The organism is Rhodobacter sp. P1_C2 (assembly GCF_056406375.1).
In genome coordinates this window covers 1-115,343 of record NZ_JBFUAG010000014.1, presented here as the reverse complement: position 1 = coordinate 115,343, position 115,343 = coordinate 1, and the positions used below count along the sequence as shown (strand labels likewise).

Sequence of the window (115,343 nt, the reverse complement as noted above, 5' to 3'; positions counted from 1 at the left end):
TCATCTCTGTCTCAGGTATCTTTGCCATTCTGACCAGCCTGTCGGCTTCCCGGCTGACGAGGGCGGTGGATCGCAAGACGGTCATGCTGGGCTTTGCTGTCAGCTTGCTCTTGTCCAACCTGATCGTGGCCACGGCCACGAACTTTCCGGTGCTCATGCTGGGGCGGGTCCTTCTTGGCATATCAGTGGGCGGTTTCTGGTCGTTCTCGACTGCCGTCACGATGCGCTTGCTGCCGCAGCGTGAGGTGTCGCGCGGGTTGGCCTTGATTGGCAGCGCGGTGGCGGTGTCCACCACCGTCTCTGCACCACTGGCCAGTAGTCTGGGCGATATCCTCGGTTGGCGCGGCACGTTCTTGCTGACAGTGCCTGTCGCGGGTCTCTCCCTCGGATGGCTTTGGATCAGCCTGCCGAAACTGCCACCGAACAGAAAGGGCATCAAAGTCAGTTCGCTGCGCCTGCTGCGGAACCGTCAGGTGGCCCTTGCCACGACTGCGGCTCTGCTGCTGTTCATGGGGCAATTCGTGATCTTTACCTATATCCGTCCCCTATTGGAAACGACCGCAGGGTTCTCGGTGCCTGCGATGTCCAGCGTCTTGTTGGCCATGGGGCTGTTCGGCGTTGTCGGGTCGTGGTGGGGCGGGCTTGAGCTGCGCAAAAGCCTGTTCCGACCGCTGATCCTGCTGCCAGCCCTGCTGTCCGTGGTGGGATTGGGCCTTGTCTTTCTGGGGACCTCCCAGCCGGCCGTCATTGGCCTGTTTATCACCTGGGGTTTTCTGAGCTCTGCCGCCAACATCGGCTGGGGCATGTGGTTGTCGCATGCCTTGCCGGGCGCGGCAGAGGCCGGCGGAGGGCTGCAAGTCGCGGCCATTCAATTGGCCATCGCCTGTGGGGCGCTCGTCGGCGGTCTGGTTCTGGACATCGCGGGATGGCAGGCTTCCATCGCGGTTGGCGTGGTGGTCTTGATCGGCGCTGCCCTCGCGGCGGCCGCAACAGCGGCTGATTTTACCGGAGCCGAGCAATGACCGTGACCCAGAGATCCGCTTTGCCTTCGCGCCCCTGATGACGCGCGGCAGCCTCCCGCTCCGCGTCTCGTCATTCGCCGCATCAAGCGGACAAGCCAAGGACATTCGGCGCGATGCCCGTCTGGAAGGAAAGGGTGACAGCCGCTGACAAGGGCGCCTGAACTCGAGATTTGGAAATCGAAAAGGAGTACAACCATGTATGCAACCGTTCTGCACGGCCCGGGCGATGTTCGTTATGAACAGATCGCCGAGCCTAAAATCCTGAAACCGACCGACGCCATAATCAAGCTGTCTGCAACCTGCATTTGCGGTTCCGATCTTTGGCCCTATCGCGGCCTGCAAGCTATGGAAGGCCCCATGAACATGGGGCACGAATACTGCGGTGTCGTCGTGGAGGTAGGCAGCGCTGTCCGCACTGTGAAGCCGGGTCAATTCGTCGTTGGCTCTTTCTGCATTTCGGACAACACCTGCCCGCATTGCAAGCACGGCTTCCAATCCTCTTGCGAGCAGCGTGAGTTCATGTCGGGCGCGCAGGCCTCTTATGCCCGCGTGCCTTTGGCCGATGGTACGCTGGTCGCCACCGCCGAACTGCCGTCCGAGGATCTGATCCCCAGCCTTCTGGCCGTGTCCGACGTGCTGGGCACCGGTTGGTACGCCGCCGACGCGGCCCGGGTTCAGCCGGGGTCAACCGTGGTCGTCGTCGGAGACGGAGCGGTTGGCTTGATGGGCGTGCTGGCGGCCAAACAGATGGGGGCGGCGCGTATCATCGCGATGAGCCGGCACAAGACCCGTCAAGATCTGGCGTTGGAATATGGCGCCACGGACATTGTTTCCGAGCGGGGCGACGCGGGCGTGGCCCGCATCAAGGAACTGACCAAGCGCATCGGAGCGGACGCGGTACTGGAATGCGTGGGCACCCAGGAATCCATGACTCAGGCCATTCAGGTGGCGCGCCCCGGTTCGATGATCGGCTATGTCGGCGTGCCGCATGGGGTGGAATTTGACGGGCAAACGCTGTTCTTCTCGCAAACCGGGATGATGGGCGGTCCCGCCCCGGTACGCCGTTTCATGCCCCATCTGCTGGATCTGGTTCTCAGCCGGAAGATCAACCCGGGCAAAGTCTTTGATCAGCAAATTGCTCTGGCCGACGTGGCCGAAGGCTACCGCGCCATGGACGAGCGCCGCGCGATCAAGACCCTTCTGATGGTCTGATTGCGATTGAACTTCATGCGGCCGGGAAGCGCTGTACGCCTCCTGGCCCCCCACATGTCTCCTCTTCCAAGGTAGGATCGCACGTAAAAGATCGCGCAAACTGGTGCCAGTTTCCCAAGAGAGTCAGATCGTCTTCACTGCCGCAGGCACCATGTCGGTGCAAGTGATGAACCCGAATGCAAATGCAGCGCAGACACTCTATACTGTCAATGGTTGCGAGGCGACCTATGGCACCATCGTGATTGACGAGACCAAGAGGACTTTCCGCTTGACCGTTGAATCCTCACTGGTGCTTGACCTGATCGGCCAGAAGCTGGAGCGCGCCTGCGAGCTGTCAGACAAGCAACTGGGTCTGAACCCCGCCAACCCCCAAGGAAATCTGGCGGGTGGTTTACCAACGCATCTGAGGTCGGCTGTTGGCGGAATGAGTGTTCCTGCCTTTGCCGAGCGTTTACGCGGCGCAGAGGGGCGTTTCAGAGATCCGCTCACATAGCGCCAGAAACTGCCTTTGTAACATGGGGTTCTGCGTTGCGGGATCGGGTCGAGCCATGCGGCGATGGTGAAAGTATTCCCCAGTCGCCGTGGAACCGCCTTCGGCAAGCCAGCTTTGCGTCTCGCAGCCCAGCTGCAGATCATCGGGCGCCGAGACGCCACCCATCCTTGTTGGCACCCAACCGGGATCCACGGCGTTTGCATGGACGTTTGGCCACCAGCGCGCCACAGCAAAAGCCAGGAGAGTGACTAGGAACTTTGACTGGGAATAGTCGCAGCTCAGGAGCGAAGGGCCATCTTTCCAGAGTTTGTCCATCTCCATCGCGTCTGGGGCGAAATGCATGCTTGAGCTGAGATAGACCAGCCGCGCGGGCCGCGTGATCCGCGCTGTCAGCACGTAAGGTGCCAGCGCGTTCACTGCAAAGACCAAAGGCAGCCCATCGCAGGTCAGACGTGCCGCCCCCTGCTCGCCCACGCCGGCGTTGTGGATGACAGCATCGAATGGTCCGCAGGCATTGGCGCCTTCGGCAACCTGATGCATGCCTGCAAGGGTTTCAAGATCGCCGATGACAATGTCGGCTACCTTCGGCTCTGCTTGGCGGATGTCAGCGGCGCGGGCGGCGCTGCGGGCGTGGAGCACGACCTGATGGCCGCGCGCCAGCAGGTATTTGCTCGACAATAGACCCAGACCCGCAGATGACCCGGTGACGAAGATCCGCGCCATGGGTCAGACCGGCAGGGCACGGCGCGGCAGGGCGTCCCGCCGGATCATGTCGCCGCCCTTGACGCCAATCATGATGGTCGGTGCGTTGGTGTTCCCCGAGGTCAGGCGCGGCATCACCGAAGCGTCCACCACCCGCAACCTTTCTACCCCGCGCACGCGCAGCCGTTCATCCACTACAGCCATCGCATCCTTGCCCATCTTGGCCGTGCCGCCCTGATGGTGGGCCGAGTTTCCGGTTTCGATCATGAAGCGCAGGATGTCGTCGTCCGTTTTCACCCTGGGCCCCGGCACCTCTTCGGCCACCACGCGGGCGGCAATCGGCTTGGTCGACATGATCTGGCGGATTTGCTTGATGCCGCTTATCATGGCGCCGATGTCGTAGGAGTCGGTCAGGAAATGCGGTGCGCTGACCGCCTTGTCGGCTATATTCGCCGACCGCAGCGTCACCGAGCCCATGGTCCGCGGCCGCAGCTGGTAGACCGAAACCCCCATGCCCGGCTGTTTTTCCACGGCAACGGTGCCATTCGGAAAGTATTCGAAGGTCATCGGACGAAAGCTGATTTGCAGGTCGGCGCGCTCCTCGTCGGGGCTGCTTTTCACAAAGGCCGCAACCTGAGACGAACCCAGCGCCAGATAGCCGCGATGGGTCATCAGATATTTGAAGCCTTCCCAATACTTCCGCAGCCCGGCGATATTTGCGTTATAAGAGCTGTCGGCAGTCGCGCGCCAACCGGTGTGGATGTAAAAATGGTCTTGCAGATTTTGACCCACCCCGGGGCTTTCGTGAACCATGGCGATGCCATGCCGTTGCAACTCGGCCCCCGGTCCGACGCCCGAGACCATCAAAAGCTGCGGCGTGTTGATCGCCCCACCAGACAGGATCACTTCGCGCGCGGCCAGGATCTTCTCCAGCCCGCCCTGACGCAGGACCTCGACGCCGGTGGCGACGCGGCCCTCGAAAAGCACGCGCTGCACATGGGCACCGGTCATGACGGTCAGGTTTGGCCGGTTCAAGACCGGCTTGATGAAGGCGACATAGGCCGACTGCCGCCGGCCGTTCTTGATGGTGTGCTGCATGAAGCCCACCCCATCATGCCGGGCGCCATTCATATCCGCGAGCCGCAGACTGCCGAGGCTGGCGGCCGCTTCGATGAAATCGTAGCTGCTTTGGGATTTCACCACCGGATCGCTGACCCCCAGAGGCCCCGCATCCCCGCGCCAGGCGTCGCCGCCACGCTCAAAGTTTTCCATCGACTTGAAGTAGGGCAGCACGTCGTCATAGCCCCAGCCCGGATTGCCCAGATCACGCCAATCGTCAAAATCGCCCTGATGACCTCGGATGAAGACCATACCGTTGATGGCGCTGGACCCACCCAGAGTCTTGCCGCGCGGCCAGTACATCTGGCGCCCCTTCAGCGCAGGCATTGGCTCGGTGTGATAGTTCCAGTTGAGGGTCTTGTGGAAATAGAGTTTGGCCATGCCGGCAGGCGTGTTGATCCAGAATCGGTTGGCATGGGGCCCGGCCTCCAGCAGCAAGACTTTGATCTTGGGGTCCTCTGACAAGGCCCGCGCGACCGGGCACCCAGCAGAACCAGCACCAACGATGATATAGTCGTAGATTTCCATTTCAGGCCTTTCATTGCCAGACGCGCGGGCTCGGTCTTGCGGATGGATCTTGCACCGTCAGCCCATCAATCACCTGCGTCGCAGCATGCCATTCTAGCCGCACGCCATCCGGAGGCACGGCAAAACCAATCCGCTTTGCCAGCCGCTATTAGAGAATGTAATACCCTGACCTCACCGCCCGGGTGCCAAAATCGGACGAGCGCCGTGCAAAGCTGCCTTGCGCCTGATGCAAAAATCTTGGGCGCCGGAGGTCATCTTGCATCGGCAAATCCATGACGGGTCGGCCTCTGCGCGCGCAAAGCCGACGATTCCGGCCAGCATGGCGGACTCAGACCAGGCGATCCCTTCGACAAAACTCCAGACCGGCTGCCTCTACCGCGTCCACCAGATGTCGGCTGATTTCGTCGACCTTGTAGCCCTCGCGGAAGAAGACGGCGATGTTGCGATCCAGCTGGGCATCCTCGATGGGCAGGCTGATCAGCTTGCCCTCGGCCTGTTCCATGCGCACGGCGTGGGCGGGCAACATGGCCAGATGATCGCTGCCCGCCACCAACGATTTCATGATGGCAACCGAGCCGCAGACGGTGACTTGCGTTGGCGCCGCAACTTGGGCGGCCCTCAAGGCGGCCTCCAGAACGGTATGGGGGCGACGGGCGGTCGGATATATCCACGGGTAGGCTGCGATGGCGTTCCAGTCGATCCCCGCCTGATGTGACAACGGGTGATCAGGCCGGGCAATCACACAAAGCCGGTCGCGGAACAACACGCGTTGCCGAAGACCCTCTTCCAAATCATAGCATTCAGTGAAGCCAAAGACGAAATCGAACTCACGGCGCAAAAGACCCAGAAGCAAGTCGATCTGGGCATTCTCGGCCACTTCGATCCCACGGTCCTGATGCGCTTCGCGCCAACGGCCAAGGGCGGCGGGCAGGACAGAGCTTGCAAGACTGGGCAAGCTGCCAATCCGCAAGGGACCGGCTTCGGGGGCCCGGTGCAGGGCCATGGCACGCAGCGTTTGATTGATCTCGTCCCGGATCAGCCGAGCATGAGAGTAAAGCACCGTGCCCATCTCTGTCGGAATGGCGCCTTTCGGGCCGCGCTCCAGCAGTTGCTGGCCCAGTTCCGTCTCCAGCCGCACCATCGAGGTCGACAGGGCAGGCTGCGAAAGCTTCAGCACCTTTGCCGCGCTTTTGAAGCTGCCATGCTCGATGATCGTGGCGAAATAGACCAGCTTGCGGGCATCAAGTGTCGGAGTCTTCGACGCCATTCCTCTCTCCGAAACAGGGTACCCCCGGGGTCAAAAGCCGATCGAGCTCACAGTCGCTCAGGGCTTGACCTGTCGCAAGGGGCTTGTACGGGCAAAGCCGACGCGGCACGCGCGGCTGGGTTCCAGAGATTTGTCCCTGATCGGCCTCGGACCACATCGGCAAGCGATTTTCGACAGGGATATAAATCGAAGCTCTATCCCTCAGGACGGACCGTGACTGTGCGTTTGCGGACTCTTTTATTAATCAATAGTCTATTTATTAGCGAACAGGCTGCCGTAACGAAAACGACACAAGCGGGTGCACAGGCGTGCGTCTGGTCGGTGCCGGATGCGGCCTACGTTGGGAGGACCAGATGCTAAATATCTTGACCAGATCCTTCGGGGATCTGCAGCAGGCCGTCATTCCGCAACATGCGGAACCGGTTTCGGTATGTCTGATATTGGGTGTCCTGGCCTCACGAACTGGCGAGGAGGGCTGATGACGACGAAGGATTATGGACATTGGATCAACGGTTCGGAAGTGGCTGCCGCGAGCGGTGACTGGATCGAGACGTTTGACCCCTATCGCGGCACGGTTTGGGCGCGGGTGGCGCGCGGTACTGCGGCGGATGCGGACAAGGCGGTGGTTGCGGCCAAGGCAGCAATGACTTCGGGCCCCTGGGCCAGCATGTCGGCCACGGCGCGCGGTAAGATCCTGCGGCGGATCGGTGATGCAGCCATAAGCCAGATGGACCGCCTGGCGGAGATCGAGGTGCGCGACAATGGCAAGCTTCTGGGAGACATCAGGGCCGGATTGAACTTCAAGGCCGACATCTGGACCTATTATGCCGGGCTGGCCGACAAGATCGAAGGCACGGTCATGCCGGTTGAAAAGCCCGACATGCTGGCCATGACCTTCCGCGAGCCGGTGGGCGTGGTCACGGCGATCACGGCCTGGAACTCGCCTTTGCATTTCTTCGCCCTGAAATGCGCTCCGGCTTTGGCGGCGGGATGTGCGGTGGTGCTGAAACCTTCGGAGTTCTCATCTGTCAGCTCGCTGGAATTCGTCCGCATCGCCGAAGAGGCTGGGCTGCCCCCGGGCGTGCTGAACGTCGTCACCGGCTTTGGCGCCGAGGTGGGTGCGGCTTTGGTCGGGCATCCTGATGTGGCGATGATCACCTTTACCGGCTCTGACGCTACTGGCGCGCGGATCTATGAACAGGCGGCGCGCGGCATGAAGCGGGTCGCGATGGAACTGGGCGGCAAGTCTCCCAATATCATCTTTGAAGACGCAAATCTGGATACGGCCGCGCATGGCGCGATCGCCGGCATCTTTGGGGCGACGGGCCAGATGTGCACGGCGGGCTCGCGGCTTCTGGTGCAGAATTCGGTGAAAGAGCAGGTTACGCAAAAGCTTCTGGACATTGCCCGCACGATCAAGATGGGCGATCCGATGGACCCGCAGACCCAGATGGGTCCAATCTCGAACAAGCCGCAATATGACAAGGTCATCCAATACATCGATGTGGCCCACCAGGACGGCGCGCTGCTGCTTCTGGGCGGCAAGCCGGCCCAAGGCCCCGATCTGCTGGGCGGTCAATTCGTCGAGCCGACGATCTTTACTGATGTGCGCAACAACATGCGCATTGCCCAGGAGGAAGTCTTCGGCCCGATCCTGTCGATCATCGGGTTCGAAGATGAAGCTGAAGCAATCCGAATTGCCAATGACATCAGTTTCGGCCTCGCGGCTGGGGTCTGGACCAAGGACATCGGCCGGATGATCCGCATGTGCAAGGCGATCGAAACGGGCATGGTCTGGGGCAACACCTACCGCACCTACAGCTTCATGGTGCCCTTGGGCGGTCGCAAACGCTCCGGTCTGGGACGCGAGTCGGGCATCGAGTCCCTGCATGAGTTCCTCGAAACCAAGTCGATCATGATCTCAACCGCGGACATCACACCGGGTTTCACACCCAGGTAAAACAAGATGGCGGGCTGGTCTGGGAGGGCCGCCCGAATATTACAGATTTCTTGGGGGGAGCTGGGATTGGGAGAAACGGATAGGACAGGTGCGGTGCTTGTATCGGCGCGCGGGCTGTCAAAGAGCTTCGCCGCCAACAAGGTGCTGAAAGAGGTCAGCCTGGAGATCCGGGCTGGAGAGATCCTCGTGCTCCTGGGGCCGAACGGCGCGGGAAAGTCGACCTTTCTGAACATCATCGGCGGCACCTTGCCGCCGACCGAGGGGGCCTTGACCGTGGCCGGGCAAGAGGTGGATTTCGCCTCATACAGCGGTGGCGTGGCGCGTGGCCTTGGCATCCAGCGCGTGTTTCAGGAATTGTCGACCTTTTCCAATCTGACGGTGGCCGAAAATCTGGCCCTGACCTCGACCGAGGGGCAGGCGCTGGGGCGCAAGGACCTGATCTTGCAGGCCCGCACCCGGATGCAGGCCTTTCCGCGCAACCGGATTTCGGTGACCGAAGAGGTTTCCGAGCTTTCCGTCGCGGAGCGCCAGATGGTCGAGATCGCGCGCGCCATGACCGAACCTGGGACGCGGCTGGTCATCCTGGACGAGCCGACCTCGGCGCTTTCGGTGGAAGAGGCGGACCAGCTGGCTGAACTGGTGAACGCCAAGGCGGCCGAGGGTGTGGCGATCATCTATGTCACCCACAAGCTGGAAGAAGCCCTGCGCCTGGCCCACCGCGTCGTAGTTCTGCGCGATGGGCGGCTGCATTGGGACGGCGACGGACGCGGCCTGACGCATGACCATCTGCTGACCCTGCTGGGCGCCGCCCCAGAGGTGCCGCGTCCTCAGAGCCCGGCTGCATCTGATCCTGCCACCCGGCCTTTGTTGGCGGTCAACGGGCTGGAGACCGACCGACTGCACCACATCCGCATCCGGGTGGGTGCTGGCGAAATCGTCGGCATTGCTGGGTTGGAGGGCGCCGGTCAGCGCGATTTGTTGCAAGCGATTTTTGACGCACGCGGCCACAAGTCAGGTGCCATCCAATCGCTGACCGACATCGCCTATGTCAGCGGCGACCGCAAACGCGAGGGGCTTTTGCCTCTGTGGAGTGTTGAGGACAATGTGGCTATCACCGCAGCCTCGCGCTTTTCGCGCTTTGGCTTTGTGCGATTTCCCGCGCTGAAGACCGCCGTTCATGGCTGGCTGGATGAACTGGGTCTGCGCCACCGGGCGCAGTCCGATATCACAGCCTTGTCGGGCGGCAACCAGCAACGCGCTTTGCTCGGTCGGGCTCTGGCCAGTGAGGCCCCTCTGTTGTTGCTCGATGACCCGACCCGGGGCGTCGATGTCAGTGCCAAGGGTGCGATCTATGAGATTCTGGGCCAGCTGAAAGACAAGGGGCGCGGGGCAATTCTGTATTCCACCGAAGTCGGTGAATTCCGCGAATGCGACCGGGTCTATGTCATGGCGCGCGGCCATGTCGTGGCCGAGTTCAGCGGTGCCGAGGCCACCGAAGAGCGTATCGTGAAGGCTTCATTTCTGCATCCTGGCGGAGAGGGCCCCCGTTCGACGGCCGGCGACAGCAACAACCGCGACAGTGAAGCAGGCCTGCGCCGCCTGATGGGATGGCGGGCGCTGCCGGCGGCAGCCTTGCTAATGGGCATGTTCCTGCTCGCCTATGGCCTGCAACCCCGGGTTCTATCGCCCTTCGGGCTGGAGCTTTTGCTGCAGGCCTCGGTGCCTTTGGCCTTGGCGGTGATGGCGCAGATGCTGTTTGTCCTGGGCGGTGACATTGACCTTGGACTTGGCTTTAGCGTGGGTCTGGCAAACATCATCGCCGCGACATGGCTGGTCAGCGACCCGGTATTGGGCGTCCTGGGTCTGGCGGCGCTGGTTCTGGGCTATGTGCTGATGGCGGTAATCGTCGAGATGCTTGGTGTGTCTTCAGTGGTGGCCACGCTGGGCGCGTCCTTCGTCTGGCTGGGCCTCGGGCTGATGATCCGCGAGACACCCGGCGGCTCCTCACCGGAAGGACTGGCACATTTCACCAAAATGAAGCTTTGGCCGCTGCCCTTTGCCTTCTACCTGCTGATCGCTGTCGCGCTCGTCGGGCTGTGGCTGACCCGCAGCTGGAGCTACAGCATCCGGCTTCGTGCGTTCGGCCATAACCGCAAGATCTATCAGGCGCTTGGCTATTCGGCGCTCATGGGACGGATCACACTCTATGCGCTGGCCGGAGGCTTTGCCGTTCTGTCAGGTCTGTGGATCACCGGATCAACCGGATCGGGCAATATCAACGTGGCGGCCAGCTTTACGTTGTCGTCGGTCACGGCGGTGATTGTCGGCGGGGCGAGTTTTGCCGGGGGCCTGGTCTCGCCTCTGGGCGCGGTCATGGCCGTCGTCGGCATCTCGCTCATTACCACCAACCTGGGCCTGCTGGGCGTCAGTTCGGAATATTCGACCGCTCTGGGTGGCGTTGTTCTGATCCTGGCCCTCAGCTTCCGCTCTCTCACAGGGACGCGCGCGCTATGAGCAATACGTCTTTCACGCCCGAGCCGCCAAAATCCTTCCTGCAAAGCGCAAGCCGCCTGTCCTGGATGGGGGCCCTTGCGGCGTCAGCAGCGCTTTGGCTGTTGGCGGGTGCTGTGACGGGTACGCTGTCCTTCTCCTTCATTCTGGCAAATGCGACCATCGCCGCGTTTCTGGCGCTGGCCGGTGCAGCGCAGATGACGGTGATCGCCAGTGGCCCCGGCAATTTTGACCTGTCCTTGCCCTATATCGTGACCTTCTCGGCCTATGTTGTTTCGGGCGGGTTGTTGGGGCAGGGCCATGTTGCGGCCTCACTGGCCCTTGCCTTGGCGATTGGCGCTTTGGTTGGCGCCATCAATGCGCTGCTGATCGTGCGGCTGCGAATCCCGTCGATCGTGGCTACTCTGGCCTCGGGTTACATCCTTTACAGCTTTATCGTGGCCATTCAGAACCGTGGCTTTGGCAGGGTCGGCGGGGTCTTCGAGGACCTGCTGCGCGGGCGCATTGCCGAGGTATCGGGCGCCCTGATTGCCGCAATGCTGACCTTGGCCCTGCTGGCCCTGGTGCTGAGGCGGACGGTCTTTGGTCTGCAACTGCATGCGATGGGTCAGAATGGAGAGGCTGCACGATTGGCCGGCGTGCCGCGTGGCTGGCTAACCCTTGGCACTTTTGCCCTTTCGGGACTGTTGTCCGCCTGGCTTGGCGCCCTTTTGGCGACCTATCAGGGCGGCGTCTCGGCTGACCTCGGTCGCATATACCTGCTGGGCTCGGTTGCGGCGGTGGTGGTCGGCGGCACACGGATATCGGGCGGCATCACTTCTGTCATTGGCACCGCCCTTGGCGCTCTGGTGCTGGTCCTGACGCAATCCGACCTTGTGCTGCTGAAGTTCAGCGTCGGCGCGCAATACGTGATTCAAGGGCTGATCGTGCTGATCACGGTCAGCCTCGTGGCCATCCGGTCACAAACCGGCAGGTAAGCCGCAAAGAAGGCACCTGTCTTAACAATGGAGGAGGAGAGAATGAAAACACTTCATGTCACCCGTCGCGGTCTGTTGGCCAGCACTTTGGCAATCGGCACTTTGCTTGCCGGCGGCCAGGCCTTTGCCGAGGGCAAGATCACGCTCGGATTGGCTCTGCCGTTCCAGGGGAATGGCTGGCAAGCCGGCGTCGTAAGCTCGGTCAACTGGGCCGTCGCAGAAGCCAAAAAATCCGGCAAGGACGTCGAACTCGTGGTCGTTGATGCGGCAGGCGATCCGCAGGCTCAGATCCAGCAGGTCAACAACCTTGTGCTGCAGGGCGTCAACGCCATCCTTCTGGAGCCGCTGTCAGACACCGCGCTGAACGGCGCCATCGACAATGCGGACTTGGCGGGGATTCCGGTCATCACCTTTGGCACGGGCTCGGTGACCAATACCAAGGCCATCGACCTCAATTTTGACTTCAACGAATTGGGCAAGCTCTATGTGGGCTACATCGCCAAGCGAACAGGCGGCAAGGGCAACGCCCTGGTCGTTCGTGGCTTGGCCGGCAACCAGGCGGAGCAGGGCATCCAGAATGGGCTTCTGGCGGCCTTGAAGGACTATCCCGACATCAAGATCGTGTCGGAGGTCTATGGCGACTGGAACCAGTCGGTGGCGCAGCAGAAGATCGCAGGCGTGCTGCCGACCTTGCCGAAGATCGACATCATCTTCAGCCAGGGTGTGGCGGCCTTTGGGGCGGCACAGGCCTTCATGGCGGCGGGAAAGGACGTTCCGCTGCAGGTCTATGGCTTTGACGGCCTGGATCTGAAGATGCTTTTGGGGCTCAACGCCAAGTCCGGCTATGACTCTGTCGCCATCAACACCGATCCGGGCGCCGGCGGTGCTGCGGTCAACGTCGCTCTTGCGAAGTTGAGTGGGGTCGATGTGCCGATGAAGATGATCGCGCCGATCCCGACCATCACGCTGGACCAGATCAGGGCCGACTACTCGAACGTCGCCGACGGTGAGACGATCTGGGTCAAATATGACTACGATTACACCCTGAAGAATATCATCGGCGCCGAGTAAGCCCGCCACGAACCTGGCGCCGGATCGGGCCATCCCCTTCCGGCGCCCATTGAAATCCTCGCTTCCTATTCCCTGCAAGAAAGACCTGACATGCCGCAGATCAAGGATAATAAATTCGTCGTCGTGGGAGGCGCGAGCCTTCTGGGGTCAAATGTTGGCCGCCAATTGTTGGACGGTGGCGCCCGTGAGGTCATGCTGATCGACAACCTCGCACTTGGCACCGCCAATGCCGTCGAGGATCTGGTGACCGATAGCCGCTGCACTTTGGTGCGGGGCGACATGACCCGGATGAACGAGCTTTTTGATCCGTTCAAAGGTGCTGCCGGAGTGTTTTCCGTTGCGGGCTTTCTGGGCGGGCCGATGCTGTCCAACCCCTGGATGGGACTGGATGTGAACATCCGCGGCCTGCAAAACGTCTTGGAAGCCGCGCGGATACAGGGCGTTCAGAAGGTGGTTTTCTCCTCTTCGACCGGGGTTTACGGCAAGATCGTCGCCCCCCCGACCGAGGAGACACCTTTCAACTGGGACGGCCTACCGCCAGCCCTGGTCCTGTATTCCGGTTCAAAAATCATTGGTGAGGGCCTTTGCCGCCTTTATTTGCAACAGCATGGTATTGGCTATGCTGCGCTGCGCTATGGCAATCTTTACGGTGAAAACCAGCACAAACGCGCCATCGACGCGACCCGGGTGGTGAACGCCTGGGAACGCATCCGCGCCGGCCTGCCGCCCGTGATCGAGGGCGACGGCACCCAAGTGTCTGAATTCGTCTATATCGGTGACGTCGCGCGCGCCAACCTGATGTCGATGGAGGCGGAAGCCAACGGCTCTTACAACATCGCCAGCGGTCGCGACACCAGCTTCAATGAAATCATGGATGCGCTCCTCAAGGCCTGCGGATCGGACCTCAGACCAGAATACAACGTGGATAATTCCAAAGTCGCTAACCCGACCGTCAAAAAAATCGGCCTTTCGATCGAAAAGGCCAAACGAGACCTTGGTTGGGAACCCCTCGTCAATATTCAGGAGGGTATGAAGCGCCTCGTCAAATGGCTTGACGAGGAAAAAGCCAAAGATCGGACGTAAAATCCAACCTGAGCAATTCTGAATGCAAGGGCTTTCGCCCTTGCGTTGTTGAAACCAAAAAAGGAGAAATCCATGCCCTTCGCCGTAACTTTCGTCGACGATCCCGACGTTCTGGAAAAGAAAAAAGAGGCCAGGCCAATTCATATCGAATACGTGATGAGCAATGCACATCGCATCATTACCAGTGGTGGATTTTTCCCTGATGATGACGATTTCCCGAATGGCGGTTTGATTCTTCTGGATGTTGCGACCCGCGCCGAAGCCGAGGCCTATATCCGGAATGATCCGTTCTTCAAGATCGGTGTCTTCAGCACATACACAATACGCCGCTGGAAGAAATTCATATTCGACCACAAGCGTGTTCCGACCTGACAGAATTTATACAATCCGAAGGCGGATTTGGGCCTAGAGCTCAATTCCGCCTTCGTAACGCCATCCAAGTCAGTCTAACGGGCCGCCGTTGCAATAAACCGATAGGCTGATCCATCACGGACGATCTTTCCGATGCCCGGAAAGTTAAAGTGATAGCCGATCAAGGTCAGATCCTCAATGGCGGCGCGCTCCATCAACATCTTCCGGGTCCGTACCGCCAGAGCGCTATCGTAATCATAGGCAAAGGGCCATCCCGGATTGGACATCTGCAGGTGTGAAGTATGCGTCACATCCCCCAAAAATATATATCGGTCGCCTCCATAGCCGATGATATAGGAAAAATGGCCGGGTGAGTGGCCGGGCGAGCCGACGGCGATGATGTCAGGCAGGATTTCCTGACCTTCGCTAACAAACGTAATTTTATCCCGATATGGCAGTAAATTACGCCGTGCCCCGCGGATGCAGGTTTCAGTGAATCCTCCCAAGGCCAGTTTCTGCGTGTCCGTCCAATAGTCGAAGTCCACTTTGGACACAAACACCCGCGCCTTTGGGAAGTGCAGCCTACCATCGTCACTGACCATGCCCCAGGCATGATCGCTATGGGCATGGGTCAGCACGACCTCGGTCACTTCCAAAGGATTGATGCCCGCTTGCACCATGCTTTGCAGGAGAATTCCAGACACTTCCCAACCCGAGACTTGATCCGAACCGACCCCGGTGTCGAACAGCACGACATGCCCGTCATAGCGCAAGACCAGACAGTTCTGCTCCATGCTGAAGTGGTCGGCGACAACCCCTGCGCGGTATTTACTTGCGTTCAACTCAGCCATCGAGACCTCTGGAAAGAAGCTGGCAATGGCATGCGGACGCATCCGCCCGTCAGAGACGATAGTCGCTTCCATCTGCCCTATATGAAAGCGGAACCAGCCATTGTCAGGGGTTCTTACCCCAGGATCATCCACTCGGATAGTAGGGATCTTATCATCCATCGCAGTCTCCTTGCTGGCATCGCTCAGGCTAAAGATAGGGGTGTCGCTCCTCGGCTATTTAACATAGCTGATTCTTGGTGGACAGTCATCTGGCACCTTTGATTCCCGCACTGATAGGTCAGCCCCGGCAATGCGCTACCCGATTCGTGCAATTCGACCTTCGAAAGCATGGCCTCTGCTGATACATGACACTCTTGTGTGCAGATGAATTCCCTACAAATGGCGTTTGCACATATCTTGCTATGCTTCCCACCTCTTTTCTCTGCAGTATCTGGAAAGCTGCAGCGAATTCATCATTGGGAAGGAAGGAGAGGACGTATGCAACTTTTTTGGAACTCATGCTTGCCGGAACGGTGGCAGATGTGAAAGTCGGCATGGCTGCACTGGGCTTTGCGTTGATATTTTTCGTGACACGCCAAATGCATTTTGCATTTGGCGCAATCGCTGTTCTGGGAGGGTATCTAACCTATTGGCTCGCATCAGCTTTGGGCTGAAGTGGCCTTGGTTTGATCCTCGGTGCTTTGGGTGCGTTCATAGCAACCGCGCTGATCAGTGTCGCCCTGCACAAGTATCTCTATCTGAAGCTGGGCTTTTGCCTGAACGCCCGATTGGGCGGGCCGAAGGCGCTAAAATATCGTCGCGGCCTTACCTGGATTTGACTTTCTGACGGATCCGAAAGCGCGGAGGGACGCAGCATGACCGGGGTGATTGGGCCCAATGAGGCCGGCATGAGCACGCTTCTGAGCATTCTTTCCGGGTTTGAGCGGCCAATCAGCGGGCAGGTTCTGCTTGGGGGCACCGATCTGACCTTGGTGCCCGGCCACAAGCGGGTTAGCTTTGGAATTACCCGCACCTTTCAGGATGTTGAGATTTTTCCATCGCTGACAGTCCTTGAAAACGTGCTTCTGGCTTTTCCCAATCTAAAGGGCGAAAAGCTTTGGCGACTGTTCCTCATGCTCGGGACCCTGATCGGAAAGGTAACGATCATGGGCGGGTGAGGGCATCACCCGGACCACCATCGCCCAGGCGGTTCGGCGCGGCATCGTTCTAGTTCCCGAAAAGGGCCGTCTGTTTCGCAACTTCACCGTCGAAAAGAACCTGACTCTCGGGACCTTTACGGTGAGCGATGCGGCAGAAGTGCGTAGGCGCATCGCGGAGGCAGTGGAGATCTTCCCCCGAATCGGCCAGCGGATGAAGCAGTTGGCCGGCACCCCAAGCGGTGGCGAACGTCAACCAGCAGCAGCCGCAGCTCGCGGTTCAGGGTCTTCAGAAGCTGGCGAACGTGCATGATGTCAAAGTTGTCCTGGCGAATTCCAGCGCGATCAACCTTGCCCTCAACCCCTTTGCGGTGGAGCGCGAAATCCTGATCTACAACTACAATGCCGTGTCACCCCCTACGCGCGCTTGCGCCTTGGATCATCAACGGGAACCCCTTGGCGGATGTCGATGGCAAGAAACCGGCGGAATATATTGTCAACCAGGGTCATATGACCGTCAGTGTCATCAGCCAGAACAGCGATTTCGGCGACGCGGTATCCGCGGCCTTCATCCGCTTTTACGAAGCGGCTGGCGACAAAACCGTTGCCCATGAGGTGAGCGACGAGCGTGTTTTCGATATGCGGACACAGCTTCTCAAGATCAAGGATGCAGCTCCGCAAGCACTGGTGATCTTCCTGAACATCCCCGAGGGTGGCTATACCGTCGCCCAAGCGCGCGAAATCGGGCTTCAGTCACAGATCTACGCGAACCAGTTCCTGCTGGCGCCAGACAATTTCAAAGTCGAGGGTGACGCGATGAACGGCGCCAAGGGCATTTCCTCCAAATTTGATGTGGAGGCCCCAAACGCTAAACCCTTCGTGACCAAGTTCACCGCCGTCGCTGGACGAGCGCCTCAACCGACCGAAGCCTTTGTCTACGACGGCGCCCGCATGATCGGCGAAGCGATGGCCGCCGTGGGTGAAGACCCGCATGCCATCCGCAAGTATATCCTCGCGGTCAAGGATTGGCCCGGCGCGACCGGAAACGACAACTTCGACAGCGATGGCGTTGCCGATTTGCCGTTCGAGTACTACGAAGTCGTGGATCAAAAGGCCGTCTTTTCCGAATGATGAGCTGACGAAGCATTTCCCCGGGCGACCTGTCCTTGCGCCCGGGGAAGTTGAGTTAGACCGTTTCCAATACGCTGAAAGCTCAGGCTTTTTTGTACGCAAACCTCTGGTGCCAAGTTCGCAGAACGGGCTAAGCCACATTGGATTGACAGCGGCAGCCCAGTCCTGCGAATGGACTACAACTGGGTTGACTGACAGGCGATGGAGTCAATAACGGCGTAACCACGTCTTCCAAACATAATTTGCCGCGTGCCACAGGAGAGATGCTTGGCCAGATCCGTATCGACAAGTGACGAAGATAAATACCGGGCTCCGGCGCTTTCCAAAGGGATCGACATCCTCGAGCTTCTGGCAGGAACGGTCGAGGGTCTGACGCTGGGGGAAATTTCCCGCATGCTGGGGAGGACCAACTCCGAAATATTCCGTATGATCGTTGTCCTTCGGGCGCGGGGCTATGTAGTTCTTGGCGACGACGATCGCTATTTTCTGACAACCAAGATGTTCGAGGTGGCCCACAGACACCCGCCGATCCAAAGGCTGACCGCGATCGCCGGAGGGGCGATGCAGAAGCTTGCCAACCGGGTCAACCAGTCGATTCACCTGTCGATATTACACTCGGGAAAGCTTTTGGTTGTGGCCCAGGTGGACTGTCAGGACAACTTCCTGGCTTCTGTCCGGCTTGGCGCGCAGATTCCGATTTACGACTCCGCGTCGGGCCGCGCTATCGCCGCCTTCTTGGAGCAAGGCGCCCTCTCGCATTTGCTTGCCCTTGCCGGGGAGGAACCGGCCGAAGCCCGTACTAGGTTTCTCGCCGATCTCACCTCGGTACGGACGGCTGGCTATTTCCAGCAGAATTCCCGGACGATCGAGGGTATCGTCGATCTTTCAGCCCCGGTCTTTGACTATACCGGCCGCGTGATTGCGGCCGTAACGACCCCTTATATAAGGCGTATCAGTTCCCCATCGGCCATGCCTGTCACTGAGGCCCGCGATGCACTTGTCGCGACCTGTCGTGACCTTTCAAGTCGGATGGGGGCAGGCGGCTCGGGACAAATCTGAGCCCGTGCTTCACTGAAACGAAATCCTTGGTTCAATGGCAATTGATTGGTGGTCGGTGCTCGACCTGCTAGGATATCTCGACTTACCGCCCCTAGACCCACGGCCAGATGAATGAAACGAGAAGAAATTGCTGACCTGAGCGTCTTTGTCGCCGTGACCGAGGAAGGCAACTTTACCCGCGCCGCGGTGCGTCTTGGTGTGTCGCAATCGGCAGTCAGCCATACAATGCGCCGATTGGAAGAAGCGCTTGGTTTCAAGTTGCTGCACCGGACGTCGCGCAGTGTTTCAGTGACGGATGCCGGTATGAAGCTCCTGTCGACTTTACGCCCAAGTTTTGAAGATATCAGCGCCCGCATCGAAGAGCTGCGCTCTTTCGGGGATACACCCAAAGGACTGTTGCGGATCACCGCTTCGATGACGGCGGCCCGCACCGTGCTTTGGCCTGTGGTCTCGCGGATGGTGCGCGACTATCCTGACGTGCAGGTGGAAATCAACACAGACAGCCGCGTGGCTGATCTGGCGGAACTGCGCTTTGATGCGGCGGTACGGCTGGGAGAGTTGGTTGGACCGGACATGATCGCAGTTCCTGTCGGACCGCCCTTGCAGATGGCCGCTGTCGGATCCCCGGCGTACTTTGCCGAACGGGGTGTGCCGCTTCATCCCCACGATCTTGATGCCCATGATTGCCTGACCATGCGGTTCAGCGCCAGCAGCGAGATATACGATTGGGAGTTCGAAAGTAACGGCCAGGAAATTGTGAAACGGGTCACCGGGCCGTTTATTTTCAATGAAGGGGAACTGCTGGTGGATGCAGCGAAAGCGGGTCATGGCATCGCCTTTGTTACGGAACCGGAGGTCACGCGGGCGATTCAAGAAGGCAGCCTCCGCCAGGTTCTGGTGAATTGGTGTGCTCCCTTCAATGGCTTCAAACTCTGCTATTCCAGCAGGCGTCAGGTCAGTTCAGTGTTGCGCCTTCTGATCGACCGGCTCCGTTATCGCGGCTAGTATGTGCGGCCACTGACAGGGCAGGGCGGAGCTTGACGAAAGCGGCCTATGTCAGCTTCTTCACAGAGTGCAGCGCGATGTTCTGGGCCAGGGCAACGGCCGCCACCGGCACCTGATGGCCACGCAGTTGCACGTCATGCACCCGTGCCATTTCTGATGGTACAAACCCCGCCGCCGTCAACGCGGCAACGCTGTACAGACCTTCGCAGCCAAGGTCCCGCGTGGCGGCTTGCAAACGGCTCGCGACATTGACGGTGTTGCCAATCACCGTGAATTTCAGCCGCGTCTCTGTTCCGGTCGTGCCGACGACCACGTCGCCGGTATGCACGCCAATGCCGATCTTGACCGCGACCAGACTGCGGGCTTCGCGCTCGGCGTTCCAGTCGGCAACGGACCGGCGGATCGCTTCAGCGCAGGCAATGGCGCGGGCCGCATCGTCGGATTGTTCGACCGGGGTCCCGAACAGAGCTACGACCTCGTCGCCGATAAAATCCTCCAGCGTGCCGCGGTGCGCGAATACGACATCAGCGACACGGGCATGGAACGCCCGCAGATGTTTGATCACATCTTCGGGAGGACGTTGCTCGGCATAGGAGGTGAAGCCCACAAGATCGACGAAAAGCACCGAGGCAACCTGCCGTCGCACGGGCCCGAAAGGCTCGGACTGTGCGGCGAGACGATCCACCAGATCGGGCGACACGTAACGGGCCAGATTTGCCCGTGCGAATTGTGCGCCAGCTTCGTTGCGCACCAGCATTCTGGCCCGGTGCGCGGTCAGCGCCAGAATGACGGCTGCGGCAAGGATGAACAGGCTTTCCTCGACCCGGTTGCCGGTGCCGATGAAGTTTTGGTCGGTGAGCAGGGCAACGTAGTCGGCCACCGTATAATTCGGCGGAAGGTCGCCCCAACTGACCGTCTGCTCCATACCGGCGACAATGACGGCAAAGGTCGTCCATAGCGCTGCAACTAGGGTAGCCCCGGTCCAAAGCACAAGGCCCGGAGACAGCGACAGGGTCGAGGCGGCAAGGAAGAAGAAGACGTAAGACACGCCATAGGCTCGGAAAATCAGGATCTGCGGTACTTCCCCACCATGATAGAGCGGCGCGGTTGTGGCAAGCCAACCCAAGGCAACCGCATCGACCGCCGCAAGGACATAGCGGTTCCACAGCCGTTCGTGGCCGATGTTCATCAACCAGAGATGCAGGATGGAAAGGCTCGCAAATCCACCTATGGCGAGCAAGCCCACCCCATGGCCCGCCAGCCCGCTGGTGCCAGCGTACCAAGCCGCCAGTACGGCGCTCGCAAGCAGCCTGCCATAGATTCCGATCCGCAACCCGGCCCGTTCTGCGGCCAGCAGGGCAAAGTCTGTCGGGCTGTCGGTTCCTCTGGGCATCGTTGCTTCCAATTCATGGGGGGCGCCGTGGCTGCGCCGCAGTCACCGCTGTTACCTACAACGAGAGCGGCACAGTTCAAGTGAAGCGCCAAAAGGTCTTCATTCTTTCGACTGAGATCCATGAGCCAAATTCATCATGACCATGAATCCTCAGGCGGTGGTCGCTGCTCTGCAGCATCCCTAACTAGGTTACACTGGTTGGATGCTGCTCGGAACCGTCCCTTGTTCTTGGGCGCATCATACAAGACGGATCACGAAACCGACAGGAAGGACCTGCTATGAGCCCACCCATTGCCTTAGAGCTTCGGCGCCGCACGCTTCTGATCGGGACAGCGGCGATTGCACTTTCCACAGGATTTGGCACCAGCGCCAAAGCGCAGACCACTCCGGTTGCCCCGGTAACCCCGGGCAAGGACCGTTCAAAATTTGCGCTGAAGGTGAATGGCCAAGCGCACCAGATTGACGTGGACAACCGCACCACGCTTCTGGATGCCTTGCGCGAACACTTGCAGCTGACCGGCACGAAAAAGGGTTGCGACCACGGTCAATGTGGCGGCTGCACCGTCACCATTAACGGCCAAAGGGTGAATTCCTGCCTCAGCCTCGCCGTGATGCATGAAGGCGACGAGGTGCAGACCATCGAAGGCATCGGCACCGTCGAGGCGATGGACCCGATGCAAAAGGCCTTTGTGGCCCATGATGGCTTCCAGTGCGGCTATTGCACGCCAGGCCAGATCACCTCGGCCCGCGCCGTGATCGAGGAGATCCGTGCCGGCATCCCCAGCCATGTCACCGATGATCTGACGGCCAAGATCGCCGTGACCGATGCCGAGATCCGCGAACGGATGTCGGGTAACATCTGCCGCTGCGGCGCTTACGCCAACATCCTTGCTGCCATCACTCAAGTCGCGGAGGAGCACGCATGAGGACGTTTTCTTACGAAAAGGCCACCGATGCGCAACAGGCCGCTGCGCGTGCTGCAGAAGTGGCGGGTGCCAAGTTCATCGCCGGTGGCACCAACCTTCTGGACCTGATGAAGCTGGAAATCGAGCGCCCGGGGCATCTGATTGATGTGCGCGGGCTTGGGTTTGACCAGATCACGGCGACCGACGACGGTGGCCTGCGGATCGGGGCCATGGTGACCAATACGGCGCTCGCGGCCAACACCCGTGTCCGCAAGGACTACGGCGTGCTGACGCGCGCCATCGTGGCCGGAGCGACCGGCCAACTGCGCAACAAGGCCTCGGTGGGGGGAAACCTGCTGCAACGCACGCGCTGCCCTTATTTTTACGACACCGCCCAGCCCTGCAACAAGCGGGTGCCGGGCTCGGGCTGCGCCGCGCTGACCGAAGGCGCGTTTTCGCGCCAACTCGGGGTCATTGGCACCTCCGACAGTTGCATCGCTACCTATCCCGGCGACATGGCAGTCGCCCTGCGCGCCCTTGATGCCAAGATCGAGACGGTGACACCCACTGGCATGACACGCCAGATCGCGATCGAAGATTTCCACCTCTTGCCGGGCGATACGCCGCATCTTGAAACCGCATTGATGCCGGGCGAGCTGATCACCGCCGTGACCTTGCCCAAGCCTTTGGGCGGGCAGCAAAAATATCACAAGGCGCGCGACCGGGCGTCCTATGCCTTTGCGCTGGTGTCGGTGGCGCTGATCCGCCTGCCTGACGGCAGCGGGCGCGTGGCGCTTGGCGGTGTCGCACCCAAGCCGTGGCGCAGCTCTGAGGCGGACGCCGAACTGCCCAAGGGCGCCGCTGCCGTCATGGCGCGTCTTCTGCAGGGAGCCAGGCCCACGGAAGAGAACGCCTTCAAGATCACGCTGGCCGAGCGCACGCTCGCCGCAATGCTGGCCGAGGAGTAAATCATGGACTTCAATGAACCCGCCGGAGAAAACCTCTTTGACCAAGCGACGATCATCGGCAAACCGCACACCCGCCGCGACGGTCCGCTGAAGGTCACCGGCACCGCGCCCTATGCCTATGAACGCCATGATGTCGTGGCAGGCCAGCTTTACGGCTACCCCGTGGTTTCGGCCATCGCAAAGGGTAAGATCCTCAGCATGGACGCCGCCACCGCCAAGGCCGCGCCAGGGGTCCGCGCCGTTGTGACGACGCTGGAGATCGAACCGCTTGGCATCTGGAATTTCAACGTGGCGCGGCTGTTTGGCGGTGACGTGGTGGAGCACTACCATCAAGCCATCGCGGTGGTCGTCGCCGACAGTTTCGAGCAGGCGCGCTCTGCCGCGGCCCTGATCGAGACGAAGTATCAGGAAGAAGAGATCGACGTGGACTTGGATGCCGCGTTTCAGCGGCTGGAAGGGACCGGCAAACCTTCGACCCTTGTCGGCGACATCGACAAGGCGATTTCCGAAGCCGCCTTTACGCTGGATGAGGTCTACCGTACCCCATCGCAAAGCCACGCGATGATGGAGCCGCACGCCTCGGTCGTGGACTGGTCGGATGGCGACAAGATGACGGTCTGGACCTCGAACCAGATGATCAACTGGAACCGCGAGGCGCTGGCGACGAATTTCGGCATCCCGGTAGAGCGGATCCGCGTCGAAAGCCCCTATGTCGGCGGCGGTTTCGGCGGCAAGCTGTGGCTGCGGGCGGATGAGGTTCTTGCCGCCATCGGGTCGCGAGCGGCGAAAGCGCCGGTCAAGCTGGCCCTGCCGCGGCCGATGATGATGAACAACACGACCCACCGCTCCGCCACAGTACAACGCATCCGTCTGGCCGCTAGCGCCGATGGCCGCCTGACCGCCATTAGCCACGAGGCGGCATCGCATTCACTGGCTGGCGGGCGCGGCGAGGATGCAACCGCGATGACCCCGGCGTTTTATGCCGCGCCGAACCGTCGGGTCATGCATCACATCGTGGAGATGAACCTGCCGGAAGCCTCTGACATGCGGGCACCGGGAGAAGCGTCGGGCCTGATGGCCTTCGAGGTCGCGATGGACGAGATGGCCGAAAAGCTTGGGCTGGACCCGGTGCAATTCCGCATCCTCAACGACACCCAGGTCAACCCCAGTGCGCCCGAGGTTCCTTTCTCGGAACGCCACTATGTCGAATGCTTGCAAAAAGGTGCCGAGGTTTTTGGCTGGTCCGACCGCAACGCCAAACCGGCGGCTCGGCGCGAAGGCTCCTGGCTGATCGGCCACGGCATGGCGGGGGCATTCCGTGGCGCGCCGACGCTGAACTCCGGCGCGCGGGTGCGGCTGGACAAGGGGCATTTGGTGGTTGAAACCGACATGACCGACATCGGGACCGGCTCCTACACGATCCTGGCCCAAACTGCGGCCGAGACGATGGGCCTGCCGATGGAGGCAGTCGAAGTGCGGTTGGGCAACAGCGCCTTCCCAGTTTCCTCAGGCTCGGGCGGGCAGTTCGGCGCGGCCAGTTCAACCGCCGGTGTCTATGCCGCCTGTCTCGCCTTGCAGGGAAAGATCGCGGCGCAGATTGGTGCCACTTCACCCGCGTTCAAGGACGGACAGATGATCGCCAACGGCACCAGCACCGCCTTGGCCGATCTGAAGGGTCCGATCGAGGCCGAGGACACGATGGCCTTCGGAGAGTTCAAGTCCAAATACCTCATCGCGACTTTCGGTGCGCATTTCGTTGAGGTCGGCGTTCATATCGGCACCGGCGAGATCCGGGTCCGGCGCATGCTGGCGGTTTGCGACAGCGGGCGGATTCTGAACCCACTGACGGCGCGCAGTCAAGTGATCGGTGCCATGACGATGGGTGTTGGCGGCGCCCTGAGCGAGGAACTGGCGACAGACCTGAAGCGCGGGTATTTCGTGAACCACGATCTGGGCAGCTACGAGGTCGCCGTCCACGCCGACATCCCCGCACAGGAAGTGATTTTCCTTGAAACGCTGGACGCGGTGTCGACCCCGTTGAAGGCCAAGGGAGTTGGCGAACTCGGCCTGTGCGGTGTGGCGGCCGCGATTGCCAATGCAGCCTATAATGCGACCGGCATCCGCGTGCGGGACTACCCGATCACGCTGGACAAGATGATTGACCGGCTTCCCGCCATCTGACGGGATGTGATTGCTGCAAGTTGTAGCGCGCTGACACGGTCGGCGCGCTACAGTGCCGCGCTGACTTGAATAAAACGGTGGAACAATGCGTTTCTATTCGATCACTGCGATATCTGCCGTCCTGGCTGCTATACTCTTCGGTCCGCTGGCGCGCGCCGAGAGCATCAACGCAGGTGGTCGCGCTGTCAGCGCGGCGCGACCCTTCACCAGCCAAGCCATCGCAGAGTTTAGCGCGCCCTGGGCGCTGGCCTTTCTGCCGGACGGGCGGATTTTGGTCACTGAAAAGTTTGGCAAGATGTTCTTGACCACCCAAGATGGGGAGAAAACCGAGATCCCGGATATCCCTGCGGTCGATGCGGCTGGCCAGAACGGCCTGCTCGATGTCGCGGTGGCCCCTGACTTCGCGACGTCGTCAGCCGTCTATTTCTCTTACACAGAGCCGGGCGAATCTGGCAGCCGGCTCGTCCTGACGCGTGCCATCCTCAGTCTTTCCGGCGGCGTTGCGCGACTGGTCGATCCCGTTGCCATCTGGCGCCAATCTCCAACGGGCGGAGGCGGGCAGCCCGGCGGCATCATCGCCTTTGATCCCGAGGGCACACATATGTTCCTGACGGTCGGCGAACGCATGCGGCCGGAAAGTGCTCAGGATCCCGCCCAAGCTCGGGGAAAGGTGCTGCGCCTCAACCTGGACGGCAGCACACCTGCTGACGATCCGAACGCGGAAGCGGGTGGCACTCCGGGGCAAACCTGGACGACCGGCCATCGCAATCCCTATGGTCTGGCCTTCGCACCGGATGGGCGCCTTTGGCTGCACGAGATGGGGCCGAAGGGGGGCGATGAACTCAACCTCATCGAACCCGGCCAGAACTATGGCTGGCCGATCGTCTCGAACGGCGACAACTACAACGGCACGCCGATACCCCGCCACGGCACCCGGCCCGACTTTGCCGCACCGCCGCTGTACTGGAGCCCGGTCATAGCACCTGCGGGTCTTGCCTTTTACAACGGCACGCTCTTTCCCGACTGGCGCGGTTCGGCCTTGATCGGCGGGCTCGCGGTACACGCTCTTGTACGGGTAAGCTTTGATGCCGGCGGCCAGCCGGACGAGGCCGATCGCTGGTACATGGGCGCGCGGATCCGGGATGTTTCGGTGGCCGCGGATGGCGCGGTGTGGCTGATCGAGGATGGCCGCGGCGGCAGATTGCTGCGGCTCGTGCCAATACAATGAAGATGAAGATCCCCTGCGGCGAAACGATGGCCTTCCCACCGCCCGTCAAGATGGCCAAGAAAGGGCCCGCTGCTTCCTGCCGATCGGCGGACCCTTGCGCGGCAAATGCATAGAAACGCTGGCCAACGGGCCGGTGATATCGCAGAATTTGTTCACGTCAGGGGCGTCGATCAAACCGATCTCCATCATCCTGACCAGCTGGTCCCGCTTTTTGGACCGAAATCTTCGGATCCGGCAAAAGCCAGTCGATCCTCTGACATCTGACCTTCAAGGATAGCACCAATGTTGCGAACAACACTGAGCGCTTTGCTCATCACCATCGGACTAGGAGGGGCCGCAATGGCACAACAGCGCATTTTGATCACCTCCGACTGGGGGCAAGTCACAGCCGAACTGGCCAGCAATGACGCGGCCAAGGCGCTTGGGCAGATGTTGCCGCTGACCATCGAGATGAGCGATCACATGCGGCAGGAAAAGACCGGCAACCTGCCCAAGTCACTGCCAGCCACCCAACGCCAGCGCGGTTTCTCGACAGGCACACTGGGCCTGTGGAGCGCGGACGACTTTGTCATCTATTACCGCGATGGACAGGTCCCGCAGCCCGGCATCGTGATCTTGGGAAAAGTCACCGGAGATGCGTCCATCTTCGATCGGCCAGGCGACATAACCGTCAAGATCGAGGCGCTGAAATAACCCGCGCCGTCGCGATCACACAAACCAATCGAAGGAAGTTGAGATGACCCAAATTGATGCCAGTCTTTCAGGGCAGTTCAAAATTGGCGGCGAACTTACCGTCAATCGCCTTGGATTTGGGGCGATGCGCATTACCGGCCCCGGCGTCTGGGGTGAACCTGCCGACCGCGCGGAAGCCATCCGTGTGCTGCAGCGTCTACCCGAGCTTGGGGTGAACCTAATCGACACGGCGGACAGCTATGGTCCATTCATCAGCGAGCAGCTGATTGCTGAAGCGCTGGCACCTTATCCGGGCCTGCTGATCGCCACCAAGGGCGGATTGGTTCGTCCAGGGCGGACCGAGGGACAATGGCCGCAAGTCGGCGACGCGAACTATCTGGGCCAGGCCGTCCGCATGAGCCTGCGCCACCTCAAGGTCGAACAAATCGACCTCTGGCAACTGCATCGGATCGACCCCAAACTGCCCGCAGCTGGCCAATTCGAGACGATCCGCTCCTTCATAGATCAGGGCTTCATCCGCCACGCCGGTCTCAGCCAGGTCACCGTCGCCGAAATCAAGGCGGCACAGGAAATCTTCCCGGTCGCCACCGTGCAAAATCGCTACAATCTCTCGGATCGGGCCGATGAGGACGTTCTCGACTACTGCGAAGCCAACGGCATCGGCTTCATCCCGTGGTTTCCGCTGGCTGCAGGCCAGTTGGCGCAACCCGGTGGGATCGTGTCGGATCTAGCAAAGGCGAAAGGCGCCACGCCGGGGCAAATCGCGCTGGCTTGGATGCTGAAGCGCAGCCCTGTCATGCTGCCGATCCCGGGCACCAGCCGCGTCAAGCATCTGGAGGAAAATGTGGCCGCCGCAGCGATCACGCTGACGGACGCGGAGTATGCAGAGCTGGATTGCGCGTCCAGAAAGGCCTGATTGCCTACCGGAGGCCAAACTGCGTCTTCGCACCGATCGAATGGAGCCGTTTGTGCTGTCTTCAACTTGGTGTGTCGCGCCCGGCAAGAACTGTCCTATGAACGCATAGAAAAGGGCAGCAGTGATTTGTTTCCGGCGCAGGCTGCAAAACGCAGGGTCTTCTGCGCCGGGATGAAGAACCCCCGGATTTCCAGACGTCCCCTTGTCTTATCGTCTGCCGCTGCTCTCACGCGGCAGACGACAACATGTGCTGCCTGCCGGTTTCACTAATCTCGCTTGGTCAGACTGGGATATAACGCAATATTATCTGTTGCGCTTTCCCCTACATTGATCCTTCCAGATCCGCGGCGGATGATGCCGTCGAAATTGAAGTTTGCTTGGGAGGCAAAAAATGCGCGTTCTTTTTACCGGAGGTTCCGGCAAAGCTGGAAGACTTGTGGTCAACCACCTGGTCGAGTCCGGGCATAAGGTTGTTAACCTGGACCGCGTCGGAATGCATCATCCACAGGTGCGTGACATCTTGCTGGATCTGACCGATCTGGGACAGGTCTTCTCCGCTTTTCAAGCTTATTCCGACGGGGCCGAAATTGATGACGGCAAGGGCCATCGCGGTTTTGATGCCGTGGTCCATTTTGCCGCCTCGGTTCCTCATGGACCCTATCCGGTCGATTCAGAGATCTACAGGGTGAATGTGATGAGCACTTTCAACATTCTGGAGGCCGCAGCAAAGATGGGCGTTCCGAAGGTAATTTTCGGCTCATCGGAAGTGACCTATGGCATCTGTCTCGTGGATGGGGTGGTGGATCCGAAATGGCTTCCGTTCGAGGAGGACTATCCGATCGACCCGACGGATGCCTATGGCATTTCAAAGCGTGTTAATGAGGTCACGGCTGAAGGGTTCCAACGCCGGACAGGCGCTGACATCATCGCGCTGCGCATCGGGAATGTCATGACACCCGAGGATTATGTCCGCTTCCCAAGCTTTGCCCAAGACCCGGGGGCTCGGCGGCGCTTGGCCTTCTCTTATATCGATGCGCGGGATCTTGGGCAGATCGTTGATCTTTGCCTTGAACGCAAGGGCAATGGCTACGAGGTCTTCAACGCTTCCGCTGACAACAACTCCGTGCCCCAACCGAATTCGGAACTGTTGCAACGGTTCTTTCCGAACGTGTCTTTGCGCCGTGCGATCGGCGAGGAAGAGGGGCTTTTGTCCAACCGAAAAGCGCGCGAGGTTTTGGGCTTCCGCATGCAGCACGACTGGAGGAAATACGCGAGCTGACGCTCTCTCTCAGCCAGCCAAGCGCGCGCCACTTCTTGGGCGGGATCAGCAAGGCGGCTGACTTCAAACAGCGTCGTGCACGGTGCTAGGCAGCGCCGTCACGATGCCGCGCGGGCAGGCTGCGTAATTTCCACAGCGGAAGGTTCCTGAGCACACAACGGATGCTTCGTTGCCTTGCCAAGAAACACCCCGAGGACGATTCAAGCGCCGATCCTGTTTGGCTTTCTCGTTGATCGACGGCATATGATACGCAGAAGAATTTGGCATTTCGGACGAAATGCCGCCGATATTGCTGTTCTGCCCGGCACAATTCCCCCGCCTTCAAGCGGGGACTGTGTCGGGTGGAATCACACTTTGCAATACTTCCGCCAATCGTGCTCTTCTTTGAAGCCGAGAACCTCGCGGATCTTGCGGTTGGAATAGAGAGCTTCATTTTCGTTCAACTCACGGGTCACCGGCACGCCGGGAAAGAACCGCCGCAACAGTTCGGCCGTCGGGATGTTCATTCCGTTCGTGTCATTCCCGGCATTGAAAACCTGAAATCCAAGTCCGTCCTTCTGGATGCACAGATCCACGATCTGGCCAAGATCCCGCGCGTCGATGTAGCAGAACGCGTTGCGGCGCCGCACTTCGGGGTTTTCAAACCAGGTCGGGAACAGCGTCTCGTATTCGTTCGCCTCGATCACATTGCCGATGCGCAGCGCGTAAATGTCGGCGCCCGCGCGCATCTGAAAGCTTTGCGCGGTCTTTTCGTTCAACACCTTGGACAGGCCATAGCTGTCCATCGCATTGATTTCATAGTCTTCTTCCAGCGGCAGCGAGATCGGGTCCATCCGGCCATCGGCAAAACACACGCCATAGGTGGTTTCCGAAGACGCGATGATGATCTTGGGAATACCCATTTTGACCGCAGCCTCGATCACATTATACGTGCCCATCGTGTTCACTCGGAACACCGCATTGTCGGGGTTGGCAAAGGGCAGCAAAGCCGCGAAATGCACAACCGCGTCAAAGGGCGCAGGGCCGGTGCCGGGCTCGATATATTCAAAGGTGGTGTGCGTCGTCATCGCGCTGAGGATCTGACCGGAATCCGTCACATCGGCGTGCAGATTGGTCACGCCGGGATAGATCAGCGGCTTGAAGTCGATATTGACGACCTGGTGACCTTGGTCCGCCAGATAGGCCACGACGTTGCGTCCAGCCTTGCCAGTGCCGCCGGTGAAGAGGATGCGCTTGCGTTTGGTCATGGTGAGAGGCTTTCTTTACTTGTTTGTGGTCGCCGATTGGCAGGTCTTGGTCCGAAAAAGCGCGATCGCCCGAGGCATCAAACCTCTCTCGCAAGGCGCGGTCAAACAGCGAGAAGGGTCCGTAACAGGTCGGCCTGCGCCGGGTTTGCAATGCTGATTTGGTGGACTGGCGCAGGATCAGGGCCAGCCATTAACCCGGGGACAGATCGCCGGCACCTGTTGAATGCCGGCGACCAGTCGCCTCACGCAGGGCGCCTTACTTGTCGGGAGTTCCGTTCAGCGCGGCCTGCAAACCGATTCCCGGCAGTTCCGGCGAATAGATAGGCGCATACCACGACGGGCTGGAGATGATGGAAGGCTTGAACACGTTGCACTTGGTTTCGTCCATTTCTTTCCAAGTGCCTTCCTCGCACAGCTTCATCTTGTCGCTGGTCGCGGCGTCGGTCTTCATGATGATGTCATGCTCCATCCTGGCGCCTTCCATGATTTCGACCGCGTATTTCAGCGACAAAGCACCCATGTAGGGGCCGGCGGCCATCGAGATGCCCGGGTAGCCCATCGGGCGGTAAGAACCGGATGCACCTTCGATCTTGCTGTCGGTTGGCAGCATTTGCACCCGCTCGCCATTGGAAGCCGAGCACGACATCGGCTTCTTCTTGCCGTCTGGAATTCCCGCTTCGTCCTGCATTGCACCGAGTGCCGCGCAGCCTTCCTGGACCCACAGACCGTCGATCGTATCCCACGACCGGGTCGCCAGAAGTTTCGACATTTCCGAGCGCACGATCGTCTCGTTCCACATGCCGATCACAGTGGCCACGATCTTGATGTCGGGATATTTGTCAAAGACTTCCTTAGCCGCTTTGTTGCGCTGGGTGTCCACGCCAAGACCCGTAGCGCCGGTCACCATGACGATGTTTCCTTTGCCGTGCAGGGTGTCGACCAGCCATTGTGCGCCCACGCGCGCCCAGTCGGACTGATCGGCGTTCACGTTGTGCGCGCAAGGCTCCGATATAGTGGCGGCGAAGGCCATGACGACGACGCCCTTGTCGCAGGCATTCTTCACGGCGCGGTTCAGCAGCGTTTCAGAGGCCGGATAGACGATGATGGCCTTTGCCCCGGCTTGAACCATGGCGTTGATCTGTTGGCTTTGCTTTTGCGCATCGCCGCCCGAAACTTGGACTTCCAGATCGATCTTGTCGCTCAGGGCGCTTGTTGCGGCCTCTGCGCGAATCATGTTTTCAGCCTGTTTCATCCAGTCGTTGCCCGTGATGCTAAGGCTGAGGTAGACTTTACTCTTTCCAGCTTCAGCGCGGGCCTGTGTGGCTTGGCCTGCAACCATTGCCACCCCGAGCAGCGTTGCCGCTACGTAATTCCAACGAATTTTCATGTTTTTCCTCCCGGTCGTTTGAATGCGGCCCAAGCGAGGGCCGGAACCTTCTCTGTAGACCCTCCCCCACAGGTGCGGAGCCTAATCCGACCATTACAGAGGGTCGGAGCCCAACGCCCGCGCAATCCGAAATAGTAGGACTTCTTGTAATTCGGATCGTCTATTGATATCCATGGGATAATTATATGTCAATATATAAGACTTTGTAAATTTTTTCACGTGCCCAAGCCCGCTGGCATCCGAATGACATCGTGCCGGCTTGGGCGCACATGGCTCTTGGCAAATGCTGCAGCAACGTTGAAGCGTTGCTGCCCCGTCCAGCCGATTAGTGTCACACGTCATGGGAGGCTGCAGAGTCCAGCCTCAGAGCGGTGACCGATCACCGAGTAATTTCTTTTGGCCAACAGAGGCGCAGATGGAGTAGCTGGAACCGTTTTCCCCAAGAAACAAGACAGACCGCGTCGATGATCGCAGGGCGCTGTTCGCTATTACATTCATCAATCTGCATGGGTTGCAGTGACGCGATGCGCCTCAGGAATATGGCCGGCCGAGGACCCACCACAACCGACGGAAGCCTCAGGGCCACAAAGATATTTTCGCACAGATGATGGGGGGTCTTGCGGCAGAGTCGGCCGCTCCGGAGATGGTGATGAGCGACGCGACCAATCTCAAGGCGAGCCGCATGGTCGCCTGGCTTAGGTCGAAAATGGGGAGCCAGATGGCCATCGAACTCATCCGTCAGGCCTAACCGCTGGCGGTAGGAATACCAAATTTCATGCCTATTCCGAAGCTGAGGGAAGGCCGATCCGCCTCTCGATGACCTTGGGCCAAGTCAGCGGTTATGCCAGTTCTGATGCCCTGCTTGGCAGTTTGCCAAAAGCAGACTGGCTGCTGTTCGACCTGGCTATGGTGCCGACCAGTTAAGGGAAACGTGGAAAGACAACGCGACAAAGCCCCGCATTTCGGCGCGGACGTTCCGTGCAAAGCTCAACATCCACGACAAGCGTCGCAATAAGAGCGAAATCGGGTTGGGGGGCTGAAGGGCTGGCGCAGGGTCGAAACCCGTCAGGGCAGGCGTCCGAAAGTCTTCCTCTCCGCCGTCACTCTGGGCACGACCGTAGTGTTTTGGCTATGAACTGAGAATCCGCCCCGCGCCCAGGAACAAAGCGTCGAACTAGCTAACGAAAACGATGGAAACCATCAGCTTTCTATCATGGGGGAAGCAGCAAAACATAGCTCGCGAGCTCCCCCGTTGGGATTCGGATCAGGATTGGCGGCTTTCTTGTGTTGCTATTCCTACAGTCTGAATTTCGTTCACCAAATCACGAACAGCAATATCCATATCGTATCCCTCTCGAAAGAATACAGCAATGCTGCGGTTGAATTCTGGAATTGCAGTTGGAAGGAGCGCTAATCTGCCATCTATCAACTCGTTGCACGCAGCATGTGCCGGCAACAACCCAAGGTGATCGCTACACGAAATCAGTGATTTAAGCAGCGCAATCGAGTCGCAGACGGTATTGCGACCCATAAACCGAATGCCATAGAAATCCAATACATTTTCGTATGATATATTGTAAGGGCCGGGCGGGATAAAAACCCAGGGAAACTCAGCAAGTGCTTCCAATCCGGGCACGCCCTTCGAAAAAAGTGGATGCGCCGGACGCGCCGCCACAAAGAGCCTGTCCCTGAACAAAACCCGTTGCCGGAGTCCCTCAAGCAGCTCATAGTTTTCGGTATAGCCCACGAAAAGATCTATTTGACCGCGTAACAACCGATTGAGCAATTCAAACTGAACGCCGTCGGCGACGCGCAAGTCACTGTCGGGGTATTTTTCTCGCCAACTCGCGATGGCTGTCGGCACCAAATTGCACGCCAAGCTCGGGACGCAGCCAAATTGGATCGTTATACGATCCGCATTTTGCACGTGAAAGCAATTGCGAACCATCTGGACCTCTTCTCTAATTTTTCGTGCCTGAGAATAAAGTATCACACCGGACGGAGTTGGAACTACGCCGAGTTTGCTGCGCTCCAACAGCTTGAGCCCAAGGTCTTCCTCGAGTCTGTTCAAGGAAGTCGACAGTGCAGGTTGAGAAATCATTAAGACGCGCGCCGCTTTCTTGATACTACCCTGTTCAATGACCGTAGCGTAATAAATCAGCTTCTTAGGGTCAATCTCTTTGGATCTGGTTCGCATGACCGTTTCTTCCCCGTTTTGCGGTAAGACGTAATAGAAGTTGACTGGGCGAGCGCATGGAATCTGGCGCAAGCTGAGTGCTGTAGCGGCTTTGATGTACGAGGCTGATCTTCGTGGATGGCATATTCAAGCGAAATTCCGCTGCCTTAGAAGACGCGTCGGCACAAATACGCCGAACGGTTGTCGCCCGGGCCCGGTGACAGGAAGCACGGATAGAAAACTCTTCCGACCGCGATTGGCACCTTTGACAATCTTATACTCAGCAGCGTGATACGAAAGTGCGATGGTGCGTTCCTTTCATGGGAATGGAGAGAAGCAAGGTGGGATGAGGTCGGCAAGCGAGCATCGTCCTGAGATTGGACGTCGCAGCGGTGTTTCAGATACCCCAAGTTTCGCGGTGTGACTGGGTCGGTGCATTTGAGGTCCATCCCAATGCGGCGGCAAGCGGGCGGAGGCTCCTGACGGGCAGTTGCCACAGGGAAGAACTGTCTGATCGGTCGCTCGGCCTACGATCGAGCCTCAAGAGATGAACGTCGTGACGCTCCAGCTGCGCACCTACGTCAGCCTGCCGAAGTATCCCGGCGAACCGTGATTCGACGTATCTCCCTGTATTTGTGCCGAATCCTATCGATCAGTCTGCCCTGGAATTCCACTTCTACCGACGCTCATACCTTGGGACTTTCGCCGCATGAATGGACCCCATAGCAAGTTTATCTATACACTTTCCGTCACCCGTACATGCATTGCTTGTTTTTGCGGCAGTTCCGATCCTAAACTTAAGGGCAAGAGGAATCCACGACACAACTTAAAATCAGGCCAATGTACCGAATACCCTTTTTGGGCGTTTTCGGGATCAGGGAAGATCTGCCCTTAGGTTGTTAAATTCTCAATAAGAAGACTGAAAGAACCCCATCAGGGGGCCGCATCAACTCAGGGAGGTTTTGATGAAGAAAGACAAGGAACTTGGAATCGTAGCCGGCATTCATGCCTTGCCAGAAGGCATGTCGCGCCGCACCATGATGCAACTTGCAACCGCTGCGGGCATTTCGCTGGCCATGACACCGGCGATGACCAAAGTCGCAGAAGCCGCCGACGTTGTTCGCGGTAAGCTCGGTATGCTAGGCCTCACGCCCTCGATTGACTACTGGGCATTGTTCCAAAAGGCATTCCGTCAGGTCGCCGCCGATCTGAAACTGGACACGGCCGAGTATTTCAACGACATGGACATGGGCAAAGAGGTTGCCCAGATCCGCGGACTTTCGGCTGCCAACGTCAAGATGCTGACCGGCTATGTCTACCCGGATGGCGCGCTGCCGGTGGTCGCCAAGCTGTGCGAGGAACAATCGATCCCCTTTGCCTGCGTGTGGGATGCCCCGAACTGGTACACACCGCCCGACGCAGGGGACCATTTCGTCAACTTCTTCACACCCAACTCGGTCAACGATGCCTACGAAATTGCCAAGATCCTGATCAAATCAATCGGCGGCGAGGGCAAGATCGCCTCGGTCCGTGGTCTGGTCGCAATGACGGAAGGGTTGCGCTACAAGGGCTTGCAGAAGGCGGTTGCAGAATTCCCGGGCGTCGAACTCATCGAAGGGCCCCGCGCCGACTGGGACCGCAAGAAGGCGCGCGATGCAACGCTGTCGCTGCTGACCGCGCATCCCGACATCAAGGGCTTTTTCCCGCTTGCTGATGACATGGCCTTCGGCGTGATTTCCGTGCTGCGCGAAAAAGGGCTGAAGGATGTCAAGGTGGCCTCTATCGTCGGCCTGCCGGAAGGGCTGACCGAGATTGCAAAGGGTGAGCACTTCGTCGCCTCGGCCTCGGCGCTGCCCCCCTATCAGTGCGGTTATACTTCTGTGGCGGTCTTTGACGCATTGAACGGCTGGAAGCCGATGCTGGGCGAACGGATGCAGCACTACGAATCCGTCATCAGCACGGTCGAGAATGCGGCCGAGGTCAATCAGAAGTTCTACGGCGAAGGCGCAAAGCCCTTTGACTGGCTAAAGATGAGCCGAACCTTGAACCCCGAAACGTGGGATCCGCAAAACGGCATCACCGCGTTGGAGCCGGAAGTGTTCTGGGCTGATGTGACCGAAGGCAAGGAAAAGCTGAACCCCATCTACAAAGGCGCCAAGGAAGCGGGCGAGTTCGACAGGGCCAACCAGCTTTACGCTGATCACTACAAGATCGGCCCGAACAAAAAAGCCTAGCTGGGAGACAAGTCGATGATGCCTGCGCTGGAACTGCGCGATGTCAGCAAATCCTGGGGGCCGGTCAAGGCACTCAAATCCGTTTCGCTGATCTTGAAACGACATGCCGTGCTTGGTCTGGTAGGTGAAAACGGCGCAGGCAAGTCGACGTTGATCTCTATCATCAATGGTACGGTCCGGCCCTCAACAGGGTCGGTCCGCATCAACGGGAAAGATGCAAACCTGGGTCACCCGTCCGAGGCAGGGCGGCTGGGAATTGCCACCGTGTTTCAGGAACAGGGGCTGATCCCCAACCTACCGGTCTATGAAAATATACTCTTGGGCCGCGAAGCGGAATTCGCCCGGGTCGGTATCCTGTCCGCCCATAAAATGATCCGCCTGGCCCGAGAGGTGCTGGACGATCTGGAACTTGACATCGACCCGATGGCAGTCACCGGGGAATTGACATTCGGAAGCCGCCAGTTGGTGGAGATAGCCAAGGCCTTTGCCGTAGGCAAGGTATGGCCCGTCGAACCGATCATTCTATTGGATGAACCGACCTCGGCGCTATCAGAGTCCGAAACCCAGTTGCTGTTCAATTCGATCCGGCGCTGGCGCGGCAAGGCCTCGATCATTTTCGTATCACATCACTTGAAGGACGTTTTCGCGGTTTGTGACGAAGTGGCCGCGCTGAAGGACGGCGAGGTGTCCGGCAACTGGCCGATTGCTGAAGCCACGCCGGATATTCTGCACGAGGCCATCGTGGGCCGCGTCCGCAGTGCTGGCTACTACAAGGAAGGTGATCAGCGCGAGGCTTTGGGCGACGTGGTTCTCAGCGTCAGAAACCTTACGGTTGCGGGTCAATTGAAAAATTTCTCGATGGATATCCGGGCCGGGGAAATCGTTGGCATCGCGGGGGTTCTGGGCTCCGGCAAGGCGACAGTAGGACAGGTCATCACCGGGTCGGTTCGCGCCGATGAGGGCGATGTCCGCGTCAACGGTCAAATCCTGGAACCAGGCTCACGTATTGCGGCACTGCGGGCGGACGTCGGCCTCGTGCCATCAGAGCGGAACAAGGCCGGACTTATTGGAATGCACTCTCTGGAGTGGAATATCACGCTTCCCAGCCTGTCTCGGTTGCAGGTGCCGGGCACTCCGATGTTGTCCTCAGCACGACAAGCCGAGGTTTCCGAAACCTGGATCAAGCGATTGCGTATCCGCGCCCGCGACCGTCACGCCCAAATTCGCAGCATGTCGGGGGGCAACGCCCAGAAGGTCGTTTTCGCCAAATGGCTGGCGCGTGGGGTAAAGGTCTTTGTGCTGGATGACCCGGGCCGGGGTCTTGATGTGGGTGCGAAGGAAGAGGTCTACACCCTTCTGCGCCAACTGGCCAATGACGGTGTGGCGATCCTGCTGATCTCGGACAACCTGCCTGAGGTGATCGGACTTTCAAACCGGGTCATCACCCTGCGTGGTGGGCAAATCACCGCGGAAATACCGGCGGCAGCAGCGGCCAAGCCAACGGAAACGGCCGTCGTTTCCGGCATGGTTTGAACGAATTTAACAGGGAGCGCAGCTTTGACAGGTAAGAATGCGAACGAAACGATGGCAAAACCTGCCGGCCCGCGGTGGTCCAGCTCTAACCTCGTATCAATGTATCCTTTGTTCGTGGTGGTCGGTCTGATCCTGTTCTTCAGCGTTCAGAACCAAAATTTTTTCAGCTTTGACAATGCGTTGAACATAGGTCAGCAGTCCGCAATCCTGCTGATGGTGTCGATGGCGGGCACTATTGTTATCCTGATCGGCTCGATTGACCTTTCCGTTGGCGCGTCACTCACACTGGCGGGTATCGTCGCCTCGATCGTCATGGAAGACTACGGGTCCACCGCCGCTGTTCTGACGGCAGTCGCTCTTGGCCTCCTGGTGGGTGCCGTGAACGGTGTGACCATGTTGATCTTCAAAGTGCCGTCATTTCTGGTCACATTGGGCACGATGTCGATCCTGACGGGGATCACCAACATGATTTGCAACGGGTCCTCGATAATTTTCACCGATTTCACCCTGGTGGATCTGGTCAATGCCAAGCCTGTCCTTGGAATCCCCGTCATCATCCTGGCGTCGCTGGCAATTTCCGGAATACTTATCTTCATAGCCTCCAAGACTCTTCTTGGCCGCTATCTGTTTGCCATCGGCGGCGGAGAGCAAGTGGCGGCGCATTCTGGTGTGCCGGTCACGCGCTACAAAATCTACGCCTTCATGTTCTGCGGCGCGCTGGCGGGCCTGTCGGGCATCATGCTGGCGGCGCAAATCGGGGCCGCTACTCCCTCTGCGAGCGGCAACATCGTACTGGATTCCATCGCAGCCATCGTCATGGGCGGCACCGCGCTGTCGGGCGGCATTGGCGGCCCGCATCGGACCCTGTTGGGGGTGCTGGTCGTTGGCATCTTGTCGAATGGCATGGATGTGACTGGTGTCAGCCCCTTCACTCAACAGGTCGTAAAGGGCTTCGTAATCATCCTGGCTGTCGCCTCGACAATTGACCGCCGCAAGTACGAATTCATCAAATAGGAAACGCAGATGCAATCGATCGACGATTTTTCGGGAAAGGTGGCGTTTGTCACAGGTGCCGGCAAAGGAATTGGGCGCGAAACGGCCTTGGCTTTTGCCCGTGCCGGCGCAGCCGTGGCCGTAGCAGACCTTGACCACGCCAATGCCCAAGCCACTGTCGCGATGATTATCGCAGAGGGCGCCCGTGCAATTGCCATAAGTTGCGATGTGACGGACGAAGCCGCTGTCAAAAAAGCCGTCGAGACAACTGTGGAGCAGCTGGGCCGTCTTGATCTTGCCTTCAACAATGCCGGGCGCTTCCAGAAGGTGGCTCCGATGGCGCAGACCCCCTCCGAAGAATGGCGGCGGATCATGGATATCAACGCCACCAGCGCTTTTCTGTGCATGTTATACCAGATCCCGGTCATGTTGGCGCAGGGTGGTGGCTGCATCGTCAACGCCTCATCCGGGGCGGGGATCGTCGGGACCAAGGGCGCCGCGGCCTATGGAGCCGCCAAACATGCCGTAATCGGGCTGACCCGCTCTGCCGCACTGGACTATGCCACGCAGAATATCCGCATCAACTGCGTCTGCCCTGGCATTATCGAAACCGACATGATGCGCGAGGTATCGGGCGGGACTGCCGAGGGGCGCGCCGCGATGATCGATGCGGAACCGATCGGTCGCCTCGGCCAGCCCGAAGAGATTGCCGACGCCGTCCTGTGGCTGTGCTCGCGTCATGCCACCTTTGCCTTGGGTCACGCGCTGGTGGTGGATGGCGGCCACACGATCCGCTGACAGCGGTTCGACCCCATCCTCTCGTGCCGAACGGTCGCACCCCGCTGAGCGCAATTGTAACTTGTGTCCGTGAAAAACGGCCTCCAGCGCGCGGAAATTTCGTGAGGCTATCTCCTGTAGCCTTTCAGTACTCGGAAGGAATGAAACGTGAAAGCTGTGGTTTTTTTGGGAGCCGGCAAGCTAGAAGTTCGGGACTACCCCGATCCTACGCCGGGTCCGGACGACGTGATCGTGCGGATGAAAGCCTCCGGCATGTGCGGCAGTGACCTGCATCATTTGCATGAGCCTTTGCGGACGGAAAGCCAGATCATCATCGAAGGGCACGAACCCTGCGGCGTGGTGGAGGCCGTTGGTTTCGCGGTCCGACCTTCTGAAGCGAAGGTGGGCGACCGCGTCATGGTGCACCATTACGACGGTTGCCGCAGATGTGAGCACTGCCGGTCTGGTTGGACGCAGTTCTGCGAGGGCGGAAAGATCGTCTACGGCGGCACCAATGGCGATGGCGCCCATGCTGAATTCATGAAGGTCCCGGCACATACTCTCATCAAGCTTCACGACGGCATGTCCTTCAAAGCTGGCGCGGCTGTTGCCTGCGGCAGCGGTACAGCATTTGCTGCTTTGAAGCGGATCTCGCTGGCGGGCGATGAGACGGTTGCAATCTTCGGTCAGGGCCCGGTGGGCCTGAGTGCCACCCTGTTTGCCAAGGCGATGGGGGCCCGTGTGATCGCGTTGGACGTGGGCGCAGAAAGACTGGCAATGGCCAAGGAAATGGGTGCCGATGTTTTGATCAACCCGATGGAAACCGATGCGGTGCGCGCGATCAAGGATGCCACGCGCGGTGGGCTCGGTGCTGACAAGGCCGTAGAGTGCAGCTCCAATCCCGGCGCGCGCCAACAGGCGGTGCAATCGACCCGGGTCTGGGGACAAACCTGCCTAGTGGGGGTTCTGGGCGACCTCAACTTGCCAGCCAATGACGTTATCCTGAAAAATCGTTCGGTTGTCGGGTCTCTGACCTTCTCGAAGAATTTGCAGGCCGCATGCGCCGACTTCGTCGTGGAGCGCGGCATCGATGTTGACCGGTTGTTCACCCACAGCTTCCGACTGGATCAGGCGGCCGAGGCCTATGCACTGTTCGATCAAAAGAAGATCGGCAAGGGCGTTTTCGAGTTCGACTAAGACCGGCCAGCGTGCCTTGAAAGGATCCGAAGATGACTGCCTCTATCCCCTCGCCCAGTCAAAATGTTGCCGCGTTTCTGGCGCGTGGAACTCATAAGTTGATGATCAATGGCGAGTTGGTGCCTGCGGCCTCCGGCCAACTGATTGGCTCGATCAACCCTTCCACCGGAGAGATGATCGGCCAGATTGCGGCCGGCGCTTCCGAGGATGTGAATCGTGCGGTTCGTGCTGCGCGCGCTGCGTTCAATAGCGAGTGGAGCCGGTGGAGCGCCTACGATCGTCAGGCCCTGCTGTTTCGCGCCTATTACCTGTTGGAAAACCGCTTCGACGAGCTCGCCGAGATTGAATCGATCGACATGGGCGGCCCGATCACTCGTACGCGCGGCGCCAAACCTGCCGCGCTACGCATGGTGCAGTTCTTTGCAGCCATGGCGCTGAACGTGAAAGGTGAAACCATCCAGAATGGCCTGCCCGGCCAGGTCAGCACCATGACGCTGCGCGCGCCGGTCGGAGTGATTGGCGGCATCATTCCGTGGAATGGCTCCATCGTATCAATCTGGTGGATTCTGGGCGCGGTTCTCGCCACCGGATGCACTTGCGTGATCAAGCCTGCAACCGAGGCCTCGCTGACAGCGCTCCGCCTTGCCGAAATGCTCTTGGACATCGGTGTTCCGCCGGGTGTCATCAATGTGGTTTCCGGCGACGGCGCAGAAGCCGGCGACGCTTTGGCACGGCATCCCGACGTCGATCGAATCGCCTTTACCGGGTCGACCGAGACAGGTCGGCGGATCATTGATGCCTCCAAGACCAATATCAAACGGCTGCAGCTGGAACTTGGCGGCAAGTCGCCGGACATCGTGTTTGCAGACGCCGATCTGGACAAGGCGGTGCCGGGGGCGGCGATGGGCGCCTTCGCCAACTCGGGTCAGATTTGCTATGCCGGCACCCGTATTCTGGTGCAACGCAGCATCGCGCAAGAGTTCACCAAGCGGCTGGCGACGTTTGTGGCCCAGTTGCAGGTGGGCCAAAGCCTTGATCCCAACGCCCAGATCGGGCCGGTGATCTCGGCGCGCCAAAGCGAAAGCGTACTGTCCTATGTCGAAGCAGGCCGGCGCGAAGGGGCGACGCTGGTAACCGGTGGCAATCGTCTGGAAGGCGCCCTCCAGCGCGGTTATTTCATCGAACCCACCGTCTTCGCCGATGTCGACATGGGCATGACCATTGCCCGCGAAGAAATCTTTGGCCCAGTCGTTTCTGTGATCCCTTTCGACACACTGGAAGAGGCGGTCAAGATCGGCAACCAGACCGAATATGGCCTCGCCGGGGCGGTGTGGAGCCGAGACATCTCGACGGCGCTGAGTGTCGTCAACGGTATCCATGCCGGCGCCATGTGGGTCAACTGCTATGGTCTGATCGATCCGCTGACTGGCTTCAATGGTGCCAAAATGAGCGGCTATGGGGCCAAGGGCAGCACGGCCCATCTGGACACCTACCTCTATACGAAGAGCGTCTACATTCAGCACTGATCACGGCGGCACAAGGCGCGATCAGGCGGACAACCCTGCCTGATCGACCCTCGCCCGATCCGATGACGGGCGTGGCACCCACCTTGGGTGCCAAGGTTCGGTCATGGTTCGTTTCCAGGATAGCAGTCTCAAGGGGGGGGGTAAGACGAAGCAAGATGGCAAACACGGGCAATCAGAAGACATTCGACTACATCGTGATTGGCGGCGGAACCGCTGGCTGTGTGATGGCGGCCCGGCTGTCAGAAGATCCGTCATGCCGCGTCCTGCTGATCGAGGCCGGCGCCAGCGATTGGAGCCCGGCCGTTCGCATTCCGATGGGCGTGGGCCTGCTAAGGCAAAAGAATCTATTTGATTGGGGCTATCTTACGCAACCGCAACCAGAGCTGCTGGGCCGCCGCATCGAGATGAAGCGCGGAAAAGTGCTGGGCGGCTCATCGTCAACCAATTTCATGGCGCACAACCGAGGCGCAAGATGCGATTTTGACATGTGGGTTGAACTCGGCGCCACCGAATGGTCCTATGACACCCTTCTGCCCTACTTTCAAAAGTCGGAAACTTGGCATGGTGCCCCGGCCGAAAACCGCGGTACCAACGGTCCGACTAATGTCAAATATACCTGCACCTCTGATCCGCTCGGGATGGCCATTCTGGCGGCGGCGGCAGCCAGCGGCTTGCCTTTCTGCAACGATATCAACGGCCCTGCCCCTTTCGGCTTTGGGCTTGCACAATCGGCCATTCACAAAGGCAGGCGGGCCAGCGCCTCGCATGCCTATCTGGACCCTGTCCGCAGGCATCGCAAGAATCTCCATGTGATCACCAAGGCACATGTGACTAAGCTGCTTTGTCGGCAGACCCACGTCGTCGGCGTGCAATACCTGCACAAAGCGACGAGCATCGAAGCCTTTGCGGAAAGTGAGATCATTCTTTCCTCGGGCGCCTTCAATTCGCCGCAGATCCTGTTGCTGTCCGGAATCGGGCCCGCGGCACAACTGCGTGAACATGGTATTCCGGTTGTTCAAGACCTATCCGGCGTCGGCAAGAACCTCAAAGATCACCTCTCCGTGCCGCTTGAATACCGACGGATTGGCGACGATAGCCCCCTGCACACGATGCTGCGGTTTGATCGTCTCATGGCCGCCATCTTTCAGGCGGTTGTCTTGAGGCGCGGTCCCGCAACGTCGCTGCCGAGCGGAGTCAACGCGATCCTGAAATCGTCACCTGACCTTGTCCGCCCCGACCTGCAAATGCTGTTCGGGGCGGGGGCTCTGGAGGCAACCGCGTGGTTTCCGGGGCTGAATGATTGGAGTGACCTTTTCTACCTATTACCGGTCTTAGCCCGCCCTGAAAGCGTCGGTGAGGTTCGCCTCAAATCTTCCGATCCCTTGGCGCCGCCCCTCATCGACCCGAACTATTTGACTTCAAGAAAAGATGTCGAAACTTTGGTCCGCGGCTTTGAAATTGCCCGCGATATCGCGCAACAACACGTCGTGGACCCCTTCCGGGGAGCCGAACTGAGACCTGGATCCAATTGCCAAACGGCCAGCGAAATTGAGTACCACGTCAGGGCAAGCGCCACGACAGTCCAGCACGCCGCCTGCACCTGCCGGATGGGCAGTGATGCAATGGCTGTTGTCGATCAGAAACTGCGCGTCCATGGCATGGAGAAGCTCAGAATTGTGGATGCCTCCGTCATGCCGGAAATTCCGGGCTGCAATATAAACGCGACGGTTCTGGCTATGGCAGAGCGCGCTGTTGACATTCTCAAGGTGTGATCCCGACATCAGCCGGCTTGATGCAGGGCCGCAGACCCCGCGCTGGGTCGCCTGAGGCGAATTCACCTCGGTTCGAATCCACCCTTTTCAAATGAAATGTCACAATGTGGCATTTCATTTGACTTAGTGCCCGGATCGGGACATCAACGCCCAAGGGCCCAGTATCCAGGACCGGCACCCGTCAGTCTGTCGCCACGCCGTGTGAACTGAAGAGTTTCAACAACATGATCATCACCATGACACTGAACGAAAAGCTGTGCAGCCTCACCGTGGATGATCCACGCGTCACGCTGCTCGACCTGTTGCGGGAGAGGTTGGGCCTCATCGGCGCCAAAAAAGGCTGCGACCGAGGGCAGTGCGGGGCCTGCACCGTTCTGGTTGATGGCAGGCGCATCAACGCCTGCCTGGCGTTGGCGGTTACGATGAACGGGCGCACCATATCAACGATCGAAGGTTTGGCCAAAGAGGGCACTTTGCATCCGGTCCAGGCTGCCTTCATCGCGTGTGACGCTTTGCAATGCGGATTCTGTACTCCGGGGCAGATCATGAGCGTGATGGGCCTGGCGACCGAAATTGCGCCCACGTCAGACCGAGAGCGGATCCGCGAAGCGATGAGCGGTAACCTGTGCCGGTGCGGTGCCTACCAAGGGATCGTCGATGCTGTCGTGGAATATCATGGGGCCAATGCAGCGATCGAGGCCAGCCATGAAAGCTTTTGAATATCTCCGCCCCGCCACGCTGGAAGAGGCGCAGTCCGCCGCCTTGGGCCAGAATGCGGTCTTTCTGGCAGGCGGCACCAATCTTGTCGATCTGATGAAGGTCGGCGTGGCACGGCCGGACCGCGTGATCGACATCACGGGCCTGCCGGATCTGGACCGGGTTGACTATCTGGAAGATGGCAGCATCCGCATCGGCGCGCTGGTCCGCAACACCGACCTTGCCCGGCATCCGCAGTTCAGTCGGGATTGTCCTGCTGTGGTCGAAGCGATCCTGTCGGGGGCGTCCGGCCAATTGCGCAATGCCGCCACGACCGGCGGCAATATCCTGCAGCGGACGCGGTGTGGCTATTTTTTTGACCTCGCCAGCTCCTGCAACAAGCGCAACCCGGGAGCAGGCTGTGCAGCGCATCACGGCGAAAGCCATGCCACGGCGGTTCTGGGGTGGAGCGATGCCTGTATTGCGACCCATCCTTCGGATTTCAGCGTGCCAATGGCGGCGCTCGATGCAGTGGTGGAGATTGTGGGCCCCGCTGGCCGGCGCAAAGTGGCGCTGGACGCCTTTTACAGCCTGCCTGGCAACACGCCTGAGCGCGAGACGGTTCTTGACCCGGGCGAGCTGGTGATCGCCCTGTGGCTTCCGCCTTTGGCCCGAACCTTCGCGCCGCACGCGCGTTATCTTAAACTGCGCGACCGGACTTCGTTTGCCTTTGGTGTCGTATCGGCTGCGGCAGGCCTTGTCCTGCAGGACGGGGTGATCACCAATGCTTGCCTCGCCTTAGGCGGGGTGGCGTTGAAGCCTTGGCGGGCGCGGGCGGCAGAAGCCGCATTGGTCGGGCGGCCCGCAGGCGAGGATGTATTTCGTGCGGCAGCCGACATCGCGCTGACCGACGCACGGTCCATTGCCCACAACGGCTACAAGATTGAACTGTCCCGAAGACTGATCCTGCGCGCGCTTGAAGCAGCGCTGGCCGGCAGCGACAGCCAGCCGGCCCTTCCCGCGTCGGTCTTTTCCACACAACCGAGAGTACTCGCCGATGGTTGAAAATCCGCGTTTGACCGAAGCCGCGCCCCGTCGTCACGGCTCCAGCGCAGGCCAACCCCTGCATCGCCTTGATGGCGTCCTGAAAGTGACCGGCGCCGCCGTTTACGCCGCCGACAACAATCCTCCGGGGCTGTTGCACGCGGTGATGGCCACCAGCAGCATCGCGAATGGCAGGGTCGTCGCGCTGGATGTAGTGGCGGCAAAACGCCACCCCGGTGTGGTCGAAGTGATGACGCCGGAAAACCGGCCTCCGGTTCTAGACCCGGCCCGGCCCGGTGCTCCTTTCGGCTGGCGGATGGATGTGCTGCAAAGCGATATCGTCCATTATGCCAAGCAACCTATCGCCGTCGTAATCGCCACTACGCTGGAGGCCGCCACCGAAGGCGCCGCCTTGCTGGCACCGCGCTACGCCGAAGAGCCGCCGACTGCGGATTTTGACACCGCGGAAACATACACCCCCTCGGCCGCCGGCGTCTTCAGCACTCGGCGCGAAGCGGTTGGGGATGTCGAAGCGGCCCTTGCGGGCGCTACGTTCCGGCTGGACCAGACCTATGAGACGCCGGCCCAGTATCACAATCCGATGGAGCCCCATGCCATCGTGGCCACCTGGGACGGTGACAAACTGACCGTCGACACACCGAGTCAGGGGCTTGGTCCGGCCGTGAGCAGGATCAGCGAACTCTTCGACATTCCCCCCGAAAACATTCACATCCACAGCCCGTTTCTGGGCGGTGGTTTTGGCAACAAAGGGTTTTTGGCCGGCCCGCAAGTTCTGGGCATCCTGGCGGCGCGGCTGGTCGGCAAACCCGTCAAACTGGTGATGCGGCGCGATCAGATGTTTGGCCCCCTGGGGCACCGCGGCAGGACCAGCCAACGGTTGCGACTGGGGCTGGACGGCGACAACAAGATGGTAGCGCTGCACCACAGTGTCAAAGCGGCGACCAGCGTCTTTGACGAGTTTGTCGAACCCGCCGCAAAAATCTCGCATACGCTGTATGGCAGACCCGCGATCCTAACCGATCACGAGGCTGTCGCCCTGCACATCGGCACGCCCGGTTTCATGCGCGGGCCGGGCGAAGGCTCCGGCTCTGCCGCGCTGGAGGTGGCGATTGACGAGGCCGCCTTTGCGCAAGGGATGGACCCGCTGGCGTTCCGGCTGCACAACTATGCCGAGGTCGAACCTATTTCTGGCAAGCCCTTCTCATCGAAAGAACTTCGGACCTGTTACGCGCAGGGAGCCGCGCATTTTGGCTGGGCCGAGCGGCCAATTCAACCGGGGCAGATGCGCGACGCCGCAGGCTTCAGGAAAGGCTGGGGCGTTGGAACCGCGACCTTCCCGACCCTTATGTTCGACGCCGAGGCGCTGACCATTCTGCTGGCCAACGGCACAGCGAGAGTGGAGCTTGCCGCCGCCGACATGGGGCAGGGCGCCTGGACCGCCCTTGCGCAGATCGGGGCGGACAGCCTTGGCCTGCCCATCGACCGGGTAGAGATGCGGGCGGGCGATTCCAAACTGCCGAATGCGGGCGTTGCGGGTGGTTCGGCCCATACCGCCACCGCGGGCAGTGCGATCCATGTCGCGGGCACCGATCTTGTGGCCAAGCTTGTGCAGATTGCCATAAACGACAGGCAGTCACCGCTTTTTGGCGCGGGCAACACGCAGATCGTGGCCCAAGGCGGCGCGCTTTTCTTGCGCGACGACGAAGGCCGCAGGGACACCTATGCCGCGATCCTTGGCCGTGCCGGTCTGCCCGAACTCCGGGCGTCGAGCGCCGTCGGGCCAAATGCCGCTGCCCAAGCCAAATATGCGATGCATGCCCATGGCGCCGTCTTTGCCGAGGTGCTGGTTGATCCCGATCTGGGTCAGGTTCGGGTGACACGGCTGGTGGGCGCCTTCGCCGCCGGTGCTATCATCAACCCGCATCTGGTCCGCAGCCAGTATCTCGGCGGCATGATCTGGGGCCAGTCCTTTGCTCTGCACGAAGAGGCGCTGCTGGATCGCTGCTCCGGGCGCATCATGAACACCGACTTGGCAAGCTATCATGTGCCAGTCAACGCTGATGTCGTCTCGCTCGAAACGATACTTGTCGAGGAAACCGACCCGCATGTGAATCCTTTGGGGGTAAAGGGCGTGGGCGAATTGGCCATCACCGGAACTGTGGGGGCCATCGCCAACGCGATCTGGCATGCGACGGGCATCCGTGTCCGCCGCTATCCAATCCGGATTTCCGATCTGATATCCTAGGTTCACTCCGACGGTCAGGAAACCAAAGTTGCGGCCCAATTCATTCATTGGGCCGCTACACTTCGATGCCCCGTCAGTCCATAAGGCGCACCGATTCTGGCGCATTTCGCAGCGCCGACCGGCGTCCATGCACCATATTTCCTTGAGAAATGACCGCAAAGGGTGTGACGACGCACCAATTCCGGTGTGAGCAACTTCCCGATTGATATTTTCTCACTGAAATGGAGACCGCACAGAAATTATGGCTTCCCGACGCTCAGACTTAATGTAATCTCAATATACGGGAATATATTTGATTCTTGGGGTGTGAGATCCAATGATCGTTTTCGTGACCTGATCTGACCTATGTCTACAGGCCGTAGCATTCCGTGACGCCGGGATGTCCTGAACTTTCCTGTCAGACGCCTTGCAGACCGCGTTACTGCAGCGCCAGATCAATAATCGGAGCGACGCACCCCCGGAACAAGGCTGTAGAAAGGATCGAAGAACCTGTCTGACACAGCACGTCCAAGTGAAGGAGGTCGCTTGGACATGTCACCCAGACGGGCACCCGCCAAGAATGGCGTTACGCACCGGGTAAAGGCGGGTCGAAAGCCCCGGGGGCGTGGCATCGACGACGAGGGAGGTTACATGAGCATTGTTGAAAGCTCGATCGGCAGACCCACACATGCCCCGATTTTGGGCCGGTCCGGCGCGTTGAACGGGGTTATCGGTCCGCAGCATTCGGCCCTTGAGGTCAAGAACCTGGCAAAAAGTTACGGCGCCACGAAAGCGTTGGTTGACGTCAGTTTCGTAGTGAAAGCCGGGACGGCACACGCGCTGCTGGGCGAGAATGGTGCCGGCAAGTCCACAACGATCAAACTGCTCAGCGGATTGATCCGTCCAGACAGCGGCACCATCTGCGTGAACGGCGCCCCGGTCGTGTTCAACGGCCCCGTAGACGCCGAAAAAGCGGGATTGCAGACGGCTTTCCAAGAACTGGCGCTGGCCCCGGATCTGAGCATTTTGCAGAACATGATCTTGGGTCACGAACCGCGCCATTCGGTCGGGCTGATCGACTGGGGCACCGCGCGTCGGTCGGTCGCGGAGCATTTCGAAAAGCTGGGACTTACGGATGTCAACCTGCGGGCTGAGGCGAGATGCCTGTCGCTCAGCCAGCGTCAGAAGGTGGAAATCGCCCGCGCCCTGTTCCGCCGGCCGAATGTGCTGTTTCTGGATGAGGCGACCTCGGCACTGACCTCGCGGGATGTGGACTGGTTGCAGGGGCTGGTGAGCGATCTGAAATCGTCCGGGCTGACCGTAGTGATGATCACCCACAAGATGCAGGAAATCCGCAAGTTCTGCGAACATGTCACGGTCTTGCGCAATGGGCGGGACGTGGGCTCCTTTGCATCGGGCGATGTAGCGGACGAAGACATCGTGGAGATGATCATCGGCCGCTCGCTGGACGCGACCTTCCCGAAGAAAGTTCCGGTATCAAGCAACTGCCCGCCAACGCTGGCGGCCGAGGGTCTTTGCTCCAAGGGGCGGCTGGACGGCTGCACCTTCAGCTTGCGTCCCGGTGAGATTCTGGGTGTCGCGGCCCTGCAAGGCATGGGCCAGAAAGAGCTGTTCGACCTGCTGTTCGGCGTCGAGCCGCCCGCGGCCGGAACCATAAGCCTGAATGACAAGCAGACACGCCTGGGCTCGCCGCGCCAGGCCATCAACTGCGGAATGGCGCTGGTGCCCGAAGAGCGCAAGACCGAAGGACTGTTCCTGCAGATGAGCGGCCTTGAAAACATGGTCGCGCCGATCCTGGACCGCATTGGACGTTTTGGCTTGCTGGGGCGCCGCCGCAAGACCATGGCCGTGGCCAGCATCATGAAGCGCGTGCAACTTGCGGACCGCGCAATTTACACGCGGGCGGGCGCATTCAGCGGCGGCAATCAACAAAAGATCGTCATCGGCAAATGGCTTTTGACCGAGCCGAAGGTGCTATTGCTGTTCGACCCCTGCCGTGGCGTCGATGTTGGCACCAAACACGAGATCTACCAGATGGTAAACGAATTCGCCGCAGCCGGTGGTTCTGTCCTGCTTTATTCGAGTGAAACTCCCGAGCTCTGCCAGATGTGCCACCGAGTGATGGTGCTGTATGGCGGAAAGATCGTTGAAGAGCTCTGCGCGCAGGGTCCGCATGATGACATCTCGGAAAAGGAGATCATGCGCGCCATGTTGGGCGACAAGAAACCCTCCGGGTCTGCTGCAGATATGGGAGTGGTGCATTGAACCACTCTCTTGCAACGGCCTGGTATCAACTGCACCGCAACCGCACCCCAGTGTTGGTACTGTCCCTGCTGATCGCGGTCACGTTGATCACCCACCAGTTCACGCCAAGCCCGCTGAGCTACTTTGACATCAGTTCGAACCTTGGCACGGGCGGCGGGCTTGCCTTGGCGGCGATGGGGCTGGCGCTGGTCGTCATTACCCGCGGCATTGACCTGAGCGTCGGGGCCGTCGTCTCTCTGGTCAGCGTTTCCGTCGGCTCGATGATGACCGACAGCCCGGAAAACCAGATCATGGTGTCAATCGCCGGCGTGCTGATCGGGGCGGCGGCCGGGGCGATCAATGGCATTCTGATCGCCTATCTGCGCATCCAGCCGATCGTGGTCACGCTGGCAACCTTGTTCATCCTGCAAGGAATCGCGCTGCTGATCATGCCGATTCCGGGCGGCTATGTCACCTCGTCCTTCATCAACTTCTTTGCCGGTGATGTCATTCCGAACCTGGTGCCAGCGGCCTTGGTCGTGATCCTGGCGGCGATCGCCTTCTGGATGGTGCTGCGCAACTCGCGGCTCGGGACGGCGATCTATGCCATCGGCAGCGATGAGAGCGCTGCCGCCGCGAACGGGGTGAATACACCCCGGGTCAAGTTTCTGGCCTATACGATCGCCGGCGCGTTTTATGGTCTGGCCGGCCTGTTTATCACCGCCCAGGCTGGCGGGAGTGACCCCTTGGTGGGCGCTACTATGCTTATCCAGGTGTTCACCGCCGTCGTGCTGGGCGGAACCTCTTTGACCGGGGGACGAGGCGGACTTGTCGGGCCGGTGTTCGGGGCCTTCCTGCTGATGAGCACGGTCAACACCCTGATGGTGTTTTCTATGCCCACCTTTCTGTCGCCGATATTTGATGGCGCCATCCTGATCCTGGCCGTCGTCCTCAGCTCGCTGATGTCGGAGAATTCGATCCTGCACAACCTAACGGATATCTACCGTCAGATCACCGGTGACCGCACCGCGCAAAGACAACTCCGGCCTCATGTGACAGAAGAGAATGAGTCGGCAGTGTCCCTGCCCAAAGCGCCGTGGCGCGTTTTACATGCCGAAAACATCCGCCAGGTTCTGCCTGCGCTGGCCGCTTTTCTGGTGATCGTGGGCGTGACCTTTGCCGTTTTCGGGCAACTTGGAGGGGATTACATCCGCTCCTTGCTGCTGCTCTCGGCGCTGTTGGGGGTCTTGGGCTTTGGTCAGGCCACGGTCATCATCACCGGCGGGCTGGACCTGTCGATCCCCTGGGCCATCACGCTCTGCGCCGTTGTATTTTCCAGCCTGGTGAACGGATCGGATGCGGCGCTGTCCTGGTCGGTTCCCGCGGTTATCGGTCTGGGCGTTCTGATCGGTCTGATTAACGGATTGGGTGTCGTGGTGCTTGGCCTGCCGCCCTTGGTGATCACTTTGGCAATGAATGGCATTCTGCAAGGCATGACGCTCTTCTATACCAACGGCTCACCCGAGGGCTCGGCGCCCCCGATGCTGCGCTGGTTCGTCAACGGCAGCGTCTTCGGGCTGCAACCTGTCGTCTGGGCCTTTGTGCCCTTCGTGATCCTTGCAAGTGTCTTTTTGACCACGACAGCGGCAGGCCGGCGTCTTTATGCGGTCGGAAACAGCGCCGTGGTGGCAAACCTGTCTGGCATCAACGTGCGGATGACGACGCTCCTGGCCTATGTGATCTGCGGTGCTTCAACGGGGCTTGCGGCGCTGTTGCTGGTTGGCTTCAACGGAGCCGCGACGCTGAGCATGGGCGACCAGTACCTTCTGCCTTCGGTGGCCGTCGTCGTGGCGGGCGGCGTGCTGATCACCGGCGGGCGGGGCCACTATCCCGGCGTCGTCTGCGGCGTGCTGATGCTGATCGCGCTCTATATCCTGATCGGGGGCACGATGCTGCCCGACGCGGTGCGCAGCATCATCCTGGGATGCGTTCTGATGGCTGCCCTTCTGGCGCTTCGCGAGGGGCGCACGACGTAAGCACCCTTGCGCAAGAGGATCAGACCGCGCCGGTCCGTAGGCCAGTCTGATCCTCTTGCGAGTGATTGTTGTATTGACAAAATCCCACATTGCAGGAACTAATAACGAAAAAGAGGCGCTGCCTCGATGTTTGGAGGGAATCGACCGGTGAGCAACAAGACAATTTTGACATGTGCCGTAACGGGGGGTGACGATGTCGCCCACAAGTTCAAACAGCTGCCCGTGACCCCGAAACAGATTGCGCAGGCCGTGATTGAAGCGGGTCAAGCCGGTGCAGCCATCGCCCATATCCATGTCCGCGACCCGGAAACCGGCAAGCCAAGCATGGAACTGTCCTATTACCGGGAGGTTGTCGAAATCATCCGGGCTTCGGGCAGCGACATCATCCTGAACCTGACCACCGGACCTGGTGCCCGATTTGTGCCCGGGCTGGAGGAAACCAATACTTTCGCCGCAGGCTCCAACGTCCGCCCGCCTTCGCACCGGGTCCGCCACATCCTTGAACTGAAACCTGAGATATGCACGCTCGACATGGGGTCGCTCAACTTTGGCAACGGCGCGCTGATCAACGTGCCCGCCCAAATCGAGGCGATTGCCCAGGGCATCCGTGAAGCTGGCTCGCTGCCCGAACTTGAGATTTTCGACGCCGGGCATCTGGCGCTTGCGCTGAAGATGCTGAAGGAGGGCACTGTGCCTGCCGCGTCGATCTTCCAGTTCGCGCTTGGCATTCCGTGGGGAGCTCCCGCAACAGCAGAGATGGTGGCCTATTTCAAATCCGCTTTGCCGCGCGATACAGTTTGGGCCGCCTTTGGCGTTGGCCGGGCAGAGTTCCCGATGGTCGCCCAAGCCTTCCTGATGGGCGGGCATATCCGGGTCGGCATGGAAGACAACTTCTATCTGAGCAAGGGCGAACTCGCCCAAACCAATGCCCAGCTGGTGGAAAAGGCCATCGGCATTATTCGCTCCATTGGCGGCGAAATGGCAACAGCCGCAGAGGCCCGCAGCATTCTTGGCCTGCCTGCAAAATGAGTGCAACCTGCTGCCGCGCGGCCTGCCTTCAACTGACGCCAGGCAATGACATTGCGATCAATCTGGCCGAGATTGCATGCTTGGTCGGTCTTGCCGTGATACAGGGCGCAACGCTCGTCGCGTTGCCAGAGTTCGCGACCTATCTCGACAGATCCAGTCAATCGATGCGATCGTCGGCCTCGGCCATGGAAGACAGCACTGTGTTAACGACGTTGCGCGCGCTGGCACGGCAGCATGGCATCTGGCTGCTGGTTGGCAGCCTCGTGGTCCTTGCCGACGGCACGCCGGACTCCAAGCTGGCGAACCGTTCGGTTTTGATCGCGCCCGCGGGCGAGGTAGTCGCGCATTACGACAAGATCCACCTCTTCGACGCCCGGCTGCAAGATGGTCGCACGGTCGGAGAGTCGCGCCACTACGTAGGTGGGGCCCGGGCTCCCGTGGTACGTACGCCGGTCGGCGCCATCGGGATGACGGTTTGCTATGACCTGCGGTTTCCGCAACTCTATCGTGGGCTTGCCCGCGCGGGTGCCGAGATTCTATCGGTTCCGTCAGCCTTTACCGCTGAAACCGGTCAAGCTCATTGGGAACCCTTGCTGCGCGCCCGCGCCATCGAGACGGGATGCTACGTTCTGGCCCCCGCCACATGCGGAACGCATCCGGGCGACTGGCAAACTTATGGCAACGCCATGATCATCGATCCCTGGGGCAAGATTCTGGATCAATGTGACGACCAGCCCGGGACATTCTGCATCGCAGATATCAACACGGCTTATTGTGAAAAGGTGAGGGGCCGCATTCCCAGCCTGACCACGAACCCCGAATTTGAAATTGAACAACTCGACATATCCTAACTGCGTGAGGGAGGAAACCATGGCCATGAAAATCGTCAACCCGCCGGAGCTGGCATCGCATTTTATCGGTGCGTCCGGCATGGCTTGGGAAGAGAGCGGCATCGAAAAGATCACGATGAAGATCCTGTACAAGGATGATGATGGGCGCTCGACCATCCTGTTCAAGATGGCGCCCGGTGCTGTCGTGCCGCTACACGAGCACACCAAACTGGAGCAGACCTATGTGCTTGAAGGGTCGCTGGAAGATGATGAGGGCGCGTGCAATGCCGGTGACTTTGTCTGGCGCCCGGGTGGAAACAAGCACATCGCCCATTCGCCCAATGGCGCGGTGATCCTGTCGGTCTTCATGGCGCCGAACAAGTTCATGGACGGCATCAAGTTCTTTACCGAAGAAGAATAGGCCCCCCACATATCCCGCGACAGACCCGGTACCATGGCCTGTCCCTGCGGGAGCGGAACAGACCGCTCCCGACCCAACGATGCGAAACTCTCAGGCTTTGTTCTGGTAAATTCGGGCCGCGACAGCTGTGTTCACCCCCAGCGACAGGGCCATGGCCAGAAAGACCCCGGCAATGCCCAATGGTCCTGCCAAAAGGCCCGCCGCGACCGGAAGCGTCGATTGACCGACCCGGTTCACCGCCAGCCGCAAGGAATAGGCGCTGCCCCTGATTTCCGGCGGCACGATGTCCGCCAGCCAGGCCAGAGTCAGCGGTGCTCCCAGCCCAAGACCAAGCCCGGCACAAAATAGTGAGATCGACATCACCCAGGGCTGTGCGGTCATCATCAAGACGCCGATCGCTGCGGACGACATGGCGAGACTCCAAAGCAACAGCTTGTCACGCCCGAGCCACGTCAACAGCTGGCTGAAAAAGAAGCGCGAGAGGATGGACGCACTCGCGCGCACCGCAAGCAGTACGCCAATCGTGCTCGCCGAAATGTTCTGCTCCATCCCATACAGCGGCAAATACATCACTAGAAGATCCATCGCGCCAAAGATGACCAGCGAGGAACAGGTGGCCAGTCGATATCCCGGGATGTGGAGCAACGTGATTGCCGTCCTTAAGACCCCTTGTTTCGCAGTGGACGGCGGATGGTACGGCAAGGCGATCAGCAGGGCGAAAGCCAGGGAGACGGAGCAAAGCATGCTCCCCGCCTCAAAAATCTTCTGCGTATCCGGCAGCACGCTTCCATTCGACAGAAGTGAGATGCCCAGTGGCCCCGCCGCCTGCGCCATCGCAATGGCAAGTGTCAAAGTCCCCAGGCTTTTCGCCCGCTCTGGTCCGACCGCCTTGCTGGCGGCGCTTTGTTGCGACACGATGCCAAGAAATTGTCCGGCCCCAAGCGCGATGCTGCCCAATAGCAATGTGAGAATGAATGATGGCGCCATCATGAGGGCAATCGCTGCGGCCATCATGGCCGCCGAGCCCCAGATCAGCGCCTGGGTCTCGCCGCGCTGGTCGATGTAGCGCCCGACATGCAGGCCCAGCAACGCCGGAAGCAAGCCAAAGGCGCCGCCGATCACGCCGATCCAGAGATCGCCCAGATGAATGGCCGCCGACTGATAGACGATGGCCATCCGCAACAGGATCGCAATCGCCTGCACCAGAAAGGCATGGCCGAGAAGAGTGATAACCCAGTACTTTCGTCGCACGCTCTATGGCCTCGTCAGTTTCATGCTTGCCGCTGCGCCCGAGCTACATGCTGACGCGGCCGGCATAAGCGCTTGCAGCGTCAGGCCGGCTTTTTTTGCGGAATGCGTCACAGCGGGCGACCGCTGCGGGCGAGTTCTGCGGCATCGGTCAGGGCCGCCACCCGCCAGCACAGCGCGGCAAGCGCCCGGGCGCGCGGCGCGCCGATGACGGGGGCGCATTGCTCGGTGAACTTGGTTTCCAGATCGGCGTCGCTCATCGGGTTGGCAGCACTTCCGACACAGTGTTCGACCACGTTTTCAAGCTGCCTGCCGTCGCTCAGATCCACCGTCAGGTTTGCGCCGTGGGGCGGCAGGGCAGGGTCGGCCTGCACCTCGACCAAAGAGCGCAGGCGCAGGATCGCCGGGTCCGTCACGACCGCATTGGCACCCTGCGCGATGCCGGCCTTGCCATAGGTCGCGGCGGCGGCAACCCAATGCTGGATGCTGAACTTGGCCTCAAGATGGTTCTTTGGGCGCGGGCGGTCGCCAAAGGTCACCGCACTGGGTGTCACGCGAAGGCCGATCCGCCGGATGTCAGCCGGGGTGAAGGCCTGTTCCCGTTTCAGCCGCAGCATCGCGTCGATTGCGGGGTGGACCACAACGCCGGTCGGAAAGGGCTTGTAGGTGTCCTGCAACAATTCAAACTGCGTCCCCAACCCATCCACCACGGCGGCAAAGTTGGGTTTGGTCGAAAACACGCTGGCAAAGCCGTGCCTGTCCTCGATCGGGCGCGGCGAGCTGGTGAAATCATGCGCGGCAAGCAGCGCCGCCCGCAGGCCGCTTTGCGCCGCCCGGCCAAAGATCAGCGAGGCCGCCATGCTGCCGTGTTCAACCCTTGTGCCCGCCGCCTCGGACGCGGCGATGCCCACGGCAAAGCGCAACTGGTCGGGCCGCAGCCCCAAAAGCTTGCCCCCCGCCAAGGCCGCCGCAATGCCGCCGACGACACCGGACTGCGACCAGGAAATATTGCCCTCGGCCGGGGCGAGGATCGTCATCCGGGTCAGACGGCAGGCAACCTCCACCCCGGCGGCAAAGGCGGTCAGAAACGTCTCGCCGCTGACTGGCGCACGTTCGGCAATGGCCAGAAGAACGCAGGCGACCGTGCCGCCGGGATGCAGAAGGGCCTCGGAATAGGTGTCAAAGAACGAATGCGCGGCACCCGCCAGACCGTTGATCAGCACCGCATGCAGCGGGTCGCTTTGCTCGGCCCGGCCCAGGATTGTGGTGGTGGGCGGGCCGCTGAACGGGCGCAAGGCGTCGTGGGCGCGGTCAACAATCTCGTGCCGGGCGCCACCTATGGCACAGCCGACCGCATCCAGCAGGGCGCGGGTGGCCTCCTGCACGACCGGCAGCGGCAGGTCCGCAAAGCGGAGGCCATGCACAAAGCCGACCAGCGGGCCGGTGGCGATATCGGAAGGGGCCTCAGCCATGGTGCGATGCTCCTGTGAAAGGCGGGGTCATCCAAGCCGCTCCCGCACCAGATCGGCGCCCTTTTCCCCGATCATAATGCTGGGCGCATTGGTGTTGCCCGAGGTGACGACCGGCATGATCGAAGCGTCGATCACCCGCAGACCTTCGATGCCGCGCACCCGCAGTTTGTGGTCAACGACGGCCATGTCATCCTGACCCATCTTGCACGACCCCGCCGGGTGAAACACCGACGAGGCGTCGCGGCGGACATAATCGGCAAGCTTTTCGTCGTTGTCGGCATCAGCGCCCGGCACAAGTTCCTTGTGCAGACGCGCCGCCAGCGGCGAGGCCGCAAGGATGCGGCGAAAGGCGCGGATGCCTGCAATGGTGGCGGCCAGATCTTCGGGATCGCCCAGATAATTCGGCTGGATCAGCGGCGCCTCTGCCGGGTCGGGCGAACGCAGCGTGATCGCCCCGCGCGAGGCCGGGCGCACCCGATAGACTGAACCGCTGATGGCGTCATAATTGTCGATCTCGACCTTGCCCGAGGGTTGGGCGGTAAAGGTCATGGCCCGAAAGCTGATCTCGATATCGGCGTAATCGACGGCGCTGCTGCTTTTCAGGAAAGCCGCCGCCGAAGAGGTGCCAAGCGCCAGATACCCGCTTTTCGTCAGGATATAGCGGGCGCCATGCAGGTATTTGCGCCAGCCACGCAGCGCGGCGTTGTAAGAGCTTTCCGGCCCGGTCTGCGCCTGGACGCGCACGGTCAGATGGTCTTGTAGATTCTGCCCAACCCCCGGCAGATGAGCAACGAGCGCCACGCCGTGGGCTTGCAGGTGCTGCGCATCGCCGATGCCCGACAGCATCAGAAGATGCGGCGACCGGATCGCACCAGCCGACAGGATTACCTCGCGCCGCGACTGCACAACACGCTTTTGGCCCTGCATGATGACCTCGACCCCGGTGGCCACCCGGTTTTCCAGCAGGATGCGGCAAACCTGGACGCCCGCCTCGACCGTCAGGTTACAACGGTCTTTGACGGGTTCGATATAGGCGCGGTAGCTGGAATATCTCTCGCCGTTCTTGATGGTGTACTGGACGGTTCCGGCGCCCTCCTGCTCGCCTAGGGCGAAATCGGCGCGATGGGGCAGGCCACAGGCCTTGGCGGAACTGATGAAGTCGTGGATGGTCGGGTGCACGATCGAAGGATCGCTGACGTAAAGCGGGCCGCTGGCGCCATGCGCCGCGCTGGCGCCGCGCATATTGGTTTCGTTGCGCTTGAAGTAGGGCAGCACGTCATCCCAGGCCCAGCCCGCATTGCCCTGCGCGGCCCAGTGGTCAAAGTCGCGCCGGTCGCCCCGGATATAGACCATGCCGTTGATCGCACTGCCGCCGCCCAAAGCCTTGCCTGCCGGCCAATAGATCTTTCTGTTGTTCAGACCGGGAACGGGTTCGGTCGTGTAGTTCCAGTTCACCTTTTCGGACTTGTGCAGCTTGGCCACCCCGGCAGGCGTCCGGTTCCAGAACCCGTCCGAAGGCCCGCCCGCCTCCAGCAACAGAACGTTGAGGTTGGGATCGTCGCTCAGCCTGCGCGCGACGGCACATCCTGCCGACCCGGCCCCGATCACGATATAGTCGTACTGATCCACTCTCTGCCCCCCACCGCGTCGAACATCACGATTTGATCGGCGCTGCGGCGTGACGCCCTGCATCCGATCACAGCAAAAGGCGTTTCCGCGCTTGGTCAAACGCGGCCGAACGCCTGTTGCGATTTTCCCCCAGCACTACCCCGCAGTCCGGTTTTGGTCAATAAAATCCCGCCATTCGCGACAACCTATTTTCTTGAGGCGCAGTTCCGCGCGGGTTTGACGATTCCAGACCAAAGGAAGAGGCGCAACGCTGCCGTTGCGCGCCACGTCACGGCCATTTGGCAGCGTCAGCGCGGGATGAAATTGTTGGAGGGGCGGATGGCTCCCATCGAGATCATCACGCTCTTGGTTTCAAGGAATTCATGGATCGCTTCGATCCCGTTTTCACGCCCCACGCCGGACCGCTTCATGCCGCCGAAGGGCATCAGGAAGCTGTAGGTCCGGTAGGTGTTGCCCCAGAAGGTGCCGACATGCAACGCCTTGGACATCCGCATCATCCGGCCGATATCGCTGGTCCAGACGGCTGCGTTCAGGCCATAGGCGGTGTCGTTGCCGACCTTGATCGCCTCGGCCTCGTCTTCAAAGCCGATGATGGCCAGTACCGGGCCAAAGACCTCCTCCTGCGCGATCCGCATGGCGTTGTTGACGCCGGTAAAGATAGTCGGCTCCACGAACTGCCCGCCAATGATGCCAGGGCCTTCTGCAGGCTTGCCGCCCAGCACACATTCCGCGCCCTCGGACCGGGCGATTTCGATGTAGTCCAGAACCTTCTGGAACTGGGGCGGTGTCGCAATCGGGCCCATCTGGGTGCTGGGGTCCATGGGATCGCCGATCTTGATCTGACGCGCCCGGGCGATCAGAAGTTCAGTGAACTTTTCCTTGATGGTGTTCTGGACCAGCAGGCGCGACCCGGCAGAGCACATCTGCCCCGCAGCGCCGAAAATGCCCGAAACGGCGCCCGCAGCGGCGAGTTCAAGATCGGCATCCTCGAAGATGATATTGGGCGACTTGCCGCCAAGCTCCATCGCGACGCGCTTCATCCCGGCGGCGGCGGCGGCATAGACCCGGGCGCCGGTCACATCAGACCCGGTAAAGGTCACATGGGCGATGCCGGGGTGTTCGACCAGCGGCGCGCCGATGTCCGTGCCAAAGCCGGTCACGACGTTCATCACGCCGTCGGGCAGGCCGGCCTCCTTGGCCAGGGCGGCGAATGCCAGCGAGCCGACCGAAGAGAATTCCGACGGCTTGACCACCACCGAACAGCCCGCCGCCAGCGCCGGGGCGCATTTGATCGTCAGGAAGTGGAGCGGCGAGTTCCAGGCCGTCAGGGCCAGAACGACGCCGACCGGCTCACGGTAGGTCATGCCCAACAGGTCGGGCTTGTCCATCGGCATGACCGCGCCTTCGATCTTGTCGGCCAGCCCGGCATAATAGTACCAGAACTCCGCCATATAGCGCAGGCCGCCAAGGGTTTCGGCCAGAAGTTTGCCATTGTCGCGCGCCTCGAGCTGCGCGAGACGGTCCATGTTTGCCAGAACGTGGTCGCCGATCTTGCGCAGAACCTTGCCGCGCTGGGTGGCGGTCATGGTCGCCCAGGGGCCGGTGGTCATCGCGTCATGCGCCGCCTGCACCGCCAGATCGGCATCGGCCTTGTTGCCCTTGGCAACCTGGGCCCAGGCCTCTCCACGATAGGGATCTACCGTGTCGAACCATTCATCAGAGGCCGGAGCGACCTCTGCACCGTTGATCCAGTGGTTATATTTCTGCATGTTCCGTCTCCGCAAATTTGGGGTGTGGGCGCCGCCGGCACCTAGTGGAAAGATCGGCCGCCATCGACGGAAAGCGCTGCGCCTGTCACATAGGAGGAATCCTCGCTGGACAGGAACAAGACCGCCTTGGCGATTTCAAGCGGATCGGCCAGACGCTTCAGCGCGTAGTTGCCGACGTTCTGGCGGTAGCCATCGGCCATCTGGGTATCGACCATGCCCGGGCAGACACAGTTCACCCGGATTCCGGGCGCCTGATCGGCGGCGAGCGAGCGGGTAAAGGTGACGACAGCGCCTTTGGAGGTCGCATAGGCCGTCAGTGCCGGGGCATTCGACAGCAGACCCTGGGCCGAGGCGATGTTGACGATGGTGGCGCCGGGCGACTTCTGAAGCCAGGGCACGCAGGTCCGGGCGACGGTGTAGGTGCCAAAGAGGTTGACCTCGATGATCCGGCGCCACTCGGCGACCGACATGTCGGTGATGCTGCCCTGCGCCATGATCCCGGCGGCGTTGACCACGCCATCAATCCCGCCCATGAAGGCCGCCGCCTCGGCGACCGCGCGTTCAACGGCGGGGGCGTCGGTCACGTCGGCGTGAAAGGCCTTGCAGCGGCCCGCATCGGCCGCCGGCAGCACGATTTCGCTGCTGCGGTCGAACAGGGAAACCGTGGCCCCCTCGGACAGGAACAGCTTGGCGATCGCGTTGCCGATGCCGGCAGCCCCGCCGGTGACCACGAATTTCCGGCCAGCCAGCCGCTGCATTTTCACGATGTCATTCATTGTTCAGGACTCCGGTATTTCGCATTGAGTTAGTGTCGCATGGCAGAGGGTGCCAAACTTCAATTCAGCAGGTTCGGCAAAAACAGAACCAGTGAGGGGAAAGCGATTAGCACGATCACAAGCACCAGATCGGCTAGGATGAACGGCGCCACACCTTTGAAGATCCGGCCAACAGAAACTGCATCGCCAACAACCCCTTTCATGACAAAGACGTTTAAGCCAACAGGCGGGGTAATCATGCCAATCTCAAGATACTTCACCAGTAACACGCCGAACCAGACGAGATTGAAGTTCATGGCATGAAGGACTGGCAGGAATATCGGCAGCGTCAGCAGCATGGAGCCCATTGGATCCAGAAACATTCCTAGAAAAAGATAAACCAACGTAATACCCAAAAGGAGCGTGTACTGATTGCCCGAAATTGATACGATTGCCTCTGACAGCATAGCCCCTGCACCGCTAAATGCGAGGAATCGCACCAACATGCTCGCACCGATGACAATGATGAATAGGGTGGCGCATACATCTAACGTCTCGCAGAAGGAATCCCATATGCCCTTCAACGAGATAGTCCGCGTTACCAAGCAAAGCACCAAGACAATGACGGACCCGACGGCCCCGGCTGCGGTCGGCGTGAAAACACCCGCAAAAAGGCCGCCGAATACTGTAAGAATGATCATGATTGTCGGAAGAATGGATCGCAGACTCGAAAAGCGATCCGCCCAAGTGTAGGCCTCCGGGCGGCGTGGCGCCATATTGGGCTTCAAAATCGCAGTTAATACGACGACGGCAATGTAGCCGACCCCGGTTAACAGACCGGGCACCACACCGGCCACGAACAGATCAGTGATCGACACATTCGCGATAATGCCAAAGATGATCAAAAGGATTGAGGGCGGAATCAGAGCTCCTATCGTGCCAGCGGCAGCAATAGATCCAGTAGCCAGCCCGACATCATAACCTGATTTAAGCATCTCCGGAACAGCAATTCGGCCCATCGATGCAGAACAGGCCACAGACGAACCCGTGACAGCAGCGAAACCAGTAGCACCAAAGATTCCCGCGATGGCAAGTCCTCCGGGAATTCCGTTAAGCCAGACCCTCGCGGCACTGAACAATCCGGCCGTGACTTTCCCATGGTAGGCGATGTATCCCATCAGGATGAAAGACGGAATGGAACTCAATTCCCACTGGCTCGCGATCCCATAAGGAATAACGCCGATCATTCCCATGGCGACCCTGTTGCCGGCGATGATCCAGGTTCCGACGAACGATACTGCTATAAGAGATACGGCTACCGGAATACGGATCAGCACCAGTACCAACAATGCTCCCAATCCTAGGAGACCAATTATTTCAGGACTCATTTGCATTTACCCCTGGCCCAAGTTGAGTTTTTCGACGATCATTGTTCATTTTGCCATTGCTTGAGGAGCTTAGCGAATACAACCAGAACCACAAGAAATGATCCGATGGGCACAAGATAGTACGACGGCCAGCTAATCAATTTTATTCCATATTCCAAATCGTAAGAACCGGACTTCGTCTTGGCGATGGCATTCTCCAGACCTCGCCATCCCATGATGGTAAAAACTGCCGTCGTCAGGAGAGAGGCAAACACGGAGCTCGCCGCCTTCATCCAGCGGGGCATCGCCTCATGTAGAAAATCCACAGAAATGTGCGATCCTTTCATTTCCGCAAGACCTATACAAAGGAAGGTGATGGTGACCATGTAGTAATTGGAGACAACCAGATAGGTCACTGGCAATGGGAACGACAGAAGATATAGGCACAGCACATGAATCGTTACGTGCACCATCATCAGGCCGATGCATATGGCGCCGCAGACATAGGTGAACCGCATTAAACCATCTACAAACATATTCAATGGCTTGGACATCACTTCTCCTCCGGTTTATTCAACCCTGTGCATGGCGTACCGAACCAATGCACATATCAAATTGATCTCAATCTTGGCAAACGAGAGCCAAATTCCTGCTTGCAGCGTTGTGCAGGTGGCTCTCGTCAAACTGATGACGTCAGTTCATCCCATAGGTCGCAAGATCAATCTTCGAGAAGATTTGCTCGTCATAGATCCGCTGCATGTCTTCCATGGTTGTGACGCCGTTCATCAGATCCAGCCATTTATCGACTAGGCCATTGATCGTCGCAACTTTGGCGTCGATGTCAGTCAGCTTCGACACATTTGTGTATTGTTCAATCACCATCTTACGATTGGTTGCGTTCATATCAGCAGTTGCGGCGGCAAGATCAGGGGCCGGTTGAAGGATCTCGATGCCCTTCGCCTTGGCCGCATCAAGGCCAAGTTGAGAGTTCCTTGCGAGTTCATAGGTGAGTTTTGCGTTCAGGAAGAATGCAGCGCCCATCAGGGATCTCCGTGTATCGACATCGAGTGAGCGCCATTTGTCTGCGTTGATGTTCACAACGCCCATGCCTGAGAACACGCCCTGGGGCGCGCCGATGGTCACGCTCTTGGCAACGTCGACCAGGCGAAGCGAAATAAGTTCGGCCGGCGACATTGCGACGCAGTCCACCGCACCTTGAGACAGCGCAGTGAATACCTCGTTTGCCGACATGAACACACCGACTGCGCCCACGCCTGCTGCCCAACGAGACCAATATCCTGAAGCAGTGCGGATCTGCTTGCCCTTGAGATCGGCTAGAGTGGTCACTGGCTTCAGACACTCAAGCGCATAGGATGCCGAGGACTGGCCGCTGAGATAAACTTGACCCTGTTGAGCAAATTCCTGCTGGCATTCCGGGCAATGCAGCATGATGTATTCAGTGATCGCACCGGCCATTGCTGCAGGGGCTTGCATGACCTGCAGCGGATCATTCTTCGCGGATGCGAGTATGTTGAGGTCGGCAGGCAGGTTGCTGTTTGGATACTCTGCGCTGAACAGGGCATGGGCATTGAAACCCATATCGACAACATCATCACGGATGCCTTCTGGCAGTTGCGCAATGCCCAGCAGAGAAGCTCCGAAAAGCTCAATGTTGAGACCGCCATTTTCAGACGCATATTTCTTGAATGCGTCTGCCGCCGACGCATGCAGGCTACCTGGCGGATAGCCAAAACCAAAGGTGAGATCCGTGGCATTTGACGATGCGGTGGTCCCGACGGTCAAGGCAATGGCCAATACGAGGGTTGCGAGTTTTCTCTTCATAGTTTCCTCCCTGGAATAGATATCTTTCGGCGCGCCACTTTCGCTTGAACCCTGTTGAAAATTTCAGGATACAGCGGCTTTCCGACCGTTACTGCGTTGCAGTCGTCTTTTGTTTTTCCTTATCTACTGGGCTCAAAGATGACTGCCCCGCACGGCGTCTACGGCTCCTCCATGTATAATGCTTGATTCGCCATATTTTTCATATGTGGCCCAACCTGATAAAATCTGATGCGCGTTCTGCAATCGCCAAAACCGTTGCGTTTATATTGCAACCCGGTATTTCAGGCATCACCGAGGCATCAACGATGCGCAAACCTTCGATCCCGTGAACCGACAGTTTCTGATCGACCACACTCCGCGAATCCTTGCCCATCCGGCAGGTGGACGCCGCGTGCTGGACGGTCGTGGCGGTGTTGCGTACGTGGCGTTCTATGTCGGCCTGCGTTTGGCAGTCCGTGCCAGGCACCAACTCCTCGCCGCGGAAGGCATCCATGGGTGCCTGTTGCGCGACATCGCGGGCAATCTCGAAGCCGCGACAAAGCGTGTCGACATCCTGCCGTGCGGACAAAAAATTTGGGTCGATCAACGGCGTCACGAAGGGGTCCGAAGATCTGAGCTGTACCTCACCACGGCTTTCCGGCCGCGCAAGGACTGGGCGCAAGTAGAAAAGATCCTGCCAGTTCGTGAGACCCGGAATCCAAGCGGCGGCCTCCATGGCACCTGCGCCGAACAACATCTGAAGGTCTGGCATATCAATATTGGGCTTCGACCTCAGAATCGCGTTTACGCCACTTGGCAACACGGTCGCCGGGCCTTGTCCAAGGACCATCGCTCGAACGATCGAAACGGCCAGCCGGTCGATCCGCAGCATTCTGTGAAGCGGGCCTTCGGGACCGATCCGCTTATAAGTCAAGGGCAGTGACAAGTGATCTTGCAGATCCTTGCCCACGCCAGGCAGGTCCCCAACTACTGCAATCCCGTGCTTGCGCAGCGCGGCCGCCTCGCCAATCCCCGAAAGCATGAGAATATGGGGTGTGTTAAAGGCGCCCGCCGAAAGAATAACCTCCCGGCTTGCCTCTACGCGGCAGAGCTTGGAGTGGCGGATATACTGAATCCCCGTCGCACGCGTACCCCGGAAATTGACCTTTGTCACATGGGCCCGCGTCACCACTTGGAGGTTACCGCGCGAGCGACGGATGGGATTGAGGTAGGCGCGCGATGAACTTGCCCGCTTGCCATTGTGGATTGCCGATTGAGCCAGGCCGAAGCCGACAGGATCTGGTCCGTTCAGATCCGCACAGATCGGCTGACCGCTGGAAGCAGCCGCGGCAAGCACTGCCTGACCGAGGGGATCGGTGGTACAGGTGTAGCGTACATGTGTCGGACCCACAGTGCCGCGGGCCTTCTCTGCGGCACCTTCCCAAGTTTCCAGCTGCTTGAAATAGGGCTCCATCGTTGAATGCGACCATTCGGTAGCGCCAAGTTCGACCCATCGATCAAAATCCCACCGGGAGCCGCGATTGTGCGCCATGAAATTGATCGACGACGATCCCCCGAGCACCTTGCCACGTTTCATTTCAATACGACGATCCATAAGATGGGGCTGCGGTTCGGTGACATAGCCCCAATCGAACAGGTTCTTCTGACGGATCACGCCGACACCCAAGGGAATTTGCAGTACGGGGTTCCAGTCTCGCATACCGGCCTCGAGGAGCAGCACTCGGCAAGAAGTGTCCTCCGACAACCGTGCGGCCAACACGCATCCCGCTGTACCGCCGCCCACGATCACATAATCAAAAGAAGTCCTAACCTTGCTTCGCATTGATCAGAACATCCGGCGCGGCATGGCCATGCCCTCAGTCACGGCGAATGCAACGAGGCGATTGATAAGCCTCTGCATGTATTCATAATCCAGCGCAAAGGTTGGTGCGGTGTTCGGCATTGCCCCTCCCGGAAACGCTTTCGCCAAATCTGCACTGCACAGTAATAAATGTCAACTCGCGGGATTTCGTTATCCTATATTTTCGTAAGATCGACCGATCCAAACGCCGCATCGCCAGCCAGTCCCGCCTGACCATGCGGCGTTCGCAGAGGTGCTGACCGCTGTAGGTTGTCACTTTGGGCGTTCCCGCATCGCCAGCGAGACAGCCCGAAAAACATTAAGCACCTTCGCCAGAGGCAAGGAATGCAGCTCGATCCAAAAAACGACGCAGCGGCCGGCTTTCGCCATCCCAATCACGGCACAGGCGATGGATCCGGTTGAAATAGGCCATGCGATCCGCCGTCAGCGGGACGATCTCGACGATGGAGCCGAGCATCGCGGGCGTTTCGTAATAGGCCACACTCACCGTGCCATCCTTCATCCGCACCGAACCGATCTCGACAAATCCGTTTTTTTCCAGCCAGTTGCAGGCTGCGGGGAAGTCTTCTGGCCAAAAAGCGGAGTGGTGGAACCCTTCGCGGCCCTGGGCAAAAAACTCTCTGTACAGCGACGGATGGTCATCCTTGGGCTGGATCAACTCGATCTGGACGTCGCCCGTATAGGCAAAGGCGACATAGAAATCCATCTCCGTAACCTGGCCCCGGTAGAAGAAATCGCGCGGGCCACGCGAAGTTTCGATCAGGACAAAGGGGCCAATCCGCAACACCTCGGTCCAATATTTGATAGTGGCCTCGATGTCCTTGACGACATAGGCGAACTGGACGCGTTCACCCAGAAATCGCAGGGCGGCAGGAGGGCAGGGTATCATCAGGTGTCCTTCCGGGAGATTATTTCGGCGTAACGACGGCGGCAAGGCCCGCTTGGCACCGCCATCCTCGCGTCGGATATGCGACGCATTCTCATAACAATCCTACATTGTGGTACTCTGTGTCAACCGAGGCGAATCGAGCCGCGGGGGGATCGGGCTCTTGGCCCGGGCTCTGGGATCAAAGTTTCCCGATAGCCGCCGCGCTTCGATGTAATCCCGCATGTTGACACATTGTCCCATGCGTGGTGAATGTCACGCAGCGTGGCGGGGAAGCTTGCCGTACGTTCCGACCTGCATCCGGCGCGACAGGCCCTTGCGGACCGGATAGAAAGTCTATGGTCGCACGCGGAGGGCCGTAGGGAGGTTTATATGTGGCAAAAACCCGTCGTCGAGATTCGCGTCGAGGAATACGAGCGCGGAAAGCTGCCAGAGCTGACGGCGCTGTATAAAGAGTTCGCGCTTCCGGCCATGCTGCGGCACGGCGGCGCGCCGATCAACTTTTATGTGCCCAACGTCGGGCGGATCAACTGCGTCACGCAGCTTTGGGGCTATGAGTCGCTGTCCGACTACGACCGCAAACAGGCAGCGATCGCAGATGACCCGTCGTGGCAGCAGTATCTGTGCGCCGCCGACGGCATCGTCCGCTACCGCGAGAACCGCCTGACGCGCCGCATCGTTTTCCCCGGCAATGACCAGCTTCCCAACATCGCCACGACGAAGCGCGTGGTGGACTTTCGGACTTATCTGATCCATTTCAACAAGATGCCGACGTTTCTTGAGACGACCGAGCAGTTCGCCATGAAGGTCATGCTGCGCCATATCGGGCCGCCATTGGGCTATTACCTGACGACCGTGGGCAATTTGCAGCAAATCACCCATGTCTGGGGTTACGACAGCATGGGCGACATGGAAACCCGGCGCATCGCGCGCAATGCGGACCCGGAGTGGAAATACTACCTCGATGCGTCGCATGGGATTTACGAGCGGCAGGAAACCCAGGTTCTGCTGCGCATGAACCTTTTTGACGGCGCCTAGCGCGTGGCCAGACGGCAGGTGCGGCCAGAGGATATCGAAGAAGTCCCTTTATACGGGATTTGGTTGACTTTTCGTCGCCGAGAGGCTTAAGTTTGGCCCGAGGAGGCTCCCTGTGGTGAACCACGTCGGAGCAGCACGGGCCCCAATCACCCGAGAGAGAGGAAGTCACTTTGACCGAGACATCAGGTTTGTCCCAGATTGCCGGATATGGCGCAGCGATAGAGTGGCTGAAGGGCGGCCCGAAGCAGATGCTTATCAACGGCAAGCATGTGAACGCGCTTTCGGGCAAGACATTCAAGGCCATCAACCCGGCGACTGAAGAGGTTGTGGCCGAGGTGGTCGAAGGCGATTCCGCGGATGTCGATCTGGCCGTGGCCGCGGCGCGGGCGGCGTTTGAATCCGCCGCCTGGGCCAATATGACGCCGCATGTGCGGGGCAAATTGCTCAGCGATGTGGCGGATCTGGTCGACAAACACGCCGATCAGCTTGCCGTGCTGGAAACGCTGGACCTTGGCGCGCCGATCACCGTGTCGCGGAATTTCGTCAAATACTGCGCGCAGACCTTCCGCTATTATGCGGGCTGGCCGACCAAGATCATGGGCGCCACATCGCCCAGCGAGCCGGGGCGCCTGATCTATGGCCTGCGCGAGCCGCTGGGCGTCTGCGCGCTGATCAACCCGTGGAACGCCCCGCTGAACCAGGCCGCTACCAAAATCGCACCGGCGCTGGCCTGCGGGAATACCGCCGTGATCAAGCCGGCCGAGTTGACCAGCTTTACCACCCTGCGCCTGGCCGAACTGATCCTTGAGGCGGGCGTTCCGCCCGGGGTTCTGAACGTCGTGACCGGCTATGGCGCCACGGTGGGCAATGCACTGACCAACCACCCGGACATCAACAAGATCTCCTTCACCGGCTCGACAGCGGTGGGGCGGCAAATCCTTGCGGCCTCGGCGGGCAATTTCAAGAAAGTGACGCTGGAATTGGGTGGCAAATCGCCCAACATCATTTTCCAGGACGCCGATCTGACCAAGGCGATTGCGGCGGCGGCCAGCACCTTTACCCGGAACTCCGGCCAGATCTGCTCGGCCGGGACGCGGCTTTTCGTGCATGAGTCGGTCTATGATGAGGTCAGCGAAAAGGTCAGCAAGATCGCCGCGGGCTACAAGGTCGGTTCGCCGTTCGAAGCCGGGGTGGAACTTGGGCCGCTGATTTCCGCCAAGCAGATGGAACGGGTCTTGAGCTATATCGACGCGGGCCACGCGCAGGGCGCCAAGGCCGGGCTTGCGGGCGGGCGCAAGGGCGATGTGGGCTACTATGTGCAGCCGACCGTCTTCTCCAACGTCGACAATTCGATGAAGATCGCGCAGGAAGAAATCTTCGGGCCGATCCTGTCGATCATCTCGTTCAAGGACGACGACGATGCCGTCTTCCAAAGCAACACAACCGAATATGGTCTGGCTGCCGCAGTCTGGACCCGTGATCTGTCGCGGGCGCACAAGGTCGCGCGGCGCTTGCATGCCGGTCGCGTCTGGGTCAACACCTATGGCGAGATTGATCAGGTCATGTCGGTGGGCGGCTACAAGCAATCCGGCGTCGGTCGCGAAATGGGGCCGGAATCGATCGACGCCTATACCCAGACCAAATCCGTCATCGTCCGCCTGTAACCGCAGGTGACGCGCCGCGCCGGTCTGTTGGATCGGCGCGGATTTTTCGTTTATGCCTGATGCCGGTGTCTGGAAATCCGCCAGCCGCTGCATCACCCCACATTGGATTGCAGAGTAGAGACATGGACGACAAGACCACGCCCCAGAGCGGCTCTTTTGATCCGACCCTGTTTGACGCGGTGTTCAGCAGCCAGGCCGTGATCGACCATATCAAGGCCATCTCGCCGACCTCTTATGCCGCCGCCGCCCAGTTCTGGCATGCGCCGATGAACGGCAAGCACCTGTCGGCCCGGGTCAAGGAGCTGATCTACTTTGCAATGCATGCGGCGGCCTCGGCGTTGAATGTCGAGGCGCTGCGCCGGCAACACCGGCGGATTCTTGCGGCGGGCGGGACCGAGGCGGATATCCTTGACGTCCTGATCTCCATCGTAGGACTGGCCAACCACGCACTTTACGCATCGGTGCCGGTGCTGGAGGATGAGTGGAAAAAGGCAGGCAAACCCGATGTCGCGTTGCCCGAGGTCGATCCCGTCTTTGAAGCCGCCAAACAGCGATTCATTGATATTCGCGGCTTCTGGAACAGTGATCGCGACTCGGTGGCCCGGCAGATGCCGGCATATTTTGCTGCCCTGACTGACATGTCGACCGAATCCTGGTATCGCGGCACGCTGAGCCGGAAAGAGCGCGAGTTTGTCTGCATCGGCATCGACTGCACGGTGACCCACAGCTACGAGCCGGGCTTGCGGATTCACGTCCGCAATGCCATCCGCGAAGGGGCGACCAAGGGCGAGATCCTGGAGATTTTCCAGCTTGCCGCGCTGATGGGTCTGGAAGGTTTCGTGCTGACCGCCGAGGAAATGGCGCGCGGCTAGGCCTTTTGCGGCAAGCGTGGCGCATCCGGCCAGAATGATCCGCAGGGGCGCGCCGATCCGGCTGCGCCCCTGCGCTTTTTCAGCCCCGATCCGTGGGAAGCACCACCATCTGCGCAATCTGCACATGAGGCGGTTGTTCCAGCACAAACATCACGCTGCGCGCGATGTCTTCGGGCACCAGATACATGCGGAAGCGTTCGAAATAGCTGTTGGCCTTTTCCACATCGCCTCGGAAGCGCTGCGCCTGGATGTTTGTCTTGGTCAGGCCGGGATGAATCTCGGTGACCTTGATGTCATTCTCGGCCAGTTCTGCGCGGAGCGTATCGCTCAACATGTGTACCCCCGCTTTCGATGCGCCATAAGGTGTCATGGTCGGCACGATGCGCAGGGCATTGATCGAGCTTATATTGACGATATGGCCCCGGTTGCGTGCAATCATGCCGGGTAGGAAAGCATGCGTGACCCGCATGAGCCCGATCAAGTTGGTTTCGATGATCGACGCCCAGTCATCCACCGGGCCGTCTGCGAATTTTGTACCTCCTCCAAGGTGATGACCGGCATTGTTGATCACAACATCGATCGGTCCAAAGGTCTCCGGGATCTTATTTGGAAGGTTGCTGACAGCGGCCCCGTCAGTCACGTCAAGTTTGATCGTGGTCGCATTCGGCCCCAGTTGCTGCGCCAGTTCGTCCAGCGCACCGGCGTCCCGGTCGGCCAATACCACCAGATGGCCCGCATCCACCAGTGAGGTCGCAATGGCCCGCCCTATTCCACCCGCCGCGCCGGTTACAAAAGCTCGGAGAATTTCGGTCATGTCATTCGATTCCTTTGTCTGATTATGCCTCGGGTGCGAGGCCAAGACCCGCAGGTCTGGTGCATTGATGGATGAGCCGCCGGTTCAGGGTGACAGAAGGAGGCGCGTCGCCTCAAATTCGCCCAATCCGCGGGCCGTAGTAGATCGCGGCTGGTATCTGAACAAAATGCCACAATGTGGCATTAGTCAATACACGCGGCCCCATATCTGACCGAAACCATTGCCACAAAATAACGAGGCGGCGAACAGTAAAGCGGCGGCCTCATATTCATGGGCAAATCGGCCACCTTCTGACTTCCCCCTTTGCTCGTGCTTTAAAGGCGTGAGCCAGGATGGCATATTCCCTATGCTTTTTGCCATCTCCTGGTCGTGGCGCGTTCCTCAACCCGGAGCGCAGGGATCACCTCGCCTCAAAAGCTCACCGTTTCCTAAGGGCACAACCATCTATCGCTGACCCGTGTGACTCCGTATCTTTCCGCACCACAAGTCCCCCGGATGGTGCTGACTCAAGGATCGTGAGGAAAACCTGCGCAACGCTATTTTCATCGGAGTTCGGGAAGACTAGACTCCAGAGAGTCTCAATCTTCGGCATATTTTGCCGGCATGAATGGAATCGTACACTGGCTGAGAGGCGTGACTTTGACGAAGCAACAGACAGAGGATATGGGCGTGGCGCAAATTGAGGCAGAGTCGAAGCAAGAGGAAAGCGCAGAGATCAATGTCGCGGAGGCAGGTACAGACAGCGAACGCAGCGGTGCCAGCAGCCTGACCAAGATGCTGAGCATTCTTGACCTGTTCACCCCAGACGTTCCCGTATGGTCAACCACTGACATCATCGAGATTCTGGAGGCGTCACGCTCCACCGGCTACCGCTACATCAAGGCCTTGAATTCGGCCGGTCTGATCAGCGCCGTCGGCAACGGCTATTATATGCTCGGATCGCGAATCATCGAACTGGACTTGCAAATCCGCCGGACCGATCCGTTGCTACAGGCGGCCAATGGTATGCTGCAACAGCTGGTAGATGCCACTGGACACTCCGCACTGCTTTGCATGCATTTCCAGAACGCCGTACTTTGCATCGACGAATTGCGCGCGCCGCTCAGTCCGACCAACCTGTTCACCCGTGGCCAGCGCAGACCGCTGTTCCGGGGTGCAATTTCGAAAGTAATCCTTGCGCATTTGCCCAGCCACCGGCTGCGCGCGATCTTTGAACGCAGAACCGACGCCATAACGGAAGCGAACCTCGGCAAGACTTGGACTGAGTTCCGCGAGACTTTGTCGCAGATCCGCTCTGACGGTTTTGTGAAATCTGTGGGTGAGTTCAATCCAGGCGTTGTCGGCATCGCCGCCCCGATCTTCAATGTTGACAACGCGATCATCGGCGCCATTGGCATCGCCTGTGGACAAGAGGAACTGCGCGACACTGATCTTCAAAAGGTTAAGATGTCGGTCAAACGCGCGGCACGTGAAGTAACCCAACGGATGTCGACTATTACGACCGGCCTTGGCCTGCCTCCACGCGCCGTTGGGTGACCGAAGTCGCCTTGTGACATGACTTGGGCGCGGCGCTCCTGCCGTCAGGCCGCGTTGCTTTCAAGGCCATGAGTTGGCACGCGCTGACTTTCAATCCCTTCGGGCGGCAGGCGAACTCCCCACAGGTCTCCGAAATTAAATAGTCCTAAATAGTGCAATTTGAAGACGATTTTGCTCATAGAACCGGGATCTTGAAATTTCGGAGGAGGGCAGGTCGAGCCGCGCGGATCGGGGCCAAAGTCAGAACGTTGAGCATTTTTTTGCCAGCAAAGGGGATCACAAAGAGTTTCTCTCTTATAACATAAACTTAAACAGAACAAGGTTTCTATCCCCGGTCACATGGGGCGAGCGGCGATCAGCCGTTGGACGCCATGCGCGCCACGACAGATGACGTGCGGCACAGGGCATGGCCCAAACAGCAATTGACTATATCCTAAACTGTGGGATATCTTTAACAATATGCCAAAAAACGAAATCGCCGATGCGGATCGCAAGGTGACCAATTTGTAAGGAAAGTCCATGACTCTGACAGCCGACCTAGGGAAATTCCTTGAGACCGTAGCGTTCGACCGCTTGCCAACCGACTCCATCGCGCTTGCCCGAGATGCCTTCAGCGATACGATCGGCGTCATTATGTCGGGAATACCTGAGCAGATTGTAAGGATCGTCCATGACGAAGTATCGGTTGGCCCCGCTCCAAGGCAGGCCCGGGCTTGCTTGTCTGACCTATGGATTTCTGCACCAGATGCAGCGCTGATCAACGGCACGGCTGCCCATGCTCTGGATTTTGACGATCAGGCCCTGACAGGCCACCCCAGTGCCATTCTCGTGCCGACTATTCTGGCCGAAGGCGAAATGCGCGGTGCAACCGGCCGAGATATGGTGACCGCTTATGTGGCAGGTTACGAGGTTTGGGCCGAATTGGTCCGCCGCAGCAGTAACTACCATATGAAAGGCTGGCACCCGACCTCGGTTTTCGGGTCAGTGGCCAGCGCTGCCGCCGCTGCGGTCCTGCACAAATTGCCGGCAGAGCGCGCTTCGGCGGCCTTGGCCATGTCCGCTAGCCACGCCAGCGGTCTCGCCGTGAACTTTGGGACCATGACCAAGCCTTATCATGCGGGAATGGCCGCCCGCAGCGGAATCATCGCGACGCGGTTGGCCAGCAAGGGTGCTACCGCATCGAGGGTCGCTTTGGAACATCGCCGTGGATTCCTGACGGCTTTTTCGCCCACTCTGACCGCAGACTGGGATTCCCCTTCGAAGGTCGGCGAAGAGTGGCACATCCTTGGCCACCGCCTTTGCGTCAAGCGCTACCCGACTTGCTATTTCATGCATCGTTCCTTCGATGCGACAGCCAAAATGCTGCAGGGTCAAGGTGTGAAGGCCGATGATGTCTCGACGATCACGATCACCATGGGTCGGGGTCAGACCGATGTCTTGGTCAACGAACGTCCGCAGACCGGGCTTGAAGCCAAGTTCAGCGAGCACTTCGCCATGGCTGCGGCGGTAATTCTTGGACGCATGGGGATTGCTGAACTCAGGGACGAAGTGGTGCTGCGTCCTGATATTCAGGCGTTCCTGCCAAAGGTAAAATTGGTTCCGGTCGATGCCTACGACGCGCGCGACCCGGCGCATTCCCCGTCGGAGCGGGTGGTCGTGCAGCTGCACAGCGGAAAGACATTTGATACGGGCGAGATCAGGACTGTTCTGGGGCACGCCTTCGACCCGCTGTCGACAGAGCAACTCTGGGAGAAGTTTAGGGAATGCACGGCCACAACACACAGCGATACCGAGGCTGAGTTGCTGTTTGCGCGTTCGCAGATGCTGGACGAATTGGCATCCACCGCAGACCTTCCCAGCAAAGAGCGGCTGTTCGGATAGCGTTGCAATCTGGGCACCTGAAGCCGGTATGCGCCGGCAGAGTTTATGCCCGACCTCCCCCGTGCCGCATTGATCTTCGCGGCTTTAGGCAAAACGGACGAGCCTTGGGCCGCATCCGCAAAAGTGATCATAGAATCAAGGAGCAAGACCATGACTGACACCAGCCCCGTTATCTACACGGCTATGACGCATACCGTAGGCGGCCGCGAAGGCTCAGCCCGTAGTTCTGACGGGCGGCTTGATGTGAAACTTTCCAAACCCGGCAGCACCGGCGCAGGCACCAATCCGGAACAGCTGTTCGCAGCGGGGTGGTCAGCCTGCTTCGAAGGCGCCCTTGGCCTGGCCGCGCGCAAGATGAAAGTGGCTTTGCCTGTTGATATGGCCATCGATGCCGAGGTTGATCTGTGTGGCGTAAGCGGCGAATACTTCCTTCAGGCACGTCTCAAGATCAGCCTCCCCGGCCTCGACCATGATGTGGCAACACAACTGGCCGAACTTGCAGATCAAACCTGCCCCTATTCCAAGGCGGTGCGAGGCAATATCAAGGTCTCGCTCGCGGTCGCCTGAGTGTTCAGTCCCAGAGACATGAAACTTATCAAAGCACCATCCTTGGCGGACCAATTTCTGGCGACGCCGGATTCGACCGCTCGATCGCAACTGATCGGCCGGACCCGGCATTTGACTCGCCTATTGTCGGGCTGATGCCCTTCGCAGGCAGGTCGAAATTACCTGCACCGGCCAGGCACCCATCGCGGAAGAATGCGCTGCACTCATCCGCGAACTCTGCTCGAGCGAGGCTAAAATCAGCGGCAGTGATGCGGCCGCCTGGTTTGCGCCACGGGCCTACCCACGTCTGCAAGCGTTTTAGATAAGGTGACGCGGGGTGATCTCGGGGCAGGGTCCCGCAATGGTATCGCCAGTAATGGAGCGTTCGACCCGGCACACCAGTGCCCGACACCGTCCGCGCTGCGCACTATGCGCCGCCCGAAGGCAGCAGCGGCCGAATATCCGATCTTGAGAGTCGACCGCGCAGGACATGGCCGGATGCTGCCGTCTGATTAACTTGAGGGGTCCTGCCGCTTTCGCCGCCACCCTCCCTTGCGGTCATCGTGACCACAGGTTCAGCACTGGCCATTCTGGTCTTCCTTCCGGTCACGCTTCGTCAACCTCAAGCAGAATTGAGCGGTTCTGACGTACCGAGATTGCTAGGAGAGTAGAATGCGACGGATTGTTGTGACCAGCATGGAGGCCATCACATCCTTTGCTGGAAATGTCGAGATGCCTTGGTCGCATCTGTTGGCCGGCCGCTCAGGGCTCCGCAGGCTTGCGGATGAGGTGGGGGGATTTTCCGGCGAAGGTCACCAATCAGGACCGGCCGGCGGCGGTGAATTACGCGATATGCAACGGCTTGGGTCCGGCGGCATCAACGCGAGCGGGTCGTTCCGGCACTGGCGAGATCCAGACGGCGGCGCCCAAGGCAACCCTAGCTGAACCGCCGGTGTCAGACGTCAGGCCTTTCGCAAGCCCATCAAACCAAAGAGGGAAATGACTTCCATGATCAAATCCAACCTTGGTGACACGCACATCTTCCGGCATCGAGCGCGCGACGGCCCAGTCCCCGCGCTTTACTGGTTTGACCTCGACCAACCGAGTCCAAAGCAGAATTAACCTGCCCTCCACCGATCATGGACATCCGCTTCAGTCGTTTATACCGCAAATGTCGCGCGGATTGTGCAAGGGTGTTGTGCGCGCGATGCCCGGATTTCCGGGGATTTGGTATTTTGAGCAGAGATCATCTGACCTTATACCAACCTCGGACCAGATAACGTCCCGGAACTTTTCGCAAACTGCGACGCCTCAAGTCGAATGCTCCGGACTGGTCAGTGAGGAGGGGACCGGCGATGAACATTCACAAGGTGAGTGTGATCGGGGCAGGACAGATGGGCAACGGTATTGCTCACGCGTTCGCCCTTGCACACTACGATATCGTGCTGCACGACATCAACCCCGAAGGCCTTGAAAAGGCCGTTAAGACCATTGGCCAAAACCTTGACCGACAGGTCGCGCGCGGGAAAGTAACGGCGGATGAGCGAGCGGCCGCACTTGCCCGCATTCACACCTCCTTGGATATCAGCGAAGCGGGTGCAACTGACCTCGTGGTGGAAGCCGCAACCGAGCGCGAAGATCTCAAGAATGGCATTTTTGCCAACCTGCAACCGCACCTGCTTCCGCATACGATCCTGACCTCCAATACCTCATCCATTTCCATCACACGCCTGGCGAGCCGCACCGACCGGCCAGAACGATTCATGGGACTGCATTTCATGAATCCCGTGCCTGTGATGCAATTGGTCGAGCTGATCCGCGGCATCGCCACCGACCAAGATACCTGGGACACTTTGCACGAGGTGGTGCGCACTCTCGGCAAAACTGCGGCCAGCGCCGAGGATTTTCCGGCCTTCATCGTCAACCGTGTGCTGATGCCAATGATCAACGAGGCAGTGTACACGCTTTATGAAGGCGTGGGAAATGTCAGGTCGATCGACATGTCGCTGAAGCTCGGCGCCAATCACCCAATGGGCCCGCTGGAATTGGCTGATTTCATTGGGCTCGACACTTGCCTAGCGATCATGAACGTCCTGCACGACGGGCTGGCCGACACGAAGTACCGCCCCTGTCCGCTTTTGGTGAAATATGTCGAGGCTGGCTGGCATGGCCGCAAGTCTGGGCGCGGCTTTTATGACTATCGTGGCGAGACGCCCGTCCCGACACGCTGAGAGCCGTCCAGGCTAGGCCCGCACATCCGCACCCTTTAATCCTCTGAGAGGCATGACCATGGCACTGAAACCGAAAGATGCACCCGAGCTGGGCCTGTTTGATTGGCAAGATCCGTTCCGCTTGGACGACCAGCTTTCCGAAGATGAACGCATGATACGCGACGCAGCCCGCGCCTATGCGCGAGAAAAGCTGCAACCCCGCATCATCACCGCCTATCGTGACGAATCCACCGACCCCGCCATTTTTCGCGAAATGGGTGAAATGGGTCTGCTCGGCGTCACCATTCCCGAAGAATACGGCGGGCTCGGCGGCTCCTACGTTGCCTACGGCCTTGTCGCGCGGGAAGTGGAGCGCGTGGATTCCGGCTATCGGTCCATGATGTCGGTGCAATCCAGCCTGGTGATGTATCCGATCTATGCCTACGGGACTGAGGCGCAGCGCCTCAAATATCTGCCCAAACTCGCCTCGGGGGAATTGATCGGCTGCTTCGGCCTGACCGAACCTGATGCAGGGTCTGATCCGGCAGGCATGAGGACCGTCGCCAAGAAGACCTCGAATGGCTACGTGTTGAACGGCGCGAAGATGTGGATTTCCAACGCACCGATTGCCGATGTCTTTGTAGTCTGGGCGAAATCCGAGGCTCATGGTGGAAAGATCAAGGGCTTCGTGTTGGACAAGGGCACGAAGGGTCTCACGGCGCCGAAGATCGGCGGCAAGCTGTCTCTGCGGGCATCGATCACCGGGGAAATCGTTCTGAAGGATGTTGAGGTCGGCGAGGAGGCTCTGCTGCCGAATGTCGAAGGGTTGAAAGGCCCGTTCGGTTGTCTGAACCGTGCGCGCTATGGCATTGCCTGGGGCGTGATGGGGGCGGCGGAGTTCTGCATGGCGGCCGCGCGTCAGTACGGGCTTGAGCGCAAACAATTCAACAAACCCTTAGCGGGGACGCAGCTTCATCAACTGAAACTGGCGAACATGTTGACGGAAATCAGCCTGGGGCTGCAAGCCAGTCTGCGCGTCGGCCGTCTGATGGATGAGGCAAATGCTGCGCCGGAAATGATTTCGCTTATCAAGCGCAACAACTGCGGCAAAGCGCTGGACGCCGCACGCGTCGCCCGCGACATGCACGGCGGCAACGGCATCCAGGAAGACTACCAGATCATGCGCCACATGGTGAACCTTGAAACGGTCAACACCTATGAAGGCACCCATGACATCCACGCTTTGATCCTGGGGCGCGCTGTGACCGGGCTACAGGCGTTTTACTGAAAGAGGTGATGCGATGAAGGTTCTAGTGCCTGTCAAACGTGTGATCGACTACAACGTGAAGGTTCGCGTCAAGGCGGACGGGTCCGGTGTCGATCTTGCGAATGTGAAGATGTCGATGAACCCCTTCGACGAGATCGCCGTCGAGGAAGCTATCCGCCTGAAGGAAAAGGGGATTGCGACCGAAGTCATCGTGGTGTCGATCGGCGTGAAACAGGCGCAGGAGACTTTGCGGACCGCGCTGGCCATGGGCGCCGACCGGGCCATCCTGATCGAGGCCACCACCGACGTGCAGACCGATATCGAACCGCTCGCCGTGGCCAAGCTTCTGGCCGCTGTCGTGGCGGCAGAGGCGCCGGGTCTGGTGCTTTGCGGCAAGCAAGCCATTGATAATGATATGAATGCGACGGGGCAGATGCTCTCGGCCCTGCTGGGCTGGGCGCAGGGCACCTTCATTTCGGAACTGGCGATTGCGGACGGCAAGGCCACCGTGACGCGTGAAGTCGATGGCGGCTTGCAGACCATCGCCGTGACCCTTCCGGCGGTGCTGACCGTTGACCTCCGCCTGAACGAGCCGCGCTATGCCAGCCTGCCCAACATCATGAAAGCCAAGGCAAAACCGCTGGCTTTGAAGACGCCCGCCGACTTCGGTGTGGACGTGTCGCCGCGTCTGACCGTGCTGAAAACCGTCGAACCGGCGGGCCGCAAGGCCGGCGTCAAGGTCGGCTCGGTGGACGAGCTGATCGCCAAACTCAAAGACGAAGCGGGGGTGCTCTGATGGCCGTTCTTCTGATTGCCGATGTGAATGACGGCCACCTTGCGACCGACGCCGTGGCCAAGACCCTGGCGGCCGTGACCGCCCTGGGCGAGGTCCATGTGCTGGTGGCCGGCACGGGTGGCGATGCGGCGGCGGCCGAGGCCGCGACCCTGCAAGGCGTCGCCAAGGTGCTCTTTGCCGAGGATCACGCCTATTGCCACGGCATGGCTGAAGCGACCGCCGCTCTGGTGGTGGGGCTGGCCTCAGGCTACAGCCATATCTGTGGCGCCTCGACCGCGGCCAACAAGAATGTGCTGCCCCGCGTGGCGGCTTTGCTGGACGTGATGGTGCTGTCGGATGTGACCGCCGTGATCGACGCCGACACCTTCGAGCGCCCGATCTATGCCGGCAACGCCGTGCAGACGGTCAAATCCTCGGATGCGACCAAGGTCTTCACCGTGCGCACCGCGGGCTTTACCGCGGTCGGCACCGGCAATGCGGCTTCGGTCGAGAAAATCGGCGGCCCGGGCGCCAATGCGCTGTCGGCCTGGGTCGAGGACCGTGTGGCGACCTCGGACCGGCCCGAGCTGACCTCTGCCGGCATCGTGGTCTCGGGCGGGCGTGGCGTCGGCTCGAAGGAATCCTTCGACCTGATCGAAAAGCTGGCCGACAAGCTGAACGGCGCTGTTGGCGCCTCCCGTGCCGCCGTGGACTCCGGCTATGCGCCGAACGACTGGCAGGTCGGCCAGACCGGCAAGGTCGTGGCGCCGAACCTTTACGTCGCGGTCGGCATCTCGGGTGCGATCCAGCACCTCGCCGGCATGAAGGACAGCAAGGTCATCGTCGCGATCAACAAGGACGACGAAGCGCCGATCTTCCAGGTTGCCGATTATGGCCTGGTCGCCGACCTTTTCACCGCCGTGCCGGAACTGATCGCAAAGCTGTGAGGGCATAGCAATTCTTTGCAGGTCCAGCGAAGGCGATTTCCCGAGCGTTCGTCTATCGACAGAAGCATCCGGCTGACCGACACAAGGACGAAAAATCTTGACGGGTCGGCCAACACGCCATGTTCTGTACAATTTGCGGCGTGGCCGGTTGCTGGGTTGGACCACCTGCGGAGGCGTCGGTGCCAAGTTCGGCAACGCGGTCGTTCGGGCCGGCTTCCGGCAAAGGCGTTTCAGCTTGCTGCCCTCAGCGTCGAGGGGGTTCATGGTGAGGAAGCGGCACCTCGCAGTCCAATTAACGTGCTCCAGGAGGCAAAAGCATGAAGACGGCTATTCGGGCGGACGCGGCAGCGGCCCTGATCCACGACGGCGCAACGGTCCTGATCGGCGGCTTCATGGCGGTCGGCTCGCCGCATCGCATGATCGATGCTTTGATCCGCCGCGGCGCGCGCGACTTGACCATCGTTGCCAACGATTCGGGGATGCCGGGCAAGGGTATCGGCAAACTGATCTCGGCAGGCGCAGTGCGGCGCCTAGTCGCCTCTCACATCGGTCTGAATCCCGAGACCCAGGCACGGATGATGTCCGGCGAGATCGAGGTGGAACTCGTGCCGCAGGGAACCCTCGTCGAGCGAATTCGCGCCGGCGGATATGGACTTGGTGGGGTCCTGACCGCGACCGGGCTCGGCACGCCGGTCGAGGAGGGCAAGCAAATTGTGATGGTTGATGGCAAGCCCTTCCTGCTGGAAAAGCCGATCCGCGGCGACTTTGCCATCATCGCCGCGCGGCAGGCCGATTATCTCGGCAACCTTCTGTATTCGCTTACCGCCCATAACTTCAATCCGATCATGGCGTTCGCCGCGGAAACCGTCATAGCCGAACCTGACCTGATCGTGCCTGTCGGTGTCATCCCTCCGGACCAGGTCAAAACACCGGGCATTCTCGTTGATCATTTGCTGGAGCGCGCGATATGATAATCGATCCCAAGGAAGTCATCGCCCGGCGCGTGACGCAGGAAATTCGACCGGGCATGCTTGTCAATCTGGGCATCGGCCTGCCCAGCCTCGTGGCAAAATATCTCCCACGCGAGTCGGGTGTATTCTTTCAGGCAGAGAATGGGATGATTGGCCTCGGGGCACGCCCACCGGAGGGGATGGAGGACTCCTCCCTCACCGATGCTGGTGGCGGGTTTGTTACCGCAGTTCCCGGCGCGGCCACCTTGGACAGCGCCATGAGCTTCGGAATAATCCGGGGCGGCCACCTCGACTTAACCGTACTTGGCGGATTGCAGGTCGACGAGCGCGGCATCCTTGCGAACTGGATGGTGCCGGGACGCATGGTCCCGGGTATGGGTGGTGCCATGGACCTAGTTGCAGGAGCGCGTCGCGTGATCGTGGCAATGGTGCATTCGGCGAAAGGCGAGGCAAAGATCGTGCCAAGGTGCACTCTTCCACCAACCGCTACCCGGAGAGTCAGCCTGATCGTCACGGAACTTGCCGTGATCGAGCCGACGGATGCGGGCCTCGTATTGCGCGAACGCGGTCCCGGCGTTTCGATTGCTACGATCAGATCTCAAACGACAGCCCGGCTGATTATCGAAGGCGACATCCCTGAAATGGCGATTGTCTAGTCAGAGGTGGCGCGAGACAGGGGGCCGAATGCCGAAGAGCGCCGTATCTCTTCGGCAGGGAGCGTCTGGACTTCAACGCTGACCCTTCTGAAAACGAAGGGAATATTGGCCGCGTGAACTCGAAAGGCGCAGTTGTGGCAACGCGGGGTGAAGCCTCTGCCGAGCTTTGGCAAAGGGCGTCATTCCGCGGCCAGTCGGGTGGGAATTTCCGGGTCTGCTGCCACAGCCGGATCGGCCTCGTGCGCCGCGGGCTTGATGCGGAACCACGCGGTATAGAGTGCCGGCAGGAACAGCAGGATCAGCACCGTGCCCGCCGCCGTGCCGCCGATCAGCGTATAGGCCATCGAGCCCCAGAACACCGAATGGGTGAGCGGAATGAAGGCCAGCACGGCGGCGAGGGCGGTCAGGACCACGGGCCTTGTGCGCTGAACCGTGGCCTCGATCACGGCGTTATAGGGATCAAGGCCAGCGGCACGGTTCTCCTTGATCTGTTCGGTCAGGATCAGCGTGTTGCGCATCAGGATGCCGGCCAGCCCGATCAGGCCCAGAATGGCGTTGAAGCCGAAGGACTGGTTGAAGGCCAGAAGCATCGGCACCACACCGACGAGGCCCAGCGGTGCGGTCAGCACGACCATCATCATCGTCGAGAAAGAGCGCACCTGCAGCATGATGACGATCAGCATGGCGGCGATCATGGTCGGAAAGACCTTGCCCAGAGCGGTATTTGCCTTGGCGGCCTCTTCGATCGAGCCGCCCATTTCGATGCGATATCCTTCCGGAAGGGCTGCGATCAGCGGGGCAAGCGCCTGCATGACCTCTTTGGAAACCTCGGGCGGTTGGGTCGCCTCGTTGATGTCCGAGCGGATCGTGATCACGGGGGTCCGGTCGCGGCGCTTCAGGATCGGCTCTTCCATCTGGATCTCGGCATGGCCGATCTGGTCAAGCGGGATCGCATGGCCGTCCCGGCTCATCAGCGAGAAGTCGGCGAGATGCGCCGGGTCCAACCGCGCGTCACCCGCGCTGCGGGCCACGACCGGGACATTGCGGATATCCTCGCGGACCTGGGTCACCGGAATGCCGCTGAGCAGGAATTGCAACTGCTGGCTCACCTCGGCGGGTGACAGGCCGATCAGGTTCAGCCGGTCCTGATCCGGCACGAAGCGCAGCACCGGCACGCGGTCACCCCAATCGCGATTGGCCTGCCGCACGTCGCGCACCTTGCGCATGATATCAAGCGCGTACTCCGAGATGTCGTAGAGCTTTTCAGGGTCGGGGCCCATGACACGGAACTCTACCGGGAAGGGGGTGTAGGGGCCGAAGACCAGCTGGGTGATGCGGACATAGGCCTGAGGCGCAATCCCTTGGGCAATCACGTCGCGCAACCGTGCCTTCAGGGCATCGCGCGCCTCGGCGTCCGGGGTCCGCACGACGATCTTGGCGAAAGCGGGATCCGGCAGTTCCGGCGCCATGGCGAAGAAGAAGCGCGGGGCACCCTGGCCGACATAGCTGGTGACGATCTCGGCCTCGGGCTGTTTGGCCAGCCAGTCTTCCAGCGTCTTCACGGTGGCGGTTGTCGTCTCGATGCTGGTGCCTTCGGGCTCGCGCACCTCCACCAGAACTTCGGGGCGGTCGGAGGTCGGGAAGAACTGTTGTTTGACGCCGCCCATGCCGACGACAGCCAAGGCAAAGGTGAGGCCGACCACCGCGCAGGTCACGAATTTGTGGCGCACGGCAAAGGTGATGAGCCGCCGCAGGCGCCGGTAATTCGGCGTGTCATAGATCGCATGGTGCCCGCCCGCGACCGGTTTGATGTCGGGCAGCATCTTCACACCCAGATAGGGCGTGAAGATCACCGCGACGAGCCAGGAGACGACAAGCGCAAAGCCCACGACCCAGAAGATATTGCCGGCATATTCCCCGGCGGCGGAGCGGGCAAAGCCCACCGGCAGAAAGCCCGCGATGGTCACCAGCGTGCCCGACAGCATGGGTGCCGCGGTGTGGCTCCACGCATAGGCGGCGGCCTTGATGCGGTCCATGCCCTCTTCCATCTTCACCACCATGACCTCGATGGCGATGATGGCGTCATCCACCAGCAGACCCAGGGCGAGGATGAGCGCGCCCAGCGTGATCCGATCAAAGAAGCGGCCAGTTTCCAGCATGATGAGAAAGACGACGGCAAGGGTCAGCGGCACGGCGGCGGCGACGACGATGCCAACGCGCCAGCCCATGCTGATCAGGCTGATCAGCAACACCACGCTCAGCGCCATCGCGAACTTCAGCATGAACTCGTCCACTGCCGAGGTGATGTTGACGGCCTGGTCGGAGACCTTGTCCAGCGTCATGCCCAGGGGCAGGGTCTTGGCAATGGCTGCCGTCTTGTCCTCCAGTGCGGCGCCAAGCGCGCGGCCATCCCAGCCTGCCTGCATGACGGCGGCAAGCATGAGGGTGGGCTGGCCCTGACGGCGGATCAGATAGGTGGGCGGGTCTTCGTAGCCGCGTTTCACCTCGGCGATATCGGACAGTTTCAGGGTCTTGCCCCCGGCGGCAATCGGCGTATCGGCGATTGCCTGAATATCTGCATAAGCGCCATCAACCCGAATGAAGACCCGTGGCCCCTCGGTGTCGATCGAGCCGGCCGGAGTCAGGGTGTTCTGCCGTTGCAGGGCCGCGACGATGTCTTGCGGCGACAGGCCGAGGGTGGCCAGCATGGCAAAGGAGAATTCGACGAAGATCTGCTCGGGGCGCTCGCCCAGGATGTTGATCTTCTTGACGCCGGGCACATGCAGCAGGTCCTGGCGGATCACCTCGGCCTGGCGCGCCAGATCGCGCATCGGCATGCCTTCGGCGCGCAGCGCGTAAAGCGCGAAGCTGACGTCGGAATATTCGTCGTTGACGAAGGGGCCATAGACGCCAGAGGGCAGGTTGCGGGTCTCATCCCCCATCTTCTTGCGGGCCTGATAGAACTCTTCCTGCACGGCCGAGGGCGGCGTGGCGTCCTTCAGCGTCAGTGTCAGATAAGCATAGCCCGGTCGCGTGGTCGTCTCGACCCGGTCGTACCAGGTCAGTTCCTGAAGCCGCTTTTCCAGCGGTTCGGCGACCAGATCCTGCATCTCGCGCGCGGTGGCGCCGGGCCAGACGGTGGTGACCGTCATGGTCTTGATGGTGAAATTCGGATCCTCGGCCCGACCGAGGCTGAGGAAGGCATAGGCCCCGGCTGCGACCAGCAGCAGAATGAAGAACAGGGTGACGGCGCGTTCGCGCACCGCAAGCGCGGAAAGATTGAAGGCCATGGTCAGTTGCCCTTGCTTTCCGGCGCAGGACGGACCTGCGCGCCTTCCTGCAGAAGATGCGCCCCAAGCGACACCACGGCGACGCCAGAGTTCAGCCCGGCGATCACCGCGGTTTCGCTGGTCAGGCGCACAAGCTGAACCGGCTGAAAATGGACCGAGGAGGTGTCCCTGTCCAACACCCAGACCCCGGTCTCGATGCCGTCATCCAGCAGGGCACCCAGCGGCACCTGGACTTCTGGCCGAGTCTCCAGGCTTGCGATCTTGAGGGTTACCGTCGCACCCAAAGGGGCGGAGGCCGCCGGGCCATCCAGCACATAGCGGGCCTCGTAGGTCCGGGTCTGGGCATCGGCGGCGTTCGACAACTGCCGCAGATGTGCGACATAAAGCTGGCCACCATCGCCATAAAGGCTGACCTGGGCCACCGATCCCAGTTCTGGCCGGATGGTTTCCGGCAGGGCGACCACCGCTTCGCGCGGACCGGCCTGCGCGATGCGGACCACGGTCTGACCGGCGGCCACGACCTGACCCGGTTCACCAAGGGTTTCGACCACGATGCCATCGGCATCGGCCAGCAGAACCGCATAGGCCGCCTCGTTGTCGGCCACCTGGGCATCGGCCTGCGCCGCGGCGCGTTGTGCCATGGCGGTATCCAGCGCGGCTTTCGCCTGTTCATAGCGCTGCCTTGTCAGCCATCCGTCCTTCAGCAGGGCCGCGAATCTCTTTTCATCGGCGGAAGTCTGGTCCACCGCCGCCTGCGCCGCCGCAATGGCGTTGCGCTTGGCCGCCAAGGCAAGGCGCAGGTCGGTGTCGTCGATCCGCATCAGCGGCTGACCCTTCCGGACCTGCTGACCGACGTCGACAAGCCGTTCGATGATCTTGCCGGGAACGCGAAATCCAAGCGCGCTTTGCACTTTCGCCCCGATACTGCCGGTAAAACTGCGGTCCGAACCCGTCACCGGCATGGCCTTTGCCAGTTTCACGATCGGCGGCTCCAACCGAGGATCGGTGGCAGCCTCGGCCGCGCCCGGATGAGTCGAATGGGGCAGCATGACGAAAGCAGCCGCCGCCACGCCAACGATCAGGACGCCCCCAAGTACGATAGCGGTTCTCTTCTTCACGATTGTCGCCCCATTCAAAATAGATTGCGTCCGAACTCTATATGCCTTATAGATTACGAATGCAATCTAAAAGGAGACCGCGATGCGCGTCAGCCGCACTCAGGCAGAGAAGAACCGGCAGAACGTGATTGATGTCGCGAGCCGTCAGTTCCGACAGCATGGCTTTGACGGCATTGGCCTGAAGGATCTGATGGAGGCGGCAGGGATGACCCAGGGTGCCTTCTACAAGCAGTTCACCTCGAAGGAGGATCTGGCCGCACAAGCCTCCGGACGCGCCTTGGAAAGCGCCATTCAACGCTGGACAGACGCCGCCGCCAGGGACCCGCAAAACCCGCTGGCGGCGGTTGTCGACTTTTACCTCAGCGCAGAGCACCGTGCCGAACGGATGGACGGTTGCCCGGTTGTGGCCCTTGGTTCGGATGCCGCACGGCAGGGCGAGGTTGTGAAGGCCTCCTTCGAGACCGGCATCAGGAAGTACCTCGATCTGGTTAGCGGCTGGCTTGGCAATGCGGACGAAAACTCCCGGCGCCAAGCCATGGCCGCCCTCTCGACCATGGTCGGCGCGGTTGTCCTGTCGCGGGCCGTCAACGACGAGGCGCTTTCCAAACAGCTTCTGGAGGCCGCTGCCGAAAGCGTGTTGGGGGAGGCCGCCATGCCTGCAAGGCAAGGAGCGGGCCAATGACGGTGGCACCACTGGCCGCACCTGAGCCGCGCCAGCCGGCGCGACCCTCCCCGATTGACAGGTGAACAGATGCGCCAAATTGTTATCACCGGCATGGGGGCTGTCACGCCCCTCGGTTCGGGCGTAACGCCGTCCTGGACGCGCCTTCTGGCCGGTCTTTCCGGCCTCCTCAGATTGCCGGATGCGATGGTCGCAGACCTGGCGGCGAAGGTCGGCGGCGTGGTTCCGACGCTTGCGGAAGAGCCGGACGCCGGTTTCGATCCTGATGCGGTCCTGCCACGGCATTGTTGTACAACTCTGACTTTGGAGGATTCACATAGTGAATCCATGCGGCTAGACGGGCCGCATGAGCAAGCATGCGATTGCGGCGCCGACCAAACTGCAGATGGCGAAGTCGGTGTTGGCCGCGTCAGGAACCGCGAAGTTTGCCTCGCAGATGGGCAACGGGGAGTGAATGGAACCCCACTCCCGTGGTGGAGTGAGCATTTTGGCAATGGCTCGCTTAGCAAAGAACCAGCTTTCGCCTTGATCATAGGTGTTCAGTCCCGGCGTCCGGTAGAGCGGGTTTTGGATGAAACGGTCTGGCTCTGATTTCCAGATTCTGCGGATGTATTCGTGGAGCGTGAGGCAGCTTAGAGTCTTAAGCCTCCGGGCGAAGGAGGCGGCGATGATCTTTTTCCAATGCGTGCAGTTTCCTGAGGAGGTGATCCTCTTCGCCGTCTTCTCTTCATCAAGCCCATCGCGGCTCCGATGTTGGGCTTCAAGGCCTTCCATTTCGCTGCCGCAACCATCTTCGGCATGGTTGGGCTTTCCGCCTTACAACAGTTAGCGAACTTCGCAGAACAATCATGTCCGCAGGATGGTAGCCCTCATGCTAGCGCGAAGTTCGCAAAATAACCGAGAAAATCCCCGCCCGACCTGGGTGCCGGACAGGGAACTTTAAGCTCAAACGAAGGTGACTTCATCCGCCATCGGCAAGGCGGTGATCCGCTTGCCGGTGGCTGCAAAGATCGCATTGGCCAGGGCGGGTGCCGAGGGCGGCACGCCGGGTTCCCCCACACCAGAGGGTGCCGCGTTCGAGGCAACAATATGCACTTCAATCGCGCCGATATCGACCATCCGCAGTGGCTCATAATCCGGGAAGTTCGTTTGATCGACAGCGCCTTCTGTCAGCGTGATCGCATCACGCATGGCGTGACCGATGCCATAGCCGATACCGCCCTCCATCTGCGCCCGGATCATGTCGGGATTGACCGCGATCCCGCAATCGACCGCGCAGGTGACCTTTTCAATCTTGACGCCATCTGTAGCCGAGCCCGAAATCTCAACCACTTCCGCCACATAGCTGCCGAAGGATTTATGCACCGCGACGCCCTGTTTGCGCCCCTCGGCCATGGTGCACCAGCCCGCCTTTTCCGCCGCCAGTTTCAAGACAGCGGCAAACCGCGCCTGCTCGTCACCCTGCGCAAGATAGTCGAGACGGTAGTCGACCGGATCACGGCCTGCCGCGGCAGCCACCATATCCATCATACTTTCCATCACATAGCCGGTATGAGAGTTGCCGACCGAGCGCCACCACAGCACATTGGTGGCCTTGGCAATATCGGTCAGACCGATAGCCATGCCCGGCAAGTTGTAGGGGGTTTCATTCACCCCCTCAACCGAGGTCGAATCGACACCGTCCTTGACCGAGAACCCCTCCAAGAAGGTGCCTTTCATGATGGATTGCGTGGCGATGCGGTGGTCCCAGCCGACGATCTTGCCTGAAGCATCCAGACCCACCCGCACGTGATGCGCGGCGATGGGGCGGTAGTAGCCGTTTTGAATGTCATCCTCGCGCGACCACACCAGCTTTACCGGGCGGCTGCGGTCGGTCATCGCAAAGGCGAGCGCCGCCTCCACCTGATAATCTGCATCGGCATTCGCCCGCCGCCCGAACGAGCCGCCGGCAAACATCGTCACGATCTCGATCTTTTCCATCGGAAGATCAAAGATCTTTGCCATTGCCATATGCGGCACAGTCGGCATCTGACAGCCATCATGCAGCCGAATGCCACCCTCTGCCGTGGCCTCGATGGTACAGGTCATCGGCTCCATCGGCGCATGCGCCAAGAGCGGGAAGTAGAAGCTCTGCTCCACCACCCGCGCCGCGCCGTCGATCAGGGCTGCAATCGCAGTCTGGTCGGCACCGTTCACATTATAGGTCGGCTCGGCGGAAACTGCAGCCATCGCCTCGGCACGGATCGCGTCGGAGCTGCGGCTTTCGGCGGCGGCATTGTCCCATTCGACCTTCAGCGCGTCGCGGGCCTGAAACGCCGCCCAGGTGTTTTCGGCATAGATCGCGACGGCGGCCTTGTTCGGCAAGCTGGCCGCCCGGATAAAGCCCTTGACCGCCTTGGCACCGGTGTCATCAACGTTTGCAACCAGACCGCCGCGGCGCGGCGTGCGGGCCAGAACCACTACCATCTGATTGTCGAGATGCATATCCATCGCGTATTTCGCGCGGCCATCGACTTTGACGGCAGAATCCTTGCGCTTGATCTTGTCACTTCCGATCAGGCGGAAGGCAGCGGGCTCTTTCAGTTTTGGCTCGGCAGGTGGGGTCAACGTCGCGGCCTGCGCCACGAAATCCCCCAGCGGTGCGGTTTTGCCCGCCCCAACAACCTGACCATCGACGATATCCAGCCCCGCCGCATCCACGCCCCAGGTCTGCGCCGCCGCCGCGATCAGCACGGCACGCGCCGCCGCCCCCGCCTTGCGGTATTGCATGAAGGAATTGGCCATCGCGGTGGAACCGCCGGTGCCCTGAACTTGCCCGAAGAACAGGTTATTGTAGATTGCGGGGTCCGAGGGCGCAAAATCATAGTCGATCGCCTCCATGGTGACGCCAAGCTCTTCGGCGATCAGCGTGGTCAGCCCGGTCGACGGACCTTGCCCCATCTCAAAATGCTTGATGATCGCCGTGACCTGACCGTCGGCCCCGATTTTGACAAACGGGTTGAGCATGGCACCTTCGTCAGCGCCCGCCGCAAGGCTGCCGTCCGGACGCAGTCCGATGACCAGCACCGCAGCCCCCGCCAGAGCGGCTTGCAGAAATCCGCGACGTGTTGAGGAAATTGTCATGGCTCAGGCCTCCAGAATTTCGGACGCGCGCACCACGGCAGAGCGGATGCGCTGATAGGTGGCACAACGGCAGGCATTGCCGTTCATCGCCTCTTCAATCTCGGCAATGCTGGGCTTGGGGGTCTGCGCCAGCAACGAGGTCGCCTGCATGATCTGACCCGACTGGCAATAGCCGCATTGCACCACATCGAGCTCGAGCCAGGCCTGTTGCACCGCCTTGCCGACCTTGCCGAGGTGATCAGAAGCCCCCTCGATGGTGGTAACCTCTGCATCGGCCACATCCTCGATGAAGGTCTGGCAGGAGCGCACCGCCGTGCCGTTCACATGCACGGTGCAGGCGCCACAGGCGGCAACACCGCAGCCGAATTTGGTGCCGGTCAGCTTCAGCTCGTCGCGAATGACCCAGAGCAGCGGTGTCCCCGCTTCCGCAGCAACCTCGCGGCTCTCTCCGTTCAGCTTAATTACATACCCCATTGGCGTGCTCTCCTTGGTTGCCAGTTGCCCCGATTTGATGTCGCTCAGACCCGGGATGAATTTACATTCGAATTGCGGAATGGCCCGAATTATACCAGTTCGGCCAGGGCTGCGGCATCGAACCCTTTCAAGGCCGCTTGATCGCCGTGTTCCACCTTTGCCACCCATTGCGGGCCGGTCAGCAACGCCCGGCCCGACACCAAACGCGGCCGCCCCAGTCACCTTCTTGACCCAGCGGTCGTGTCGCAACTAGGCGTACACAATGACGAAACAACTTATCAGGCCCCCACGAAAAAAGCTATTGCTGCCAACCCAGACGTTCCGCGGAGACCTGCGATCCGTTCCGACTTACCAGGGCTGGTTCGCCGGACCGATGGTGAATTCGTTTACTGTCGTATCGGCCGGCAGGTCGAGCGCATAGGCCACAACGTCGGCAATCCGCTCGGGCGCGATCCCGTATTGCTTGTAGAGCGCGCGCATTCCTTCAGAGGTGCCTTCGTCCGTGATCGTCTCGAGCAGCTCGGTGTTGATCGCGGCGGGGTAAATGGTTGCGGTGCGGATGTTGCTGCCCTCCATCGCGGATTCCATCCGCAGGACCTCCATGAAGCTGCGGACAAACCACTTGGTGCCACCGTAGACGGCTGCATTCGGATACGCCTTCAGACCCGCCACCGACGAGGTCGCCAGGATATGTCCAGACTTCTGCGCAAGGAAAGTCGGCATCACTGCGGCGACGCCATTCAGCACGCCATTGATATTCACATCGACCATCCGCTTCCATTCATCGGTCTTGAGAGCCGAAACTGGCGCGCTCGGCATCAGGCCGGCGTTGAGGAAGATGGCGTCGACGCCACCGAAGGTCTCGCGGGCGCGGGCAACAAAGGCCAGGTTGTCCTCTGGGTCGGTCACGTCCAGTTCCTGCCAGATCGCCTGACCGCCCGCCTCGGTGATCGCTTGCGTGATTTCTTTCAGCCGGTCTTCGCGACGCGCGCCGAGGACCACCTTCGCGCCTTTCGAAGCGAGGAGTTTTGCGGTGGCCTCGCCGATGCCCGAGGAGGCACCGGTGATGAGAACGGTTTTGCCTTGGATGTTGTTGGTCATCTTTTCATTTCCTTCTAATGGGTCGGATTGGGGGCGCTCAGGCCTCCAATCCCTCGACGAGGAAACTGCGGTTTTCCGCAGCAGACAGGCGGTGCCCCAGAATCTCGCGGTAGGCTGGCGAGTCGTACCAGGCGCGCGCGGTCTCCATGCTGGCAAAACGCGCCACCAGGATTTTCCCACGGGGGGCCGTGCCTTCCAGTGCATCAATCCGATTGCCATTTACCAGCATTTGCAACGCAAAGGGCGCAACCGTTGCACCGACACGCTCAAGGTAGGGCTTCATCGCCTCCTCGTCCTTGATGTCAATTTCCAGGATGAAATAGGCAGGTTTTGTCACGATGGAACTCCTTTGATACCCAGCATTCAGGCAGCGGCTTGCTGCTTCGTCAGTGCGCGGTAGAGCGCGATCAGCCGATCGGCATGGTTATGCGCGCGGGCCTCGATATTGGCGCGGTCGGCATCGCTGCTGACGCCAGGGATGTACATCATGCCGGCGGACCAGAGCGGTTCCTGCAGATCCAAGCCGCAAAGCGTCGCCGTCTGGCGCAGCGCAGGCAGGAACGCCTCGACGGGGTAGTTCATTGGCCTGCCTTCGGCATAGGCGGCATCGGGGGCTCCAGTGGTGAAGGAAAGGATCAATTGCTTGCCGTGCAGCTTGTCGCCGCCCACCCCATGGGCGAAGCCGAAGACCATGACATCGTCGAGCCATTTTTTCAGCAGTGCGGGCAGCGCGTACCAGTGGAAGGGGAACTGCCAGACGATGATGTCGGCCGCGACCAGAGCCGCCTGCTCGGCTGCGACGTCGATGTTGAACGTGGGATAAAGGCGGTCGAGATAGCGCGTCTCGACGGTGATGCCTGTGTCGCTGACAAGATCCCCGAGAATCGTGCGATTGGCCTGTGAGTGTTCGAGATTGGGGTGGCCAGAGATAACCAGAACTTTAAGGTCAGGACCCATTGATCATCTGCTCGCGGCGTGATTCAGCCTCCGCAAGGAGACTGACCGATGAGCAACCTTTTCTGGCTGACCGAGGCGCAGATGGCGCGGATCGAGCCCTTTTTTCCCAAGAGCCATGGCAAGCCGCGCGTCGATGACCGGCGGGTTTTGAGCGGAATAATATTCATCAATCGCAATGGCTTGCGCTGGCGCGATGCACCCAAGGAATATGGTCCGCCAAAGACGCTCTACAACCGCTGGAAGCGGTGGAGCGACAAGGGGGTCTTCGCCCGAATGATGGACGGGCTGGCCGCCGAGGCCGCCACCCCGAAGACGGTGATGATCGACGCGACCTATCTCAAGGCGCACCGCACGGCGACCAGCCTGCGGTCGAAAAAGGGGGGCCAGGCGACCAAAGGGGCCGTCTGATCGGTCGCACAAAGGGCGGCATGAACACCAAGCTGCATGCCGTTACCGATGCCGATGGCCGCCCGATCCGGTTCTTCATGACTGCAGGTCAGGTCAGCGACTTCTGTGGTTGCCGCCTTTAGTGCAAGAAGGTTCTTACCTTATTGGCCGTGATCGAGTGCGAACTTCTGTCAGGCCTCGTGATGCGGCACTTCCAGAAGCCGCGGGCCGTGATGGTGATCAGCGGATTGGGTCCAAATCTACACATCGAGCTTTCAGCTCGTATCGCTGAACTGGTTTTCTCAATCCGGATCTGTTCGATCATTTTGCCCATTCAGGTCCTCGTCTTCTCACACTCCCCTTGGCACCGTCGCTATCAGTTCGACATGGGCATCATGCCGCGACTGCCAGCGTCGGATCCTTGTAATCTTCGTTCTTCCTCAGCATCGCCCAAATCTGCCGGGCCATCTTGTTGGCCAACGCGATCGCGACCAGCATCGTAGGTTTGCGGGACAACATTCGTGACAGCCAGCTGCCCTGCGCAATCGTGGGCCGCCCGAGCCAACCCAGGCGCGACATTGCGCCCATGATCAGAAGGCGTCGGATATCGGCTTGGCCTGCCTTGGTCATGCGCCCCAAGCGCTCTTTGCCTCCCGAGGAATGCTGCTTGGGCACGAGCCCCAACCAAGCTGCAAAGTCGCGCCCGGTCTTGAACTGTGCCATGTCGGGGCCAAACGCTTCGACAGCGACGACCGTCATCGGTCCCACACCTGGCATTGTCTGGAGACGGCGCGCCGTGTCCGACTGGGTGGCCAGCGCCTTGAGTTTCTCGGTGCGCTCGGTGATCCGCGTTGTTTTCGCTGCAATCTGTGCCAGCAGGTCCTGGCACTCCTCCCGGATCAGCGGGGGCAAGTCGGAGGTCTCATCGTTCACAAGCGACGCCATGCGGTCAAGGTAACGCAGTCCTATGGGAAATACGAAACCGTGCTCATACAGCAGGGCCCGCAGGGCATTTACATCCGCGGTGCGCTGATGGACCAGCCGCTCCCGGCCACGGAACACCGCAGCATGGGACTGCTGCTCGACCGTTTTGGGCTCCACGAAGCGCATCTCGGCCTGGCGGGCTGCAATCACGATCGCCTCGGCATCGGCAGCATCATTCTTCTGGCGCTTCACGAACGGGCGCACGTATTGCGGCGCGATCAGTTTCACCTCGTGCCCAAGCGCTTCTATCTTCCGCGCCCAATAATGTGCGCCCCCACAGGCTTCGAAGATGACCAGGCAGGGAGCCTGCCGAGCCATAAACACGGTGAACTGCTGCCGCGTGAGCTTCTTGCGGAATTGCACTGCCCCTGTCCGCAGGGCGGCGTGAACCTGAAAGACATTCTTTGCCAGATCAACTCCAATCATCATATCGTTCATCTCGCCGTCCTCTCCGTTGTGTGGCCTTGAACACCACAATCTTGGCACATTGCGATGCCGTCAGGGGAGGGCGGCAACCACTCCATCTATACCGGTGCAGCGGCCCTGTTGGGCAGCTTGCCAAAGGCGGAGTGGTTGCTGGCGGACCGGGGCTATGACGCCGACTGGTTCAGGGAAGCGTTGAAAGACAAAGGGATAAAGCCCTGCATCCCAGGCCGGAAGTCGCGCGGCAAGCCCATCAAGCACGACAAGCGCCGCTACAAACGGCGCAACAGGATCGAGATCATGTTCGGGCGCCTGAAGGACTGGCGGCGGGTCGCTACCCGCTACGACCGATGCCCGAAGGTCTTCCTATCCGCCGTCGCACTCGCCGCAACCGTCATGTTCTGGCTATGACGCGAGAACGAGTCCTGACCCTAAATACCGTCAACGATTTCAGCGGTCTATTAGGTGTTCGTTTCGATCCGCTTCTACGTGAAAGATGAGGCGAGCATTCGGAACCAGCCGGATGCGTAGATCAGTCGTTGAGCGTCGCGAGGTCGATGACGAAGCGGTATTTGACGTTGCTTTGAAGCATGCGCTCCCAGGCAGCGTTGATTTCGCTCATGGCGATAATCTCGATATCCGAGACGATGCCATTCTTGCTGCAGAACTCGAGCATCTCCTGGGTTTCAGCAACACCACCGATGAACGAGCCGGCGATCGCTTTTTGCCCGAACACGAGCGAGCCGGCCTGCACTGGGGGATCGAGTGGCCCCATAAAGCCGACCAGAACCAATGTCCCATGGCCCGCAAGGGTGGGAAGGTATGGATTGAGATCGTGTGCATAGGGCACCGTGTCGATGATAAGGTCGAAGCGGTTTGCAACACCTGCCATTTGGTCGGGTTGGTTCGAGATCACCACCCGATCGGCGCCGAGCCGGGCCGCATCCTCTTCCTTGCTCGGGAAACGTGTGAACAGGGTGACGTCGGCTCCGAGCGCTTTAGCAAGTTTGAGCGCCATGTGGCCGAGGCCCCCCAAGCCAATGACGGCAACCTTGCTGTCCTTACCGACCTTCCAGCGATTCAACGGCGCCCAGGTGGTAATGCCAGCGCAGAGCAGCGGCGCAGCGCCCGCCAAATCGAGCCCTTCCGGGATGCTGAGCACGAAATCCTGAGAGACCGCCACCTTGTTCGAATAGCCGCCAAAGGTCCTTGTATGATCGTGCCGGTCGGCGCTGTTGTAGGTAAAGATCGCACCTTCGATGCAGCTTTCTTCTTCTCCTGCCATACAAGCGCTGCAATGGCGGCATGAATCCACCATGCAGCCGACACCAACATTTTGGCCGATCTTGAAGCGGCTGACACCAGATCCGACAGCGGAGACGCGACCGACGATCTCATGGCCCGGCACAACAGGATAGCTGGTATAGCCGCCGTGGTTGCGGGCGATATGAAGGTCAGTATGGCAAACGCCGCAATAAAGGACGTCGATCAGAACATCGTCGGGCCGAAGCGCGCGCCGCTCGAAACGGTATGGAACAAGATCCTCGGTTGCGGAATGGGCAGCATAGCCAAGCGCTTCCATTCTATTTGCTCCCGTTGAGAAAGCGCCGCGTGACCTCAGCGACGCGCTGGCCGAGATAGGCTGCCGTTTTCAGATCGCTCTGATTGGGCGTTTCGTCCGCACTCTGGTCGTTGTTCGACTGGGTCATGGCACCAAGCCAGCTTCCATGGCGGTTCAAATCATCGACGCTGCCAGTGCTGCTGCTGTTTCCGGGCATAAGGTCGAGGCCGACCCAGATCATGCCGTGCTGCGCTGCGAACAGCGCCATCGAGATGAGCGAGTTGAGCTTGTCTCCATGCTGCGCACCGGAATTGGTGAAACCGGCGGCAATCTTGTTGCGCCACTTCTGCTCGAACCAGGCGGTCTTGGTCGAGTCTTCCATGAACTGCTTCAGCTTTGCGCTGATCAGACCGCTGTAGGTCGGCGAGCCAAAGATGATAGCGTCGCTGGCTTCAAGCGTGTCCCAAGAGATGTCGCCGTCGGCGACGGGGATGAGCTTGACTTCTGCCCCATCGACACGGGCAGCTCCCTCGGCGACAAGTTGCGCCACCTTGGCTGTGTGGCCGTAGCCACTGTGAAAGACGATCGAAATCAGCATGTGGGTCAACCCTGTTGCGCTCCGCGTGAGACGCGTTGAAAAACATTACCGCACGCGCGGCCACTTCGCCTGCCTTCCGACACGGGCGTTCCCAGTGAGGGTGACTTGCAAAGCAACTCCCTTCTAATGTAGAATTTACTCAGTCTGGCGTGACACTATTTCCCACAACATGCGCAGAAAATTCTACAATAGGGTCGATATGCGGGACAGCTTTGAAGGCGTGGCGGTGTTCGTCGAGACGGTCGAAGCGGGTGGATTTGCACGGGCAGGTGATCGCCTGGCATTGTCACGCTCTGCGGTTGGCAAGGCGATCGCGCGGCTGGAGGCCCGGCTCGGCATAAAGCTCTTCCATCGCACCACCCGGGTTCTGACACTGACGGAAGAAGGGCAAGCCTATTACGCGCGTTGCAAGCGTGCGCTCGATGAGCTGCATGCTGGCGAAGCGTTTCTCGAATCTGGCCGCAACGAGGTGATCGGCGTATTGCGGGTTTCAATGCCGGTGTTGTTTGGCCGCTATTGCGTGGCGCCCATCCTGACAGAAATGGCCAGAGAGCATTCCAGGCTCGAACTTGATCTTTGCTTCAGCGATCTTGTGGTCGATATTATTGGCGAAGGTTACGATCTTGCGATCCGCAATGGACCAATCACCGCGGGCAGTGGGCTCCGGATGCGAAAGCTTATCAGCCAGCAAAAAGTCATTTGTGCTGCGCCCGGCTATCTCGCCCGGCGCGGGACACCGACGGATATGGCAGCGCTGGCTTCACATGATGCACTTGCCTACTAGCGCAACAACCAGTTGTTCCCGTGGCAGATTTATGATTCCAACGGAAAGCTGAGAGAGTGTTCCCTGAGTTGTCGATTTAAATTCGACAATATGGACGCCATAGTCGATGCGGCGGTTGCAGGTATGGGGATTGCGAATGTCCCAGACTGGCTTGTGCGTCGGCATGTGCAGGAAGGTCGTCTCGTCACGTTGCTGGATGACCAAACTTCCAATCGGCTGGACACATTTGCCGTCTGGCCGGATACGGAGCACCCACCGATGCGCCTACGTTTGGCCATTGATACACTGGCTTCCAAACTGTCGGAAACCCGGATCTGACCATCTATCTGCCGCCAACGTCACACTTGAACTCATCGCTGTGTCTTTGTGCCATATCCGGTCTCCTCGATGGCGAGTATCGCTCTCAAAAAACCGGAACGAAACCGGGACAGGTCCAGTTCTAAGACAGTAGGGTAGCTTGAACTTGAAGGCCCGCTTGGCGACGCCTGTCACCTTTGTTGGTCCCCCCTTGTCGCAGCCCTGTGCCTGATGCTTTCCCCCGCGCGGGGTGATCTTGCGCCCCTGCTTTTGGGAGCCTTCACATGCCGACTTTCGAAATCTACACGGTCGGCGGCGCCTACTATCTCTATGCCGTGTTCAACTTCCTCGCGGCCTTCACCGGAAGTGCGGATTTCAAGCTTTTTCTCTCGATTGCATTTTCGCTTGGCGGGATCGGGCTTCTGTGGCGGATCATCTGGGGCGCCGGGCTGCGGGATATCCTGCAGCAGATCGTGCTGATGCTGATCGTGGGGTTGGCGGGCGTGGGCATCAAGGCGCGGGTGGTGATCATTGATCCGACCTCGGGCACAATTCCGATCTATGGCACGGTGGATAATGTGCCCTGGTCGGTGGCGGTGCTGGGCTACTACACCACCGGCATTTCCTATCAGCTGACCTCCCGGATGGAGACGCTGCTCTCCACTCCGGACAATCTGAGCTACCAGCAAAGCGGGATGCTGTTTGGGGCGACACTGCTGTCCCAGGCGGCACACTGGCGGGCGGTCTCGCCGGAGATCCACGAGCTTCTGGTCAATTACATGCAGAACTGTGTGATCGACGGGACGATGCTGGGCCATATGGACCTTGAAGAGGTGGCGCATACCGGGGCGCTTGATGCCGAGATCACCGCCAATGTGCCGCAATCGCTGGCCTATTATGATCCGACGACGGCTCAGACCGAGAGCTGTGCAACGAGATGGACGGCAGTCCGGGGTCTGATCACGGCCGAGGTCGAAAAAGTCATGACTCAGAAGGCGGCTGCGGCATTTCCGGACCGGGTCGGCACCGGAGGTTCGAATGTTGCCAAACTGAAGGGCACTCTGACTGATTTTCAGGGGCTGATCGGAATGTCGTCGTCTTCGGCGGTGGCGACCATCCGGCAGGCGATGCTGCTGACGGCGATGGACGACGCGGTGAACCGGTTCATCGCCTCTTCCGGCAACGATGCAGCCATGGCGCTCTATCAGACAGCCCGCACCAATGTGCAGACCAAGTCGTCCTATTCCGCGATCGGGGCCAGTGCCCTGAAATGGGTGCCTCTCCTGAAGGTCGTCCTCGAGACGGTCTATTATGCTTCCTTCCCGCTCGCCCTCTTCATGATGCTGGCACTGCCGACGGGCTGGTCGATCCTGAAGGGCTATGCCGGGGGCTTCGTCTGGCTAGCCGCTTGGGGGCCGATCTCGGCGATCCTGCACATGATCGTGCTGGAATCCGCCTCGGGCTACTATCGGTCCGCCGGGCTCACGACCTCGGACGGAACGGTCAATGACGTCGTCCTGTCGCTCTCGAACCTCTACCAGATGCAGGCGGTCGAGGCCGATGTCGGATCGGTCGCAGGCTATCTGATGATGTCGGTGCCCTTTCTCGCCACGGCGATCCTGTTCGGGGCGGACAAGATGACTTCGATGGCAACCTCGCTTCTGAACGTGGGGCAGGGGGCTGCCATCGAGACGGGGCGGGAGGCTGCGACCGGAACGATTTCTCTCGGCAACGTGTCGATGAACAACATGGCGGCCAACAAATGGAACACCTCCGCCGTGCGCGACGAGGGGCGTTTCACGGCCTTTGCCGGCAATGGTGCTTCGGTGACGCAGAACCCGGACGGGCTGGTCACCTATGGTCGAGGCTCCGCTGTCACAGAGACCGCCTTCAACGGATCGCTGTCGAACTCCGTGCGCAGCGAGATGTCCAACCGGGTCGAGGAGACCCGTACGACGGCGGCCACCAAGACGGCAGAACTGTCGAGTTTCATGTCGGGGGCGACGGCGGACACGATGGGCTTCGTGAATTCGGTGCTGGCTTCCAAGGGTTCCTCGGACGGCGGCACGGTCGACACCGGTTCGAGCCACAGCACCTCGGTCGCGAACGCCTGGCAGACGGTGCGGGATTTCGCACGGGCAAATAACGTGTCAGATTCCGTTGCTCTAGACGCTGTTTTGGGCGCCAGCCTCGGGCTGGGAGGATCTGCTGAACTCGGCACGCTCGGAAAGGATATGCTGGGGTCTGGCCTTTCTGGCAAAGCCTCTGCAAATTTCGATGGCCGGACCGCAGGAACAGCAACCGCCGGCAACAGCGATACTCTCACCCTTGCCGAAAAGGCCTCTGCCGATCAGCGCGTAATGAGCGCCTTCGACACGATCGACAGTGCCCGGGAATCCAGCGGTTGGACATCTAGCAATTCCGAAAGCCAGAGCAGCGATCAGTCGAAACGCTATTCCCTGGAAGAGGGACAACGCATGGCCCGAGCGGCGTTGCGTTCGATCAGCGAGGCCGAGACGGCGGCAAAAGGACAGGCTTACGTCGAAGCCAACGGCCTTACGGCCGATGTGAACATCAACAATCAAGTCGCGGCCAAGGTTCGCGATCTGGGTGGCGATCCGCTTTCGGCCATGTTCTCTACCGATGCAGCGGATATCGCCATGGTCGACCGCGCCGTGAAACTGGTGGCGAAGGATCTGACCGACCCTGCCACCTTCGCGGCACCGATGCCGGCTAAGGGCGACTTCACGCTCGAAGATCCATCCGTCACAACAAGTCTTGCCCAGCCCGATACCGCTTCAGCCCAGTTGGGCGATACCACGGTCGACCGACCGGCGATGGCCGAGGTGGCTAGATCTGGCTTCGCGGCAGCCAAGGATGAAAGCGGCTCACGCATCTCCGATTTCGACAACGCGGCGATTGGCGCGGAGGCCCGCTCGGACTTCACGGAGCGTGCCCGGGACATCACCCAAGCAACCGAAGGCACGATGGCCGGGCGTCTGGTTGGCAAGGTGGTCCAATCGTCTTCCGAACTTCTGGGATTGGGAACGAGCCAAGCAGAGACGCTGTTGCAGACGGATCCACTCCTGCGATTCGATCCCAAATCCGCAAGGATCACAGAAAAGCAGGATGTCAGCGGCCGGGCAAACCATGCCACGGTCTCACCCGGCAGCGGATCGGATCCGGTTCCGCCAGTTCAACCTCATGTCCCATCACCGCCGCAACTCCCGTCGAGCTACACTCCGCAAGACCGCGATGTGATGATCCGGACAATCATCGGTGAGGCCGCCGGGGAAGGACCGGAGGGGATGGCTGCCGTGGCATTGGTCATCCGCAACCGAATGGCTGACAGTCGCTATCCGGACACGCCCGGTGGGGTCTCACTGCAGGCCGGGCAGTTCTCGGCATGGAACACTGACGGCTCCGGAAACGATCTGGTTGAGCGCTACGGGCCGGGCAGCGACACCTACGACAAAGCGGCACTGATCGCCGATATGGTGATGGGCGGCCAAGTGCCCGACTTTACCAAAGGCGCGGTGAATTATTACTCGCCCGAAGGCATGCGTGCGCTGGTTGCCCAAGGCTATCAAGACAATCTCATTCCTGGGTGGCTTTCTTCGGCCAATGCCGAAAGGTCCGGTCCTGCCGTTCAGATCGGAAATCAGATTTTCACTGGCGAAATGAAGCCATGACTCTAGCCCTCATTCCCAGCGAGATCCGGCCCGACTCCAACTCGGCCAAACAGACGTCAAGTGCCGAATCTGCGCCACCAGTCCATTTGTGCCGCAAGATCACCTTCCGTTTGCATCATCGCTTGAGCAGCGGCCGTTTTTTCGGACAACACATTTGGCGAGCGATCGCTCGCCCCAAACTGACGCTGCATGTCCAAAATCAAAGCGATCCAGCCCACGATCGGCGTGATGATTGCGATCACACCCAGCGGCCAAGTGCCAAAGAAGTGGAACGCAAAGCCTGCGCTTCCGGAGACGAGAACCAACAGCAAAAGCCGTTTGCCGAGCCACGGCAAGGGCCTCGGGCGTTTCACTTCCCCATCCCGGGCGTCCCGTCTTACCCCTTCAAGCCGGCGCTGCACATCGGTCTCCGCAATAGACATCATGACCTCAGCTTAGCTAAGGCCCCTAGATATGTCCATTTTACTCAATGCGTTGCCTGCAACGTCATAGCGGATCTGGGATGTGGTCGTCTTCGCCAACATCCGCCTTTGACCGCCTAGAAACCTCACCCCTTTCACATTCCCCAATTTCAAGGACCTGCCATGCGCAAGAATCCTTCCGCGCAATTCATCCGGGGTGGCCAGACCACCCAGCATTTCTGGGCCATGGCGTCCCAAGTCTTCTCGACCGGGCTCAAGGTCTCGGCGGCGATCTACGTTCTGTGCTTCGTGGGGCTGATCGCGCTGAACTTCCGGTTGGAGGAGGTGAACGAGGGCTATCTCTACTGGCTGGCCGATTTGAATGTCTCGACGCTGAATCAGCCGGATTTCATGCTGAGTTATGTGACCCCGGATGGAGTTACCCATACCGATGCCGCAATCCGGATCGTGCAGAACAAGGCGTTGCGCCAGAAGTACGATGACTATGCCGCCGAGGCCGAGTTCTATTACGAGATCGCCTTCGTCCCGGCGATCCTGGCCGGGCTCGCCATGGTCGCCTATTTCTCGCTGCTCGGACGACGGCTGGCCGACACCGAACACATCCGCGGCTCGCGTCTGGTTTCGCCCAAGGATCTTGAGACCTGGTCGCGCAGGAAGTGGAAAGAGTATCTCAAGCACGTCCCTGCCAAGACGGGAACCCGGCGCTATACGCTGGCCGGCATTCCCTTCCCTCCGAACACGGTTGAAGCCCAGACCGGCATCTTCGGCACCGTGGGTGTCGGCAAGACCAATGCGATGAAAGAACTGCTCGGGACGATCCGGGCCGAGAATGGGCGGGCCATCATCTATGACAAGATGGGCGCCTTCGTACGGAACTATTACAATCCCGAGACTGACATCATCCTCAACATGTTCGACGCCCGCTCGGTCAGCTGGTCACCCTTCTATGAGGCCGAGACGCCGGAAGCCTTCGCCCAGATTGCCGAGGTGATGATCCAGCAGAAGCCAGGCTCCAACGACCCGTTCTGGTCGATCACGGCACGGCTGGTCTTCGAATATGCCGCCCGCGGGCTGATGAAGCAGAATCTGCGCACCAACACAGCACTCCGGAATGCCATCCTGACCATGCCGGCAGAGGCGCTGCAGGCCTTGGTGCAGAACACGCCGGGTGCTTTGTTTTTCGGCGAGAACATCCAGAAGACCTCCGCCTCGATCCGCGCCAACATGATCGCGGAATTGCGGTTCCTGGAATTCCTGCGCGATGACGGCATTCGCCCCTTCTCGATGCGGGATTGGGTCAAGTCGGAACGCCCGGGCTTCGTCTTCCTGACCGGCGATGCCGAACACTCGGCGGCCACGCGCAACGTCATCTCCACCGTGATCGAGGTCGCGGCGAATGCCCTGATGACCGGCCCGGAACGTCGTGACCCGAGCCTGTGGTTCTTCCTCGACGAGGTGCCATCGTTGAACCGGCTGCCGTTTCTCCCGACCAAGCTTGCCGAGATCCGCCAATTCGGTGGCGCCTTCGTGTTGGGCTATCAGGTCTATAGCCAGCTCGAGGACCTCTATGGTGACAAAGCCGCACAGTCGATCTCGGGCACCCTGAACAACCGCATCGTCTTCAACACGCCCGACGCGCGAACGGCCCGTCTCTTCTCGGACAGCCTTGGGCTTTCCGACATCATCGAACATCGTGAGACGATTTCCTTCGGGGCCGATGTCACCCGTGACGGCAATACGCTGAACGCGCAGCGGGTCGAGCGCCCCATCGTCACTGCTTCGGAAATTCAGTCCCTGCCGCAGTTCAGGGCCTATATCCGCTTTGGCTATGACGCCCCGACCGCTCTGGTCCAGTTCCCGCCGATCACGTCCAAAGACATCGCCCCGGCTATCGTCAAATACGAAGGCAAGGGCTTTGCCACCGGGTCGATGGATGCGCCTCTGGTGGAAGATCCCGGGAAGGGAGAAGGGGTGGCGACGGCAAACCTCGGCGCGTCCGAAGGAGCCCAACAGCCTGCGGCTGATTTGCCCTTCGTCATGCGGTCGCCGCGCCAGCAATTGGAGGAGTTCGATGCGTGGTTTGCCCGCAGGACCGCGCCGGAGATCGATCCCATCAGTTTCGATCTCAAGTCCAAGGCCAAAGAGGCTGACAAGCCACTGGCCTGGGAGGATTACTGTCGCGCCCGCATGCGCGGCGTCGAGGACCCGGATCTGCGTTTGGCGGACTTCTCGCGGGAATTGATGTCGAATTGGCCGGGCAAGATAAAGACCGCTCAGCCCGACGTTTCTCCCTATGACTCGGTGGTCCGTCTCGCATCAGCCGACCCTGACAACGATTTGGCGACGGAACGCGCCCTCGCTCCAACGGATCGCGCCTCAGGAGTTGGCGCTGCGGGAAGTCGTGGCGCGGAAAGCGGGGGCTCGGCTCCAAGCCAGAGCCCGACGCTGGTCATTCCGGAAAAGCGGGCAAACCGTAGCAAGCTCGTGGGCTGTTTTCTCGAAGGCGGTCTTTGATCAGTGCTGTCCGTATCGAATGTCTCCGCCGGGGCAGCTGCCTCAGGCTATTACAGCACCGAGGGCTACTATGCGGCGGGTTCGCCTGAGGCCGAAGCTGCGGCACAATGGTTTGGTCGGGCGGCAGAATATCTGACCGCCGAAGGGCAACTGGAGTTTCAGGGGCCGATCGACGATCGGGTCTTTGCCGACCTGCTGGACGGTCACGCCCCGCCAACCGAGAAGAATGAGAAGGGCGAATGGCGCCATGGCCAGATTCTCGGCCGCTGGGTCGACGGTGACCGCGAACACCGACCGGGCATCGATCTGACCTTTTCGGCGTCCAAGTCGGTCTCGGTGATGGCTCTGGTCGCCAAGGACGAACGCATCATCGCGGCGCACGACGCCGCAGTTCGCACCGCGATGACCTGGATCGAGGCCAACGCAGCGGCCACAAGACGCGCCGGACCGGACGGCGACATTGAGGTGGTCCAGGGTGGCAAGATCATCGCGGGTCTCTTTCGCCATGACACATCCCGGGCGCTCGATCCGCAACTGCACAGCCATGCCGTCATCGCCAACATGGTGCTGAACCCGGACGGCAAATGGACGGCGCTGCACAATGACGAGATCTATCTCACCAAGATGCTCGGCGGAGAGATCTACCGCAACGAATTGGCCCATGGCCTGCGCGGTCTCGGCTATGAGGTCGACCGCAGCGGCAAGGACGGCATCGTCGAAATCAAGGGCGTGCCACCCGCGCTGCTGTCGCTCTATTCCAAGCGCTCGGAGGCCATCGAAGCCGCCCTGGAAAAGCGTGGTCTCGACGACTCCCCGGAAAACCGCGCATTGGCGGCTCTGGCCACCCGCGTTGCCAAGGGTGGAAACCTCGACCGCGCTGCCCTCCACGAGAATTGGCAGACTGAAGCGAAAGTCCGGGGTATGGAACCCGAGCAACTTCAGGAGCTCCGCCGCGCGGCGGAACGATCTCTACATGTCCGGCTCGGCGGCGTCAGCCGCGACGGGATCGAGGCGGATTTCGTCAGGGGGGAGGCGAAGGACGCACTTGCCTGGGCCGTGGCCCACCTCAGCGAGCGGCAGAGTGTCTATCCGCTTCGTGATCTTCTGAAGACAGCACTTCCACGTCTTACCCATGGCACCGTCGCGGACCTGACCCGCGAGGTCACGGCCGCGATGAAGGGCAAGACCCTTCTTTATGCCGGCCAATCAGGCTTGAGCCCGCTCCTGACCGACAAGGAGACACTCGCCGCCGAGCGCGAGGTCTTGAAGACCTATCGCTCGGGAGTTCGAGCCGGGCGCCTGGATCTGGAAGCGCTGAGCCTCGAAGGACGGGATCACGAAAAATCGCTGCAGCGCAGGTTGGCGAACACGAGCCTGACTGAGGGGCAACGTGATGCGGTCATGACGGGCCTTTCCGGCGCGTCGCGCGTCGTGGGCGTGCAGGGCTATGCCGGAACCGGCAAGACCTTCATGGTCGAAACCCTGCGCCGCTATGCGGAGAAGGCTGAGTACGAGCTGATCGGCCTCGCGCCGTCCGGTCGTGCGGTCGAGGCCCTGAAGGAAGCGATCCCAACAGCCCAGACCATGCAGTCCTGGCTCATGCAGATCCGACAGGGCGGCGATCCCGGTGGAGATGGGCGGGGCCGCAAGATCCTTGTCGTCGATGAGGCAGGCATGATTGCTGCGACCGAAATGCGCGATCTTCTGACCCATGCCCATCGGAGCGGCTTTGCCCGGGTGATCCTCGTGGGTGACGTGAAGCAGCTCGATGCCGTCAGCGCGGGGCAACCCTTCGCCCAGTTGCAGCGGGCGGGCATGCCAACCGCCCTGATGACCGACATCCAGCGCCAGCGCGATGAAGCGGGCCGCGAAGCCGTGCTCCATGCCATCCGGGGCGAGGTGAAGGCCGCCATGGCTCGGATCGGCGAGGTCGTCGAGACCGGAAACCGGGCCGAGGTTTCCGCCAAGGTAGCGGATCGCTGGCTGCAACTGGATCAGAAGGGCAGGGAGGAGACGGGCATCGCCGTCCTGACCAATGCGGCCCGCAAGACGATCAACGAGGCGATCCGCATCAGCCTGAAACTCGAGGGCAAGCTCGGGATCGAAGACCAGAAGATGCTGGGCCTGAAGTCTGCCGGACTGACCCGCGCCGCAGCGGGCGATGCGCGGTCCTATGAGCCGGGCGACATCATCCTGTCCCTCGCCTCCTCAAGACAGCACCAGATCGAAAAGGGTGATCTTTACGTCGTCCTCGACCGGGATATCGGTGCCAACACGGTGAGGGTCGAGGACGTGGCCAAGGGCCGGGAGCTGATCCTCCCCCTCCGCCAGGACGAAAAGCTCGCGGCCGGCTTTGCGGTCTACACGCCGGAAGAGCGGGCCTTCACCACCGGCGACCGCGTCCGCTTCACCATCGCTGACAAGGAACGACAGATCATCAACGGTGCCCGGGGCAGCATCGCGGCCATAGGCTCCGGCAAGGTCACCGTGAAGATGTCGGGCCGCGACGCGGTAACCTTTCCCCTCGACAGTGTCGCGGCCCGCGGTCTCGATCATGCCTATGCCTCCACCGTGCATGACTTTCAGGGCAGCACGGTGAACCGGATCATCCTGGGCCTGTCCTCCGCCGAGCAACTTGCCACCCAGAAGTCCTTCTATGTGGCAATCTCGCGCATGCGGGAAGAAGCCGTCCTCATCACCGACGATGCGGCGGCCCTGGCCAAGCGGATTGAGGCCAACACCGGCGACCGACCGACGGCGCTTGAGTCCTGGCTCAAGGCCGAGCGCGAGCGGCAGGAAAAGCAGAAGGCGGAAGCCCCCGTCCCGCAAGAAAGATCGGCGCAGCCGGAACGGCCGGAACCGGCGCGCGAGGCGACGCAGCCACAGGCCAGTCCCAACCCGGAACGGCCTGACCGCCCCAGCGACTTTACCAAGCTCTTCGCTCTGCCGGTCGAGCGCAACGACGCCGAAGTGGAGGCGTCGATCAAGGCCTTCGCCGACCGTCAGAAGCAGAAAATCATCGAAGGCCCGATCCGCTGAGCCGGGTCGCATGAGAGACAGGAGAGGACGACATGCGTTTGGAAACCACCGATGCAAGCTGGCGGATCAGGCTCGGCCCCCGCGCCCGCCAACTGGTGCAGGGGGTGATGGGCGAAGATGAGAAGCCGGATGGCGATCTCCTTGAGCGGGCCCTCTCGCAGCTGGATCAGGACCTCGCCGAGGCCAAAGGTCAGATCAAGGCTCTGAAGGACGTTGCCGCTCGGCTCGTCCCGGACCTGGCCGAGGTCAAGGCAACAGTGCTCGAAACCTCCGGCCACACCTCCATGATGCTGGGTATGGTCTATCGCCAGATCTTCGTCTGCCGGCAGGTCATGGGTCTCATGCAGCCACATGGTGGGGCCGTGGGCGCCATCGTCGAGAAGACGCTCGAAGTCCTGCAATTGGCTGATGACACCTACCGCCGTTTGATCCCCGAACCCGAGCGGCGCTTCCAGGACTTCGACCTCAAACTCGAAACCGAGGTGCTGGAGAAGATGGAGGCGGCAAACCGCGCCAAGGCTAACGAGAAGGGCAAAGCGCCGTCCAAGGATGACGAAAAGGTGCTGGGATGAGCGGCGTCTCGGGCGCAAAACACTGGGCCAGATTGGCCCAAGGGCTGGCCCAAATTGGGCCAGGGTCCGGCCCGTTTTGGGCCGGCGGGCCCAAGTCCTTGATATTGAATCACTATTCGACATTCCGATCGAAGGGTCCCAAAATGGCCTATAAATGTAATGATTACAGTTATTTAGGATGGACCTGCAGCCTGCTGCGTCAGGTGTGTGGGATCTATCGGCCGAAGGACGAGTAACGGGCTTTTCGGGGAACCTTGCAAACGGTTGAAGGGGCGTCGGAATTTTCGCGAGGGTCAGCCAAAGCGGCGCCTGAGCGGGGGTGTAGGGCCGCGACCCCACGCATCCTGAGAAAAACCCCTCGGGCTCTGCGTGGGTTCCCTGACCTGCGAGATGCCCAAGATGGCCCTTTCGACACCGACGCCTGCGCCCATATCCCGACCCAATCCGAAGCCCGCCGACCGGATCCTTTGGGATGACGAAGTCCCCGAACTTGGCCTGCGCAAGCGCGGCTCCTCGGCCAGTTGGCTGGTGAATCTCGGCCCCGCTCGTGCACCCAAGCACAAGGCGCTCGGGAATGCGCGGCAACTGACCCGCGAAGCGGCACGCGTCATGGCGCGGGCGCTGATCGAGGCCACGGCCTCTGACGACTTGCCGCCTGACCCCAAGGTCAAACTCGTAGCCTTCCTGGAGACCTACCTCATCGACTGCCGAGGCCAGTGGAAACCCTCGACCTTGCGCGCCCATGAGACGGCCCTGCGCAGCCAAATCATCCCCGCTTTGGGCATGACGCGGGTCTGCGATCTGACGTCCGCCACTGTGGTGACCTGGTTCGGGAAGATGACCCAGGCGCCCGCGACGCGGAACCGGGCGCTCGCTCTCCTGTCGGGTGCCATGCGGCATGCCGAGCTTCTCGGCCTGCGCCCGCCGGGATCGAACCCCTGCGAGGGCCTGCGGCGGCGGCAATCCAGCTTCAAGGCCGATTATCTTGACGGTCCGGGCTATGCCGTCATGGCGCAGGTCCTGCGAGATGCTGAAGCCCAACACCCCGTCCCGGTCGCCTTCATCCGCTTCCTCGCCCTGACCGGGGCGCGTCGTGGAGAGGCCGAAGCGGTCAGCTGGGAGATGCTCGACGGCAAGCGCTTGGCCCTGCCGGACTCCAAGTCCGGGCCTCGTGCGATCTGGTTGGGCAAGCCCGCTCGCGACCTTCTCGCCGGGCTTCCGAAGGGCAGGGGGCTCATCTTCGTGGGTCCAAGCCTCACCCAGTTCCAGCGCCAGGTCGATCAAGTCTGGGCCTGCGTCCGTTCCGCACTCGCCCGGCCCAAGCTGCGTCTTCACGACCTGCGGCACAGTTTCGCCTCGGTCGCGGTGAACCATGGGCTGAGCCTGCAATTGATTGGCGGTCTCTTGGGCCATGCCGACCAGATGACGACGGCAGGATATGCCCACCTCGATGAGCGCCGCTTGCAAGCCGCCAGCCAACGGGTCGGCGAGCACTTCGAGAAGGTCAGCGCGGGCAGAGCCAAGGTAAAGCCCGACTGCCCCTTCCGGACCTTCGAGCGATCCTCAGCAACCCTGACCCACTTCTGCGCAGACCGAGGCCTCGACCCCACCACTTTCCGCCGTGACCTGATGGCTTGGCGCAAGAAGGAGGCCCGTGCATGACCGCGACCCTTCTGACCGATGCCCTCATCGACCGGATGCCGCCTCCTGCCAAGGAGGTCCTTCTCCGCGATGCGCAATGCGAGGGCCTATGCCTCCGCCTCCAGCCCGGAGGCGCGCGATCCTGGATCCTTTGGGAGCGCCGGGACGGCCGCAGCCACCGCGTCACGCTCGGAGCTTGGCCTTCGCTCGATGTTGCCGCCGCTCGCGCAACTTTCGTCAACCGACGCGCCGGGGAGAACCTTCTGCCCGTCCAGGCATCCACGGCGACCGTCGGCGATTTGGCGCGATACTGCATCGCGGCGCGGCGCTTGATCTGCAAGCCCTCGACCATGGCCTCCTTCGAGACGTGCCTGAATACCCAGCTCCTCCCGGCCTTTGGAGACAAGCGCGTCGATCAGATCACCCCGGCCATGGTTGCCCGCTGGTTTCATAGCTATTCCCGGACGAGCCCGGGCGGTGCCAACATGGCGCTGGCCGCAATCACCACGGTGATGAACTGGGCGAAGGCCTGTGGCAAGTTGCCGAAGGCCACACCAAACCCTGCCGCCCCGATCCGCAAGAACCGTCGCCCGCCGAGAGGCCGCATGCTGTCCAGCGCGCAGGTTCAAGCCCTCCGCAGGCTCCTGATGGCCAAGCAAGGTGAAAGCCCGGCGGTCGATGTCATCCACCTCCTCCTGCTGACCGGCTGCCGCTTCGGCGAGATCGCGGGCCTGACCTGGGAGGAAGTCCTGCCAGACCGGCTGAGCCTCAAGGACGCCAAGACCGGCCCGCGCGATGTCTTCCTTTCCAAACCTGCCCGGGACATCCTCAAGAGGCTTAAAGAACGCGCGGGGCAGGCGCCCCACGTCTTCCCGTCACGGGTCTCCAGCACTGGCCACATCGGCTCAGTCAGGGGTATCTGGGAGCAGCTCCGCAAGCGGGCAGGTCTGCCAGACGACATCCGCCTGCACGACCTGCGCCACACCTTCGCCTCGCATTCCCTGCTGGCCGGGGAGAGCCTGCCGACCACAGGGCGCCTCCTCGGGCATGCAACGCCGAGGACGACCCAGCGTTATGCGCATCTTGACGACAGCACTCTCGGGAGCGCTGCGAATGACATATCCGAGCAGATTGCAAGGCTCATGCACTCAACTGGCAAGCAGGATTTGGACGGAAGGAAAGGAATTCCATCGGTGAAAAGCTCGCGCATCAAACCTTCAACACTTTCCGATCGCTAGATGCGAACTCTTGGTCCCCTACTCGTAAGAAAACTCGCCCTCATCCAGCGGTGATCGCCTCTCCAGAAACCCAGCAACTTCATCCCTCTCTGCTGAAACGGGACAGTGTCTGAGACACGCATCTCTCAAACCACCCGCAACCTCAAGGAGGAGTTGCGGTCCTCGGTGAACACCTGCATAAAGCATTTAGGATGTAACGCATGCGGCTGACGCGCACGCATCGCAGAAGACAAGTCATAGCTGGGTGATAAGAAATGAATTTGCCGGATGTTTCCAAAATCGAGTCTGGAAAAGCAATTCTGTTCCTTGGCGCGGGTTTTTCTGCAGAGGCCAAGAATATTTTGGGAGAAGATGTCAGAGATGTGAACGGATTGATTTCGCAGCTTTTGAAGCTAGTTCACATTGACTCGCCTGACGGGTATGACCTCGACGCAGCCGCGCAAGACTTCTTGGATAATTTCCAGGGAAATGCTGAAAGCGAACTTTCCAAGTTGATCCATGGCAACTTCGCATCAAGGAAGTATTCAGATGCTCAAAGAATTATCGCATGCCAGCCTTGGTACAGAGTCTATACGACCAATTATGACAATATTGTTGAGAATATCTACGCAGAAGAGGGTAAGCCATATACAGAAAAGACGGTTCTCGAATCTGTCGAGCCGCCGATTGGTCGAACTCAAATAATCCATATTTATGGAAGCATTAGAAATCTTTCCCCTAGAGAATTCCGACAGAGCTTCCTTCTCACAGAAACCCAAAGGGACAACTCACCATTTCTGAAGTCGCCGTGGTATAGGCGGTTCAATGACGATGTTCTTTCTGCTCAGTCGATTGTTTTTGTCGGCTTCTCTCTGAGTGACATAGACCTTCGCAGGTTGCTTGGCGCGATCCCGGCAGACGCTAAAGGCAAGGTGCATTTCATAACTCGTGAAGGCGAGAAGCGGCCTGTTTCGCAAAGGCTAGCACGATTTGGGCAAGTCCATGAAGTCGGAACGACGGGCTTTGCCGCGCACCTTGCGGTCAAACGGACCGGACAACCGTTGATTTCGACTGCCCAGTCACCTGAATCGCTACGTGAACTGAACTTTGTCTCTCAGGCTGAAACCCATATTTCGTCTCAAGATATTCATAGCCTTCTCATTTCCGGCGACATTGAATACGAAAAACTTTCTCAGCGCGACTCAACCGGCCTGCCCGGCTCTTATGTGATGCCGCGGTCACCAGCGGCGTTTTCGCGGGCAATAGCCAGTGTGTCGGTCGGGACTCCTGTTTTGATACATGGAGACATCGGAAACGGAAAGTCAGTCTTTTCCGCAGTGCTTGGATACAAACTTCACTCCGCAGGATACAGAGTCTTTTCACTCCGAAGAGAGCCGGAGAGTGTCGGAGAAGTGATTTCCTTCTTGCAGTCGTTGGAAGGAAGATCTGCGGTCATTTTGGATGACATCCTAAAGTACCCCAAGCTTCCGGCGGCTATGGCAGGGATTGGCTCAAGAGACATAGTCATGATTGGGACAGTTCGATCAAACGCCCTTGATATTTCCAGGCATGTCATTGAGGGGCGGATCGGGCGCAGGTTTACTGAAGTCGATCTAAATGCGCCCAACAAGGATGAACTCAAGGCATGGCTAAGATATCTGAATGAGAACGGTCTTTGGGGAGACCGTTCGGATTGGCCTGACGGCGAGAAGATTCGCCACTTGGAGAAGCATTGCAGTAGTCAGCTGCGAGACCTGATGCTCGATATTTATTCGAAAGGCTCGCTTCACAAGAAGGTGGAAGACCTGCTCGCCGAAATCTCGGATTTAAGCCTTGACTTGAGGAATATAATCGGACTTAGTGCGCTGCTTACTATCTGTAATTTCCAGGACCTTGCGACGTTCGCAAATCTTTCTGAACTAGTTGACAGCCAAAATACGCTTGAGGAGTTTAGAGCTGAGGTAAACTCCAAGGGCCTGCTTGGACTATTTTCAATGGCGTATGGCGAAGTAATTGTGCGATCGCCCGCGCTGGCGCAGTTTGTAGTTCAAAGAATATTCGGAATTGAAAGGATTTTGGATATTTCATATGCGGCCCTGAAATATATCAACAGCTATCTTGCCGACGAGCCGGAGTTTTCAAGCTTGGGGAAAACCCTTCTGAAATACTCGACCTATGGATACTTGGTGAAAGGCAAAAAGGACTCTGCGAAACTAGAAGCTTTTTATGACAAGTGCCGAATTCTTACGTTCGCTCAAAGCGACCCGTTGTTTTGGGTGCAACGGTCCATTTGCTCAATGAAGGCTGACAACTTCGATTTAGCTGGGGGATTTGTAACCACGGCCTATGCGACTGCACGCAAAATGCGAAATTTCGATACTTATCAGATAGATAATCATAGCGCGAGGTTAAATTTGACCATCTCTCTGAGCTCTGGGGTTTCCCCCTTGGGAGATAGAGAGAGCATTGCATCAAGTCTACTCCAGGGGGTTCTAGCGAGGAAGTCCGACGATCTATATCATCCGCTCTCGGTGATGCGGCTCTTTCACCAGATCGTTGACAAGCATCTTTCGAGTCTTGATGCGACCCAGAAGGAAGTTTTGATCCGTGTGATCGATAGCTCTAGTAATAGCATTTCTAATGCTGGAGCGCTTGCAGGTAGATTTCGACAGCTATCTGAGTTGCAGAGGTCCTTAAAGGCGGCACGATCTAAGCTTGTGAATGCCCCTGCAAAGTGAACTGCCCTGGCTTTGGTCCGCCGGGAATTCAGTACCGTTAACCCGATCTTTGGCTGAGTGACTGCTGTGACATGTGATTTATGTCACCTTTGACGAGGTGTGCTGGACTGCCCTTCGGCGACGGGGTAACTTTACATCCTGTTGCGGCTCGACGGCCGACGCTTCTTCAACTTGTCATAGATGTTGCCGGCCCTTTGAATACTCGCCTGAATCGCCGACCTTTTCCAGGATCCCCGCTGCGCGACCTGCGTCAGGTGTGTGTCTTTAGCGGCTGGAACAGACGCCTCTTCCCTATCTCGGGCCTTTTTCACCTCAGGGACGGCGTAGCCTGCCTCGCCGACGTCAGCCCCCGGCAGGGTGGCTGGGGCGCCGTCTTTTGTCTTTCGCTGGCTGTACGTGCCCTGAATCCAGATCTCGCCCTCGCCGAAAATGAGTGGCACCGAGGGTCTAGTTTCAACTCGAACAGTTCCGATGCCGTCTGGAAGAGGGGTGGTTTCGAGAAGGTTTCCACACCATCCACGGCTGCTTCTCCTCCGAAGGGCAGCGTGCCTTTGCGCTTCACGCCCGATCCCGCCGCGACGCCATTGGCCAATCTGCGCAGCCTGATCAGCGCCGCAGAGGCCGGTTCCGCAGATTATGACTCCGTTCAGTATGGGGCCACCGTCAAACCGGAAAAGCTGCCCACCGCGATGACCATCGATGAAATCCGGGCCTGGGTTGCAGCCACCCCGGGTCAGAATCACGCCATCGGTCGCTACCAGTTCATCCCAGCGACGTTCGAGCGCCTGGCATCCCTGACCGGCATTGCTGGCACCGAAGTGTTCTCAACTGACCTGCAGGATCGTTGGGCGGACATTCTCTTGGCCGAGGCTGGCTACCTCTCGTTCTTCGCCGGGGATCTCACGCCTGAGGCCTTCATGGACAAAGTGGCTTCCGTCTGGGCGGGGCTCCCACTGGCCAATGGCACTTCCGCTTACGAAGGCACCGCCGGCAACCATGCCACGGTCTCGCGCGCGGCTTATGCCCAAGGCATGGCTATGATCTTCCCCGCGCAAAACGCCCTGGCCGCCGCCCGTCGCTGACCCGCCAGACCCGCCAGACCCGCCAGACCCGCCAGACCCGCCAGACCCGCCAGACCCGCCAGACCCGCCAGACCCGCCAGACCCGCCAGACCCGCCAGACCCGCCAGACCCGCCAGACCCGCCAGACCCGCCAGACCCGCCAGACCCGCCAGACCCGCCAGACCCGCCAGACCCGCCAGACCCGCCAGACCC

90 protein-coding genes and 4 pseudogenes (1 of these 94 running past the window's edge) are annotated in these 115,343 nt (G+C 60.1%); 62 read left to right on the top strand and 32 right to left on the bottom strand.

The genetic code is table 11. The features are described 5' to 3' along the window. The 3 genes from AC1DZT_RS20840 to AC1DZT_RS20830 form a co-directional block, all read left to right on the top strand. Positions 1–1,022 carry the 3' portion of an MFS transporter gene (locus AC1DZT_RS20840; RefSeq protein ID WP_478008572.1) on the top strand. The gene continues 169 nt to the left of window position 1, outside the view, so 1,022 of the gene's 1,191 nt are visible here — the last part of the coding sequence; its start codon lies off the left edge, out of view; its stop codon occupies positions 1,020–1,022. 195 nt (positions 1,023–1,217) lie between these two features. After that, positions 1,218–2,234 (top strand): zinc-dependent alcohol dehydrogenase family protein, encoded by a 1,017-nt coding sequence (locus AC1DZT_RS20835; RefSeq protein ID WP_478008571.1) that lies wholly within the window; start codon positions 1,218–1,220, stop codon positions 2,232–2,234. A 151-nt stretch (positions 2,235–2,385) separates the two neighbouring features. After that, entirely contained in the window at positions 2,386–2,727 is a 342-nt protein-coding gene (locus AC1DZT_RS20830; protein WP_478008570.1) for a hypothetical protein, read from the top strand. Here AC1DZT_RS20830 and AC1DZT_RS20825 read toward each other — a convergent pair. The 3 genes from AC1DZT_RS20825 to AC1DZT_RS20815 all read right to left on the bottom strand — a co-directional run bounded on the left by AC1DZT_RS20825 (position 2,686) and on the right by AC1DZT_RS20815 (position 6,343). Beyond that, positions 2,686–3,450 (bottom strand): SDR family NAD(P)-dependent oxidoreductase, encoded by a 765-nt coding sequence (locus tag AC1DZT_RS20825; RefSeq protein ID WP_478008569.1) that lies wholly within the window; start codon positions 3,448–3,450, stop codon positions 2,686–2,688. The two genes, AC1DZT_RS20830 and AC1DZT_RS20825, sit on opposite strands and share 42 nt — an antisense overlap. A 3-nt stretch (positions 3,451–3,453) precedes the next feature. Further along, on the bottom strand, positions 3,454–5,076 hold the full coding sequence (locus tag AC1DZT_RS20820) for a GMC family oxidoreductase (RefSeq protein WP_478008568.1): 1,623 nt from the start codon (positions 5,074–5,076) through the stop codon (positions 3,454–3,456). Positions 5,077–5,404: 328 nt separating this feature from the next. Continuing rightward, positions 5,405–6,343 (bottom strand): LysR family transcriptional regulator, encoded by a 939-nt coding sequence (locus AC1DZT_RS20815; RefSeq protein ID WP_478008567.1) that lies wholly within the window; start codon positions 6,341–6,343, stop codon positions 5,405–5,407. Positions 6,344–6,821: 478 nt separating this feature from the next. Here AC1DZT_RS20815 and AC1DZT_RS20810 point away from each other — a divergent pair, with 478 nt between their 5' ends. The 6 genes from AC1DZT_RS20810 to AC1DZT_RS20785 all read left to right on the top strand — a co-directional run bounded on the left by AC1DZT_RS20810 (position 6,822) and on the right by AC1DZT_RS20785 (position 14,317). Continuing rightward, positions 6,822–8,303 (top strand): aldehyde dehydrogenase, encoded by a 1,482-nt coding sequence (locus tag AC1DZT_RS20810; protein ID WP_478008566.1) that lies wholly within the window; start codon positions 6,822–6,824, stop codon positions 8,301–8,303. A gap of 93 nt (positions 8,304–8,396) precedes the next feature. Further along, a complete protein-coding gene (locus tag AC1DZT_RS20805; RefSeq protein ID WP_478008565.1) occupies positions 8,397–10,817 on the top strand; it encodes an ATP-binding cassette domain-containing protein in 2,421 nt (806 codons plus the stop codon). Beyond that, positions 10,814–11,791, top strand: coding sequence for an ABC transporter permease (locus AC1DZT_RS20800; RefSeq protein WP_478008564.1), 978 nt, complete (start codon positions 10,814–10,816; stop codon positions 11,789–11,791). Before AC1DZT_RS20805 ends, AC1DZT_RS20800 begins: the two co-directional genes overlap by 4 nt. Before the next feature lie 42 nt (positions 11,792–11,833). Beyond that, on the top strand, positions 11,834–12,862 hold the full coding sequence (locus tag AC1DZT_RS20795) for a substrate-binding domain-containing protein (protein WP_478008563.1): 1,029 nt from the start codon (positions 11,834–11,836) through the stop codon (positions 12,860–12,862). Between the two features lie 90 nt (positions 12,863–12,952). Further along, positions 12,953–13,945 carry an NAD-dependent epimerase/dehydratase family protein gene (locus AC1DZT_RS20790; RefSeq protein WP_478008562.1) on the top strand — a complete coding sequence of 331 codons (993 nt, stop codon included), beginning with the start codon at positions 12,953–12,955 and terminating at the stop codon, positions 13,943–13,945. Positions 13,946–14,017: 72 nt separating this feature from the next. Continuing rightward, a complete protein-coding gene (locus AC1DZT_RS20785; protein ID WP_478008561.1) occupies positions 14,018–14,317 on the top strand; it encodes a YciI family protein in 300 nt (99 codons plus the stop codon). A gap of 74 nt (positions 14,318–14,391) precedes the next feature. On the opposite strand, the gene AC1DZT_RS20780 is transcribed toward AC1DZT_RS20785, so the two are convergent. Next, positions 14,392–15,306 (bottom strand): MBL fold metallo-hydrolase, encoded by a 915-nt coding sequence (locus tag AC1DZT_RS20780; protein ID WP_478008560.1) that lies wholly within the window; start codon positions 15,304–15,306, stop codon positions 14,392–14,394. Positions 15,307–16,001: 695 nt separating this feature from the next. Here AC1DZT_RS20780 and AC1DZT_RS20775 point away from each other — a divergent pair. The 4 genes from AC1DZT_RS20775 to AC1DZT_RS20760 all read left to right on the top strand — a co-directional run bounded on the left by AC1DZT_RS20775 (position 16,002) and on the right by AC1DZT_RS20760 (position 19,478). Continuing rightward, positions 16,002–16,304 (top strand): ATP-binding cassette domain-containing protein, encoded by a 303-nt coding sequence (locus AC1DZT_RS20775; RefSeq protein ID WP_478008559.1) that lies wholly within the window; start codon positions 16,002–16,004, stop codon positions 16,302–16,304. Between the two features lie 381 nt (positions 16,305–16,685). Further along, positions 16,686–17,414, top strand: coding sequence for an ABC transporter substrate-binding protein (locus tag AC1DZT_RS20770; RefSeq protein WP_478008558.1), 729 nt, complete (start codon positions 16,686–16,688; stop codon positions 17,412–17,414). 267 nt (positions 17,415–17,681) lie between these two features. Continuing rightward, entirely contained in the window at positions 17,682–18,473 is a 792-nt protein-coding gene (locus AC1DZT_RS20765) for an IclR family transcriptional regulator (protein ID WP_478008557.1), read from the top strand. Between the two features lie 111 nt (positions 18,474–18,584). Next, the gene (locus tag AC1DZT_RS20760; protein WP_478008556.1) at positions 18,585–19,478 is read left to right on the top strand and encodes a LysR family transcriptional regulator; all 894 of its coding nucleotides are present in this window, start codon (positions 18,585–18,587) and stop codon (positions 19,476–19,478) included. A gap of 46 nt (positions 19,479–19,524) precedes the next feature. Here the strand turns inward: AC1DZT_RS20760 and AC1DZT_RS20755 are convergent, their stop codons facing one another. Then, entirely contained in the window at positions 19,525–20,871 is a 1,347-nt protein-coding gene (locus AC1DZT_RS20755) for an adenylate/guanylate cyclase domain-containing protein (protein WP_478008555.1), read from the bottom strand. Between the two features lie 278 nt (positions 20,872–21,149). Here AC1DZT_RS20755 and paoA point away from each other — a divergent pair, with 278 nt between their 5' ends. The 7 genes from paoA to AC1DZT_RS20720 all read left to right on the top strand — a co-directional run bounded on the left by paoA (position 21,150) and on the right by AC1DZT_RS20720 (position 29,041). Beyond that, positions 21,150–21,797 carry an aldehyde dehydrogenase iron-sulfur subunit PaoA gene (gene paoA / locus AC1DZT_RS20750; RefSeq protein ID WP_478008554.1) on the top strand — a complete coding sequence of 216 codons (648 nt, stop codon included), beginning with the start codon at positions 21,150–21,152 and terminating at the stop codon, positions 21,795–21,797. After that, on the top strand, positions 21,794–22,744 hold the full coding sequence (locus AC1DZT_RS20745) for an FAD binding domain-containing protein (RefSeq protein ID WP_478008553.1): 951 nt from the start codon (positions 21,794–21,796) through the stop codon (positions 22,742–22,744). The genes paoA and AC1DZT_RS20745 overlap by 4 nt, the downstream gene beginning before the upstream one ends. A gap of 3 nt (positions 22,745–22,747) precedes the next feature. Beyond that, entirely contained in the window at positions 22,748–24,925 is a 2,178-nt protein-coding gene (gene paoC, locus AC1DZT_RS20740) for an aldehyde oxidoreductase molybdenum-binding subunit PaoC (protein WP_478008552.1), read from the top strand. Between the two features lie 85 nt (positions 24,926–25,010). Continuing rightward, complete coding sequence (locus tag AC1DZT_RS20735) at positions 25,011–26,153, top strand: PQQ-dependent sugar dehydrogenase (protein WP_478008551.1); 1,143 nt, start codon at positions 25,011–25,013, stop codon at positions 26,151–26,153. 339 nt (positions 26,154–26,492) lie between these two features. After that, positions 26,493–26,846, top strand: a complete 354-nt coding sequence (locus AC1DZT_RS20730) for a cyclophilin-like fold protein (protein ID WP_478008550.1) — start codon at positions 26,493–26,495, stop codon at positions 26,844–26,846. Between the two features lie 43 nt (positions 26,847–26,889). Then, positions 26,890–27,762: an aldo/keto reductase gene (locus AC1DZT_RS20725; RefSeq protein ID WP_478008549.1), complete on the top strand. Its 873-nt coding sequence runs from the start codon at positions 26,890–26,892 to the stop codon at positions 27,760–27,762. Positions 27,763–28,153: 391 nt separating this feature from the next. Further along, positions 28,154–29,041, top strand: coding sequence for an NAD-dependent epimerase/dehydratase family protein (locus AC1DZT_RS20720; RefSeq protein WP_478008548.1), 888 nt, complete (start codon positions 28,154–28,156; stop codon positions 29,039–29,041). Between the two features lie 347 nt (positions 29,042–29,388). Here the strand turns inward: AC1DZT_RS20720 and AC1DZT_RS20715 are convergent, their stop codons facing one another. Together AC1DZT_RS20715 and AC1DZT_RS20710 are read right to left on the bottom strand one after the other, a co-directional pair. Then, a complete protein-coding gene (locus AC1DZT_RS20715) occupies positions 29,389–30,288 on the bottom strand; it encodes an NAD-dependent epimerase/dehydratase family protein (RefSeq protein ID WP_478008547.1) in 900 nt (299 codons plus the stop codon). Between the two features lie 256 nt (positions 30,289–30,544). Further along, on the bottom strand, positions 30,545–31,675 hold the full coding sequence (locus AC1DZT_RS20710; protein WP_478008546.1) for a substrate-binding domain-containing protein: 1,131 nt from the start codon (positions 31,673–31,675) through the stop codon (positions 30,545–30,547). Between the two features lie 424 nt (positions 31,676–32,099). Here AC1DZT_RS20710 and AC1DZT_RS20705 point away from each other — a divergent pair. Continuing rightward, positions 32,100–32,810 (top strand): annotated as a pseudogene (locus AC1DZT_RS20705) (IS5 family transposase). Positions 32,811–32,939: 129 nt separating this feature from the next. Here the strand turns inward: AC1DZT_RS20705 and AC1DZT_RS20700 are convergent. Beyond that, a complete protein-coding gene (locus AC1DZT_RS20700; RefSeq protein ID WP_478008545.1) occupies positions 32,940–33,872 on the bottom strand; it encodes a LysR family transcriptional regulator in 933 nt (310 codons plus the stop codon). 944 nt (positions 33,873–34,816) lie between these two features. Between AC1DZT_RS20700 and AC1DZT_RS20695 the strand changes: the two genes are divergently transcribed. The 15 genes from AC1DZT_RS20695 (at position 34,817) to AC1DZT_RS20625 (ending at position 54,449) form a co-directional block, all read left to right on the top strand. Next, positions 34,817–36,085 (top strand): sugar ABC transporter substrate-binding protein, encoded by a 1,269-nt coding sequence (locus AC1DZT_RS20695; protein WP_478008544.1) that lies wholly within the window; start codon positions 34,817–34,819, stop codon positions 36,083–36,085. A gap of 15 nt (positions 36,086–36,100) precedes the next feature. Continuing rightward, positions 36,101–37,618, top strand: a complete 1,518-nt coding sequence (locus AC1DZT_RS20690) for a sugar ABC transporter ATP-binding protein (protein WP_478008543.1) — start codon at positions 36,101–36,103, stop codon at positions 37,616–37,618. Between the two features lie 24 nt (positions 37,619–37,642). Then, positions 37,643–38,632: an ABC transporter permease gene (locus tag AC1DZT_RS20685; protein WP_478008542.1), complete on the top strand. Its 990-nt coding sequence runs from the start codon at positions 37,643–37,645 to the stop codon at positions 38,630–38,632. A 9-nt stretch (positions 38,633–38,641) separates the two neighbouring features. Continuing rightward, on the top strand, positions 38,642–39,409 hold the full coding sequence (locus tag AC1DZT_RS20680; RefSeq protein ID WP_478008541.1) for a glucose 1-dehydrogenase: 768 nt from the start codon (positions 38,642–38,644) through the stop codon (positions 39,407–39,409). Between the two features lie 147 nt (positions 39,410–39,556). Beyond that, positions 39,557–40,585: a zinc-dependent alcohol dehydrogenase family protein gene (locus AC1DZT_RS20675; protein WP_478008540.1), complete on the top strand. Its 1,029-nt coding sequence runs from the start codon at positions 39,557–39,559 to the stop codon at positions 40,583–40,585. A gap of 32 nt (positions 40,586–40,617) precedes the next feature. Beyond that, positions 40,618–42,111, top strand: a complete 1,494-nt coding sequence (locus AC1DZT_RS20670; RefSeq protein ID WP_478008539.1) for an aldehyde dehydrogenase family protein — start codon at positions 40,618–40,620, stop codon at positions 42,109–42,111. A 155-nt stretch (positions 42,112–42,266) separates the two neighbouring features. Further along, entirely contained in the window at positions 42,267–43,883 is a 1,617-nt protein-coding gene (locus AC1DZT_RS20665) for a GMC family oxidoreductase (protein ID WP_478008538.1), read from the top strand. A gap of 224 nt (positions 43,884–44,107) precedes the next feature. Further along, positions 44,108–44,602, top strand: a complete 495-nt coding sequence (locus AC1DZT_RS20660; RefSeq protein ID WP_478008537.1) for a (2Fe-2S)-binding protein — start codon at positions 44,108–44,110, stop codon at positions 44,600–44,602. Continuing rightward, a complete protein-coding gene (locus tag AC1DZT_RS20655; protein WP_478008536.1) occupies positions 44,541–45,644 on the top strand; it encodes an FAD binding domain-containing protein in 1,104 nt (367 codons plus the stop codon). The genes AC1DZT_RS20660 and AC1DZT_RS20655 overlap by 62 nt, the downstream gene beginning before the upstream one ends. Beyond that, positions 45,637–47,889 (top strand): xanthine dehydrogenase family protein molybdopterin-binding subunit, encoded by a 2,253-nt coding sequence (locus tag AC1DZT_RS20650; protein ID WP_478008535.1) that lies wholly within the window; start codon positions 45,637–45,639, stop codon positions 47,887–47,889. The genes AC1DZT_RS20655 and AC1DZT_RS20650 overlap by 8 nt, the downstream gene beginning before the upstream one ends. A 630-nt stretch (positions 47,890–48,519) precedes the next feature. Further along, positions 48,520–50,154 (top strand): sugar ABC transporter ATP-binding protein, encoded by a 1,635-nt coding sequence (locus AC1DZT_RS20645; protein WP_478008534.1) that lies wholly within the window; start codon positions 48,520–48,522, stop codon positions 50,152–50,154. Then, positions 50,151–52,169: an ABC transporter permease gene (locus AC1DZT_RS20640; RefSeq protein WP_478008533.1), complete on the top strand. Its 2,019-nt coding sequence runs from the start codon at positions 50,151–50,153 to the stop codon at positions 52,167–52,169. Before AC1DZT_RS20645 ends, AC1DZT_RS20640 begins: the two co-directional genes overlap by 4 nt. 147 nt (positions 52,170–52,316) lie before the next feature. Then, a complete protein-coding gene (locus tag AC1DZT_RS20635) occupies positions 52,317–53,198 on the top strand; it encodes a beta-keto acid cleavage family enzyme (protein WP_478008532.1) in 882 nt (293 codons plus the stop codon). Continuing rightward, complete coding sequence (locus tag AC1DZT_RS20630) at positions 53,195–54,049, top strand: carbon-nitrogen hydrolase family protein (RefSeq protein ID WP_478008531.1); 855 nt, start codon at positions 53,195–53,197, stop codon at positions 54,047–54,049. The genes AC1DZT_RS20635 and AC1DZT_RS20630 overlap by 4 nt, the downstream gene beginning before the upstream one ends. A 19-nt stretch (positions 54,050–54,068) precedes the next feature. Then, positions 54,069–54,449 (top strand): cupin domain-containing protein, encoded by a 381-nt coding sequence (locus AC1DZT_RS20625; protein WP_478008530.1) that lies wholly within the window; start codon positions 54,069–54,071, stop codon positions 54,447–54,449. A gap of 90 nt (positions 54,450–54,539) precedes the next feature. Here the strand turns inward: AC1DZT_RS20625 and AC1DZT_RS20620 are convergent, their stop codons facing one another. The 10 genes from AC1DZT_RS20620 to AC1DZT_RS20575 all read right to left on the bottom strand — a co-directional run bounded on the left by AC1DZT_RS20620 (position 54,540) and on the right by AC1DZT_RS20575 (position 67,281). Continuing rightward, positions 54,540–55,700, bottom strand: a complete 1,161-nt coding sequence (locus AC1DZT_RS20620) for an MFS transporter (protein ID WP_478008529.1) — start codon at positions 55,698–55,700, stop codon at positions 54,540–54,542. A gap of 107 nt (positions 55,701–55,807) precedes the next feature. After that, positions 55,808–57,169 carry an MmgE/PrpD family protein gene (locus AC1DZT_RS20615; protein ID WP_478008528.1) on the bottom strand — a complete coding sequence of 454 codons (1,362 nt, stop codon included), beginning with the start codon at positions 57,167–57,169 and terminating at the stop codon, positions 55,808–55,810. Positions 57,170–57,196: 27 nt separating this feature from the next. Beyond that, positions 57,197–58,798: a GMC family oxidoreductase gene (locus AC1DZT_RS20610; protein ID WP_478008527.1), complete on the bottom strand. Its 1,602-nt coding sequence runs from the start codon at positions 58,796–58,798 to the stop codon at positions 57,197–57,199. 287 nt (positions 58,799–59,085) lie between these two features. After that, the gene (locus AC1DZT_RS20605; protein ID WP_478008526.1) at positions 59,086–60,567 is read right to left on the bottom strand and encodes an aldehyde dehydrogenase; all 1,482 of its coding nucleotides are present in this window, start codon (positions 60,565–60,567) and stop codon (positions 59,086–59,088) included. 41 nt (positions 60,568–60,608) lie between these two features. Continuing rightward, positions 60,609–61,343 carry an SDR family NAD(P)-dependent oxidoreductase gene (locus AC1DZT_RS20600; RefSeq protein ID WP_478008525.1) on the bottom strand — a complete coding sequence of 245 codons (735 nt, stop codon included), beginning with the start codon at positions 61,341–61,343 and terminating at the stop codon, positions 60,609–60,611. 59 nt (positions 61,344–61,402) lie between these two features. Further along, the gene (locus AC1DZT_RS20595) at positions 61,403–62,668 is read right to left on the bottom strand and encodes a TRAP transporter large permease (protein ID WP_478008524.1); all 1,266 of its coding nucleotides are present in this window, start codon (positions 62,666–62,668) and stop codon (positions 61,403–61,405) included. Between the two features lie 80 nt (positions 62,669–62,748). Then, positions 62,749–63,243 carry a TRAP transporter small permease gene (locus AC1DZT_RS20590; protein ID WP_478008523.1) on the bottom strand — a complete coding sequence of 165 codons (495 nt, stop codon included), beginning with the start codon at positions 63,241–63,243 and terminating at the stop codon, positions 62,749–62,751. 139 nt (positions 63,244–63,382) lie between these two features. Then, the gene (dctP, locus tag AC1DZT_RS20585) at positions 63,383–64,531 is read right to left on the bottom strand and encodes a TRAP transporter substrate-binding protein DctP (protein ID WP_478008522.1); all 1,149 of its coding nucleotides are present in this window, start codon (positions 64,529–64,531) and stop codon (positions 63,383–63,385) included. A 199-nt stretch (positions 64,532–64,730) separates the two neighbouring features. After that, positions 64,731–66,353, bottom strand: coding sequence for a GMC family oxidoreductase (locus tag AC1DZT_RS20580; protein ID WP_478008521.1), 1,623 nt, complete (start codon positions 66,351–66,353; stop codon positions 64,731–64,733). 337 nt (positions 66,354–66,690) lie between these two features. Further along, on the bottom strand, positions 66,691–67,281 hold the full coding sequence (locus tag AC1DZT_RS20575; RefSeq protein ID WP_478008520.1) for a VOC family protein: 591 nt from the start codon (positions 67,279–67,281) through the stop codon (positions 66,691–66,693). A gap of 369 nt (positions 67,282–67,650) precedes the next feature. Here AC1DZT_RS20575 and AC1DZT_RS20570 point away from each other — a divergent pair, with 369 nt between their 5' ends. The 3 genes from AC1DZT_RS20570 to AC1DZT_RS20560 all read left to right on the top strand — a co-directional run bounded on the left by AC1DZT_RS20570 (position 67,651) and on the right by AC1DZT_RS20560 (position 70,852). Then, complete coding sequence (locus AC1DZT_RS20570) at positions 67,651–68,316, top strand: NIPSNAP family protein (RefSeq protein ID WP_478008519.1); 666 nt, start codon at positions 67,651–67,653, stop codon at positions 68,314–68,316. A gap of 170 nt (positions 68,317–68,486) precedes the next feature. Next, positions 68,487–69,980 carry an aldehyde dehydrogenase family protein gene (locus tag AC1DZT_RS20565; protein ID WP_478008518.1) on the top strand — a complete coding sequence of 498 codons (1,494 nt, stop codon included), beginning with the start codon at positions 68,487–68,489 and terminating at the stop codon, positions 69,978–69,980. Between the two features lie 122 nt (positions 69,981–70,102). Further along, positions 70,103–70,852 (top strand): carboxymuconolactone decarboxylase family protein, encoded by a 750-nt coding sequence (locus AC1DZT_RS20560; protein ID WP_478008517.1) that lies wholly within the window; start codon positions 70,103–70,105, stop codon positions 70,850–70,852. A gap of 79 nt (positions 70,853–70,931) precedes the next feature. Here AC1DZT_RS20560 and AC1DZT_RS20555 read toward each other — a convergent pair whose 3' ends face one another. Further along, complete coding sequence (locus tag AC1DZT_RS20555) at positions 70,932–71,666, bottom strand: SDR family oxidoreductase (protein WP_478008516.1); 735 nt, start codon at positions 71,664–71,666, stop codon at positions 70,932–70,934. A gap of 669 nt (positions 71,667–72,335) precedes the next feature. Here AC1DZT_RS20555 and AC1DZT_RS20550 point away from each other — a divergent pair. Beyond that, a complete protein-coding gene (locus tag AC1DZT_RS20550) occupies positions 72,336–73,202 on the top strand; it encodes an IclR family transcriptional regulator (protein WP_478008515.1) in 867 nt (288 codons plus the stop codon). Positions 73,203–73,246: 44 nt separating this feature from the next. Here AC1DZT_RS20550 and AC1DZT_RS20545 read toward each other — a convergent pair whose 3' ends face one another. Beyond that, entirely contained in the window at positions 73,247–73,381 is a 135-nt protein-coding gene (locus tag AC1DZT_RS20545; RefSeq protein ID WP_478008514.1) for a hypothetical protein, read from the bottom strand. A 340-nt stretch (positions 73,382–73,721) separates the two neighbouring features. Between AC1DZT_RS20545 and AC1DZT_RS20540 the strand changes: the two genes are divergently transcribed. From AC1DZT_RS20540 to AC1DZT_RS20500, 9 genes are all read left to right on the top strand, one after another. Continuing rightward, positions 73,722–75,083 carry an MmgE/PrpD family protein gene (locus AC1DZT_RS20540; protein WP_478008513.1) on the top strand — a complete coding sequence of 454 codons (1,362 nt, stop codon included), beginning with the start codon at positions 73,722–73,724 and terminating at the stop codon, positions 75,081–75,083. Positions 75,084–75,233: 150 nt separating this feature from the next. Next, entirely contained in the window at positions 75,234–75,650 is a 417-nt protein-coding gene (locus AC1DZT_RS20535; RefSeq protein WP_478008512.1) for an organic hydroperoxide resistance protein, read from the top strand. A 651-nt stretch (positions 75,651–76,301) separates the two neighbouring features. Beyond that, positions 76,302–76,574 (top strand): hypothetical protein, encoded by a 273-nt coding sequence (locus AC1DZT_RS20530; protein WP_478008511.1) that lies wholly within the window; start codon positions 76,302–76,304, stop codon positions 76,572–76,574. 410 nt (positions 76,575–76,984) lie between these two features. Beyond that, complete coding sequence (locus AC1DZT_RS20525) at positions 76,985–77,860, top strand: 3-hydroxybutyryl-CoA dehydrogenase (RefSeq protein ID WP_478008510.1); 876 nt, start codon at positions 76,985–76,987, stop codon at positions 77,858–77,860. Between the two features lie 58 nt (positions 77,861–77,918). Next, a complete protein-coding gene (locus AC1DZT_RS20520) occupies positions 77,919–79,127 on the top strand; it encodes an acyl-CoA dehydrogenase (protein WP_478008509.1) in 1,209 nt (402 codons plus the stop codon). A 13-nt stretch (positions 79,128–79,140) separates the two neighbouring features. Further along, a complete protein-coding gene (locus tag AC1DZT_RS20515; protein ID WP_478008508.1) occupies positions 79,141–79,902 on the top strand; it encodes an electron transfer flavoprotein subunit beta/FixA family protein in 762 nt (253 codons plus the stop codon). After that, complete coding sequence (locus tag AC1DZT_RS20510; protein WP_478008507.1) at positions 79,902–80,828, top strand: electron transfer flavoprotein subunit alpha/FixB family protein; 927 nt, start codon at positions 79,902–79,904, stop codon at positions 80,826–80,828. Before AC1DZT_RS20515 ends, AC1DZT_RS20510 begins: the two co-directional genes overlap by 1 nt. 317 nt (positions 80,829–81,145) lie before the next feature. Next, positions 81,146–81,799 carry a CoA transferase subunit A gene (locus AC1DZT_RS20505; protein WP_478008506.1) on the top strand — a complete coding sequence of 218 codons (654 nt, stop codon included), beginning with the start codon at positions 81,146–81,148 and terminating at the stop codon, positions 81,797–81,799. Positions 81,800–81,801: 2 nt separating this feature from the next. Then, positions 81,802–82,455: a 3-oxoacid CoA-transferase subunit B gene (locus AC1DZT_RS20500; RefSeq protein ID WP_478008586.1), complete on the top strand. Its 654-nt coding sequence runs from the start codon at positions 81,802–81,804 to the stop codon at positions 82,453–82,455. Between the two features lie 179 nt (positions 82,456–82,634). Here the strand turns inward: AC1DZT_RS20500 and AC1DZT_RS20495 are convergent, their stop codons facing one another. Next, positions 82,635–85,745: an efflux RND transporter permease subunit gene (locus tag AC1DZT_RS20495; protein WP_478008505.1), complete on the bottom strand. Its 3,111-nt coding sequence runs from the start codon at positions 85,743–85,745 to the stop codon at positions 82,635–82,637. 2 nt (positions 85,746–85,747) lie between these two features. Next, complete coding sequence (locus AC1DZT_RS20490; protein WP_478008504.1) at positions 85,748–86,863, bottom strand: efflux RND transporter periplasmic adaptor subunit; 1,116 nt, start codon at positions 86,861–86,863, stop codon at positions 85,748–85,750. An 82-nt stretch (positions 86,864–86,945) separates the two neighbouring features. Between AC1DZT_RS20490 and AC1DZT_RS20485 the strand changes: the two genes are divergently transcribed. Further along, positions 86,946–87,545, top strand: coding sequence for a TetR/AcrR family transcriptional regulator (locus tag AC1DZT_RS20485; protein WP_478008503.1), 600 nt, complete (start codon positions 86,946–86,948; stop codon positions 87,543–87,545). 69 nt (positions 87,546–87,614) lie between these two features. Continuing rightward, positions 87,615–88,136, top strand: a complete 522-nt coding sequence (locus tag AC1DZT_RS20480) for a beta-ketoacyl synthase N-terminal-like domain-containing protein (protein ID WP_478008502.1) — start codon at positions 87,615–87,617, stop codon at positions 88,134–88,136. A 354-nt stretch (positions 88,137–88,490) separates the two neighbouring features. Here the strand turns inward: AC1DZT_RS20480 and AC1DZT_RS20475 are convergent, their stop codons facing one another. The 5 genes from AC1DZT_RS20475 to AC1DZT_RS20455 all read right to left on the bottom strand — a co-directional run bounded on the left by AC1DZT_RS20475 (position 88,491) and on the right by AC1DZT_RS20455 (position 93,200). After that, positions 88,491–90,668, bottom strand: coding sequence for a xanthine dehydrogenase family protein molybdopterin-binding subunit (locus AC1DZT_RS20475; RefSeq protein WP_478008501.1), 2,178 nt, complete (start codon positions 90,666–90,668; stop codon positions 88,491–88,493). A 3-nt stretch (positions 90,669–90,671) separates the two neighbouring features. Next, positions 90,672–91,142, bottom strand: a complete 471-nt coding sequence (locus AC1DZT_RS20470) for a (2Fe-2S)-binding protein (RefSeq protein ID WP_478008500.1) — start codon at positions 91,140–91,142, stop codon at positions 90,672–90,674. 348 nt (positions 91,143–91,490) lie between these two features. Next, positions 91,491–92,243 (bottom strand): SDR family oxidoreductase, encoded by a 753-nt coding sequence (locus AC1DZT_RS20465; RefSeq protein WP_478008499.1) that lies wholly within the window; start codon positions 92,241–92,243, stop codon positions 91,491–91,493. Positions 92,244–92,280: 37 nt separating this feature from the next. After that, positions 92,281–92,580 carry a DUF1330 domain-containing protein gene (locus AC1DZT_RS20460; RefSeq protein ID WP_478008498.1) on the bottom strand — a complete coding sequence of 100 codons (300 nt, stop codon included), beginning with the start codon at positions 92,578–92,580 and terminating at the stop codon, positions 92,281–92,283. Between the two features lie 26 nt (positions 92,581–92,606). Continuing rightward, positions 92,607–93,200, bottom strand: a complete 594-nt coding sequence (locus AC1DZT_RS20455; RefSeq protein WP_478008497.1) for an NAD(P)H-dependent oxidoreductase — start codon at positions 93,198–93,200, stop codon at positions 92,607–92,609. A 48-nt stretch (positions 93,201–93,248) separates the two neighbouring features. Between AC1DZT_RS20455 and AC1DZT_RS20450 the strand changes: the two are divergent. Then, a pseudogene (locus tag AC1DZT_RS20450) lies at positions 93,249–93,718 on the top strand (IS5 family transposase); the annotation flags it as partial. A gap of 262 nt (positions 93,719–93,980) precedes the next feature. Here AC1DZT_RS20450 and AC1DZT_RS20445 read toward each other — a convergent pair. Continuing rightward, a complete protein-coding gene (locus AC1DZT_RS20445; protein WP_478008496.1) occupies positions 93,981–95,009 on the bottom strand; it encodes an IS110 family RNA-guided transposase in 1,029 nt (342 codons plus the stop codon). Positions 95,010–95,081: 72 nt separating this feature from the next. Between AC1DZT_RS20445 and AC1DZT_RS20440 the strand changes: the two are divergent. After that, positions 95,082–95,405: pseudogene (locus AC1DZT_RS20440) on the top strand (transposase); the annotation flags it as partial. A gap of 121 nt (positions 95,406–95,526) precedes the next feature. On the opposite strand, the gene AC1DZT_RS20435 reads toward AC1DZT_RS20440, so the two are convergent. Further along, a complete protein-coding gene (locus tag AC1DZT_RS20435) occupies positions 95,527–96,576 on the bottom strand; it encodes an NAD(P)-dependent alcohol dehydrogenase (protein ID WP_478008495.1) in 1,050 nt (349 codons plus the stop codon). Between the two features lies 1 nt (position 96,577). After that, entirely contained in the window at positions 96,578–97,153 is a 576-nt protein-coding gene (locus tag AC1DZT_RS20430) for a flavodoxin family protein (RefSeq protein ID WP_478008494.1), read from the bottom strand. Positions 97,154–97,322: 169 nt separating this feature from the next. Here AC1DZT_RS20430 and AC1DZT_RS20425 point away from each other — a divergent pair. Beyond that, positions 97,323–98,255 (top strand): annotated as a pseudogene (locus AC1DZT_RS20425) (LysR family transcriptional regulator). Between the two features lie 263 nt (positions 98,256–98,518). Next, the gene (locus AC1DZT_RS20420; RefSeq protein WP_478008493.1) at positions 98,519–101,926 is read left to right on the top strand and encodes a conjugal transfer protein TraG N-terminal domain-containing protein; all 3,408 of its coding nucleotides are present in this window, start codon (positions 98,519–98,521) and stop codon (positions 101,924–101,926) included. Positions 101,927–101,982: 56 nt separating this feature from the next. Here AC1DZT_RS20420 and AC1DZT_RS20415 read toward each other — a convergent pair whose 3' ends face one another. Then, positions 101,983–102,351 (bottom strand): hypothetical protein, encoded by a 369-nt coding sequence (locus AC1DZT_RS20415; RefSeq protein ID WP_478008492.1) that lies wholly within the window; start codon positions 102,349–102,351, stop codon positions 101,983–101,985. 159 nt (positions 102,352–102,510) lie between these two features. On the opposite strand from AC1DZT_RS20415, the gene AC1DZT_RS20410 reads away from it, so the two are divergent. From AC1DZT_RS20410 to AC1DZT_RS20380, 7 genes are all read left to right on the top strand, one after another. Continuing rightward, positions 102,511–104,862 (top strand): type IV secretion system DNA-binding domain-containing protein, encoded by a 2,352-nt coding sequence (locus AC1DZT_RS20410; RefSeq protein WP_478008491.1) that lies wholly within the window; start codon positions 102,511–102,513, stop codon positions 104,860–104,862. 3 nt (positions 104,863–104,865) lie between these two features. Further along, complete coding sequence (gene mobF / locus AC1DZT_RS20405) at positions 104,866–107,901, top strand: MobF family relaxase (protein WP_478008490.1); 3,036 nt, start codon at positions 104,866–104,868, stop codon at positions 107,899–107,901. 32 nt (positions 107,902–107,933) lie between these two features. Then, positions 107,934–108,473, top strand: a complete 540-nt coding sequence (locus AC1DZT_RS20400) for a hypothetical protein (RefSeq protein ID WP_478008489.1) — start codon at positions 107,934–107,936, stop codon at positions 108,471–108,473. Between the two features lie 399 nt (positions 108,474–108,872). Further along, positions 108,873–110,135: a tyrosine-type recombinase/integrase gene (locus AC1DZT_RS20395; RefSeq protein ID WP_478008488.1), complete on the top strand. Its 1,263-nt coding sequence runs from the start codon at positions 108,873–108,875 to the stop codon at positions 110,133–110,135. After that, positions 110,132–111,352 (top strand): tyrosine-type recombinase/integrase, encoded by a 1,221-nt coding sequence (locus AC1DZT_RS20390; protein WP_478008487.1) that lies wholly within the window; start codon positions 110,132–110,134, stop codon positions 111,350–111,352. The genes AC1DZT_RS20395 and AC1DZT_RS20390 overlap by 4 nt, the downstream gene beginning before the upstream one ends. Positions 111,353–111,606: 254 nt before the next feature. Beyond that, positions 111,607–114,069: an SIR2 family protein gene (locus AC1DZT_RS20385; RefSeq protein ID WP_478008486.1), complete on the top strand. Its 2,463-nt coding sequence runs from the start codon at positions 111,607–111,609 to the stop codon at positions 114,067–114,069. 194 nt (positions 114,070–114,263) lie between these two features. Further along, a complete protein-coding gene (locus AC1DZT_RS20380) occupies positions 114,264–115,151 on the top strand; it encodes a hypothetical protein (RefSeq protein WP_478008485.1) in 888 nt (295 codons plus the stop codon). On the opposite strand, the gene AC1DZT_RS20375 is transcribed toward AC1DZT_RS20380, so the two are convergent. Continuing rightward, on the bottom strand, positions 115,088–115,343 hold a 256-nt coding region (locus AC1DZT_RS20375), incomplete at its 5' end, for a hypothetical protein (RefSeq protein ID WP_478008484.1). The genes AC1DZT_RS20380 and AC1DZT_RS20375 overlap by 64 nt on opposite strands.

What these genes read in the sequence shown, in the direction of transcription:
- AC1DZT_RS20735 (WP_478008551.1), top strand. Translation starts at nt 25,011, where the DNA reads ATGCGTTTCTATTCGATCACTGCGATATCTGCCGTCCTGGCTGCTATA.
- AC1DZT_RS20465 (WP_478008499.1), bottom strand. Translation starts at nt 92,243, where the DNA reads ATGACCAACAACATCCAAGGCAAAACCGTTCTCATCACCGGTGCCTCC.
- AC1DZT_RS20690 (WP_478008543.1), top strand. Translation starts at nt 36,101, where the DNA reads ATGATGCCTGCGCTGGAACTGCGCGATGTCAGCAAATCCTGGGGGCCG.
- AC1DZT_RS20520 (WP_478008509.1), top strand. Translation starts at nt 77,919, where the DNA reads ATGGCACTGAAACCGAAAGATGCACCCGAGCTGGGCCTGTTTGATTGG.
- AC1DZT_RS20720 (WP_478008548.1), top strand. Translation starts at nt 28,154, where the DNA reads ATGCGCGTTCTTTTTACCGGAGGTTCCGGCAAAGCTGGAAGACTTGTG.
- AC1DZT_RS20505 (WP_478008506.1), top strand. Translation starts at nt 81,146, where the DNA reads ATGAAGACGGCTATTCGGGCGGACGCGGCAGCGGCCCTGATCCACGAC.
- AC1DZT_RS20435 (WP_478008495.1), bottom strand. Translation starts at nt 96,576, where the DNA reads ATGGAAGCGCTTGGCTATGCTGCCCATTCCGCAACCGAGGATCTTGTT.
- AC1DZT_RS20530 (WP_478008511.1), top strand. Translation starts at nt 76,302, where the DNA reads ATGCGACGGATTGTTGTGACCAGCATGGAGGCCATCACATCCTTTGCT.
- AC1DZT_RS20420 (WP_478008493.1), top strand. Translation starts at nt 98,519, where the DNA reads ATGCCGACTTTCGAAATCTACACGGTCGGCGGCGCCTACTATCTCTAT.
- AC1DZT_RS20400 (WP_478008489.1), top strand. Translation starts at nt 107,934, where the DNA reads ATGCGTTTGGAAACCACCGATGCAAGCTGGCGGATCAGGCTCGGCCCC.
- AC1DZT_RS20475 (WP_478008501.1), bottom strand. Translation starts at nt 90,668, where the DNA reads ATGACAATTTCCTCAACACGTCGCGGATTTCTGCAAGCCGCTCTGGCG.
- AC1DZT_RS20790 (WP_478008562.1), top strand. Translation starts at nt 12,953, where the DNA reads ATGCCGCAGATCAAGGATAATAAATTCGTCGTCGTGGGAGGCGCGAGC.
- AC1DZT_RS20800 (WP_478008564.1), top strand. Translation starts at nt 10,814, where the DNA reads ATGAGCAATACGTCTTTCACGCCCGAGCCGCCAAAATCCTTCCTGCAA.
- AC1DZT_RS20655 (WP_478008536.1), top strand. Translation starts at nt 44,541, where the DNA reads ATGCTGTCGTGGAATATCATGGGGCCAATGCAGCGATCGAGGCCAGCC.
- AC1DZT_RS20430 (WP_478008494.1), bottom strand. Translation starts at nt 97,153, where the DNA reads ATGCTGATTTCGATCGTCTTTCACAGTGGCTACGGCCACACAGCCAAG.
- AC1DZT_RS20680 (WP_478008541.1), top strand. Translation starts at nt 38,642, where the DNA reads ATGCAATCGATCGACGATTTTTCGGGAAAGGTGGCGTTTGTCACAGGT.
- AC1DZT_RS20715 (WP_478008547.1), bottom strand. Translation starts at nt 30,288, where the DNA reads ATGACCAAACGCAAGCGCATCCTCTTCACCGGCGGCACTGGCAAGGCT.
- AC1DZT_RS20730 (WP_478008550.1), top strand. Translation starts at nt 26,493, where the DNA reads ATGGCACAACAGCGCATTTTGATCACCTCCGACTGGGGGCAAGTCACA.
- AC1DZT_RS20645 (WP_478008534.1), top strand. Translation starts at nt 48,520, where the DNA reads ATGAGCATTGTTGAAAGCTCGATCGGCAGACCCACACATGCCCCGATT.
- AC1DZT_RS20570 (WP_478008519.1), top strand. Translation starts at nt 67,651, where the DNA reads ATGTGGCAAAAACCCGTCGTCGAGATTCGCGTCGAGGAATACGAGCGC.
- AC1DZT_RS20615 (WP_478008528.1), bottom strand. Translation starts at nt 57,169, where the DNA reads ATGGCTGAGGCCCCTTCCGATATCGCCACCGGCCCGCTGGTCGGCTTT.
- AC1DZT_RS20625 (WP_478008530.1), top strand. Translation starts at nt 54,069, where the DNA reads ATGGCCATGAAAATCGTCAACCCGCCGGAGCTGGCATCGCATTTTATC.
- AC1DZT_RS20560 (WP_478008517.1), top strand. Translation starts at nt 70,103, where the DNA reads ATGGACGACAAGACCACGCCCCAGAGCGGCTCTTTTGATCCGACCCTG.
- AC1DZT_RS20670 (WP_478008539.1), top strand. Translation starts at nt 40,618, where the DNA reads ATGACTGCCTCTATCCCCTCGCCCAGTCAAAATGTTGCCGCGTTTCTG.
- AC1DZT_RS20785 (WP_478008561.1), top strand. Translation starts at nt 14,018, where the DNA reads ATGCCCTTCGCCGTAACTTTCGTCGACGATCCCGACGTTCTGGAAAAG.
- AC1DZT_RS20455 (WP_478008497.1), bottom strand. Translation starts at nt 93,200, where the DNA reads ATGGGTCCTGACCTTAAAGTTCTGGTTATCTCTGGCCACCCCAATCTC.
- AC1DZT_RS20555 (WP_478008516.1), bottom strand. Translation starts at nt 71,666, where the DNA reads ATGACCGAAATTCTCCGAGCTTTTGTAACCGGCGCGGCGGGTGGAATA.
- paoA (WP_478008554.1), top strand. Translation starts at nt 21,150, where the DNA reads ATGAGCCCACCCATTGCCTTAGAGCTTCGGCGCCGCACGCTTCTGATC.
- AC1DZT_RS20795 (WP_478008563.1), top strand. Translation starts at nt 11,834, where the DNA reads ATGAAAACACTTCATGTCACCCGTCGCGGTCTGTTGGCCAGCACTTTG.
- AC1DZT_RS20815 (WP_478008567.1), bottom strand. Translation starts at nt 6,343, where the DNA reads ATGGCGTCGAAGACTCCGACACTTGATGCCCGCAAGCTGGTCTATTTC.
- AC1DZT_RS20445 (WP_478008496.1), bottom strand. Translation starts at nt 95,009, where the DNA reads ATGAACGATATGATGATTGGAGTTGATCTGGCAAAGAATGTCTTTCAG.
- AC1DZT_RS20415 (WP_478008492.1), bottom strand. Translation starts at nt 102,351, where the DNA reads ATGATGTCTATTGCGGAGACCGATGTGCAGCGCCGGCTTGAAGGGGTA.
- AC1DZT_RS20700 (WP_478008545.1), bottom strand. Translation starts at nt 33,872, where the DNA reads ATGCGAACCAGATCCAAAGAGATTGACCCTAAGAAGCTGATTTATTAC.
- AC1DZT_RS20825 (WP_478008569.1), bottom strand. Translation starts at nt 3,450, where the DNA reads ATGGCGCGGATCTTCGTCACCGGGTCATCTGCGGGTCTGGGTCTATTG.
- AC1DZT_RS20660 (WP_478008537.1), top strand. Translation starts at nt 44,108, where the DNA reads ATGATCATCACCATGACACTGAACGAAAAGCTGTGCAGCCTCACCGTG.
- AC1DZT_RS20590 (WP_478008523.1), bottom strand. Translation starts at nt 63,243, where the DNA reads ATGTCCAAGCCATTGAATATGTTTGTAGATGGTTTAATGCGGTTCACC.
- paoC (WP_478008552.1), top strand. Translation starts at nt 22,748, where the DNA reads ATGGACTTCAATGAACCCGCCGGAGAAAACCTCTTTGACCAAGCGACG.
- AC1DZT_RS20470 (WP_478008500.1), bottom strand. Translation starts at nt 91,142, where the DNA reads ATGGGGTATGTAATTAAGCTGAACGGAGAGAGCCGCGAGGTTGCTGCG.
- AC1DZT_RS20665 (WP_478008538.1), top strand. Translation starts at nt 42,267, where the DNA reads ATGGCAAACACGGGCAATCAGAAGACATTCGACTACATCGTGATTGGC.
- AC1DZT_RS20600 (WP_478008525.1), bottom strand. Translation starts at nt 61,343, where the DNA reads ATGAATGACATCGTGAAAATGCAGCGGCTGGCTGGCCGGAAATTCGTG.
- AC1DZT_RS20710 (WP_478008546.1), bottom strand. Translation starts at nt 31,675, where the DNA reads ATGAAAATTCGTTGGAATTACGTAGCGGCAACGCTGCTCGGGGTGGCA.
- AC1DZT_RS20485 (WP_478008503.1), top strand. Translation starts at nt 86,946, where the DNA reads ATGCGCGTCAGCCGCACTCAGGCAGAGAAGAACCGGCAGAACGTGATT.
- AC1DZT_RS20830 (WP_478008570.1), top strand. Translation starts at nt 2,386, where the DNA reads ATGTCGGTGCAAGTGATGAACCCGAATGCAAATGCAGCGCAGACACTC.
- AC1DZT_RS20775 (WP_478008559.1), top strand. Translation starts at nt 16,002, where the DNA reads ATGACCGGGGTGATTGGGCCCAATGAGGCCGGCATGAGCACGCTTCTG.
- AC1DZT_RS20755 (WP_478008555.1), bottom strand. Translation starts at nt 20,871, where the DNA reads ATGCCCAGAGGAACCGACAGCCCGACAGACTTTGCCCTGCTGGCCGCA.
- AC1DZT_RS20780 (WP_478008560.1), bottom strand. Translation starts at nt 15,306, where the DNA reads ATGGATGATAAGATCCCTACTATCCGAGTGGATGATCCTGGGGTAAGA.
- AC1DZT_RS20480 (WP_478008502.1), top strand. Translation starts at nt 87,615, where the DNA reads ATGCGCCAAATTGTTATCACCGGCATGGGGGCTGTCACGCCCCTCGGT.
- dctP (WP_478008522.1), bottom strand. Translation starts at nt 64,531, where the DNA reads ATGAAGAGAAAACTCGCAACCCTCGTATTGGCCATTGCCTTGACCGTC.
- AC1DZT_RS20580 (WP_478008521.1), bottom strand. Translation starts at nt 66,353, where the DNA reads ATGCGAAGCAAGGTTAGGACTTCTTTTGATTATGTGATCGTGGGCGGC.
- AC1DZT_RS20495 (WP_478008505.1), bottom strand. Translation starts at nt 85,745, where the DNA reads ATGGCCTTCAATCTTTCCGCGCTTGCGGTGCGCGAACGCGCCGTCACC.
- AC1DZT_RS20385 (WP_478008486.1), top strand. Translation starts at nt 111,607, where the DNA reads ATGAATTTGCCGGATGTTTCCAAAATCGAGTCTGGAAAAGCAATTCTG.
- AC1DZT_RS20835 (WP_478008571.1), top strand. Translation starts at nt 1,218, where the DNA reads ATGTATGCAACCGTTCTGCACGGCCCGGGCGATGTTCGTTATGAACAG.
- AC1DZT_RS20650 (WP_478008535.1), top strand. Translation starts at nt 45,637, where the DNA reads ATGGTTGAAAATCCGCGTTTGACCGAAGCCGCGCCCCGTCGTCACGGC.
- AC1DZT_RS20745 (WP_478008553.1), top strand. Translation starts at nt 21,794, where the DNA reads ATGAGGACGTTTTCTTACGAAAAGGCCACCGATGCGCAACAGGCCGCT.
- AC1DZT_RS20760 (WP_478008556.1), top strand. Translation starts at nt 18,585, where the DNA reads ATGAAACGAGAAGAAATTGCTGACCTGAGCGTCTTTGTCGCCGTGACC.
- AC1DZT_RS20515 (WP_478008508.1), top strand. Translation starts at nt 79,141, where the DNA reads ATGAAGGTTCTAGTGCCTGTCAAACGTGTGATCGACTACAACGTGAAG.
- AC1DZT_RS20820 (WP_478008568.1), bottom strand. Translation starts at nt 5,076, where the DNA reads ATGGAAATCTACGACTATATCATCGTTGGTGCTGGTTCTGCTGGGTGC.
- AC1DZT_RS20770 (WP_478008558.1), top strand. Translation starts at nt 16,686, where the DNA reads ATGCCGTGTCACCCCCTACGCGCGCTTGCGCCTTGGATCATCAACGGG.
- AC1DZT_RS20410 (WP_478008491.1), top strand. Translation starts at nt 102,511, where the DNA reads ATGCGCAAGAATCCTTCCGCGCAATTCATCCGGGGTGGCCAGACCACC.
- AC1DZT_RS20525 (WP_478008510.1), top strand. Translation starts at nt 76,985, where the DNA reads ATGAACATTCACAAGGTGAGTGTGATCGGGGCAGGACAGATGGGCAAC.
- AC1DZT_RS20545 (WP_478008514.1), bottom strand. Translation starts at nt 73,381, where the DNA reads ATGAGCAAAATCGTCTTCAAATTGCACTATTTAGGACTATTTAATTTC.
- AC1DZT_RS20535 (WP_478008512.1), top strand. Translation starts at nt 75,234, where the DNA reads ATGACTGACACCAGCCCCGTTATCTACACGGCTATGACGCATACCGTA.
- AC1DZT_RS20810 (WP_478008566.1), top strand. Translation starts at nt 6,822, where the DNA reads ATGACGACGAAGGATTATGGACATTGGATCAACGGTTCGGAAGTGGCT.
- AC1DZT_RS20695 (WP_478008544.1), top strand. Translation starts at nt 34,817, where the DNA reads ATGAAGAAAGACAAGGAACTTGGAATCGTAGCCGGCATTCATGCCTTG.
- AC1DZT_RS20725 (WP_478008549.1), top strand. Translation starts at nt 26,890, where the DNA reads ATGACCCAAATTGATGCCAGTCTTTCAGGGCAGTTCAAAATTGGCGGC.
- AC1DZT_RS20395 (WP_478008488.1), top strand. Translation starts at nt 108,873, where the DNA reads ATGGCCCTTTCGACACCGACGCCTGCGCCCATATCCCGACCCAATCCG.
- AC1DZT_RS20575 (WP_478008520.1), bottom strand. Translation starts at nt 67,281, where the DNA reads ATGATACCCTGCCCTCCTGCCGCCCTGCGATTTCTGGGTGAACGCGTC.
- AC1DZT_RS20390 (WP_478008487.1), top strand. Translation starts at nt 110,132, where the DNA reads ATGACCGCGACCCTTCTGACCGATGCCCTCATCGACCGGATGCCGCCT.
- AC1DZT_RS20510 (WP_478008507.1), top strand. Translation starts at nt 79,902, where the DNA reads ATGGCCGTTCTTCTGATTGCCGATGTGAATGACGGCCACCTTGCGACC.
- AC1DZT_RS20630 (WP_478008531.1), top strand. Translation starts at nt 53,195, where the DNA reads ATGAGTGCAACCTGCTGCCGCGCGGCCTGCCTTCAACTGACGCCAGGC.
- AC1DZT_RS20605 (WP_478008526.1), bottom strand. Translation starts at nt 60,567, where the DNA reads ATGCAGAAATATAACCACTGGATCAACGGTGCAGAGGTCGCTCCGGCC.
- AC1DZT_RS20540 (WP_478008513.1), top strand. Translation starts at nt 73,722, where the DNA reads ATGACTCTGACAGCCGACCTAGGGAAATTCCTTGAGACCGTAGCGTTC.